The 113,795-nt window shown below is 73.0% G+C and carries 98 protein-coding genes and 1 pseudogene (2 of these 99 only partly in view); 60 read left to right on the top strand and 39 right to left on the bottom strand.

What is annotated here, in order from left to right; genetic code table 11:
- Together ACWD4U_RS00730 and ACWD4U_RS00725 are read right to left on the bottom strand one after the other, a co-directional pair.
- Positions 1-686 carry the 5' portion of an SWIM zinc finger family protein gene (locus tag ACWD4U_RS00730; protein ID WP_363461222.1) on the bottom strand. 631 nt of this gene lie to the left of the window's left edge, so only the first 686 of its 1,317 coding nucleotides appear in the window; the start codon lies at positions 684-686; its stop codon lies off the left edge, out of view.
- A gap of 41 nt (positions 687-727) precedes the next feature.
- Positions 728-1,081: a MerR family transcriptional regulator gene (locus ACWD4U_RS00725; protein ID WP_363461224.1), complete on the bottom strand. Its 354-nt coding sequence runs from the start codon at positions 1,079-1,081 to the stop codon at positions 728-730.
- Between the two features lie 93 nt (positions 1,082-1,174).
- Between ACWD4U_RS00725 and ACWD4U_RS00720 the strand changes: the two genes are divergently transcribed.
- From ACWD4U_RS00720 to sucD, 6 genes are all read left to right on the top strand, one after another.
- Positions 1,175-1,585, top strand: coding sequence for a hypothetical protein (locus ACWD4U_RS00720; RefSeq protein WP_363461225.1), 411 nt, complete (start codon positions 1,175-1,177; stop codon positions 1,583-1,585).
- 146 nt (positions 1,586-1,731) lie between these two features.
- The gene (locus ACWD4U_RS00715) at positions 1,732-2,829 is read left to right on the top strand and encodes an ATP-binding protein (protein ID WP_363461227.1); all 1,098 of its coding nucleotides are present in this window, start codon (positions 1,732-1,734) and stop codon (positions 2,827-2,829) included.
- On the top strand, positions 2,826-5,159 hold the full coding sequence (locus ACWD4U_RS00710; protein ID WP_363461229.1) for a DUF5682 family protein: 2,334 nt from the start codon (positions 2,826-2,828) through the stop codon (positions 5,157-5,159). Before ACWD4U_RS00715 ends, ACWD4U_RS00710 begins: the two co-directional genes overlap by 4 nt.
- A 99-nt stretch (positions 5,160-5,258) precedes the next feature.
- Entirely contained in the window at positions 5,259-6,395 is a 1,137-nt protein-coding gene (locus tag ACWD4U_RS00705) for a VWA domain-containing protein (RefSeq protein WP_363461231.1), read from the top strand.
- Positions 6,396-6,749: 354 nt separating this feature from the next.
- Positions 6,750-7,922 (top strand): ADP-forming succinate--CoA ligase subunit beta, encoded by a 1,173-nt coding sequence (gene sucC / locus ACWD4U_RS00700; RefSeq protein WP_363461233.1) that lies wholly within the window; start codon positions 6,750-6,752, stop codon positions 7,920-7,922.
- 18 nt (positions 7,923-7,940) lie between these two features.
- Positions 7,941-8,831, top strand: a complete 891-nt coding sequence (sucD, locus tag ACWD4U_RS00695) for a succinate--CoA ligase subunit alpha (protein ID WP_363461235.1) — start codon at positions 7,941-7,943, stop codon at positions 8,829-8,831.
- A gap of 78 nt (positions 8,832-8,909) precedes the next feature.
- Here the strand turns inward: sucD and ACWD4U_RS00690 are convergent, their stop codons facing one another.
- On the bottom strand, positions 8,910-10,295 hold the full coding sequence (locus tag ACWD4U_RS00690; RefSeq protein WP_363461237.1) for a LuxR C-terminal-related transcriptional regulator: 1,386 nt from the start codon (positions 10,293-10,295) through the stop codon (positions 8,910-8,912).
- 117 nt (positions 10,296-10,412) lie between these two features.
- Between ACWD4U_RS00690 and ACWD4U_RS00685 the strand changes: the two genes are divergently transcribed.
- Positions 10,413-11,687, top strand: coding sequence for a cell division protein PerM (locus tag ACWD4U_RS00685; RefSeq protein WP_363461239.1), 1,275 nt, complete (start codon positions 10,413-10,415; stop codon positions 11,685-11,687).
- 10 nt (positions 11,688-11,697) lie between these two features.
- Here ACWD4U_RS00685 and ACWD4U_RS00680 read toward each other — a convergent pair whose 3' ends face one another.
- Positions 11,698-12,300: a hypothetical protein gene (locus ACWD4U_RS00680; RefSeq protein WP_363461241.1), complete on the bottom strand. Its 603-nt coding sequence runs from the start codon at positions 12,298-12,300 to the stop codon at positions 11,698-11,700.
- Between the two features lie 358 nt (positions 12,301-12,658).
- Here ACWD4U_RS00680 and purN point away from each other — a divergent pair, with 358 nt between their 5' ends.
- On the top strand, positions 12,659-13,318 hold the full coding sequence (gene purN, locus ACWD4U_RS00675; protein WP_363461242.1) for a phosphoribosylglycinamide formyltransferase: 660 nt from the start codon (positions 12,659-12,661) through the stop codon (positions 13,316-13,318).
- On the top strand, positions 13,315-14,895 hold the full coding sequence (purH, locus tag ACWD4U_RS00670; protein WP_363461244.1) for a bifunctional phosphoribosylaminoimidazolecarboxamide formyltransferase/IMP cyclohydrolase: 1,581 nt from the start codon (positions 13,315-13,317) through the stop codon (positions 14,893-14,895). The genes purN and purH overlap by 4 nt, the downstream gene beginning before the upstream one ends.
- Positions 14,896-14,965: 70 nt before the next feature.
- On the opposite strand, the gene ACWD4U_RS00665 is transcribed toward purH, so the two are convergent.
- From ACWD4U_RS00665 to ACWD4U_RS00655, 3 genes are all read right to left on the bottom strand, one after another.
- Positions 14,966-15,631: an RDD family protein gene (locus ACWD4U_RS00665; protein ID WP_363461246.1), complete on the bottom strand. Its 666-nt coding sequence runs from the start codon at positions 15,629-15,631 to the stop codon at positions 14,966-14,968.
- Positions 15,632-15,777: 146 nt separating this feature from the next.
- Entirely contained in the window at positions 15,778-16,203 is a 426-nt protein-coding gene (locus ACWD4U_RS00660) for a DUF2752 domain-containing protein (RefSeq protein ID WP_363461248.1), read from the bottom strand.
- Complete coding sequence (locus ACWD4U_RS00655) at positions 16,200-16,631, bottom strand: DUF4190 domain-containing protein (protein WP_363461250.1); 432 nt, start codon at positions 16,629-16,631, stop codon at positions 16,200-16,202. The genes ACWD4U_RS00660 and ACWD4U_RS00655 overlap by 4 nt, the downstream gene beginning before the upstream one ends.
- A 198-nt stretch (positions 16,632-16,829) precedes the next feature.
- Between ACWD4U_RS00655 and ACWD4U_RS00650 the strand changes: the two genes are divergently transcribed.
- The 3 genes from ACWD4U_RS00650 to ACWD4U_RS00640 all read left to right on the top strand — a co-directional run bounded on the left by ACWD4U_RS00650 (position 16,830) and on the right by ACWD4U_RS00640 (position 19,307).
- Positions 16,830-17,684, top strand: a complete 855-nt coding sequence (locus tag ACWD4U_RS00650) for a bifunctional methylenetetrahydrofolate dehydrogenase/methenyltetrahydrofolate cyclohydrolase (protein WP_363461252.1) — start codon at positions 16,830-16,832, stop codon at positions 17,682-17,684.
- Between the two features lie 5 nt (positions 17,685-17,689).
- The gene (locus tag ACWD4U_RS00645; RefSeq protein WP_363461254.1) at positions 17,690-18,100 is read left to right on the top strand and encodes a DUF3017 domain-containing protein; all 411 of its coding nucleotides are present in this window, start codon (positions 17,690-17,692) and stop codon (positions 18,098-18,100) included.
- A gap of 214 nt (positions 18,101-18,314) precedes the next feature.
- A complete protein-coding gene (locus ACWD4U_RS00640; protein ID WP_363461256.1) occupies positions 18,315-19,307 on the top strand; it encodes a malate dehydrogenase in 993 nt (330 codons plus the stop codon).
- A gap of 76 nt (positions 19,308-19,383) precedes the next feature.
- Here the strand turns inward: ACWD4U_RS00640 and ACWD4U_RS00635 are convergent, their stop codons facing one another.
- A complete protein-coding gene (locus tag ACWD4U_RS00635) occupies positions 19,384-23,502 on the bottom strand; it encodes a LamG-like jellyroll fold domain-containing protein (protein ID WP_449787054.1) in 4,119 nt (1,372 codons plus the stop codon).
- A 382-nt stretch (positions 23,503-23,884) separates the two neighbouring features.
- Between ACWD4U_RS00635 and ACWD4U_RS00630 the strand changes: the two genes are divergently transcribed.
- The 5 genes from ACWD4U_RS00630 (at position 23,885) to ACWD4U_RS00610 (ending at position 34,551) form a co-directional block, all read left to right on the top strand.
- Positions 23,885-30,409, top strand: coding sequence for an RHS repeat-associated core domain-containing protein (locus ACWD4U_RS00630; protein ID WP_363457233.1), 6,525 nt, complete (start codon positions 23,885-23,887; stop codon positions 30,407-30,409).
- Positions 30,410-30,644: 235 nt separating this feature from the next.
- Positions 30,645-31,958: a hemolysin family protein gene (locus ACWD4U_RS00625; RefSeq protein ID WP_449787053.1), complete on the top strand. Its 1,314-nt coding sequence runs from the start codon at positions 30,645-30,647 to the stop codon at positions 31,956-31,958.
- A 29-nt stretch (positions 31,959-31,987) separates the two neighbouring features.
- Complete coding sequence (gene trpS / locus ACWD4U_RS00620) at positions 31,988-33,025, top strand: tryptophan--tRNA ligase (RefSeq protein ID WP_363457238.1); 1,038 nt, start codon at positions 31,988-31,990, stop codon at positions 33,023-33,025.
- Complete coding sequence (locus tag ACWD4U_RS00615; RefSeq protein ID WP_363457241.1) at positions 33,025-33,582, top strand: 2'-5' RNA ligase family protein; 558 nt, start codon at positions 33,025-33,027, stop codon at positions 33,580-33,582. The genes trpS and ACWD4U_RS00615 overlap by 1 nt, the downstream gene beginning before the upstream one ends.
- Before the next feature lie 291 nt (positions 33,583-33,873).
- Positions 33,874-34,551 carry a stealth conserved region 3 domain-containing protein gene (locus tag ACWD4U_RS00610; protein ID WP_363457244.1) on the top strand — a complete coding sequence of 226 codons (678 nt, stop codon included), beginning with the start codon at positions 33,874-33,876 and terminating at the stop codon, positions 34,549-34,551.
- Positions 34,552-34,586: 35 nt separating this feature from the next.
- On the opposite strand, the gene ACWD4U_RS00605 is transcribed toward ACWD4U_RS00610, so the two are convergent.
- Positions 34,587-38,168, bottom strand: coding sequence for a CDP-glycerol glycerophosphotransferase family protein (locus ACWD4U_RS00605; protein WP_363457246.1), 3,582 nt, complete (start codon positions 38,166-38,168; stop codon positions 34,587-34,589).
- A gap of 140 nt (positions 38,169-38,308) precedes the next feature.
- On the opposite strand from ACWD4U_RS00605, the gene ACWD4U_RS00600 reads away from it, so the two are divergent.
- From ACWD4U_RS00600 to ACWD4U_RS00590, 3 genes are all read left to right on the top strand, one after another.
- On the top strand, positions 38,309-39,307 hold the full coding sequence (locus tag ACWD4U_RS00600; RefSeq protein WP_363457249.1) for a glycosyltransferase family 2 protein: 999 nt from the start codon (positions 38,309-38,311) through the stop codon (positions 39,305-39,307).
- Positions 39,308-39,375: 68 nt separating this feature from the next.
- The gene (locus ACWD4U_RS00595; protein ID WP_363457252.1) at positions 39,376-40,320 is read left to right on the top strand and encodes a YihY/virulence factor BrkB family protein; all 945 of its coding nucleotides are present in this window, start codon (positions 39,376-39,378) and stop codon (positions 40,318-40,320) included.
- A gap of 70 nt (positions 40,321-40,390) precedes the next feature.
- On the top strand, positions 40,391-41,245 hold the full coding sequence (locus ACWD4U_RS00590) for a class I SAM-dependent methyltransferase (protein ID WP_363457255.1): 855 nt from the start codon (positions 40,391-40,393) through the stop codon (positions 41,243-41,245).
- A gap of 33 nt (positions 41,246-41,278) precedes the next feature.
- Here ACWD4U_RS00590 and ACWD4U_RS00585 read toward each other — a convergent pair whose 3' ends face one another.
- The gene (locus tag ACWD4U_RS00585; protein WP_363457258.1) at positions 41,279-42,508 is read right to left on the bottom strand and encodes a D-alanyl-D-alanine carboxypeptidase family protein; all 1,230 of its coding nucleotides are present in this window, start codon (positions 42,506-42,508) and stop codon (positions 41,279-41,281) included.
- 135 nt (positions 42,509-42,643) lie between these two features.
- Between ACWD4U_RS00585 and ACWD4U_RS00580 the strand changes: the two genes are divergently transcribed.
- Positions 42,644-42,910, top strand: a complete 267-nt coding sequence (locus tag ACWD4U_RS00580) for an SCO4848 family membrane protein (RefSeq protein WP_363457260.1) — start codon at positions 42,644-42,646, stop codon at positions 42,908-42,910.
- Between the two features lie 160 nt (positions 42,911-43,070).
- Entirely contained in the window at positions 43,071-44,468 is a 1,398-nt protein-coding gene (locus ACWD4U_RS00575) for a hypothetical protein (RefSeq protein ID WP_363457262.1), read from the top strand.
- Between the two features lie 195 nt (positions 44,469-44,663).
- Here the strand turns inward: ACWD4U_RS00575 and ACWD4U_RS00570 are convergent, their stop codons facing one another.
- Genes ACWD4U_RS00570 through sdhC form a run of 4 tightly spaced genes read right to left on the bottom strand, consistent with a single transcriptional unit; the run spans position 44,664 to position 48,080 of the window.
- Complete coding sequence (locus ACWD4U_RS00570) at positions 44,664-45,437, bottom strand: succinate dehydrogenase iron-sulfur subunit (protein ID WP_363457265.1); 774 nt, start codon at positions 45,435-45,437, stop codon at positions 44,664-44,666.
- Positions 45,437-47,179, bottom strand: a complete 1,743-nt coding sequence (gene sdhA, locus ACWD4U_RS00565) for a succinate dehydrogenase flavoprotein subunit (RefSeq protein WP_363457268.1) — start codon at positions 47,177-47,179, stop codon at positions 45,437-45,439. The genes ACWD4U_RS00570 and sdhA overlap by 1 nt, the downstream gene beginning before the upstream one ends.
- Before the next feature lie 26 nt (positions 47,180-47,205).
- On the bottom strand, positions 47,206-47,694 hold the full coding sequence (locus ACWD4U_RS00560; protein WP_363457271.1) for a succinate dehydrogenase hydrophobic membrane anchor subunit: 489 nt from the start codon (positions 47,692-47,694) through the stop codon (positions 47,206-47,208).
- A 5-nt stretch (positions 47,695-47,699) separates the two neighbouring features.
- The gene (gene sdhC, locus ACWD4U_RS00555) at positions 47,700-48,080 is read right to left on the bottom strand and encodes a succinate dehydrogenase, cytochrome b556 subunit (protein WP_363457273.1); all 381 of its coding nucleotides are present in this window, start codon (positions 48,078-48,080) and stop codon (positions 47,700-47,702) included.
- A gap of 248 nt (positions 48,081-48,328) precedes the next feature.
- On the opposite strand from sdhC, the gene ACWD4U_RS00550 reads away from it, so the two are divergent.
- Positions 48,329-49,042, top strand: a complete 714-nt coding sequence (locus ACWD4U_RS00550; protein ID WP_363457276.1) for a hypothetical protein — start codon at positions 48,329-48,331, stop codon at positions 49,040-49,042.
- 140 nt (positions 49,043-49,182) lie between these two features.
- On the opposite strand, the gene ACWD4U_RS00545 is transcribed toward ACWD4U_RS00550, so the two are convergent.
- Together ACWD4U_RS00545 and ACWD4U_RS00540 are read right to left on the bottom strand one after the other, a co-directional pair.
- Positions 49,183-49,713 (bottom strand): 2-oxo-4-hydroxy-4-carboxy-5-ureidoimidazoline decarboxylase, encoded by a 531-nt coding sequence (locus tag ACWD4U_RS00545; protein WP_449787067.1) that lies wholly within the window; start codon positions 49,711-49,713, stop codon positions 49,183-49,185.
- 219 nt (positions 49,714-49,932) lie between these two features.
- Positions 49,933-50,676 carry an SDR family oxidoreductase gene (locus tag ACWD4U_RS00540; RefSeq protein WP_363457278.1) on the bottom strand — a complete coding sequence of 248 codons (744 nt, stop codon included), beginning with the start codon at positions 50,674-50,676 and terminating at the stop codon, positions 49,933-49,935.
- Positions 50,677-50,852: 176 nt separating this feature from the next.
- Here ACWD4U_RS00540 and ACWD4U_RS00535 point away from each other — a divergent pair, with 176 nt between their 5' ends.
- Complete coding sequence (locus tag ACWD4U_RS00535) at positions 50,853-52,442, top strand: acyl-CoA mutase large subunit family protein (protein WP_363457281.1); 1,590 nt, start codon at positions 50,853-50,855, stop codon at positions 52,440-52,442.
- Positions 52,443-52,506: 64 nt separating this feature from the next.
- On the opposite strand, the gene ACWD4U_RS00530 is transcribed toward ACWD4U_RS00535, so the two are convergent.
- Positions 52,507-54,564: a S53 family peptidase gene (locus ACWD4U_RS00530; RefSeq protein WP_363457284.1), complete on the bottom strand. Its 2,058-nt coding sequence runs from the start codon at positions 54,562-54,564 to the stop codon at positions 52,507-52,509.
- 388 nt (positions 54,565-54,952) lie between these two features.
- Between ACWD4U_RS00530 and ACWD4U_RS00525 the strand changes: the two genes are divergently transcribed.
- From ACWD4U_RS00525 to ACWD4U_RS00495, 7 genes are all read left to right on the top strand, one after another.
- Positions 54,953-56,212 (top strand): amidohydrolase, encoded by a 1,260-nt coding sequence (locus ACWD4U_RS00525; protein ID WP_449787066.1) that lies wholly within the window; start codon positions 54,953-54,955, stop codon positions 56,210-56,212.
- A 269-nt stretch (positions 56,213-56,481) separates the two neighbouring features.
- Positions 56,482-57,552, top strand: a complete 1,071-nt coding sequence (locus tag ACWD4U_RS00520; protein ID WP_363457287.1) for a BMP family lipoprotein — start codon at positions 56,482-56,484, stop codon at positions 57,550-57,552.
- Between the two features lie 295 nt (positions 57,553-57,847).
- Positions 57,848-59,434: an ABC transporter ATP-binding protein gene (locus ACWD4U_RS00515; RefSeq protein ID WP_363457290.1), complete on the top strand. Its 1,587-nt coding sequence runs from the start codon at positions 57,848-57,850 to the stop codon at positions 59,432-59,434.
- A gap of 4 nt (positions 59,435-59,438) precedes the next feature.
- A complete protein-coding gene (locus ACWD4U_RS00510) occupies positions 59,439-60,605 on the top strand; it encodes an ABC transporter permease (protein ID WP_363457293.1) in 1,167 nt (388 codons plus the stop codon).
- Positions 60,602-61,867, top strand: a complete 1,266-nt coding sequence (locus tag ACWD4U_RS00505) for an ABC transporter permease (protein ID WP_363457296.1) — start codon at positions 60,602-60,604, stop codon at positions 61,865-61,867. Before ACWD4U_RS00510 ends, ACWD4U_RS00505 begins: the two co-directional genes overlap by 4 nt.
- Positions 61,864-62,256, top strand: coding sequence for a cytidine deaminase (locus ACWD4U_RS00500; RefSeq protein WP_363457299.1), 393 nt, complete (start codon positions 61,864-61,866; stop codon positions 62,254-62,256). The genes ACWD4U_RS00505 and ACWD4U_RS00500 overlap by 4 nt, the downstream gene beginning before the upstream one ends.
- Before the next feature lie 85 nt (positions 62,257-62,341).
- Positions 62,342-63,619 carry a thymidine phosphorylase gene (locus tag ACWD4U_RS00495; RefSeq protein WP_363457302.1) on the top strand — a complete coding sequence of 426 codons (1,278 nt, stop codon included), beginning with the start codon at positions 62,342-62,344 and terminating at the stop codon, positions 63,617-63,619.
- A 62-nt stretch (positions 63,620-63,681) separates the two neighbouring features.
- Here ACWD4U_RS00495 and ACWD4U_RS00490 read toward each other — a convergent pair whose 3' ends face one another.
- A complete protein-coding gene (locus ACWD4U_RS00490; RefSeq protein WP_363457305.1) occupies positions 63,682-64,950 on the bottom strand; it encodes an MFS transporter in 1,269 nt (422 codons plus the stop codon).
- 64 nt (positions 64,951-65,014) lie between these two features.
- Here ACWD4U_RS00490 and ACWD4U_RS00485 point away from each other — a divergent pair, with 64 nt between their 5' ends.
- The 3 genes from ACWD4U_RS00485 (at position 65,015) to ACWD4U_RS00475 (ending at position 68,124) form a co-directional block, all read left to right on the top strand.
- Positions 65,015-65,971 carry a LysR family transcriptional regulator gene (locus tag ACWD4U_RS00485; RefSeq protein WP_363457307.1) on the top strand — a complete coding sequence of 319 codons (957 nt, stop codon included), beginning with the start codon at positions 65,015-65,017 and terminating at the stop codon, positions 65,969-65,971.
- Positions 65,972-66,221: 250 nt separating this feature from the next.
- Positions 66,222-67,370, top strand: coding sequence for an adenosine deaminase (locus ACWD4U_RS00480; RefSeq protein ID WP_363457310.1), 1,149 nt, complete (start codon positions 66,222-66,224; stop codon positions 67,368-67,370).
- Between the two features lie 211 nt (positions 67,371-67,581).
- Entirely contained in the window at positions 67,582-68,124 is a 543-nt protein-coding gene (locus ACWD4U_RS00475; RefSeq protein WP_363457312.1) for a hypothetical protein, read from the top strand.
- Positions 68,125-68,193: 69 nt separating this feature from the next.
- Here the strand turns inward: ACWD4U_RS00475 and ACWD4U_RS00470 are convergent, their stop codons facing one another.
- A complete protein-coding gene (locus ACWD4U_RS00470) occupies positions 68,194-68,376 on the bottom strand; it encodes a PspC domain-containing protein (RefSeq protein WP_363457314.1) in 183 nt (60 codons plus the stop codon).
- 456 nt (positions 68,377-68,832) lie between these two features.
- Here ACWD4U_RS00470 and ACWD4U_RS00465 point away from each other — a divergent pair, with 456 nt between their 5' ends.
- Entirely contained in the window at positions 68,833-69,027 is a 195-nt protein-coding gene (locus ACWD4U_RS00465; protein WP_363457317.1) for a hypothetical protein, read from the top strand.
- A 151-nt stretch (positions 69,028-69,178) separates the two neighbouring features.
- Complete coding sequence (locus ACWD4U_RS00460; RefSeq protein WP_363457320.1) at positions 69,179-69,958, top strand: hypothetical protein; 780 nt, start codon at positions 69,179-69,181, stop codon at positions 69,956-69,958.
- A 97-nt stretch (positions 69,959-70,055) separates the two neighbouring features.
- Here the strand turns inward: ACWD4U_RS00460 and ACWD4U_RS00455 are convergent, their stop codons facing one another.
- From ACWD4U_RS00455 to ACWD4U_RS00440, 4 genes are all read right to left on the bottom strand, one after another.
- Positions 70,056-70,667 (bottom strand): VanZ family protein, encoded by a 612-nt coding sequence (locus tag ACWD4U_RS00455; protein ID WP_363457323.1) that lies wholly within the window; start codon positions 70,665-70,667, stop codon positions 70,056-70,058.
- Positions 70,668-70,801: 134 nt separating this feature from the next.
- Entirely contained in the window at positions 70,802-71,125 is a 324-nt protein-coding gene (locus ACWD4U_RS00450; RefSeq protein WP_363457326.1) for a hypothetical protein, read from the bottom strand.
- Positions 71,125-72,630 carry a HAMP domain-containing sensor histidine kinase gene (locus tag ACWD4U_RS00445; protein WP_363457329.1) on the bottom strand — a complete coding sequence of 502 codons (1,506 nt, stop codon included), beginning with the start codon at positions 72,628-72,630 and terminating at the stop codon, positions 71,125-71,127. The genes ACWD4U_RS00450 and ACWD4U_RS00445 overlap by 1 nt, the downstream gene beginning before the upstream one ends.
- Positions 72,631-72,661: 31 nt before the next feature.
- Positions 72,662-73,339, bottom strand: a complete 678-nt coding sequence (locus ACWD4U_RS00440) for a response regulator transcription factor (protein ID WP_363457332.1) — start codon at positions 73,337-73,339, stop codon at positions 72,662-72,664.
- A gap of 274 nt (positions 73,340-73,613) precedes the next feature.
- Between ACWD4U_RS00440 and ACWD4U_RS00435 the strand changes: the two genes are divergently transcribed.
- Both ACWD4U_RS00435 and ACWD4U_RS00430 read left to right on the top strand, forming a co-directional pair.
- Entirely contained in the window at positions 73,614-74,429 is an 816-nt protein-coding gene (locus tag ACWD4U_RS00435; protein ID WP_363457335.1) for a SigE family RNA polymerase sigma factor, read from the top strand.
- Between the two features lie 201 nt (positions 74,430-74,630).
- The gene (locus tag ACWD4U_RS00430; protein ID WP_363457338.1) at positions 74,631-75,110 is read left to right on the top strand and encodes a DUF6328 family protein; all 480 of its coding nucleotides are present in this window, start codon (positions 74,631-74,633) and stop codon (positions 75,108-75,110) included.
- A 7-nt stretch (positions 75,111-75,117) separates the two neighbouring features.
- Here the strand turns inward: ACWD4U_RS00430 and ACWD4U_RS00425 are convergent, their stop codons facing one another.
- Positions 75,118-75,747, bottom strand: a complete 630-nt coding sequence (locus ACWD4U_RS00425) for an ATP-binding protein (protein ID WP_363457341.1) — start codon at positions 75,745-75,747, stop codon at positions 75,118-75,120.
- A gap of 168 nt (positions 75,748-75,915) precedes the next feature.
- Here ACWD4U_RS00425 and deoC point away from each other — a divergent pair, with 168 nt between their 5' ends.
- The 4 genes from deoC (at position 75,916) to ACWD4U_RS00405 (ending at position 80,028) form a co-directional block, all read left to right on the top strand.
- Complete coding sequence (deoC, locus tag ACWD4U_RS00420; RefSeq protein WP_363457343.1) at positions 75,916-76,902, top strand: deoxyribose-phosphate aldolase; 987 nt, start codon at positions 75,916-75,918, stop codon at positions 76,900-76,902.
- Positions 76,903-76,907: 5 nt separating this feature from the next.
- Positions 76,908-78,386, top strand: a complete 1,479-nt coding sequence (locus tag ACWD4U_RS00415; protein ID WP_363457346.1) for an aldehyde dehydrogenase family protein — start codon at positions 76,908-76,910, stop codon at positions 78,384-78,386.
- Positions 78,379-79,281 carry an aldehyde dehydrogenase family protein gene (locus tag ACWD4U_RS00410; protein WP_363457349.1) on the top strand — a complete coding sequence of 301 codons (903 nt, stop codon included), beginning with the start codon at positions 78,379-78,381 and terminating at the stop codon, positions 79,279-79,281. Before ACWD4U_RS00415 ends, ACWD4U_RS00410 begins: the two co-directional genes overlap by 8 nt.
- Positions 79,282-79,440: 159 nt before the next feature.
- A complete protein-coding gene (locus ACWD4U_RS00405; protein ID WP_363457352.1) occupies positions 79,441-80,028 on the top strand; it encodes a TetR/AcrR family transcriptional regulator in 588 nt (195 codons plus the stop codon).
- A gap of 7 nt (positions 80,029-80,035) precedes the next feature.
- On the opposite strand, the gene metG is transcribed toward ACWD4U_RS00405, so the two are convergent.
- Both metG and ACWD4U_RS00395 read right to left on the bottom strand, forming a co-directional pair.
- Positions 80,036-81,745: a methionine--tRNA ligase gene (gene metG, locus ACWD4U_RS00400; protein ID WP_363457355.1), complete on the bottom strand. Its 1,710-nt coding sequence runs from the start codon at positions 81,743-81,745 to the stop codon at positions 80,036-80,038.
- 205 nt (positions 81,746-81,950) lie between these two features.
- Positions 81,951-82,454, bottom strand: coding sequence for a DinB family protein (locus ACWD4U_RS00395; protein WP_363457358.1), 504 nt, complete (start codon positions 82,452-82,454; stop codon positions 81,951-81,953).
- Between the two features lie 70 nt (positions 82,455-82,524).
- Here ACWD4U_RS00395 and ACWD4U_RS00390 point away from each other — a divergent pair, with 70 nt between their 5' ends.
- From ACWD4U_RS00390 to ACWD4U_RS00380, 3 genes are all read left to right on the top strand, one after another.
- Positions 82,525-83,295, top strand: a complete 771-nt coding sequence (locus ACWD4U_RS00390; RefSeq protein WP_363457361.1) for an ABC transporter ATP-binding protein — start codon at positions 82,525-82,527, stop codon at positions 83,293-83,295.
- Positions 83,292-84,071, top strand: a complete 780-nt coding sequence (locus ACWD4U_RS00385; RefSeq protein WP_363457363.1) for an ABC transporter permease — start codon at positions 83,292-83,294, stop codon at positions 84,069-84,071. Before ACWD4U_RS00390 ends, ACWD4U_RS00385 begins: the two co-directional genes overlap by 4 nt.
- Before the next feature lie 114 nt (positions 84,072-84,185).
- On the top strand, positions 84,186-84,863 hold the full coding sequence (locus ACWD4U_RS00380; protein ID WP_363457366.1) for a PH domain-containing protein: 678 nt from the start codon (positions 84,186-84,188) through the stop codon (positions 84,861-84,863).
- A gap of 202 nt (positions 84,864-85,065) precedes the next feature.
- Here ACWD4U_RS00380 and ACWD4U_RS00375 read toward each other — a convergent pair whose 3' ends face one another.
- From ACWD4U_RS00375 to ACWD4U_RS00360, 4 genes are all read right to left on the bottom strand, one after another.
- Positions 85,066-86,946 carry a DUF5107 domain-containing protein gene (locus ACWD4U_RS00375; RefSeq protein ID WP_363457369.1) on the bottom strand — a complete coding sequence of 627 codons (1,881 nt, stop codon included), beginning with the start codon at positions 86,944-86,946 and terminating at the stop codon, positions 85,066-85,068.
- A 107-nt stretch (positions 86,947-87,053) separates the two neighbouring features.
- On the bottom strand, positions 87,054-88,751 hold the full coding sequence (locus ACWD4U_RS00370) for a phospho-sugar mutase (protein ID WP_363457372.1): 1,698 nt from the start codon (positions 88,749-88,751) through the stop codon (positions 87,054-87,056).
- Between the two features lie 236 nt (positions 88,752-88,987).
- Positions 88,988-89,818, bottom strand: coding sequence for a purine-nucleoside phosphorylase (locus ACWD4U_RS00365; protein ID WP_363457375.1), 831 nt, complete (start codon positions 89,816-89,818; stop codon positions 88,988-88,990).
- A gap of 132 nt (positions 89,819-89,950) precedes the next feature.
- A complete protein-coding gene (locus ACWD4U_RS00360) occupies positions 89,951-90,388 on the bottom strand; it encodes a gamma-glutamylcyclotransferase (RefSeq protein WP_363457378.1) in 438 nt (145 codons plus the stop codon).
- A 132-nt stretch (positions 90,389-90,520) separates the two neighbouring features.
- Here ACWD4U_RS00360 and ACWD4U_RS00355 point away from each other — a divergent pair, with 132 nt between their 5' ends.
- The 4 genes from ACWD4U_RS00355 (at position 90,521) to ACWD4U_RS00340 (ending at position 95,094) form a co-directional block, all read left to right on the top strand.
- On the top strand, positions 90,521-91,057 hold the full coding sequence (locus ACWD4U_RS00355) for a hypothetical protein (protein WP_363457381.1): 537 nt from the start codon (positions 90,521-90,523) through the stop codon (positions 91,055-91,057).
- A 44-nt stretch (positions 91,058-91,101) separates the two neighbouring features.
- Entirely contained in the window at positions 91,102-92,565 is a 1,464-nt protein-coding gene (locus tag ACWD4U_RS00350; RefSeq protein ID WP_363457384.1) for an NAD(P)H-quinone dehydrogenase, read from the top strand.
- 197 nt (positions 92,566-92,762) lie between these two features.
- The gene (locus ACWD4U_RS00345) at positions 92,763-93,674 is read left to right on the top strand and encodes a DeoR/GlpR family DNA-binding transcription regulator (protein WP_449787065.1); all 912 of its coding nucleotides are present in this window, start codon (positions 92,763-92,765) and stop codon (positions 93,672-93,674) included.
- A gap of 106 nt (positions 93,675-93,780) precedes the next feature.
- Positions 93,781-95,094, top strand: a complete 1,314-nt coding sequence (locus ACWD4U_RS00340) for a condensation domain-containing protein (protein WP_363457390.1) — start codon at positions 93,781-93,783, stop codon at positions 95,092-95,094.
- 56 nt (positions 95,095-95,150) lie between these two features.
- Here ACWD4U_RS00340 and ACWD4U_RS00335 read toward each other — a convergent pair whose 3' ends face one another.
- Positions 95,151-96,929 carry an acetyl/propionyl/methylcrotonyl-CoA carboxylase subunit alpha gene (locus tag ACWD4U_RS00335; RefSeq protein ID WP_363457392.1) on the bottom strand — a complete coding sequence of 593 codons (1,779 nt, stop codon included), beginning with the start codon at positions 96,927-96,929 and terminating at the stop codon, positions 95,151-95,153.
- 240 nt (positions 96,930-97,169) lie between these two features.
- Entirely contained in the window at positions 97,170-97,919 is a 750-nt protein-coding gene (locus ACWD4U_RS00330) for a hypothetical protein (protein WP_363457394.1), read from the bottom strand.
- A gap of 496 nt (positions 97,920-98,415) precedes the next feature.
- Between ACWD4U_RS00330 and ACWD4U_RS00325 the strand changes: the two genes are divergently transcribed.
- Complete coding sequence (locus tag ACWD4U_RS00325) at positions 98,416-98,928, top strand: alpha/beta hydrolase family protein (RefSeq protein ID WP_363457396.1); 513 nt, start codon at positions 98,416-98,418, stop codon at positions 98,926-98,928.
- 7 nt (positions 98,929-98,935) lie between these two features.
- Here the strand turns inward: ACWD4U_RS00325 and ACWD4U_RS00320 are convergent, their stop codons facing one another.
- Positions 98,936-99,547 (bottom strand): Maf family protein, encoded by a 612-nt coding sequence (locus tag ACWD4U_RS00320; protein WP_363457398.1) that lies wholly within the window; start codon positions 99,545-99,547, stop codon positions 98,936-98,938.
- Between the two features lie 18 nt (positions 99,548-99,565).
- Positions 99,566-99,691, bottom strand: a complete 126-nt coding sequence (gene mmpB / locus ACWD4U_RS00315; protein ID WP_363457400.1) for a morphogenic membrane protein MmpB — start codon at positions 99,689-99,691, stop codon at positions 99,566-99,568.
- A 252-nt stretch (positions 99,692-99,943) separates the two neighbouring features.
- On the opposite strand from mmpB, the gene ACWD4U_RS00310 reads away from it, so the two are divergent.
- Positions 99,944-100,348 (top strand): DoxX family protein, encoded by a 405-nt coding sequence (locus ACWD4U_RS00310; RefSeq protein WP_363457403.1) that lies wholly within the window; start codon positions 99,944-99,946, stop codon positions 100,346-100,348.
- A gap of 63 nt (positions 100,349-100,411) precedes the next feature.
- Here the strand turns inward: ACWD4U_RS00310 and ACWD4U_RS00305 are convergent, their stop codons facing one another.
- Both ACWD4U_RS00305 and ACWD4U_RS00300 read right to left on the bottom strand, forming a co-directional pair.
- Positions 100,412-100,615 (bottom strand): acyl-CoA carboxylase subunit epsilon, encoded by a 204-nt coding sequence (locus ACWD4U_RS00305; protein ID WP_363457406.1) that lies wholly within the window; start codon positions 100,613-100,615, stop codon positions 100,412-100,414.
- 17 nt (positions 100,616-100,632) lie between these two features.
- Positions 100,633-102,222 carry an acyl-CoA carboxylase subunit beta gene (locus tag ACWD4U_RS00300; protein WP_363457408.1) on the bottom strand — a complete coding sequence of 530 codons (1,590 nt, stop codon included), beginning with the start codon at positions 102,220-102,222 and terminating at the stop codon, positions 100,633-100,635.
- Positions 102,223-102,435: 213 nt separating this feature from the next.
- On the opposite strand from ACWD4U_RS00300, the gene ACWD4U_RS00295 reads away from it, so the two are divergent.
- From ACWD4U_RS00295 to ACWD4U_RS00275, 5 genes and pseudogenes are all read left to right on the top strand, one after another.
- Positions 102,436-103,332 (top strand): biotin--[acetyl-CoA-carboxylase] ligase, encoded by an 897-nt coding sequence (locus ACWD4U_RS00295; RefSeq protein WP_449787052.1) that lies wholly within the window; start codon positions 102,436-102,438, stop codon positions 103,330-103,332.
- Positions 103,333-103,539: 207 nt separating this feature from the next.
- Entirely contained in the window at positions 103,540-104,601 is a 1,062-nt protein-coding gene (locus ACWD4U_RS00290; protein WP_363457411.1) for an adenylate/guanylate cyclase domain-containing protein, read from the top strand.
- Between the two features lie 169 nt (positions 104,602-104,770).
- Positions 104,771-105,919 (top strand): annotated as a pseudogene (locus tag ACWD4U_RS00285) (diguanylate cyclase domain-containing protein); the annotation flags it as partial.
- A 710-nt stretch (positions 105,920-106,629) separates the two neighbouring features.
- The gene (locus ACWD4U_RS00280; RefSeq protein ID WP_363461977.1) at positions 106,630-107,391 is read left to right on the top strand and encodes an SDR family oxidoreductase; all 762 of its coding nucleotides are present in this window, start codon (positions 106,630-106,632) and stop codon (positions 107,389-107,391) included.
- Between the two features lie 85 nt (positions 107,392-107,476).
- Positions 107,477-108,367 carry a helix-turn-helix transcriptional regulator gene (locus tag ACWD4U_RS00275; protein ID WP_363461975.1) on the top strand — a complete coding sequence of 297 codons (891 nt, stop codon included), beginning with the start codon at positions 107,477-107,479 and terminating at the stop codon, positions 108,365-108,367.
- On the opposite strand, the gene fdhD is transcribed toward ACWD4U_RS00275, so the two are convergent.
- The gene (gene fdhD / locus ACWD4U_RS00270) at positions 108,337-109,155 is read right to left on the bottom strand and encodes a formate dehydrogenase accessory sulfurtransferase FdhD (RefSeq protein WP_363461973.1); all 819 of its coding nucleotides are present in this window, start codon (positions 109,153-109,155) and stop codon (positions 108,337-108,339) included. The two genes, ACWD4U_RS00275 and fdhD, sit on opposite strands and share 31 nt — an antisense overlap.
- Before the next feature lie 82 nt (positions 109,156-109,237).
- Here fdhD and hutH point away from each other — a divergent pair, with 82 nt between their 5' ends.
- From hutH to ACWD4U_RS00250, 4 genes are all read left to right on the top strand, one after another.
- On the top strand, positions 109,238-110,800 hold the full coding sequence (gene hutH, locus ACWD4U_RS00265; protein WP_363461981.1) for a histidine ammonia-lyase: 1,563 nt from the start codon (positions 109,238-109,240) through the stop codon (positions 110,798-110,800).
- A gap of 163 nt (positions 110,801-110,963) precedes the next feature.
- Positions 110,964-111,836 carry a MurR/RpiR family transcriptional regulator gene (locus ACWD4U_RS00260; protein WP_363461971.1) on the top strand — a complete coding sequence of 291 codons (873 nt, stop codon included), beginning with the start codon at positions 110,964-110,966 and terminating at the stop codon, positions 111,834-111,836.
- A gap of 148 nt (positions 111,837-111,984) precedes the next feature.
- The gene (locus ACWD4U_RS00255) at positions 111,985-112,305 is read left to right on the top strand and encodes a hypothetical protein (protein ID WP_363461969.1); all 321 of its coding nucleotides are present in this window, start codon (positions 111,985-111,987) and stop codon (positions 112,303-112,305) included.
- Between the two features lie 96 nt (positions 112,306-112,401).
- On the top strand, positions 112,402-112,710 hold the full coding sequence (locus tag ACWD4U_RS00250) for an SHOCT domain-containing protein (protein WP_363461967.1): 309 nt from the start codon (positions 112,402-112,404) through the stop codon (positions 112,708-112,710).
- A gap of 57 nt (positions 112,711-112,767) precedes the next feature.
- Here ACWD4U_RS00250 and ACWD4U_RS00245 read toward each other — a convergent pair whose 3' ends face one another.
- A complete protein-coding gene (locus ACWD4U_RS00245; RefSeq protein WP_363461965.1) occupies positions 112,768-113,367 on the bottom strand; it encodes a restriction endonuclease subunit S in 600 nt (199 codons plus the stop codon).
- Positions 113,367-113,795: the end of an N-6 DNA methylase gene (locus ACWD4U_RS00240; protein WP_363461963.1), read on the bottom strand. It continues 1,149 nt past the right edge of the window; only the last 429 of its 1,578 coding nucleotides appear in the window; its start codon lies beyond the right edge, outside the window; the stop codon is at positions 113,367-113,369. The genes ACWD4U_RS00245 and ACWD4U_RS00240 overlap by 1 nt, the downstream gene beginning before the upstream one ends.

Here is a 113,795-nt window from a genome sequence, read left to right as displayed (position 1 = left end):
GTGGCCGCCAGCGCCTCGGGCAGGGTGTCGATCCGGCCGTAGGCGCCGGCCAGCAGGTGCAGCATCGCGAACTCCTCCAGCAGCGTGTCCTGCGGGGTCTCGGCCAGCGCCCGGACCCGGGTGGCCAGGCCGGGGGCCTGGGCGTCGACCATCCGGGCGGCGACCTCCTCCCAGGCCGCGGCGGGCACCGGGTCGGCCAGGCCGCGGCGCACCCCGTCGGCGAGCCGCAGCCGCAGTTCGGCGGCGCCCGCGGCGACCCGGGCGGAGCGCTTGCCGGCCCGGCGGCGAGCCGCCTCCGGGTCGGCCTCCGCCGCCCTGGCCTGCTGCTTGGCGGCGCGCTGCACGGCGGCCTCGCTGCGCCCGTTCAGCCACTCGGCGACCCACTCCGGCGGCTCGGCCGGCCCGGTGACGGCGGCCCGGTCGCCGGCCCACAGCAGCAGCAGGCCGAGCGCGTGCTTGCACGGGAACTTCCGGCTCGGGCAGCTGCACTTGTACGCGGGCGTACCGAGCTCGACCGCCGTCCGGTACGGGGTGCTGCCGCTGCCCTTGCACAGGCCCCACAGCGCGCCCTGGCCGGTCCCGGTCGCGCTCCACGGGCCGGGCCCGGCGAGCTTGCCGGCGGCCTTCAGGGACGCCGGGTCGGGCGCCAGGGAAAGGACGTGTTCGGTGCTCCAGCGTTCCTCCATGGCTCCGACGCTAGGAGGCGCTACTGACAGTTGAGGACCGGTCAGGCCGGGGCCAGCGGACAGCCCGCGCCGACCCGGGCCGCGAGGTCGGCCCGCAGCCCGGCGAGCTCGGCCATCCGGGCGTCGATCAGCGCGATCTTCTCCCGGAACAGCTCCGACAGCGCCCCGGCGGCGTCCGGTACGCCGCTCAACTCCTCGCCGGTACGGGCGATCTCGGCCAGCGAGAAGCCCAGCGCCTGCGCGGTGCGCACGTACCGCAGCCAGGGCACCGCCTCGGGCGGGAAGTCGCGGTAGCCGTTGGGCAGCCGGCGCGCCGTCAGCAGCCCGGTGCGTTCGTAGAACCGGACGGTGTCGCGGCTCAGGCCCGTCTGCGCGGCCAGCTCCCCGATGCGCATGTCCCCACCCCCGTCGGTGACTTGACCTTGGACCCTACTCCACCGTCGAGCATGGGGCGGTCCCCGCCGCGAGAGCCCGAAGGAGCCCGCCCGATGCACCGCTACGCCCGCCTGGTCCGCGCCAGCGCCTGGTACGACCTGCTGGTGACCGCCCCGTTCGCCACCCCCTGGACGTACGCCCTCGCGCACCGGGCGCTGGACGGTACGAGCACCGCCCTGGGCCTGGGGCAACTGCCGCCCCAGGAGCCGATGCTGACGCTGTTCGCCAACCTGATGGGGTCGGTGGTGGTGGTCTGGGCGCTGCTGCGGCTGCGCCGCCCGCAGCCGGTGCACGGCCTGTACGACGGCGCGGCCCGGGTGCTGTTCGCCTGCTGGCAGCTCTGGGCGCTGGCGCACGGCGCGACCGGACTGCTGTGGGGGTTCCTCGTGGTGGAGACGGCGTTCGGCGCCGCCCAGCTGTGGCCGTGGCGGGCGGCCAACCGGCGTGCGGCGCTCCGGAGCTGACGGACGGAATTGTCGGTGCCGGGGTGCAGAGTGGAACCTGCACGGCCCGAACGGGAGTACGTCCTCCCAGGTCAGCGCCGTGCCGCACGCTTCTCGCGCCGTTGTGCGCGCAGCGTTTCGACGACCCGTCACGAACGGAGCAGCCGATGACCACCGAGACGACCAGCGAGGTCCTGCGGCAGCACGCCGAGGACGCCTTCGCCGCCGAGCTGGCCGCGCTCGCCCGGCAGGACGACCGCCCCCGCCCGGAGCGCTGGCGGCTGTCCCCCTGGGCCGTCGCCACCTACCTGCTGGGCGGCGAACTCCCCGACGGCACCGTGATCACGCCCAAGTACATCGGCCCGCGCCGGGTGGTGGAGGTCGCCGTCACCACCCTGGCCACCGACCGCGCCCTGCTGCTGCTCGGCGTGCCCGGCACCGCCAAGACCTGGGTCTCCGAGCACCTCGCCGCGGCGATCTCCGGCGACTCCACGCTGCTGGTCCAGGGCACCGCCGGCACCCCTGAGGAGGCGGTCCGGTACGGCTGGAACTACGCGCAGCTGCTGGCCCACGGGCCGAGCACCGACGCGCTGGTGCCGTCCCCGCTGATGCGGGCCATGCGGGCCGGGCAGATCGCCCGGGTCGAGGAGCTCACCCGCATCCCCGCCGACGTGCAGGACAGCCTGATCACCATCCTGTCCGAGAAGACCCTGCCGGTGCCCGAACTCGGCAGCGAGGTCCAGGCGGTGCGCGGCTTCAACCTGATCGCCACCGCCAACGACCGCGACCGCGGCGTCAACGAGCTCTCCTCCGCGCTGCGCCGCCGCTTCAACACCGTGGTGCTGCCGCTGCCCGCCACCCTGGAGGAGGAGGTCGACATCGTCACCCGCCGGGTCGGCCAGCTCGGCCGCTCCCTCGACCTGCCCGAACTCCCGGGCGGCGCCGAGGAGATCCGCCGGGTGGTGACCGTCTTCCGCGAGCTGCGCTCCGGCCTGACCGCCGACGGCCGCACCAAGGTGAAGACCCCCAGCGGCACCCTCTCCACCGCCGAGGCGATCTCCGTGGTCACCAACGGCCTGGCGCTGGCCGCCCACTTCGGCGACGGCGTGCTGCGGGCCGGCGACGTCGCCGACGGCATCCTCGGCGCGGTGGTCCGCGACCCGGTCGCCGACCGCCAGGTCTGGCGCGAGTACGTGGAGGGCGTGGTCCGCGACCGCGACGGCTGGAAGGACTTCTACCGCGCCGCCCGCGAGGTGGGCGCATGACGGCGGGGACGACCCTGCTCGGGGTGCGCCACCACGGCCCCGGCTCGGCCCGCGCGGTCGCCGCCGCGCTGGCCGCGCTGCGCCCCGACGCGGTGCTGATCGAGGGCCCGCCGGAGGCCGACGAGCTGGTCGCGCTGGCCGGCGAGAAGGACCTCGTCCCGCCGGTCGCCCTGCTCGCGCACGTCGTCGACGACCCGGCGCGGGCCGCGTTCTGGCCGTTCGCCGAGTTCTCCCCCGAGTGGGTGGCGCTGCGGTACGCGGTCGACGCCGGGGTGCCGGTCCGGTTCATCGACCTGCCGGCCGGGCAGAGCCTCACGCTGCCCGCCCGGGGGCGGGAGGCCGATACCGATACCGATGCTGACGGTGGGTCGGCTGACGGCGGGTCGGGAGTGCCGGGGGGCACTTCCGGTCCGGCGCCGGTCGACCCGATCGCCGAACTCGCCACGGCCGCCGGGCACGACGACCCGGAGGCCTGGTGGGAGGACGCGGTCGAGCACCGCGGCCCCTCCGCAGACCCCCTCGCACCGTTCGCCGCGCTCGCCGAGGCGATGGCCGCGCTGCGCGAGCACCACCCGGCCGAGCGGCGCGACCTGGTCCGTGAGGCCGCGATGCGCCAGCAGCTGCGGGCCGCCCGGCGGGCCGGCTTCGAGCGGATCGCGGTGGTCTGCGGGGCCTGGCACGTGCCCGCGCTCGCCGAACTGCCCACCGTGGCCCACGACCGGGCGCTCCTCGCCGAGCTGCCGAAGAAGCTGCGGACCGAACTCACCTGGGTCCCGTGGACCCACCGCCGGCTCTCCCAGCACACCGGCTACGGCGCCGGCATCGACTCGCCCGGCTGGTACCACCACCTGTTCACCACCGCCGACCAGCCGCTCGCGCACTGGATGACCCGGGTCGCCGAGCTGCTGCGCGCCGAGGACCACCCGGTCTCCTCGGCCCACGTGATCGAGTCGGTCCGGCTCGCCGAGACCCTCGCGGCGATGCGCGGCCGCCCGCTGCCCGGCCTGACCGAGACCCTGGACGCGGTGCGCGCGGTGATGTGCGACGGCTCCGAGGTCGCCCTCGGGCTGGTCCGCGAACGGCTGGTGATCGGCGACGCGCTCGGCACCGTCCCGGACGACGCCCCCGCCGTCCCGCTGCAGCGCGACCTGACCCGCCTTCAGCGCACCCTGCGGCTGCGGCCCGAACCCGACGCCCGCGACCTCGTCCTCGACCTGCGCAAGGACCTCGACGCCGAACGCTCCCGCCTGCTCCACCGGCTGCGGCTGCTCGGCCTCGACTGGGGCCGCCCCGCCCGGGACGCCGTCCAGTCCACCGGCACCTTCCGGGAGACCTGGCGGCTCGCCTGGGAGCCCGAGTTCGCGATCCGCCTGATCGAGGCCGGCCAGTGGGGCACCACCGTGCAGGGCGCGGCCACCGCCAAGGCCGTCGCCGACGCCGCCGGCGGGTCGCTGGCGGTCCTCACCTCGCTGGCCGAACGCTGCCTGCTGGCCGGACTGCCGGACGCCCTGCCCGCGGTGATGCACGCCCTCGCGGACCGCGCGGCGCTCGACACCGACGCCGGCCACCTCGCCGCCGCGCTCCCCGCCCTGGTCCGCACCCTGCGGTACGGGGACGTGCGCGCCACCGACGCGACGGCGCTCGGCGCGGTCGCGGTGGGCCTCGCCGAGCGGCTCTGCGTGGCACTGCCCGCGGCCTGCGTCGGACTGGACGCGGACGGGGCGAACGCCCGCCGGAGCGAGCTGGACTCCGTCCACCAGGCGGTCGCGCTGCTCGGCTCCGACGCCACCGGCGACCTGTGGGCGGACGCACTGCGGTCGATCGCCGCCCGCGAGCCGCTGGGCGGGCCGTCCACCGGGGCGCCGGGGCTGCTCCGCGGGCGGGCCGTGCGACTGCTGCTCGACGACGGACGGCTGCCGGCCGACGAAGCCGGCCTGCGGCTGGGACTGGTGCTCTCGCCCGCCTCCGAACCGGCCGACGCGGCGGGGTGGGCGGAGGGCTTCCTGTCGGGCGGCGGCGCGCTGCTGCTGCACGACCCGACCCTGCTGGGGCTGCTGGACGCGTGGCTCTGCCGGGTCCCCGCCGACACCTTCACCGACCTGCTGCCGATCCTCCGCCGGACGTTCTCCTCGCTGGAGACCGGCGTCCGCCACACCATCGGCTCCCGGGTGGCCTCCGGACCGCTCGGCGCTCCCGTCGCGACGGTCGCGGACGCGGTGGCGCTCGACGTGACGCGGGCGGACGCGGTGCTGCCGACCCTGGCGCTGCTGCTGGGGTTGTCGGCTCCGCCGCTGCGGATCCCCCGTCAGATCGACCGCCGCGCCGGGTGAGACCCGTCGGGGGCCGGACGTTGCCGTCGGCGCCTTCCGCCTCGCGCAGTTCCCCGCGCCCCTGTCGGGGTGCCGTCCCACTACTCGAAGGGGTGTCAGATGACCGTCCGTCAGGACGATGAGCGGATGCGGCGTTGGCGGCTGGTGCTCGGGGGTGAGGGGGACGGCACGGGGGTGCGGCTGTCCGGGCGGGACGCCGGGATGGACGGGGTGCTGGCGGCGCTGTACCGGGGGGAGGGCAAGCAGCGCTCGGCGGGGCTGGGCGGGTCGGCGCCGCAGGTGGCGCGGTGGTTGGGGGACATCCGGGAGTACTTCCCCTCGAGCGTGGTGCAGGTGATGCAGCAGGACGCGATCTCCCGGCTGGGGCTGGACCGGCTGCTGCTGGAGCCGGAGATGCTGGCGGCGGTGGAGCCGGACGTGCACCTGGTGGGGACGCTGCTCTCGTTGAAGCACGCGCTGCCGGAGACCACCCGGGAGACGGCTCGGATGGTGGTGGGGAAGGTGGTCGCCGAGCTGGAGCGCCGGCTGGCGGACCGCACCCGCTCGACCGTCGGCGGGGCGCTGGACCGCAGTGCGCGGGTGAACCGGCCCCGGCACCGGGACATCGACTGGGGGCGGACGATCCGGGCGAACCTGTCGCGGTACCTGCCGGAGTACCGGACGGTGGTCCCGGAGCGGCTGGTCGGGTACGCGCGGGCGCAGCGGGCGGTGAAGAAGGACGTGATCCTGTGCATCGACCAGTCGGGGTCGATGGCCGCGTCGGTGGTGCACTCGGCGGTGTTCGGCGCGGTGCTGGCGTCGATGCCGAGCCTGGACACCCGGCTGGTGGTGTTCGACACCTCGGTGGTGGACCTGACGGAGCAACTGAGCGATCCGGTGGACGTGCTGTTCGCGACGCAGCTGGGCGGCGGGACGGACATCAACCGGGCGCTGGCGTACTGCCAGTCGAAGATCAGCCGGCCGTCGGAGACCGTCGTGGTGCTGATCAGCGACCTGTACGAGGGCGGGATCCGGGACGAGATGCTGAAGCGGGTCGCGGCGATGAAGGCGTCGGGGGTGCAGTTCATCGCGCTGCTGGCGCTGTCGGACGAGGGCGCGCCGGCCTACGACCACGCGCACGCGCAGGCGTTGGCGGCGCTGGGGGCGCCGGCGTTCGCGTGCACGCCGGACGCGTTCCCGGACATCATGGCGGCGGCGATCGAGAAGCGTCCGCTGCCGGTGCCCGAGCGCGGGTGAGCGCCGGCGGGGGCGTGTCCATGGGCGGGGATGACACTCGTGAGGGTGATTCGGTGGTGCGGCTCACCGTCGCGCGCCCGAGGGGGTGAGCCGGCCCGGCGACACGCCGCGGGCACCGTGTTGTGACGGTTCTCACCAACGCGGACCGGGTCCCGGGCGAAACACGCCGGTCGTCCGGGGATAACCTGCCATGCGGACGTGACGCGCGTGTTGATTGACGATGCGCCCGGCTCGCTGCGTGGGCCGCAAGGCCGTACTTCTGCGTACCCGCTCAGCACCGACGACCCGCAGCGAAGATCCTGCCGTGGCACGCTCGTAGAGACACATTCCGCGACCACGAACAAGGACAAACACGTGGACCTGTTCGAGTACCAGGCGAGGGACCTCTTCGCCAAGCACGGTGTACCCGTGCTTGACGGCGATGTCATCGAGACCGCCGCAGACGCTGCCGCCATCGCGGAGCGCTTCGGCGGCCGCGCCGTCGTCAAGGCTCAGGTGAAGGTGGGCGGCCGAGGCAAGGCCGGTGGCGTGAAGCTCGCGTCCGACCCGCAGGACGCCGTCGCCAAGGCCGAGGCCATCCTCGGCATGGACATCAAGGGCCACACCGTCCACAAGGTGATGCTGGCTCAGACCGCGGACATCAAGGAGGAGTACTACGTCTCCTTCCTGCTCGACCGCACCAACCGCACCTTCCTGGCGATGGCCAGCGTCGAGGGCGGCGTGGAGATCGAGGTCGTCGCCGAGGAGAACCCCGACGCGCTGGCGAAGATCCCGGTCGACGCCAACGAGGGTGTGACCCCGGAGAAGGCCGCCGAGATCGTCGCCGCCGCGAAGTTCCCGGCCGAGATCGCGGACCAGGTCGCCGACGTCCTGCAGAAGCTCTGGGTCGTCTTCGTCAAGGAGGACGCCCTCCTGGTCGAGGTCAACCCGCTGATCAAGTCCGGCGACGGCAAGATCATCGCGCTCGACGGCAAGGTCTCGCTGGACGAGAACGCCGAGTTCCGCCAGCCGGAGCACGAGGCGCTCGAGGACAAGGCCGCCGCGAACCCGCTGGAGGCCGCGGCCAAGGCCAAGGGCCTCAACTACGTCAAGCTGGACGGCCAGGTCGGCATCATCGGCAACGGCGCGGGCCTCGTCATGAGCACCCTGGACGTCGTCGCGTACGCCGGTGAGAAGCACGGCGGCGTGAAGCCCGCCAACTTCCTCGACATCGGCGGCGGCGCGTCCGCCGAGGTGATGGCGAACGGTCTGGAGATCATCCTGGGCGACCCGGACGTCAAGTCCGTCTTCGTCAACGTCTTCGGTGGCATCACCGCGTGCGACGCGGTCGCCAACGGCATCGTGCAGGCCCTCGCGCTCCTGGTGAGCAAGGGCGAGGCGGTCACCAAGCCGCTGGTCGTCCGTCTGGACGGCAACAACGCGGAGCTCGGTCGCCAGATCCTGACCGCCGCCAACCACCCGCTGGTGCAGCAGGTGGACACCATGGACGGCGCCGCTGACCGCGCCGCCGAGCTGGCCAACAAGTAAGGAAGGGGACTCAACACCATGGCTATCTTCCTTACCAAGGACAGCAAGGTCATCGTCCAGGGCATGACCGGCTCCGAGGGCATGAAGCACACCCGCCGCATGCTCGCGTCCGGCACCCAGATCGTCGGCGGTGTGAACCCGCGCAAGGCCGGCACCACCGTGGACGTGGACGGCACCGAGATCCCGGTGTTCGGCACCGTGGTCGAGGCGATGGAGAAGACCGGTGCCGACGTCACCGTCATCTTCGTGCCGCCGGCGTTCACCAAGTCCGCCGTGGTCGAGGCGATCGACGCCGAGATCGGCCTGGCCGTGGTCATCACCGAGGGCGTACCGGTGCACGACACCGCCTCGTTCTGGGCCCACGCCGGCGCCAAGGGCAACAAGACCCGCATCATCGGCCCGAACTGCCCCGGCCTGATCAGCCCCGGACAGTCCAACGCGGGCATCATCCCGGCCGACATCACCAAGGCCGGCAAGATCGGTCTGGTGTCGAAGTCCGGCACCCTGACCTACCAGCTGATGTACGAGCTCCGTGACATCGGCTTCTCCTCCGCGGTGGGCATCGGCGGTGACCCGGTCATCGGCACCACCCACATCGACGCCCTCAAGGCGTTCCAGGAGGACCCGGAGACCGAGCTCATCGTCATGATCGGCGAGATCGGCGGCGACGCCGAGGAGCGTGCCGCGGCGTTCATCGCCGAGCACGTGACCAAGCCGGTCGTCGGCTACGTCGCGGGCTTCACCGCGCCCGAGGGCAAGACCATGGGCCACGCCGGCGCCATCGTCTCCGGCTCCTCCGGCACCGCCCAGGCGAAGAAGGAGGCCCTCGAGGCCGCCGGTGTCAAGGTCGGCAAGACGCCGTCCGAGACCGCCCGCCTGGCCCGCGAGCTGATCGCCGCCGCCGAGTAAGGCAGCTGACGCACCGGTCGAAGGCGCCGCCCACCGTGAGGTGGGCGGCGCCTTCGGCGTTCCCGCGGCCGCGGGCGATCAGCCCGCGGCGCCGGTGCCGCCCGACGGGGCGTCAGCACCCGGCGCGGCGGGGAGCGCCGGGCCGCCCGGTGGGTCGACCAGCACCGCCGGCACCCCCGGCACGGGGCTGCACCACGGCGTCTGCAGGCCGGGCGCGGCGTTGCCGAGCGCGGGCCCGGCGCTGCCCGTCACGGCCGACGTGCACGCCGTCGGCACCGGTGGCTCCGGGCGCACCAGCGCGGACGGGCCGACCCCGAACAGCGTGGTGGCTATCGCGGCACCGACCGTCGTGGTCAGCAGCGCGGCCGCGCCGGTCGCCACCCCGGTGTGCAGCCGGCTGTCGGTGACCAGCACCGACGGCGACGGCAGGCGCGGCTGCGGGCAGGCCCGGGTCGCCGCCCGGTGCAGCAGGCCGCCCAGCCGCTCACCGAACGCCGGATCGTCCGGGTCCGCGCCGACCAGCTCCGGCACCGCCGCGGCCAGCGCGGCCCGCGCCGCGCGCACCCGCCCCGCCGCCGCGGCCGTGCTCGACTCCACCTCCACCGCCACCCGCTCGACGGGCAGCCCCAGCGTGTCGTGCAGCACCAGCGCCCGCCGCTGCGGCCGCGGCAGCCGACGCAGCGCCTTCAGCAGCGCCCGGTCACGGTGCGTCAGCCCGGACTCCGGCTCCGGACCCGCCGGCTCGCCGCCGACCCGGATCCGCCGGTGCGGCCACCCCCGCAGGTGGGCGCGGCGCGGCCCGCCCCGGTGCCACGGCGACAGCGTCAGCTCGAACGACTCGCCGCGCACCCACGCCTCCGGGTCGGGCAGCGTCCCGACCTCCGCCCAGCGGCGGGCGGCCGCGCCGAGCGCCAGGTGCGCGCAGTGGACGGCGCGGTGGCGGCTGCCGGTGAGCAGGAAGGTCTGCTGCACCAGGCGGGTGTGGACGCGGGCGCAGAAGTCCGCGAAGTCGGCGACGACGGCGGGCTCTGACGGGGCGTCGGCGGCGTTGACGGTGGCGTGCGCGTGCCCGGGATCGGGGTGCACGGGGTCCGGGTGGACGGGGTCGGGGTGCCGCGCGTGGGCCGGGGCGGCTGACTCGGCCGGCTCGGCGGGCCTGTCGGGCTCGGCGGGCTCGGCCGGTGACGGGGTGTCGGCCGGGGCCAGGGCGGCGGCGAGGGCGATCGCCTCCTCGCGGGTCTGGACGCCGAGCTTGCGCATCGCGCGGTTGAGGTGGGCGCGGGCGGTGGCGGGGGCGATGCCGAGGTGGGCGGCCATCGCGCGGGCGTCGTCGCCGGCGACCAGGCGGGCCAGGACCTGGGCCTCGCGCGGGGCGAGCCTGCGCAGCAGCAGGGCGGCGTCCTCGTGGGCCCGGGGCGACGGTCCGGTGGTGGGTTCGGGCTCGGCGGTCGAAGGTGTGGTCACCGAAGTCCTCCGCTGCGGGTCCGTCGCAGAAACAGGCACATAATCCGATAATCCGGGACACGGCGAAGGTTCGCCCGTTGACACCGCGCAACGGGTGGCCTTGGCAGCATGAAGGCCATGACGCAGCTGATGGGCCGTCCGATCCTGGGCCTGCCGAGCGAACTGGACAGCCACTCCACCCTCGCCGACCTGCTGACCGGAGTCCGCACCGCGCTGCTCACCTTCTCCGTGGTCGCCGTCCCGGTCTTCGGCCTGTGGGTGCTGGCCCCGTACGGCGACGACTCGGCGCAGGGCGCGGCCCGGCTGGCGTTCGCGCTCTGGCTGCTCGGGCACGGCGCGCCATTGGCCCGGGGCCCCGAGGGGGTGCCGGTGACGGTCACCCCGCTGCTGCTCACCGCCGTCGTCGCGCTGGTGCTCGCCCGCGCCGGACGGCGGGTGGCCCGGCGCTCCGGAGGGCGCGGGCGGCCCCGTTGGCGCTCCCCGCTGGCCCTGTGCGCCGGATACCTGCTGGTCGCCGCGGCGGCCGTGGCCCAGTGCGCCGACGTGCGGGCCGAGTTGCGCGCCCGCCCGGTCGCCGACCTGGCGGCCGTCGTGCTGCTGACGGCGGGTTCGCTCGGCTACGGGGTGTGGAGCGGGCACGGCCGGCCGTGGACGTCCGGGCGGCTGCCGCTGCCGCCCGCGCTCTGGCCGGACGGGGCTGGCCGGGCGCTCGGCCGGGCCCTCGGCAGCTGGTCGCTGGCGCTGCTGGCCGGCGGCGGGGCGGTCTTCACCACGGCGGTGCTGCTCGGCTCCGCCGGGCAGAGCGCCCAGCGCCTCGGCGGCGGCCTCGCGGGCTGGCTCGGCATGCTGCTGGCCTGCCTGGCGCTGCTCCCCAACGCGCTGACCTGGACGGCGGGTTACACCCTCGGCCCGGGCTTCGAGCTGGGCACCGGCAGCCTCGCCGGCCCGCTGCACACCCGGATCGGCGCCGTCCCCGACTTCCCGCTGCTCGCGGTGCTGCCCGCCGACGGCGGCCCCGACTGGCACCTGCTGGCCTGCGCCGCCCCCCTCGCGGCCGCCGTGCTCACCGCCCTGCTGCTCGGCCGCGCCGCCCGGCGCTGGACGCTCGCCCAGGCCGCGACGGTGGCCGGCTGCACCGCCCTGGCCGCCGCCCCGCTCGGCCTGCTCGCCGCGTGGTCCGCGGGCGGTGCGCTGGCCTCCGGCCGGATGTCCCGACTCGGCCCCGTCGCCTGGCAGTTCGGCCTGGCCCAGACGGGCTGGCTGCTGCTTCTGGCGGTCCCCGGCGCACTCCTCGCCCGCTGGTGGCACACCCGCCGGGAGGCCCGGGCGGCCTCCCTGGCGATCCAGGTCCGGGTCGGCGTCTACCGGCTGGTGTGCCGCCTGGCGGCGTGAGGGGGCCGGTTCAGCCGTCCTGGCCCTCGAAGAGGTTGACCAGCCAGGCGGGGGCGTCCTTGGCGCAGGAACCCGTGCCCGCGTCGGTGATGGACTGGCTCACGCAGTCCAGGTAGTCGTGGTAGACGAACTGGATGGTGAAGGCGCTGATCGACATGACCAGGGCCAGGCCGCCGGTGAGCAGGCCGCTGAGGGCGGCGGGGGTCTGCGGGCGGACGGCGGGGGACTGGTACGGGTGCGCGGGCGGCTCGGCGGGGGCGCGCAGCACGGCGATCGCGTACCAGGCGGCCAGCAGGCCGAGCGCGAAGGCGAAGTAGAAGAGGCCGAAGAGCGCGGACAGCAGGGCGGCGAAGCCGCAGAGCAGGGCGTTGCGGGCGTTGCGGTGGCCGGGCTCGGCGGGGTCGATGCGCGGCGGGGCGGGCTGCTGGGGGGCGGGGCGCTGCGGGTCGGCCCACGGCGGGGGGAGCTGCGGGCGGTCGCCGCCGGGCTGGTCGGGCTGCTCGCCGTCGGCGGACGAGGCGTGCGGGCCGCGGGGACGCCAGGGCTGGTCCGGGGCGTCCGGCGGGGGCGCCGCGAAGGGGTTGCGCTCGCCGCTTTCCTCGCCGCTGCTCATGTGTCGGCCGTTTCTTCTCGTCGGGCGGGGGCGCCGCCCGGTTCGGTGGGGGAGTGGGCGGTCGGTCAATGATCCCTCAGCCGGTTCGCGGCCGTGCGGCACCCCGCCCGTCCGCGGTCGGTGGGCGGGCGAGATCCCCGTCTCAACTACGCGCGTAGCGTTGCCGGGTGGTGACGAGCGGCCTCCTACCAGCCGTTATCGTGGTGACGGTCGGCAGCCCGGACCGGTTCCCGGGGACCCGCAGCGCCGCGGCGCACCCCGGTTCCGCGACCCGGCTGGCGACCCGCCGCCGCCCGTAGTGGCCCCACCGACGGTGGATGTACCAGCGGGCGACACCCGACGTACGGAGAATCGCGCAGTGGCCGCCGCTTCCGCCCAAGTCTTCCCGCCCCGTACCCCCGGACCGGCTCGACTGGTGGTGCTGGTCTCCGGTTCCGGCACCAACCTGCAGGCGCTGATCGACGCCGCGGCCGACCCCGCGTACGGCGTGCAGATCGTCGCGGTGGGCGCCGACCGCGACGGCATCGCCGGGATCACCCGGGCCGAGACCGCGGGCATCCCGGTCTTCGTGGAGCGGATCAAGGACCACCCGGACCGGGCCGCCTGGAACGCCGCGCTGCTCGCCGCCGTCGAGGGCCACGCCCCCGACCTGGTGGTCACCGCCGGCTTCATGAAGATCCTCGGCCCGGACTTCATCGCCGCCTACACCGGGCGGATCGTCAACACCCACCCCGCGCTGCTGCCGTCCTTCCCGGGCGCGCACGGCGTCCCGGACGCGCTGGCGTACGGCGTGAAGGTCACCGGCTGCACGGTGCACCTGGTGGACGCCGGGGTGGACACCGGGCCGATCATCGCCCAGGGCGTGGTGGAGGTCGAGGACGCCGACCACGCCGACGGCGGCGCGGCGCTGCACGAACGCATCAAGACTGTCGAGCGCAAGCTGCTCGTCGACGCCGTGGGCCGGCTGGCCCGCGAAGGACATCGCATCGAGGACCGAAAGGTACGGATTCCGGCATGAGCGCCGCCTCCACCAACGCCCCCGTCTCCGAGAACGTGCGCCCGATTCGCCGCGCGCTGATCAGCGTGTACGACAAGACCGGTCTGGAGGAGCTCGCCCAGGGCCTGCACGCCGCCGGGGTCGCGATCGTCTCCACCGGGTCGACCGCCGGGCGGATCGCCGCCGCGGGCGTCCCGGTCACCGAGGTCTCCGAGCTGACCGGCTTCCCGGAGTGCCTGGACGGCCGGGTCAAGACCCTGCACCCGCGGGTGCACGCCGGCGTCCTCGCCGACCTGCGGCTGGAGTCGCACCGCGCGCAGCTCGCCGAGCTCGGCGTGGAGCCGTTCGACCTGGTCGTGGTGAACCTGTACCCGTTCACCGCCACCGTCGCCTCCGGCGCCACCCCGGACGAGTGCGTCGAGCAGATCGACATCGGCGGCCCGTCGATGGTCCGCGCCGCCGCCAAGAACCACCCGTCGGTGGCCGTGGTGGTCGACCCGGCGCGCTACGCGGACGTCCTGACGGCCGTTCAGGGCGGCGGCTTCGACCTGCTGACCCGCAAGCGGCTGGCCGCCGCCGCGTTCGCGCACACCGCCGCGTACGACGTGGCCGTCGCCTCGTGGTTCGAGAACTCCGGCTACACCGAGTCCGAGGACGCGTTCCCGTCCTTCCTCGGCGCCACCTGGGAGCGCGACAACGTCCTGCGCTACGGCGAGAACCCGCACCAGCGGGCCGCGCTGTACACCGACGGCACGGGCGGCCTGGCCGGCGCGCAGCAGCTGCAGGGCAAGGAGATGTCCTACAACAACTACGTGGACACCGACGCCGCCCGCCGCGCCGCCTACGACCACGCCGAGCCGGCCGTCGCCATCATCAAGCACGCCAACCCGTGCGGCATCGGCACCGGCGCGGACGTCGCCGAGGCGCACCGCAAGGCGCACGCCTGCGACCCGGTCTCCGCGTACGGCGGCGTGATCGCGGTCAACCGCCCGGTCTCCGTCGAGCTGGCCGAGCAGATCGCCCCGATCTTCACCGAGGTCGTCGTCGCCCCCGGCTACGAGGACGGCGCGCTGGAGGTGCTGGCCAAGAAGAAGAACCTGCGGGTGCTGGTCGCCCCCGAGGCGCCCGCCGACGCGCTGGAGGTCCGCCGGATCTCCGGCGGCGTGCTGCTGCAGGAGGTCGACCGGGTCGACGCGGCCGGTGACGAGCCGTCGACCTGGACGCTGGCCACCGGTGCGGCGCTGTCCGCCGACGAGCTGGCCGAACTCGCCTTCGCCTGGCGGGCCTGCCGGGCCGTCAAGTCCAACGCGATCCTGCTGGCCAAGGACGGCGCCTCGGTCGGCGTCGGCATGGGCCAGGTCAACCGGGTCGACTCCTGCAAGCTCGCGGTGGAGCGGGCCGGCGAGCGCGCGGTGGGCTCCTACGCCGCCTCGGACGCCTTCTTCCCGTTCGCGGACGGCCTGGAGATCCTGCTCGCCGCGGGCGTCAAGGCCGTGGTGCAGCCCGGCGGTTCGATCCGCGACGAGGAGGTCGTGGCGGCCGCCGAGAAGGCGGGCGTGACCATGTACCTCACCGGGACCCGGCACTTCTTCCACTGACGCGCCCCTGGCGCGGTGACGCCGAAGGGCCCGCACACCGGACGGTGGGCGGGCCCTTCGGGGTGCCGGATCACTGGGTCTTGACGACCACGGTGTTCATGACCTTGTCGGCGAAGGTCTGGCGCTTGGCGTCCCACAGCGGCCACAGGTAGCCGATGCAGCAGGCGAAGCTGTCCAGCGCGTGGCAGAGGTGGCGGACGAACGCCATGCCGAAGCCGATCGGCTGGCCGTCGGCCTCGCGGACCAGGCGGATGTTCAGCAGCTTCTTGCCCGGGGTCTGGCCGGTGGTGCCGACCCGGTAGAGCAGGAACAGCGTGCCGGCCAGGATGAGCAGGCCGCCCAGCATGATCAGCGCGGTGCCGCCGCCGGAGGCCGACGAGGTGCAGCGGCTGTAACCGTACGAGTCGGTCGAGCACTTGATGCCGCTGGCGCTCATGCCGATGCCGATGCCGTACAGGATGCCGCCGGGCAGGCCGACGATCAGGTAGTCGACCAGCAGCGCCAGGAAGCGGCTGCCCCAGCCCGCGTACGGCGGGACGCCCTGGTAGCCCTGCTGCGGGTAGCCGTAGCCCTGCTGCGGGATGCCGTAGCCCGGGGCCTGCTGCTGCGGGTAGCCGTAGCCGGGCGCGGGGGCCTGCTGCTGCGGGTAGCCGTAGCCCGGGGCCTGCTGCTGCGGGTAGCCCGGGGCCGGGGGCTGCTGGCCGTACGGGTTGTTCGGGTCGGGCGGGTAGCTCATTCAATGCCTCCGGGCAGAATGGGAGTTGGGGACGGGCTGGGGGAAACCCCAGAGGACGGACAGCAGTTGAGCGACCGGCCGGAACGGGAGATTAGCGCAGCGGCCTGACGGTGTCGTGGGTCAGTGGGCAACGCGGGGGCGGCGGATCACGGACGGACGATGCCGAGGCGGTACAGCTGCCACACCCAGGAGAGTGCCGCGGCGCCCCAGATCAGCACGTTGCGGCGGGAGTTGGACAGCTCCCACCACCAGCGGCCGGGGCCCAGCGGCGCCACCAGCAGGCCCAGCGCGGCCACCACCGTCACCGGGTTCGCGGCCAGCGCGCCCAGCCAGTTGCCGTGGCCCGCCTCGATGAAGACCGTGGTCGAACCACAGCCCGGGCAGGGGATTCCGGTGAACCGCCGCAGCGGGCACAGCACTCCGGGGTCGTGCGCGTCGTGCAGCGCGGCCACCGCCAGCGCCGCCGCCGTCGCGCCGAGCCCGCGCGCCGCCACCCGGGCCCACCGGCCGCGGAACGTGCCGGCCGACTCCCGCCAGCGTGTCACCAGGCCGAACTGCCCGGCGGTGCTCACTTGTTCTGGACCACGAAGATGAACACCAGCAGCGCGATGCTGATCAGCACGCCCAGCGTGCTGATCACGATGCCGCCGATCGCCACCCCGCGGCCCTGACCGGTCTGGGTCGCCTTGTTCAGTGCCGCGATGCCCACGCCGATCCCGACCAGGCCCAGCAGGCCGCCGTAGAAGCAGCTGGTCAGCACCGAGATCAGCCCGATCGCCGCGGCCGCGGTGGCCAGCGTGTTCTGCTGCGGCGCGGCCGGCACCGGCTGCTGCGGGTAGCCGTAGCCCGGCTGCGGCGCCGGGTAGGGCTGCGTCTGGTACCCGTAGTCCTGCACGGGCGGCTGCTGCTGCGGGTAGCCGTACCCGGGCGGCTGCTGCTGGGGCTGGCCGTAGCCGCCCGCGCCGCCGTACGGGTCGGGCGTCTGGTACGGATTGCTCACTTCGGTTCCCCCGTGCTCTCCCCCGTCGGTCCGACGGCCGGTCAACCGGCCGGATCGGCACATGTGCAGGCCACATCGTCGTGCGCGACGGTCCGGGATGTCCAGTCGGCTCCGGCGTGGCGTGCACAACTGTGGCGCAACCGCAACCCGGGCACACGGGTGCGGAGCCGTCCGGGCGCGTGCTGGACAATGAGGGGTATGACTGCCCAGATTCTCGATGGCAAGGCCACCGCGGCCGCGATCAAGTCCGAACTCGCCGTCCGCGTGGCGGCCCTCAAGGAGCGGGGCGTCGTCCCCGGCCTCGGCACCGTCCTGGTCGGCGACGACCCGGGCAGCCGCTGGTACGTCAACGGCAAGCACAAGGACTGCGCCGAGGTCGGCATCGCCTCGATCCAGCGCGAACTCCCGGAGACCGCCACCCAGGAGGACGTCGAGAACGTCGTCCGCGAACTCAACGCCGACCCCACCTGCACCGGCTACATCGTCCAACTCCCGCTCCCCAAGGGCCTGGACCAGAACCGCGTGCTGGAACTGATGGACCCCGACAAGGACGCCGACGGCCTGCACCCCACCTCGCTCGGCCGGCTCGTCCTCGGCATCGACGGTCCGCTGCCGTGCACCCCGCTCGGCATCGTCGAGCTGCTGCGCCGCCACGGCGTGCAGCTGAACGGCGCCGAGGTGGCCGTGGTCGGCCGCGGCATCACCGTCGGCCGTTCGATCGGCCTGCTGCTCACCCGCCGCAGCGAGAACGCCACCGTCACGCTCTGCCACACCGGCACCCGCGACCTCGCCGCCCACCTGCGGAACGCCGACGTCATCGTCGCCGCCGCCGGCGTGCCGCACCTGGTCAAGCCGGAGGACGTCAAGCCCGGCGCGGCCGTGCTCGACGTCGGCGTCTCCCGCAGCGAGGGCAAGATCGTCGGCGACGTGCACCCCGGTGTCGCCGAGGTGGCCGGGTGGATCTCGCCGAACCCCGGCGGCGTCGGCCCGATGACCCGCGCGATGCTCCTCAACAACATCGTCGAGGCGGCCGAGCGCCGCGCCGGCATCTGATTCCGGTGCCCGGCATCAAGGGGCGCAGCCGGCGCCGACCGCTGAACACCGAGGGCACCCTCCCGCCGGAGGGCTCCGCCGCCGCGCTCGGCCGCGGCCACACCCTGCCGCTGCGGCAGTGGCCGATCACGGTGGTGCTCGCCGTCGCCGTCATCGGCCTGCTGGTCACCTGGGCGGGCCACTTCCGGCCCGGCCTGCTGGTGGTCGGCGGCGCGCTGGTGCTCGGCGCGCTGCTCCGGCTCGGCCTGCCCGACGTCGGCCTGCTCGCGGTGCGCAGCAGGTTCACCGACGTGACGCTGATGCTGGTGCTGGGCGGCGCGATCGTGCTGCTCACCCTGGTGGCCCAGCCCGACCCGTGGCTGCGGCTGCCGGTGCTGGAGAACATCGGCCGGCTGATCGGCCATCCGGTGCACTGACCGGGCCGTCGGTGTACCGGCCGCTCCGTCGGTACACCGAACAGGGCGGCCCGCGCGGGCGGTTCGAGCGGTGGCGGACGCCACGTCACCGCTCGCGCGGGGCACCGGAGGCTTGCGATAGCCTTGCCCAGGTCTCTCGATATCGAGAGATCATCCTCGGCTCCGGCGCGACGGTGCGCCTGGGGCGCCTGGCGATATGCAGGAGAAGGTTGAAATGACTAGCACCCCCGTCAACGTCACCGTTACCGGAGCGGCCGGCCAGATCGGTTACGCGCTGCTCTTCCGCATCGCCTCCGGTCACCTGCTGGGTGCCGACGTGCCGGTGAACCTGCGCCTGCTGGAGATCCCGCAGGGTCTCAAGGCCGCCGAGGGCGTCGCGATGGAGCTCGACGACTGCGCCTTCCCGCTGCTGCGCGACATCACCATCACCGACCAGGCGAACGTGGCCTTCGACGGTGCCAACGTGGCCCTGCTGGTCGGCGCCCGTCCGCGCACCGCGGGCATGGAGCGCGGCGACCTGCTGTCCGCCAACGGCGGCATCTTCGGCCCGCAGGGCAAGGCCATCAACGACAACGCCGCGGACGACATCAAGGTCCTGGTGGTCGGCAACCCGGCCAACACCAACGCCCTGATCGCCCAGCGCAACGCCCCGGACGTGCCGGCCGAGCGCTTCACCGCGATGACCCGCCTGGACCACAACCGCGCGGTCGCCCAGCTGGCCAAGAAGGCCGGCGTGACGGTCGAGGACGTCAAGAAGGTCACCATCTGGGGCAACCACTCGGCCACCCAGTACCCGGACCTGTTCCACGCCGAGATCGCCGGCAAGGCCGCGTTCGACGCCGTGGGCGCCGACCAGAAGTGGGTCGAGGACTTCTTCATCCCGAAGGTCGCCAAGCGCGGCGCCGAGATCATCGAGGTCCGCGGCGCGTCCTCGGCCGCCTCGGCCGCCAACGCCGCCATCGACCACGTGTACACCTGGGTCAACGGCACCCCGGCCGGCGACTGGACCTCGATGGGCATCGTCTCGGACGGCTCCTACGGCGTCCCGGCCGGCCTGATCTCGTCCTTCCCGGTCACCGCCAAGGACGGCAAGTTCGAGATCGTCCAGGGCCTGGACCTCTCCGACTTCGACCGCAAGCGGATCGACGCCTCGGTCGGCGAGCTCGCCGAGGAGCGCGACGCGGTGCAGGAGCTCGGCCTCATCTGAGTCCGCTCCCGCTGACGCCGAAGGCCGGGCCCGCCGTGTGGCGGGCCCGGCCTTCGCGCGTGCCGGGGTCAGCCGATCAGATCATCCAGACCTGGTCGGCGAAGGCCGGGTTGCAGTCCCACTGGTAGACGTACGCGCCGGACTCCGGGGTGCGCCAGGAGACGAACGCGCAGCGGTTGCTGTAGGCGTTGCGCAGCTGGTAGCCGCCGGTGGAGACCGGGTCGAGGTACCAGACCTGGTCGGCGAAGCCCGGGTTGCAGTCGTGCTGCGAGACCTGGGCGCCGTTGTCCGGGGTCCAGTGGTAGACGACCAGGCAGCGGTTGGTGAACACGTCGCGCAGCTGGTAGCCGCCGGTGGCGACCGGCTCGATCTTCCACAGCTGGTCGATGTAGGTGCTGTCGCAGTCGACCTGCTGGGCCGGCGCGCCGTTGTCCGGGTTGCGCCAGGACACGTACAGGCAGCGGCTGCTGAGGCTGTTCCGGACCGACACGCCGGGCGACAGGATGTAGCCGGGGGTGCCGGACAGCGTGGCGACCTGGGCGGCGGTCAGCGCGGTGCCGCCCCAGACCTGCGCGGTGGACAGCGCGCCCTTGAACCAGCCGCCGACGGCGGTGGCGGAGGTCCGCGCGGCGCCGGCCCGGAAGGAGCCGGTGAAGCCGGCCACCGCGGTGTGCGCCTTGGTGCCCGCCGACACGCCGTTGATGTACAGCGTCATGGTGGCGCCGTCGTAGACCGCGGTCAGGTGGGTCCACGCCTCGGCCTGGACGGTGCCGCTGCCGGGCCCGGGTCGGGCACAGTCGGTGCCGGCGCCCGCGGTGTCGGCGGTGGCCATACAGAACGTCCACTGGTTGGTGGCGGAGTCCGCGTTCAGGGTGAAGCCAGCGGTCTGCGCGCCGTCCTGGGAGAGCACGGTGCCGCCGGCGGCCGAGGCCTTGGCCCACACCGACACGGTGAAGGCGCCGTTCAGGGCGGCGGCCTGACCGGCCGTCAGGGTGCCGGCCGCGCCGTCCAGGTGGACGTCCGGGTTGAACAGGTCCTTGGTGCTGAAGGTCGCGCCGGTGGCCGAGCCGGTGAACGGCGCGGTGCCGATCACGTCGGCGGCGGTGGCGGCCTTCGCGCCCTCGGTGCGCACGTCGCCGAGCGGCCAGGCGTGCGTGGGGGCGACCAGGTTCTGACCGGTCTGCGAGGCCAGCGTGGTGCCGTCGAAGAGGCTCGGGACGGCCTTTCCGGAGCTGTCGACGGACCAGAGGTCGACGGTGCCGTCGCGGTTGATGTCGGCGGCCTGCAGGACCGGCTTGGCGGCCGAGGTCCAGCCGCTCGCGGCGAGCTTGACCGGCGCGGTGGGTGTCGCGCTGGTGCCCTGCACCAGGTTGGTGGCCAGGTTGGTGAGGACGGTCGGGCTGTAGTACCAGAGCTCGCCGGTGGTGGTGTTGCGGGCGTACAGGGCCGGCAGGTTGTTCACCAGCGCGGTGGTGATGGTCCAGCCGGTCCAGTCGGCGCCGCCGGCCGGGTTGGCGCTGGTCAGGATGGTGCCGTTGTCGGCGGCGCCGTACGCGCCCGGGCTTCCGGTGCCGCCGGTCAGGGTGAGCTGGCCCTTGAAGAGCATCAGCAGGCCGGGAATGCCCGGCGTCTGGACGCTGGCGGTCTCGTAGAGCGCGCCGGCGTTGGCGATCTGGGAGGCCTTGGAGCCGCCGACGGAGGCGGTGAAGACCGGGGATCCGACGTTGGCCTGGGAGCCGGAGACCGGGTTCAGGACCGAGCCGTCGCCGTTGCCGTAGAGGATGCTGGCGGAGCCGGTGGCCGGGTTGTAGGCCAGGTAGTCGTTGAAGCCGTCACCGGTCGCGAAGTGACCGGTGATCACCTGGGTGCCGTTCCAGTCGGCCGGGCCGCCGTTGGTGTTGACGCCGGTGCCCTTGGCGCCGATGTTGTCGGCGGCCGAGTTGAGCGTGCCGGTGGTGATGCCGGAGGCGAGCCACAGGCCGGACGGCAGGGTGCCCTGCTTGCCGACCACGGCGAGGTCGGTGCGGCCCTGGCCGGTGAGGTCGCCGTCCAGCGCGGTGGCCGGGGCGGCCGCGCCGAAGCTCACCACGGCCGTGTCGCCGATGTTGCCGCCGGGCGAGACCGCGGTCACGTTCAGCGTGTTGACCCGGCGGGTCGGCTTGAGGGTGATGGTCGCGTTGCCGGAGCTGGCGGCCACGGTGCGCGGCGCGCCGCCGTTCAGCTGGTACAGGTAGCTGGACGGGGCGGCGGCGGAGGCGTTCGCCGCGACGGTGAACGAGGCGTCCGTGCCGACCTTGTAGCTGGTGGCCTGCTGCGTGACGGTCGGCTGGCCGGGGACGGACAGGTCGACCGAGAAGCGGCAGGTGGCGCTGGCCGGGCTGCTGAGGCTGCCGTCGCTGCTGACCACGGTCCAGTTGAAGGTGGTCAGCTTCCCGGCCGCAGCGGTCTGCAGCGTGGCGCGCGGGATGACGTAGGCCGCGTTGGTGCCGGCGGTGGCGGCGAGCGTGTTCGAGGCGACGACCGCACCGGTCGCGTTGTCCCTGACGGTGTACGACACGTTCAGGCTGCCGCCGTCCGCGTCGTTCACGCCCGAGTACAGGGTGATGTCGCCGTTGCCGACCACGGTCGGGGTGGCCGCGTCACACGCGGTGCCCGGCGAGGTGAACAGGCTGGTCGGCGCGGTCGGCGCGTGGTTGTACGTGGTCGAGATCGACATCGAGGACGGCTGGAACTTCTTCCAGCCGTACGAGTCGCCCTCGTCCGAGGCCTTCAGGCCGAGGGCGAGGTCGCTCTTGCCGTTGTTCACGGCGGTCTGCATCGCACCGGTCATGTTGAAGCCGACGGACTGGGTGGGGCAGCTGCTGCTGTAGCCGTGCGCCTCCCACTTGGTGTCCTGCCAGTACTTCATGGCCGGCTGGTTGCTCCAGTTGGTGTTGGAGTCGATCCCGTCGTCGGTGGCCCACAGCTCGACGTTGCGGCCGTTGCAGGACGGGGACCAGGTCTCGGTGGCGTAGAAGGTGGAGGCGCTGATCTGGGCGCCGGCCAGCTGCGGGGCGACCGTCATCTGGGCGAAGGCGCGGCCCACGTAGTACGGGGACTGCCAGCCGTTGTAGCCGACGCGCAGGCCGGTGCTGTCGCTGGTGCGCCAGTAGCTCGTGCCGCTGAAGGCGGAGGCGACGTACGTCCAGTTCAGGAGCTGGCCGCCGGCCGAGTACGACGGGTCGATGTACAGCGGCCAGACGGTGTCCTTGCCGGACAGCAGGTCCTGATCCGGCGTCAGGGTGACGGCGCCGTCGCGGTACTCGCTGGTCAGCTTGCCGGTGTGCGCGTGCGCGCCCGCCTCGGCGTGCGAGGAGGCCGCCGGGAAGCCGGACTTGGCGTCCAGCTTGGCGCCGCTCTTCGGCTCGGTGACGGTCGGCGCGGCCTGGTCGGCGGCCGAGTCCCACACGCCGCGGTCGGGGGCGGGCGCGGAGAACAGCGTCCTGCCGTGCTTGTCCTTGGCGGTGAGGTTGCCGGCCTGGTCGGTGGCCAGGTCGACGCCCTTGGCCGTGGTGGCGAAGGACAGCTTCTTCAGCGCCGGGTTGGCGGCGGCCTTGGCGTCCTTGACGACGAAGACCTCGGAGAACCCGCCGAGGGTGTCGGCGGTGACCTTCAGGTCCAGGCCGGGCGCGAGGGCGTAGGTCGCCGTGGAGCCGTCCAGGACGGGGGCCGGGAGCTTGTCCGCGAGGCCCTTGGGCAGGTCGAGCGAGAACGACGCGCCGCCGGACTTCATGGTGGCGAGCGGGCCGCTGCCGCCGCCGGACAGCACCAGGTCGGTGGAGGACAGCGCCGGGCCGACGCCACCGTCCGCGCGCTTGACCAGCGTCGCGTCGAGGTTCTTCCACGCGCCGTTCTGGTAGCGGCGCACCGGAGCGAAGCTCTGGTTCATGGTGAAGGAGCCGTCGGCGTTGGCGGTCAGCGTGTCGGTGGCCGTGGTCGCGGCCTCGATGGGCACCGCCTTACCGGTGTGGCGGGCCTGCGCCGAGGCCTGATCGGCCGTCAGCGGCTTGGCCTTGGCGGGCGCGACGGGTGCGGGAGCGGTGGGGTTGGCGTGTGCGGCAGCGGTGAACGCGGTGAGCGACGCGGCGGCGAGCGCCGTCGTCACCGCCCCGGCCAGCCACCGCCGGCCCGGGGTGACCGATCTCGGTCTGGTCATGGCAAAGGATTCCTCGTCCTGGGATGAACTGATCAGCCCAGGGCGGCTCCAAGCCCCCCCGAGCGGGAAGCAGCCTCCCATGCCGTTCGCGCACGTGCGAGTCTGATCGGCCGTGAAGTTGCCGCGGTACGCCGGATTCGTCAGCTCTTTACCCGATTTGACTTGTCATCAGGAAGTAAAGGATTCGTCAAACTCGTTGGCCTGCTCTCGAACTTCGAGTGACTCGACAGGTCGTGCACTGTCATAGTCGCTGCCGAGCCGGCCGGTGCGCCGGGGGGTTTCTGCTGCCCGTGTGGCGGCTGAGCAGGGGGCGGTCCTTCGCATGCCCAGTTCTGATCTGATACGTCCCAGACGGGGCGGATTGCGACCGAGAAGCCTGGGGGTGCTGTGCACGGCCGCCCTGGTGGCCTCGTTGACGGCGGCTCCGGCGTTCGCGGTGCCGCTGTCGTCGTCCAAGCCGGGGGTGCCGGGCGCGGCGGCGGTCAAGGGGGTCAAGTCCCTCGCGGCCAGGAAGATCGAGGTGCCGGACGACGCGAAGCGGGCGTTCGCGCCGAAGGCGGTGGCGTGGCCGAAGGCGGCTTCGGGTCGGGCGGCGTCGGCTGCTCCGGGTGCGAAGTCGCAGGCCGCGGGGACGCCGGTGTGGGTGAAGGCGGATTCCTCCGCCGCTGCGCCGGGTGTGGACGTGAAGGTGCTGGACCAGGCGAAGAGCGCCCAACTGGGTCTATCAGGCGTGGTGTTCACCGTGGACGGCGGTGACGCGCGCGGGAAGGTGCGGGTCGGGGTCGACTACTCCGCCTTCGCGGAGGCGCTGGGCGGCAACTGGGCGTCGCGGCTTCAGCTCGTCTCGCTGCCGGCGTGTGCGCTGACCACGCCGGAGGTGGCGGCGTGTCAGGTGCGGACGCCGTTGAAGACGGACCGCGACGCGGCCGGGAAGTCGGTGTCGGCGGAGGTCGACCTCGGCTCGGCCGGTGCGGTGAAGGCGAGCGCGACCGACACCGGGAAGGTCGTTCCGGCTGTCTGGTCGGGCAACGCCTCGGCGGTGCAGGCGTCTTCGGCCTCGGCGCCGATGGTGCTGGCCGCCGCCTCGGGATCGGACGACGGCGGTTCGTCGGCGGGCTCGTACGCAGCCGGCGCGCTGAGCCCCAGCGGTTCGTGGACCGGTGGCGGATCCGCGGGCTCGTTCGGCTACTCCTACCCGCTGGGGGTGCCGGGCGCGTCGAGCGCACTGACGCCGAAGGTCTCGCTGGACTACGACTCGGCGGCGGTGGACGGCAAGACCGCCAGCACCCAGGCGCAGTCCTCGTGGGTGGGCGACGGCTGGTCGACTCCCGACTCCTCCATCCAGCAGACCTTCGTGCCGTGCTCGTCCGATCCGGAGGGCTCACCCGCACCGTCGGCCACGGCGGACCAGTGCTACGCGGGGCAGATCCTGACGCTCTCGCTGAACGGCTCGTCGACGTCGATCGTCTACGACGCCTCGAAGGGCACGTTCACGTCGAGCAACGGTGACGGCTCGAAGATCGCCCACGTCACCGGTTCCAACAACGGGACGGGCACCTACAACACGGACTACTGGACGGTCACCGACCGTTCCGGGACGGTGTACTACTTCGGGCGCAACCAGCTGCCGGGGTGGTCGTCGGGCAAGGCGGTCACCAACTCGGTGGACAGCGTGCCGGTGTACTCCTCGCACTCGGGTGACCCGTGCTACAACGCCTCGGGCTTCGATGCCTCGGTGTGCACGATGGCCTACAAGTGGCACCTGGACTACGTGAAGGACGTCCGGGGCACGGCGATGTCCTACTACTACGCCCAGGACACCAACTACTACGGGCAGAACAACGGGGCGTCGAACACCAAGTACGTGCGCGACTCGTACCTGTCCCGGATCGACTACGGCTTCCTGGACGGTGGCGCCTACGGCACCGTGCCGGACCAGGTCTCCTTCATCACCGGCTCGCGCTGCGTCGCCACGACGTGCGACCCGATCTCGGCGGCGAACAACGCGACGCAGTACCCGGACGTGCCGTTCGACCTGATCTGCAACCAGGGTGCCACCTGCACGCCCAAGGCGCCGTCGATGTTCTCCACCGCGCGCCTCAAGCAGGTCGTCACCAAGCAGTACGACACGGCGAGTTCGCAGTACAAGCCGATCGACACCTGGGACCTCGCACAGACCGAGCCCCCGACGGGTGACGGCACCTCGCCCACCCTGTGGCTGTCGACGATCACGCGGACCGCGAGCGACACCTCCGCCGGCGGCTCCGGCACGCTGGCGCTGCCGCCGGTGAAGTTCGCCGGCACCACGATGCAGAACCGCGTCGACACCGCGAACTTCCCGGGCATGTTCCGCTACCGCCTGACCGCCATCACCACCGAGCTCGGCGCGGTCACCGGCATCAGCTACGGCCTGCCGAACGCGTGCACCGCGGCCTACGTGGCCTCCGCCAACGCGTCAGCCAACACCAACTCCTGCTACCCGGTGAGCTGGACGCCGAAGTTCTACTCGGCGCCGATCACCGACTGGTTCCAGAAGTACGCGGTCACCCAGATCCTGGAGGCCGACGCGACCGGCGGCGCCCTGCAGAAGGCCACCACGTACGAGTACCTCGGCGGCGCGGCCTGGCACTACGACGACAACGAGGTCGTCCAGGCCAAGTACCGCACCTGGGGCCAGTTCCGCGGCTACGCCACCGTCGTCACGCGTACCGGTGACGGGGCGAACGACCGCAAGACCAAGTCCGTCACGGACTACTACCGCGGCATGGACGGGGACTACCTGACCCCGACCACCACGCGCAGCGTCAGCGTCACCGACTCCCAGGGCGGCGTCCACCCCGACAGCGCCCAACTCTTCGGCTCCGCGCTGGAGACCACCTCGTACAAGGGCGACGGCGGCGCGGTCGAGAACTCGACCGTCAGCTCGTACTGGATCTCGCCCGCCCTGGCGACGCGCAACCGCACCGGACTCCCTGCTCTGACCGCGAACACGGTCAAGCCGGTGGAGACCTTCACCCGGCAGGCCGTCACCTCCGGCTGGCAGTACACCGAGACCGACACGACCTACAACTCCAACACCGGCGACGCGAACTTCGGCCTGGCGACGGCGACCTACACGCACACCGTGCCGGTCAACCCGGCCTACGACCAGTGTGCGGTCACCACCTACGCGCCGGCGAACACCTCGCTCAACCTGGTCGGCCTGATCGCCTCCCAGGAGACCGACTCGGCCGCCTGCTCCGGGTACATCCAGGGCGCCAAGCCCTCGGTTCCGGCGTCCGTCAACGCGCTCGGCGCGCCGGCCTCGGTGAACCGCCCGGCGCAGGTGGTCTCCGCGCAGCAGAGCTTCTACGACGACCCGAGCTACGCGACGGCCTTCCCGCAGAGCGCCGCTCCGACGGTCGGCAACGTCACGATGGAGCGCAAGGCCTCCGACTACTCGGGCGGCTTCAGCTGGCAGACCGTCAAGCGCTCCACCTACGACGGGTACGGGCGCCCGCTGGTCGTCTACGACGGCAACGGCAACGCCGGCACCACCAGCTACACGGTGAACGCGGTCGGCCTGACGACCGGTCAGTCCGTCGCCAACGCCAGGGGCCAGGCGATCACCAAGACCTTCGCCCCGGCCAGAGCCCTCACGATGACGGCGACGGACGTCAACGGCGTGGTGGCGACGACCCGGTACGACGTGCTCGGACGGCTCACCTCGGTGTGGCTGAACTCGCGCCCGACCAGCGGCCCGGCTGACCTGCTCTACACGTACACCATTGCGCAGGCCGGCGTGTCGGGGACGACCGCGCAGTCGCTGAACGACTCGCTCGGCTACGCCACGGCTTACACGATCTACGACTCGCTGGGCCGGGTGCGGCAGACCCAGGCGCCGACACCCAAGGGCGGACGCCTGATCGCGGAGTCGTTCTTCGACTCGCGGGGCTGGGTGCGGAAGAAGAACAGCGCCTACTGGGACCCGGACAACTCGCCGTCCCTGTCGGTGGCCTCCGTGCCGCAGGACTCGAAGGTCCCCGACCAGACCGTCTCCACCTACGACGGCCTCGGCCGGGTGGTGGTGGACACCTCATACCAGTACGCGCAGGTCAAGGAGGTCACCACCACCGTCTACGCGGGTGACCGCACCACGGTGATCCCGCCCGACGGCGGCACGGTGAAGAGCACGGTCAAGGACCCGCTGGGCCGCACCGTCGAGAGTGACGACTTCAGCGTCCGGCCGACCGTGACCGCTCCGGCGGACACCTTCACTGGTACTTACGCCGTAAGTGGTGGTACCAGTCAGGCGATCACGTACGGCTTCGACGGGCACGGCAAGCAGAGCACCGTCACCGCCAACGGCTCGACCTGGACCACCACGTACAACCTGCTCGGCCAGGTGACGGCGAAGAACGACCCGGACGCGGGCGCCGACAGCATGCTCTACGACGCTGTCGGCAACCTCGTGCAGACCACCGACTCGCGCGGAAAGGCTGTCAGCACCACCTACGACGTGCTGAACCGCAAGACCGGCACGTACGCGGCCACCCTCGCCAACAAGAGCTCGGCGAACCAGCTCGCCTCCTGGGTCTACGACAACGACAACAGCGTCGCCGGCGTCACCAACCCGATCGGGCACGCCACCACGACCACGTCCTTCGACCAGGGGCAGGCTTACACCACGCAGGCGGTCGGGTTCACCGTGATGGGCAAGTCGGCCGGTGAGACGGTCACCATCCCGTCCGCCGAGGGACTGCTCGCCAAGAGCTACACCTTCAAGCACGTCTACACGGCGATCAAGGGGCTGCCCTACAGCGACCAGTCCCCGGCCGGTGGCGGCCTCCCGCTGGAGACCATCACCTACACCTACGCCACCGCGCTCGACCTGGCCAACGGCGCCACCTCCGGTACCACCGGCTACACCCAGGGCACCAGTTACGACGCGTTCGGGCGGATCGAGCAGAGCACGCTCGGCACGGGCACGAACCTGGCGTACATCACCAACACCCACGACGTGCACACCGGCCAGCTGACCGACCAGCTGGTGTCGCGGTCGAACACCGGGACGCCGAGCGACGTCGACAAGCAGCACTACGACTACGACCTGGCAGGGAACACGACCCGTCAGACCTCGACCCGGCTCGGCGCGACCACCGAGACGCAGTGCTACTCCTACGACCAGCTGGACCGGCTCACCCAGGCGTGGACGGCGACCGACTCCTGCGCCGCAGCCCCGACCGCGCTCAACCACTCCCAGGTGGGCGACCCGATCGGCGGCGGCGCGTACTGGACCGACTGGCAGTTCGACGTGCTGGGCAACCGGACGGTCCAGACCGAGCACTCCACCACCGGCGGCGCCGATGCCGCCACCACCTACACCTACAACGGCAACGGGGCGAACCAGCCCCACAGCCTCACCTCGACCAGCAACGGTTCCGCCTTCACCTACGACACCGCCGGCAACACCCTGCAGCGGACCACCCCGGCCAACGGCGCGCAGACCCTCACCTGGGACGACGCCAGCCGCCTCGCCAAGGTGCACGGCACGGCGGGCGACACCACCTACGTGTACGACGCCAACGGTCAGGTCCTGCTGCAGAAGGACCCGGCCTCCACCGTCCTCTACCTGCCCGGTGAGCAGATCACCCTGGCCGGCGGCGCGACGACCGGCGTCCGCTACACGGCGCTGCCGGGCGGCGGCACGGTGGTGCGCACCGGCTTCGGCGCCAGCTACCGGTTCGAGATCGCCGACCCGCACGGGACGGCGACCCTGAGCCTGGACAGCACGGCGCAGACGCCGACCTGGCGCCAGTTCACCCCCTACGGCGCACCCCGGGGCACCGCGGCCACCTGGCCCGACAACCGCGGCTTCCTCAACGCGCCCGCCAACGGGACCACCGGGCTCACCACCCTCGGCGCCCGGCAGTACGACCCGGTCACCGGCCGGTTCGCCAGTCTGGACCCGCTCTTCGCGGCCGACGACGCCCAGCAGCTCGGCGGGTACAACTACTCGGCGAGCAACCCGGTGGTCAAGAGCGACCCCTCGGGCCTGCGACCCGACCCCGACAGCAAGTGGTGCGACACCCACGCCTGCCCCACCCCGGCCCCGCCGAGCACGGGCACCGGTACGGGCACGCCGCAGGATCCGCCGGGGTGTGCCCACACCGTCAAGTGCGGCCAGGGCGACGACCCGAACGCCAAGCTGAGCGACTACGACAAGAAGATGATCACCTACTCGAAGATCATCAAGACGTCCCACATCAACATGGTGTCGCTGCTCTTCGGCAAGGACGCGGAGACGCAGGCGGGCAAGGACTACGCCGAGTACCGCGAGTGGGTCGAGATGTGCAAGAAGGACATCAACTGCTACGCGGAGATCGACGACAAGTTCGCCGGCTCACTCGACCCCGGAGACCCGTGCGCGAGTGAGGCGGCGCACGCCAGCGGCGCCTGCGGCCTGGAGCGCCCCGCTCCGGACGGGCTCGGGGAGTGGCTGGCCCTGCACGGCCAGATCTCGGCCTCCGGTTGCGTGATCGGTGTGGTGTGCGCGAACGCCACCTTCCAGGGCGGCTACGTCTGGGGGTCGTTCTCGGTCAACGCGCCCTTCCTGACCAAGGACTCGGACCTCGCCAAGCCCGGCGCGTTCTCCACGTTCCGCAGCGCCGTCAAGGCCGGCCTGGGCGGCGGCATCTCCGTCGGCGTGAACAACAAGATGCCGCCGGACCAGAACCTGGGCAGCGGCGGCATCTGCGGGTTCGACGGCGTCGGCGGCTGCATCACCGGCGCGCCGCCCGGGCCTGGCGGGAACATCGGGGTGTCCGTCGGCGGCGGCGTCGGCATCTACCCGACCGGATCCCGGTCGACCGACCCGATCTTCCTGACCCAGCTCCCCGGAGCGGCCTACCGCTGGATCACCCGCTGATCCCCTGACGCCACCCCGAAGGCACCGAAGGCACCGAAGGCCCCGACTCGCCGAGCCGGGGCCTTCGGCCTTCCCGGGCCGGCGCGCGTCTGCCGACTCACGCCGGGCGGGCGCCGCCGGGGCACGCACCTCGACGGCTTCCCGTCAGTCGCCCATGGCCCCGGCCCCCCTTGGGGCTGGGGGAGACGCCCGCTGATCCGACGTGAGTCGACAGACGCGCCCTAGGATGCGGCCTGTGACCGAAACCCTGCAGGACGCGGCGCTCGTCCTGGTGTTCATCGTGCTGGGCGGGCTGTTCAACGTCGCGGAGATCGCGTTGATCTCGCTGCGCGAGGGGCAGATCCGGACGCTGGAGACGGCCGGGTCGCGGCGGGCCGCGCGGGCCGCGCACCTGGCGGCGGACCCGAACCGGTTCCTGGCGGCGGTGCAGGTCGGGGTGACCTGCATGGGGTTCCTGTCGGCGGCGTTCGGCGCCGACACGCTGTCCGGGAAGCTGGCGCCGGTGTTCGTGGACGCGGGCCTCTCGACGGGCGTCGCGGACGCGGTGGCGCTGGTCTCGCTGACCCTGGTGATCTCGTACGCCTCGCTGGTGCTGGGCGAGCTGACGCCCAAGCGGATCGGCCTGCAGCGGGCCGAGTCGATCGCGCTGCTGGCCGCGCCGGTGGTGGACGTGATGTCGGTGGCGCTGCGGCCGGTGATCTGGCTGCTCGGCCACTCGACCAACCTGATGGTGCGTCTGCTGGGCGGCGATCCGACCGCCGGGCGCGGCGCGATGAGCCCCGAGGAACTCCGCGGGCTGGTCGCCGCCAACACCGAACTGGGCAGCGACGAACGCGAGTTGATCAACGACGTGTTCGCCGCGGGGGAGCGCCAGCTGCGCGAGGTGATGGTCCCACGCACCGAGGTGACCTTCCTGGACGCCGACCGGCTGGTCAGCGAGGTCCGCCCGGAGGCCGACTCCTCCCCGCACTCCCGCTACCCCGTCACCGAGGGCTCGTACGACGCGGTCACCGGCTTCGTGCACGTCCGCGACCTGTACGGGGTGCGCGGCGAGCAGGCCGCCCGGGTCCGCGACCTGGCCCGGCCGGTCAAGCTGCTGCCGGCCACCAAGCGGGTGCTGGAGGCGATGGGGGAGATGCGCCGGGAGGGCCACCACCTGGCGATCGTGGTCGACGAGTACGGCGGCACCGCGGGCATCGTCACCCTGGAGGACCTGGTCGAGGAGGTGATCGGCGAGATCCGCGACGAGTACGACGAGCAGGACACCACCGCCACCCGCCGGCTGGCCGGCGGCGGGGTCGAACTCGACGGCCTGCTCAACCTCGCCGACTTCGCCCAGGAGACCGGCTTCGCGCTGCCCGAGGGCCCGTACGAGACGGTCGCGGGCTACGTGGTGCGCGAGCTCGGCCGGCTGCCGGAGAAGGGCGACCAGGTGGTCGCCGACTCGGGGGCGCGGCTGACCGTCGCCCGGATGGACGGCCGGCGGATCGAACGGGTCCGGGTGAGCGCGGTCACACTGGCCCATCCGGTCGGGCCGGAGGTTTCCTGAGCGACCGGTGGAACTGGAAGAATGACCGCATGGTCAACGCAGCGGTCACCGGTCCCGTGAAGGACCGTCCCCGGGTGCTCTCCGGCATCCAGCCCACCTCAGGCTCGTTCCACCTGGGCAACTACCTCGGCGCGGTGCGCCAGTGGGTCGACCTGCAGAAGGAGAACGACGCCTTCTACATGGTGGTGGACCTGCACGCGATCACCGTCGAGCAGGACCCGGAGACGCTCCGGAACAACACCCGGATCTCCGCCGCGCAGCTGCTCGGCGCGGGCCTCGACCCGGAGCACTGCACCCTGTTCGTGCAGTCCCAGGTGCCCGAGCACGCCCAGCTGGCGTGGGTGATGAACTGCCTCACCGGGTTCGGCGAGGCCTCCCGGATGACCCAGTTCAAGGACAAGTCGGCCAAGCAGGGCAACGACCGCACCACGGTCGGCCTGTTCACCTACCCGATCCTGATGGTCGCCGACGTGCTGCTCTACCAGGCCGACGCCGTCCCGGTCGGCGAGGACCAGCGCCAGCACCTGGAGCTCACCCGCGACCTCGCGGACCGCTTCAACACCCGCTACGGGCAGACCTTCACCGTCCCCAAGCCGTACATCCTCAAGGAGACGGCGAAGATCCAGGACCTGCAGGACCCGGCCGCGAAGATGAGCAAGTCCGCGGCCACCGACAAGGGCCTGGTGAACCTGCTGGACCCGCCGAAGACCAGCGCCAAGAAGTTCAAGAGCGCCGTCACCGACACCGACACCGTGGTGACCTACGACGAGGCGAACAAGCCCGGCGTCTCCAACCTGCTGCGGATCCACTCCGCGATGAGCGGGATGAGCATCGACGAACTGGTCGCGCACTTCGACGGCAAGATGTACGGCGCCCTGAAGACCGAGCTGGCCGACCTGTTCACCGAGTGGGTGACGCCGTTCCAGGCCCGCACCCGGCAGTACCTGGACGACCCGGCCGAGCTGGACCGGGTGCTCGCGCTGGGCGCCGAGAAGGCCCGCGCGGTGGCGGCCGAGACGCTGGCCCAGGTGTACGACCGCATCGGCTTCCTGGCGCCGAAGCGCTGATGCCGACGGCTGCCGTCCCCGGTGGTGACGACCTCGACGAGGCCGTCACCATCGGCGTGTCCATACACGTGCCGGAGCCGTACGGCAGCCAGGTGCAGGACGCCCGGGCCGGGCACGGCGACCCGCAGGCCCGGGCGATACCCACCCACGTCACCCTGCTGCCGCCCACCGAGGCCGGCACCGGGCGACTGCCGGAGATCGACCGCCACCTGCGCGCGGTGGCCGCGCTGCAGCGGCCGTTCCGGATGCTGCTGCAGGGCAGCGGCACCTTCCGCCCGATCTCCCCGGTGGTGTTCATCCGGGTCGAGGAGGGCGCCCAGGAGTGCCGGGTGCTGGAGGCCGAGGTCCGCTCCGGGCCGCTCGCCCGCGAGCTCGCCTTCCCGTACCACCCGCACGTCACCGTCGCGCACGGCCTGAGCGAGCCGGTGCTGGACGAGGCGTACGAGAAGGCCCGCGGTTTCCGCGCCGCCTTCGAGGTCGCCGAGTTCGTGCTCTCCCGGTTCGGCGCCGACGAGGTCTGGCGGCCCTGGCGCAGCTACCGGTTCGGCATCGCCTGAGCGCCCGCTGAACAGCGCATGAGTGCAGGTTGAGGGCGGTCTGACCGTTTCACCCGCAGGCACTGCCAGTTCGATGAGAAAGCTTCGTCGGCACTTCGCCCGCCGTTGTGTCCTTGTTAGCGTCGCGACCAGGAACGAGGCGCGGCGGGAGAGACATGGCGGCCAAGACGGTGCTGAGGCCGGTCCGACGGGCCGCCGGACGGGCCCTGCGGGCGTGCGGACTGCTGCCGCCCCCGCCGTCCGCCCCCGTCGATCCGCAGCGGCTGCGCGAGGACGAGCTGCGGGCCGCCGGTGTTCAACTCGCACGCGATCGAGACCGGACTGCACCGGATCCCCGGCCTGGCCGAGCACTTCCTGTACTTCAACGACGACATGTTCCTCGGCCGGCCGGTCCGCCCCGAGGACTTCTTCCTCGGCAGCGGACTGCCCAAGGTCTTCCGCGACACCCGGATCGTCCCGCCGCCCGCCCCCGGCACCGACGTCTACACCGCCGCCCAGCAGACCACCCGCCGCCTGCTCGAACGCGACCACGGCCGCGCCCTCACCCGGGTGCTCAGCCACGTCCCCTACCCGCTGCGGCGCAGCCTGCTGCGCGACGCCGAACGCCGCTGGGCCCCCGAACTGCGGGCCACCGGCCGCTCCGGCTTCCGGGCCGGCACCGACGTCGCCCCCATCACCCTCGCCGCCTACCACGCGCTGCTCACCGGCCGCGCCGTCGACGGCGCCCTGACGCACGCCTACCTCGCCACCGACCGGCCCGCCGACCGCGCCCGCCTCGCCGACCTGCTCGACCGGCGCGACCTGGACGTCTTCTGCCTGGCCGACGGCGGCGACCGCCCCGCCGCCGAACAGGCGCACGCGGTACGGGAGTTCCTCGCCGCGTACTTCCCGGTGCCGGGCCCCTGCGAGGGCGCGGGACAGCCGACGAACCGTCAGGCCGTCCCGCGCGGCGCGAACACCCGGGCGTAGCGCGGGCTCCCGAAGCGGGGGCTACCGCGCTCCCGCTACTTCTCGGCGGCCGCCAGCAGCGCGTCGACCACCCGCGCCGACGCCTGGCCGTCGTCCAGGTCGCCGTACGCCTCCTTGAAGGCCGCGTACTTCTGCGCGTACTCCGCCGCGAGCTCCGGCACCCGGCCGAGCGCCGCCACGACCTCCTCGGAGGTGCGCAGCAGCGGACCCGGCGCCTGCGCCTCGAAGTCGAAGCTGAAGCCGCGCAGGTTGTCCCGGTAGTGCTCCAGGTCGTAGGCGAAGAACAGCACCGGCCGGCCCGTGCACAGGAAGTCGAACACCGACGCCGAGTAGTCCGTCACCAGCACGTCCGCGACCAGCAGCAGCTCCGCCATGTCGGGGTAGCTGGAGACGTCCCAGACGTAGCCGTTGCCGGCGTCCGGCACCTGGCCGCAGATCACCTCGTGGCTGCGCACCAGCAGCACCTGGTCCTCGCCCAGGGCGGCCTTCGCGGCGTCCAGGTCGAGCCGCAGGTCCAGCTGGTAGCCGCCGTCCGGCAGCCGGCGGTCCTCCCGGAAGGTCGGCGCGTACAGCACCACCCGCTTGCCCTCCGGCAGGCCCAGCTGCTCGCGCACCCGCTCCGCGGTCTTCTCCCGGTCGGCGGCGAACAGCACGTCGTTGCGCGGGTAGCCGCTCTCCAGCACCTCGCCCTCGTACCGGAACGCCCGCCGCAGCACCGGCGCCGACCAGCGGTTGCCCGCCAGCACCAGGCTCCACTGCGGGACCTCCTGGGCCAGGTGCTCCAGGTAGTCGGAGTCGGTGAACCAGACCTTCTCGAAGTCGTGGCCGATCCGCTTCAGCGGGACGCCGTGCCAGGTCTGCAGCACCACCTGGCCGGGGCGGCGGCGGAAGAACGTCGGCAGGTGGGTGGAGGCGACCACGTACTTCGCGGTGGCCAGCGCCTCGAACCACTCCGGCGAACGGTGCCGCAGCGGCTCCGCGGTCTGCGGCAGCTCCGTCTGCAGGTCCACCGAGGTCCACAGGTGACGCAGCGGCAGGCCGCGGCGCACCAGCTCCTCGTGCACCGCCCGCGGCGAGTCGGCGTACGCGCCGCCCAGCGCCGACCAGCGGTCCTCGCGCACGCCGTGGTACAGCACCGTGTCGGTCAGCGGGGCGCGCTGCAGCTCGGCGAAGGCGAGCCGCTGCTCGCGCTGCCGGTAGCCGCTGCGCTCCTCCGGCGCCAGCGCGTCGTACGCCTCCAGCGACAGGCCGTCGAACAGGCGGCGCTCCAGCGCGATGGTCTTGCCGCGGGCGTCCACCTCCAGCGGCAGCGCGTCGTTGGCGGACGCGCCGACCAGCGCGGTCGGCCAGCGGCTGCCCGCGGCGGCGCCGACCGGGCGGAACAGCACCGTCCAGGTGCCCTTGTGCAGCGGCACCCGGCCGGCGAACGACGCGGTCGGCACGGCCGGCAGCGCCGCCCGGAACCGGCCGTCGGCGATCTCCACCGGGTAGGCGTGCTCCTCGCGCAGCGTCTTGTGCCGGATCACCAGCTCGTAGCGGTGCTCACCGGGCAGCGGGAAGGAACCGGAGACCACGAAGCCCTCGGTGCCCTGCGCCGGGGCGACCTCCTCCACCACCGGCTGCAGCACCTGGTCGGACAGCTGCAGGTAGCCGCCGGGGGAGGGCTTGGCGTACAGCGCCCGGGTGCCCTCGGCGATCGCCGTGTGCAGCGTCGGCACGGCCTCGCGGTCGTCCAGCACCACCGGCAGCGCGCCGCCCTCGGCGAGCTTCAGCTCGACGTCCCAGCGGTCGCGCAGCCGCTCCGCGGCGGCCGGGTCGAGGGCGTCCCAGGCCTTGCGGACCGCGGTCAGCGCCTCGACCGCCACCTGCGCGGTGAACGGCACGTCCCGGCCCTGCGGCACGCCGAGCTCCAGCGGCACCACCACGTCGCGGTCGGACTCCACGTGCTTCAGCCGCAGCTCCGCACCGGCCAGGTCGGGGCCGGAGCGGACCAGGCCGCGGATCTCCAGGCCGCCGCGCTCGGCGGTCACCGACACCGCCCGGGCGCGCACCCGCTCCACCCGCAGCAGCAGGTAGGTGTCGCGCAGCCAGGGCACGATCCGCACGTCGTCCGCGACCCAGTGCACCGGCGGGTGCTCGGCGCGGTCGTGCCAGCCGCCGGCCACCCGGCCCTTGTACACGCCGCCCTTGCCGGCGCCGGCCACCAGCACCCGCCAGGAGCCTTCCTTCCACTCCCCGCGGTGCTTGAGCCGCTGCGGGTCGATGGTGGCGGAGAAGCCCGCCCAGTCGCAGCTGTACAGGTCGTGGTTGGAGCTGGCGGTCGCCTCCGGGCTGTACTCGGCGCGGGTCTGCACGCCCACCACCCGGCGGCCGGTCGCCTCGCGCAGGATCAGCGCCCGCACCATGTCGTGCTTGTGCTCGGCGCCCAGGTGCTCCGGGTAGGCGTGCCCGGCGAGCTGCAGCTTGCCGTCCTCCCAGCGGGCCTCGTACAGCCGAGAGCGCATCACCAGCGCGTTCTTCAGCCGCAGCACGTCCGCCGGGACGGACTTGCGGCCGCCGCGCAGGAACGGGTAGTCGGCGAACGGGCGGAGCAGGCCGCGGGCCGGGGCGGCGCCGTTGCTCTCCTTCTCGAACCGCAGCTGCTCGATCAGCTCGTCCATCCGGCCCTGCAGGGTCAGGTGGTACTTCAGCCGCAGCGGCGCCCGCATCCTGCGGACCTGGTCCGGGCCGATGGCGCGCAGCAGCCGGGTCACCGACTCCAGGTACGCGGCGTTGTACGCCTCGTCGCCCTCCAGCACCGAGTTGAAGAACATCGGGATCTCCTCGACGAGGTTGTTCTCGTCGTAGGAGCGCAGGTACTTGCGGAACTTCGGGTCGGACTGCGAGGTCATCCAGTCGCGCACCAGCTCCATCGACTTGACCCGGTCGGTGACGCCCCGCGGGTTGGTCTTCATCTGGGTGATCGACATCTCGCCGACCTCCCGCTCGCGCCAGTGGTAGATCGGGTCGGCCAGCACGTCCACCCGGCGGGCCAGGTAGTGGTGCGGCACGCTGACCGGCGCGTCCTCGTACAGGATGCCCTCGGGGTACAGCACCCCGGCCTCGTCGAAGAACGCGCGCCGGTACATCTTGTTCCACGCGGTGCGGTCGGTGACCAGCGCCGGGATCTCGGTGACGTGGGTGCGCAGCCGGGTCGCCGCGAACGGCTTCTTGTGGCCCCCGGACTGGTAGTAGCCGATCGCGCGGAACCGCAGCACGTTGCCGGTGCAGAAGTCCGAGCCGGTCTCCTCCAGGGTGCCGATCATCAGCTCGTACGCGGACGGCGGCAGGGTGTCGTCGCTGTCCACGAAGGCGAGGAACTCGGTCCCCTCGGCGATGTGCCGGTAGCCGGTGTTCCGGGCCGCCCCCAGGCCCTTGTTCACCTGCTTGACCAGCCGGAAGCGGGAGTCCTTGGCGGCGTACGCCTCGGCGATCGCCGCGCTGGAGTCCTTCGAGCCGTCGTCGACCATGACGCACTCGAAGTCGTCGAAGGTCTGGGCGGCGATGGAGTCCAGGCACTCCTCGAGATAGCGCTCGACGTTGTAGATCGGGACGACGACGGACAGACGGGGGGCCATCGGTAGCGCAGAGCCTTTCCTCAGGAGGTGCGACCGGGTTGCCCGAAAATGCGAGTAATCCGGACCGTTACCAGCGGCGATCCTACCTCCCGATTGTTGCTAGTCTGCGCCTGGCCAGGCCAGGTCCAGGAGAGTGAGAAATGCCCCGGTTCAGCGTCATCGTCCCGGTCCACGCCGTCGAGGAGTACCTGCCCGCCTGCCTGGAGTCGGTGCTCACGCAGTCCTTCCGGGACTTCGAACTGATCGCCGTCGACGACCGCTCCCCGGACGGCTGCGGCGCGCTGCTCGACGAGGCCGCCGCCCGCGACCCGCGGATCACCGTCCGCCACCTGGAGCGCAACGTCGGCCTCGGCCTCGCCCGCAACGCCGGGATCGAACTCGCCACCGGCGACTACCTGCTCTTCCTGGACAGCGACGACACCCTCACCCCCGACCTGCTGGCCGCCGCCGACGCCCGGCTGCGCGCCACCGACGACCCCGACCTGCTGGTCTACGACTACGCCCGCTCCTACTGGGACGGCCGGGTGGTCCGCTCCGCCTCCGCCCCGGTGTTCGCCAGGCCCGGCGCCGAGGTCTTCACCCTGGACGAGCGCCGCGACCTGCTCGACCTGCTGCAGGTGGTGTGGAACAAGGCCTACCGCCGCGAGTTCGTCGCCCAGCAGGGCCTGACCTTCCCCGCCGGGTACTACGAGGACACCCCGTGGACCTACCCGGCGCTGCTCGCCGCCGAGCGGATCACCCTGCTCGACAAGGTCGGCGTGCACTACCGGCAGCGCCGCGAGGGCGGCAACATCCTGGCCACCGCCTCCCGCAAGCACTTCGACGTCTTCGACCAGTACGACCGGGTCTTCGCCTTCCTGGACGCCCGCCCCGACCTGGACCGCTGGCGCCCGGTGATCTACCGGCTGATGCTCGGCCACCTGGCCACCGTGGTCGGCAAGCCCGGCCGGGTCCCGGCCGGCGACCGCCGCGAGTACTTCCGCCGCGCCGCCGACCACTGCGCCCGGCTCCGCCCCGACGGCTACCGCCCGCCGGCCGGCCCCGAGGGCGTGCGCGGCGAACTGCTCAGCCGCGGCAGCTACCTCGGCTTCCAGAGCCTGCGGGTGCTCGCCAAGGCCCGCCGCGCCGTCCGGCACTGACGGACCCTCACCCCACCCGCACGCGTCGCTCCCGGGCCCTCCACCGGCGGCGCGGTATACAGCGAGGCGTGGACTTCCTCACCAAACTGCCGGTGATCGGCCCGCTCGTCTCGTGGGTGCTGCGCAGCCGCGCGTACCGGGTGTACCTGCTGTTCACCGACGTCCAGGGCAACCGGCTGGCCGGGGCGGTCACCTTCTTCGGCTTCCTCGCCCTGTTCCCGCTGCTCACCGTGGCGCTGGCGATCGCGCTGGCCACCCTCTCCGACTCCCGGGTGCACCAGCTCCAGGACAAGATCTCCGAGCAACTGCCCGGCCTGTCCGACTCGCTCGACCTGAACGCGATGGTCGCCAACGCCGGCACCATCGGCCTGGTCAGCGGCGTGCTGCTGCTGGTCTCCGGCCTCGGCTGGGTGGACACCATGCGCGGCTCGGTGCGCGCCGCCTGGCGGCTGCCCGCGGAGGGCGGCAACCCGGTGCTGGTGAAGGCCCGCGACTGCCTGGTGCTGCTCGGCCTCGGCGTGGTCTGCCTGGCCTCGCTGGCCGCCTCCGCGGCCGCCACCACGCTGGCCCACCGGCTCGCCGACTGGCTCGACCTCGGTGGCGGGGCCGCCCGCTGGCTGCTCTCCGCGCTCGGCTTCCTGATCGCCGTCGGCGCCGACCTGCTGCTCTTCGCCTACCTGCTCGGCCCGTTCCCGCGGATCCACGGCCAGCGCCGCCGCGCCCTGCTGGCGGGCGCGCTGATCGGCGCGGTCGGCTTCGAACTGCTGAAGCTGCTGCTCTCCTCGTACCTCGGCTCGGTCGCCGGGCGCAGCCTGTACGGCGCGTTCGGCGTGCCGGTGGCGCTGCTGCTCTGGATCGACTTCGTCGCGCGGCTGTTGATGTACTGCGCGGCCTGGACGGCGCTGGCCGACCCGGAGGCCGCCCGGCAGCGCGCCGTCGAGCAGGCACGCAAAGCCCTCGAAAACGCCGAAGGATCTCCGGAGTTTCCCCCTGTCCAGCATCCGGACGAATGACTATGATCCCGGTCACAGTCGGTTGGTCGACCCCCCTGAGCCCAGCCGCACCGAGCTCTCTGGAGGTCGCGTGTCCAGCACCGACACCACCGCCGCGCCGGCGAAGCCCGCCACGCCCGACGACGTCCCCGGCTGGTTCTTCCGAGTGGACCGCGAGGTCTTCGGCTGGCTGCTGAGCCGACAGACCGGCGCCGGCGTCACCGGCGACCTGCTCGAACTCGGCGCCTACCTCGGTCGCTCCGCCATCCTGCTCGGCGACCACCTGCAGCCCGGCGAGTCGTTCACCGTCTGCGACCTGTTCGACTCGGACGCCCCGGACGACGGGAACTCCGCCGAGATGAACATGTCGTACCGCTCCACGCTCACCCGGCGCGCCTTCGAGACCAACTACCTGGCGTTCCACCCCGAACTGCCGACCATCGTCCAGGCCCCGACCTCGGTCCTCGCCGACGGCCGGATCCGCACCGGCAGCTGCCGCTTCGTCCACGTCGACGCCTCGCACCTGTACGAGCACGTGGCCGGCGACATCCTGGTCGCCCGGGACGCACTGGCCAAGGACGGCATCGTCGCCCTCGACGACTACCGCGCCCCGCACACCCCCGGAGTGGCCGCCGCGGTCTGGGAGGCGGTCTTCACCCTCGGCCTGCGGCCGGTGCTGCTCACCCCGGAGAAGTTCTACGGAACCTGGGGCGACCCGGACGCCGTCCGCGACGACCTGCTCGCCCGGGACTGGCGCGGCGACGGCTTCCGGATCGACGAGGAACAGCTCGCCGGGCAGCGCTGCCACCGCCTCGCCTACGACGAGCCGTCCCCCGCCGCCCACCGCTCCACCGCCCGCCGGGTCGCCCTCGACGTCCTCCCGCCGATCGCCGCCCGGGCCGCCCGCAAGGCGCTGCGCGCGGCCCGCAACCGCAAGCCTGCCTGACGGCCCGTCGCCCCCCCCGGGCCTGACCTGCCGTCAGGCCCCGCGGCGGGCCGCCCGGCGGCGCAGCGCACGCAGCCGCAGCAGCCCCGCGCCCGCGACCGCCGCGCACACCGCGACGGCCCACCAGGTGGCCATGTCCGGGCCGTCGCTCGCCGCGGCGTGCGCGGCACGGGCCGGGCCGGCGGGCGGCTGCGCCGCGCCGTTCGGCTGCGCCGCGCTGCTCGGCGGGCCCGCGGCGGGCTGCGGGGCCGGGCTCGGCGAGGACTCGGCCGCCGGAGCCACGGGAACGCCCCGGTCCTCGGCGAGGGTCCCGACGGGGGTGACCTTGTCGGCCGCGGCGAAGCCCCAGTCCAGCAGCGCCGCGGTCTCGTCGTACACCTTCGGGTTGGTGACGGTGTGCATCACCGTCACCAGCAGGGTGCGGCCGCCGCGTTCGGCGGCGCCGGTGAAGGTCGCCCCGGCATTGGTGGTGTAGCCGTTCTTCACCCCGATCAGGCCCGGGTAGGTGCCGAGCAGGCGGTCGGTGTTGGCGATCCCGAAGCTGCCGCGCTGCCCGGTCGTCTTGTCCACCGCACCGGGGAACTGCGCCGAGCGGGTCCCGCAGTACGCCCGGAAGTCGGCGTTCTTCAGCCCGGCCCGGGCGAACAGCGTCAGGTCGTACGCCGAGGAGAGCTGCCCGTCCATGTCGTAGCCGTCCGGGGTGACCACATGGGTGTCGCGGGCCTGCAGCGCCTCGGCGCGGGCCTGCATCTCGGCGACGGTCGGCTCGACGCCGCCGTTCATGTGGGCGAGGACGTGCACGGCGTCGTTGCCGGAGCTCAGGAACACCCCGCGCCACAGGTCCTCGACCTTGTAGTCGAGGTCCTCCTTGATGCCGACCAGGCTGCTGCCCGCGCCCATGCCCATCAGCTCGGCGGGCGCCACCCGGTGCACCGTCGCGGCCGGGAACTTCGGCAGCACGGTGACCGCGAACAGCATCTTCAGCGTGGAGGCGGGCGGCAGTTGGCTGTGCGGGTTGAACGAGGCCAGCACCTCGCCGCTGCCGGCGTCGGCGACCATCCAGGACTTGCCGGTCAGACCGGTGGGCAGCGGCGGCGCCCCGGGCAGCGGAGACACCTGCACCCCCGCCATGCCCAGCCGCTCGCCGCCCACGACCGCGGGCGGAGGGGCGTCCGCGCCGTCGGCGCGGGCGGCGGGTGCGCCGAGCGACACCACCAGGACAGCGGCGGCCGAACCGTGGACCAGTCGGCGGATTATCTGCATACCGGAACGGTCCCCAGCCGCCGCCCGCCCTTCCCGGACCCCGCCCGCCGACGCCACGAACGAGTACCCCCGGCTGCTCCGTTCGGCGCTCCCCGCATACTGGACGGGCATCCCGTCTGCCGCGAAGGACCCGTCATGAAGCTCAGCCGCCCGGTCTCCTGGTTCCTCACCGCCTTCGGCGTCTGGTCGGTCTTCATCTGGACCACCTTCGTCAAGAACCTGTGGAAGGACTCCGGCGGCCAGGCCTTCGTGAACGGCGACCACGGCCAGCCCACCGCCTTCTTCTGGGTCCACCTGCTGCTCGCCGTCACCTCCCTCGCCCTCGGCCTCGCCATCGGCTGGATCGGCGTCCGCGGGCTGCGCGCCCTCAAGCGCGCCGCCGTCGCGCAGCCCACCGAATAGCCCCGCGAACAGCCCCGCCGAACAGCGCTCCCGGATCTGACGTGAACACTCTGTCGGTGGCCGGATCCTGCTGCTAGCCTGCCCGGCACGAGTTCCGGGCGGCGGCGGGCGAGGGGCTTGTCGCCGGGCCCGGGGAGCAGGGGACTTGGGGAGGCTCGCGATGAGCACCAGTGCCACCCTCGACCACGCCAGGCCGGAGTGGGGCGTGCGGCAGGAACGGGAACGGCGGCACCGGCGCGCCAAGTCCCGGCTACGACTGCCCTTCGCGGTCGCCGCGGCCAGCGAGGCCGTGCTGCTGTTGTGGTGGCTGGCCGCGTACCCGGCGTTCACCGCGGGCGACCCGGACGGCTCGGCGCCGCTGTACGCGGCGGCCGTCCGCTGGACGACCCGGCTCACCGGCACCACCGGCACGATCACCCTGCTGCAGACCTTCGCGGTGGCCTTCGCCCTCGGCTACCTGACCGCCGCACTCGCCCGCTTCGGAGTCCGCGGACGCTACACCGGACCGGTCGCCCTGGCACTCGCCGCACTGCCGCCGACCGGCGGCTTCGTCGTCTCGCTCACCCCCCAGGTCGCGTACACCGCAGGCGTCCTGATGCTCAGTGGGGTCGGCCTGCGGCTGCTCGTCCGCCGCAGCGAAGGCACCCTGCACCGCGGCGGCCCCGCCCAGCGACTCGACCTCGCCGCGCTCTTCGCGGCCGTCCTCGTACTCGCCCTCACCGGCACCCGCGGAGCCGGCACCGCGCTGGTCGCCGTCGCCGTGCTGCTGCTCTTCCTGCCCCGGGTACGGGCCCGGCTCGCCCTGCTCACCGCCGTCGCCCTGGCCGTGCCGATCGCCCTAGGCCTGTTCGGACACCCCGCCAGCCACGCCGGCGACCTCCACACCCTGCGCGCCGCCGACCTGGCACTCGCCTACCACCGCGACCCCACCCAGTTCACCCCGGCGCAGCGCACCGTGCTCGCCGCCGTCGCCCCGCTCACCGCCTGGGACGCGGCCGGCGCCGACTGCTCCTCCACAGCGGCGCTCACCGCCCGCTGGGGCGAGGCCGCCGCGGCCCGGCGCGGCCCGCAACTCGCCGAGATCTGGCAGCAGTTGCTCCGCGACCACCCCGACCGGGTGTTGGACGCCCGGCTCTGCCGCGGACGCCTCGCCTGGGGCGTGTGGGCCGGCACCGCCGACCAGCACGCCGAGACCCTGGTCGCCCCCGCCGACCCCGACTCCCGCGGCCTGTTCGCCCCGCTGCACTCCGTCGCCACCTGGAGCACCACCCTGCTGCGCGCCCCGCAGCTCGACTGGATCCTCTGGCGCGGCGCCCTCTGGGCCTACCTCGGCCTGGCCGCCGCCGTCCTCTACGCCTGGCGGCACCGGCTCGCCGCGATCGTCCCGGTAGCCGGCGCGGCGCTCCTCGGCGTCCAACTCGCCCTCACCGCCTCGGCCGCGAACCAGGACTACCGCACGATGGCCCCGGCGCTCTTCCTCGGCCCACTCCTCCTGACCCTCGCAACGGTCAGGTCGGGAGGACCGAACCAGGGGCTCGGGGAACTGCGAGGCGAGTGACTCGCGGTCTCGGGCTGGCTGTGCGTCATGGAGACCTCTGAGCGCCCAGATCTCGCAGCGCCCTCGAACCCTCGCCGCCACGCACTCCCGCCGTTCCCCGGGCCCCTTGTGAGCTTCGCTCACCCGGGCCCCTGAAGACCCGAAAGGCCCGCCCCGGAGTTGAACTCCAGGACGGGCCTTTCGGTGTGGCGGAGCCTAGAAGCGGCGGGTGACCAGCGCCCGCTTGACTTCCTGGATCGCCTTGGTGACCTCGATGCCGCGGGGGCAGGCCTCGGAGCAGTTGAAGGTGGTGCGGCAGCGCCACACGCCCTCGCGGTCGTTGAGGACCTCGAGGCGCTGCTCGGCGCCCTCGTCGCGCGAGTCGAAGATGAAGCGGTGCGCGTTGACGATGGCCGCCGGGCCGAAGTACTGGCCGTCGTTCCAGAACACCGGGCACGAGGAGGTGCACGCGGCGCACAGGATGCACTTGGTGGTGTCGTCGAAGCGCTCGCGGTCGGCCTGCGACTGCAGGCGCTCGCGGGTCGGCTCGTTCCCGTTGGTGATCAGGAACGGCATGACGTCCTTGTACGCCTGGAAGAACGGGTCCATGTCCACGATCAGGTCCTTGAGGACCGCGAGGCCCTTGATGGCCTCGATCGTGATCGGCTTCTCCGGGTTGACGTCCTTGATCAGGGTCTTGCACGCCAGCCGGTTGCGGCCGTTGATCCGCATGGCGTCCGAACCGCAGATGCCGTGCGCGCAGGAGCGGCGGTACGTGAGCGTGCCGTCCTGCTCCCACTTGATCTTGTTGAGCGCGTCCAGGACGCGCTCCTTCGGGTCCATCAGGAGCTGGTAGTCCACCCACACCGGGTCCGGGTGCTCCTCCGGGTTGAACCGGCGGATCCGGAAGGTGACGTTGATCAGCTGAACGCTGGCCGACTCTGCCGCGTCCAGCGCGGCCGAGTGCGTCTCGACGGTCGGAGTGGACATCAGTACTTACGCTCCATCGGCTGGTAGCGGGTCTGCACGACCGGCTTGTAGTCGAGGCGGATCGAGGTGGAACCGTCCTCGGCCACCTCGCGGTACGCCATGGTGTGCTGCATGAACTTCACGTCGTCGCGGGTCGGGAAGTCCTCGCGGTAGTGACCGCCTCGGGACTCCTCGCGGGCGAGCGCCGAGACGACCAGCACCTCGGCCAGGTCGAGCAGGTTGCCCAGCTCGATGGCCTCCAGCAGGTCGGTGTTGTAGCGCGAACCCTTGTCCTGGATCGAGACGTTCTTGAAGCGCTCCTTGAGCGCCGCCACGTCCTCCACGGCCTGCTGCAGGGTCTTGCCGGTGCGGTAGACGGACGCGTTGGCGTCCATCGACTCCTGCAGCTCCAGGCGGATCTTGGCGACCGACTCGGTGCCGGTGGACTCCCGCAGGCCCTCCACCAGCGCCTCGACCACCGCGCCCGGGTTCTCCGGCAGCTCGACGAAGTCGTGCTTGTCGGCGTACGCGGCGGCGGCGATGCCCGCGCGGCGGCCGAACACGTTGATGTCCAGCAGCGAGTTGGTGCCCAGGCGGTTGGCGCCGTGCACCGACACGCACGCGACCTCGCCCGCGGCGTACAGGCCCGGGACGACGTCGGTGTTGTTGCTCAGGACCTCACCCTCGACGTTGGTCGGGATGCCGCCCATCGCGTAGTGCGCGGTGGGCTGGATCGGGATCGGGTCCGTGTAGGGCTCGATGCCGAGGTAGGTCCGGGCGAACTCGGTGATGTCGGGCAGCTTGGCGTCCAGCTGCTCCGGCGGAAGGTGCGTCAGGTCCAGGTAGACGTGGTCGCCGTCGGGGCCGCAGCCGCGGCCGGCCCGGATCTCCGAGTAGATCGCGCGGGAGCACACGTCACGGGACGCCAGGTCCTTCATGACGGGGGCGTAGCGCTCCATGAAGCGCTCGCCGTCCTTGTTGCGCAGGATGCCGCCCTCGCCGCGGGCGCCCTCGGTGAGCAGGATGCCCATCCGCCAGATGCCCGTCGGGTGGAACTGGAAGAACTCCATGTCCTCCAGCGGCAGGCCCCGGCGCAGCGCCACGGCCTGGCCGTCACCGGTCAGGGTGTGCGCGTTCGAGGTGACCTTGAACATCTTGCCGGTGCCGCCGGAGGCGAACACCACGGCCTTGGCCTGGAAGACGTGGATCTCGCCGGTGGCGAGCTCGTAGGCCACCACACCGGCGGTCTTGCCCTCGTTGATCAGCAGGTCGAGGACGTAGAACTCGTTGAAGAACTCCACACCGTGCTTGACGCAGTTCTGGAACAGCGTCTGCAGGATCATGTGGCCGGTGCGGTCCGCGGCGTAGCAGGACCGGCGGACCGGGGCCTCGCCGTGGTTGCGGGAGTGGCCGCCGAAGCGGCGCTGGTCGATCCGGCCCTGGTCGGTGCGGGAGAAGGGCAGGCCCATCTTCTCGAGGTCGAGGACCGCGTCGATGGCCTCCTTGCACATGATCTCGGCGGCGTCCTGGTCGACCAGGTAGTCACCACCCTTGACCGTGTCGAAGGTGTGCCACTCCCAGTTGTCCTCCTCGACGTTGGCGAGGGCGGCGCACATGCCGCCCTGCGCCGCGCCGGTGTGGGACCGGGTCGGGTAGAGCTTGGTCAGGACGGCGGTGCGGCTGCGCTGCGTCGACTCGATGGCCGCGCGCATGCCGGCGCCGCCGGCGCCGACGATGACGGTGTCGTACTGGTGAATCTGCATGGGGGTCAGTCGCCTCTGGTGGCTCGTCAGATGTTCGGGTCGAAGGTGAAGATCACCAGGGTGCCGAGCAGGACCGTGAACACGGTCGCGGCGCCCAGGAGACCCTTCAGCCACAGACGAGTGGCGTCCTTCTCCGCGTAGTCGTTGATGACGGTGCGCATGCCGTTCGCGCCGTGCAGCATCGCCAGCCACAGCATCAGCAGGTCCCAGCCCTGCCAGAACGGGGACGCCCAGCGGCCCGCCACGAAGGCGAAGCTGACCTTGGTGATGCCGCCGTCGAGCATCAGGTTGATCAGCAGGTGGCCGAGGACCAGCACCACCAGGACGACACCCGACAGGCGCATGAACAGCCAGGCGAGCATCTCGAAGTTGGTGCGGGTGCGGCGCGGCGTCCGCTTGGTGCGGGTCCGGGCCGGCTCCACGACGAAGGCGTCGGCCGGGTTACCGGTGCCGAGGCCCTTGCCGGTGTGGGCCTGGAGCGAGGGGACCACCAGGTCATTGGTGTCGGTCGACATCAGGATCAGCCCCCGAACCAGGTGCGAAGGGTGTGCTGCAGCACGGGGTAGAAGGCGCCGCCCATCAGGACGACCCAGACGCCGACCACGGTCCAGAGCATCTGCTTCTGGTACTTCGGACCCTTGGCCCAGAAGTCGACCGCCACGACCCGCAGGCCGTTCAACGCGTGGAACAGGATGGCGGCCGTCAGGCCGTACTCCATCAGGTTCACCAGCGGGTTCTTGTAGGTGGCGATGACCGAGTCGTAGGCCTCGGGCGACACCCGCACCAGGGCGGTGTCAAGGACATGTGCGAACAGGAAGAAGAAGATCAGGACGCCGGTGACTCGGTGAGCCACCCAGCTCCACATGCCTTCCCGGCCGCGGTACAGCGTTCCAGCCGGCACGGAAAACCCTCCGGAAGCGATTGGGGGCTCGGCCGGCTTCGGTGTCGGTCAGCCCGGCCGGGTACGGTCCACCGGCCGCGAGCATCCTATCGACGCCGCGTCCGCTCCAGCCGCCGGGGGCCCCTGGTGTGATCAATCAGGCACGCACGGCCTAACGAAATCGGGAACAGTGACGCTGCGTCACTCCTTCGCCACGCTACGGTGTCGTCCCGCCGCACCCGGACCGACGCCCAGAAGAGAGACCCGCCGTGCGCCCCCAGCCCCTGCTCACCGGCCTCGCCGCCCTCACCCTCGCGGCCGCCTGCACCCGGACCGCCGCCCCGCCGTCCGCCGACCACGCGTCGCCGAGCGCGAGCGCCGGTTACGACGCGCCGAGCCTGCGCGAGCTCGCCGTCACCGACGCCGACCTCGGCCCCGGCTGGCACGTCACCGTGATGCAGCCCGGCCAGGGCGACATCACCAGCCCCCCGCAGACCGCCGACGCACCCGCCTGCCAGCCCGTGCTGGACGCGCTCGCCCCCGCGAAGGGCTCCGCCGGCCCGCTCGCCGAAGCCGACCTCGACATCGCCCGCACCGCGGACGACCGGGCCTCCCTCTACACCGCGATCCTGGCCTTCCGGCCCGGCCGCGCCGCGGTCGTCCACACCGAGCTCGACCAGGTCCTCATCCGCTGCCGCGTCTTCACCTCCGGCGCCGGCCGCCACGTCATCACCCGCCTCGACACGCCCACCCCCGAAGGAGCCGACGCCGCCACCGCGTTCACCCTCACGAATGAAACCGGCGGCGCGACCCTCACCCAACGCGCCCTCCTGACCCGCACCGGCGACATCCTCACCGTCTTCACCACCCTCGACACCACCGGCCACGAGCCTGCGGCGCCGGACGCGGAGGTGATCAAAAGGCAATTGGGCAAGTTGCAACCACCCAGGGGCCCGGGGAGCGGCGGCGGTGCGGGGCGGTAGGGCGACGGGGCGCTGCAAGGTCCGGGCGCATGGAGGTCTCCAAGGCCACCAGCCGTACTGAGACCCTCCGCCACTCGCCTCGCAGTTCCGCCCCCAGCCCCAAGGGGGGCCGGGAGGTACCCCCAGAGCCCCCGAAGGATTCACCCGTGCATGGCCACCAGGTGTTCGAGTCGGATCAGCGCGATTCGCCTCAACTCCTCCGCGGAGATGAGGCGTTCCTCGTCGGGGTCGTTGGCGAGGCGGGTGCGGATGGAGGTCAGGACGGCGTCGAGCATCTCCTCGGGGTCGACGCCGTCGAGGCAGACCACGAAGACGTGGCCGAACCGCGCCTCGTACGCGGCGTGGGCGGCCCGCAGCGCGGTGTGCGCGGCCTGGCTTCCCGGTGCGCGCATGCCGAGCAGGGGCTGGGGCATCCAGCTCTCGTCGGCGAGGGCCTCGGCGAGGTCCGCGGGGCGCAGGTCGTAACTGGCTTCGCTGGCGGCGGCGAGCAGGGACGCTATGTCGGGATAGGGCCGGTGGGCGGTGAGGCGGAGGGCCCACCGGTGGCTGCCGCAGCAGGCGAGCAGGGCTTCCTCTGCGGCTCCGGTGTCGGCTTCGTTGAATCGGTGAAGCCCCAGCAGGGACGGTTCCGTCCGCGCGTCGAGTCGCTGCGGCGGGATGTCGCTGGCCAGCGGATCCTCCTCGTGAGGGCAGGAAGGGGAGTGCTCCAGAGACGAAAGGTAGGGGGATGAGTGGGGGCGACGAAGATGCCCGGCAACGTCGACACAGGCCGACGGGGCAGCGCCTCCACGGTAGTTGAGCGCTCATCAGTTGGGGAGGCGGCGGGCCGAATTCACTCGATCGAGCTATCAAGTTGTGACCCGCCGCCCTCGACGTTCATCGGCAGCCGATCAACTGACCCGATACACCTTGTGGTTGGCGGCCTGGGCGCGCGGCCGGACGACCAGCAGGTCGATGTTGACGTGCGCGGGTCGGGTGACCGCCCAGGAGACGGTGTCGGCGATGTCCTCGGAGGTGAGCGGGTCCGGGACGCCGGCGTAGACCGCGGCCGCCTTGGCCTGGTCGCCGCGGAAGCGGGTGAGCGCGAAGCCCTCGGACTGCACCATGCCGGGCGCGATCTCGATGATCCGGATCGGCTCGCCCACGAGTTCGAGGCGCAGCGTCTGGGCGAGCGAGTGCACCGCGTGCTTGGCGGCCACGTAGCCGCCTCCGCCCTCGTACGCGGCGAGCGCCGCGGTGGAGGACATGATCAGTACGGTGCCGTCGCCGGTGGCGCGCAGCGCGGGCAGCAGGGCCTGGGTCAGGTGCAGCACGCCGAGCACGTTCACCTCGAACATGGTGCGCCAGTCCTCGGGGTCGCCGTTCTCCACGGTGTCCGCGCCGAGGGCGCCGCCCGCGTTGTTCACCAGCACGTCGACCCGGCCGACCCCGGCGGCGAAGGCGTCCACCGCGGCCCGGTCGGTGACGTCCAAAGTGTGCGCCCGGCCGCCGATCTCCTTCGCCAGCTGTTCGATCCGCTCGGTGCGCCGTGCGGTCAGCACCACCTCGAAGCCGTCCGCCGCCAGCCGGCGGGCGGTCGCCGCGCCGATGCCGCTGCTGGCGCCGGTGACCACGGCCACCTTCTGCTCCGTCATGTCCACTCCTCGTGTGTCCGGTCGATGGACCGATCATCCCAAGGGGCGGTCGATGCGTGTTGTGAGCAAGCTCCCAGGCGTCGCATCTGTTTGCCTTCAGCGGGCGCGACTACATTGCGTATCCAGCTGACCCGTTAATCAGCACTAACTTCCCATTCCCCCCGCGGAGGACATCCATGGCAGCCGAGCCCCGCCGCACCGAGTCGGGCCTGCCGATCGCGCCGGTGTACGGTCCCGAGACCCTGGCGGACTTCGACGCCGCGAGCCGGCTCGGCGCTCCCGGGCAGTACCCGTTCACCCGCGGCGTCTACCCGACCATGTACACCGGCAAGCCGTGGACCATGCGCCAGTACGCGGGCTTCGGCACCGCCGCGGAGTCCAACGCCCGCTACAAGCAGCTGATCGCCAACGGCACCATGGGCCTGTCGGTCGCCTTCGACCTGCCCACCCAGATGGGCTACGACTCGGACGCGGCGATCTCGCACGGCGAGGTCGGCAAGGTCGGCGTGGCGATCGACAGCGTCGAGGACATGAGCGTGCTGTTCGGCGGCATCCCGCTCGGCGAGGTCTCCACCTCAATGACCATCAACGCGCCCGGCTCGCTGCTGCTGCTGCTCTACCAGTTGGTCGGCGAGGCCCAGGGCGTGCCGTCGAACAAGCTGACCGGCACCATCCAGAACGACGTGCTCAAGGAGTACATCGCCCGCGGCACGTACATCTTCCCGCCGAAGCCGAGCCTGCGGCTGATCGCCGACATCTTCCAGTACTGCCGGGCCGAGATCCCGAAGTGGAACACCATCTCCATCTCCGGCTACCACATGGCCGAGGCCGGGGCGAACCCCGCGCAGGAGATCGCCTTCACCCTCGCCAACGGCATCGAGTACGTGCGCACCGCGGTCGCCGCCGGGATGGACGTGGACGACTTCGCGCCGCGGCTCTCCTTCTTCTTCGTCTCCCGCACCACGCTGCTGGAGGAGGTCGCCAAGTTCCGTGCCGCGCGCCGGATCTGGGCCCGCGTCATGAAGGAGGAGTTCGGCGCGAAGAACCCCAAGTCGCAGATGCTGCGCTTCCACACCCAGACCGCGGGCGTCCAGCTGACCGCCCAGCAGCCCGAGGTCAACCTGGTGCGCGTCTCGGTGCAGGCGCTCGCCGCAGTGCTCGGCGGCACGCAGTCGCTGCACACCAACTCCTTCGACGAGGCGATCGCGCTCCCCACCGAGAAGTCCGCCCGGCTCGCGCTGCGCACCCAGCAGGTGATCGCCTTCGAGACCGACATCACCGCCACCGTCGACCCGTTCGCGGGCTCCTACGTGGTCGAGGCGATGACCGACGAACTCGAGGCCGCCGCACTGGAGTTGATGACCAAGGTGGAGGACCTGGGCGGCGCCGTCGCGGCGATCGAGCAGGGCTACCAGAAGGGCGAGATCGAGCGCACCGCCTACCGCATCCAGCAGGAGCAGGACTCCGGCGCGCGCACCGTGGTCGGCGTCAACCGCTTCCAGCTGGACGCCGAGGAGCCGTACGAGCCGCTGCGGGTCGACCCGGCGATCGAGTCCCAGCAGGCCGAGCGCCTCGCCCGGCTGCGCGCCGACCGCGACTCCTCCGCGGTGGACCGCGCGCTGACCGAGCTCCGCAAGGCCGCCGAGGGCTCCGACAACGTCCTCTACCCGATGAAGGACGCCCTGGCCGCCCGGGCCACCGTCGGCGAGGTCTGCGACGCCCTGCGCGGCGTGTGGGGCACCTACGTTCCGGTCGACCGGTTCTGACCTGACGGATGACGGAGGGGGTGCCGGGGCCTGAGCCCCGACACCCCCTCCGTCGTGCGCGCTACTACTTCTTGATGTGGAAGGACTTGAAGAAGTTCCTGCCCGGGGAGCCCAGGCCGGTGGCGGTGTCGTAGCCGTCGGTCGCCTTCAGGCCGAAGTCCGAGGCGATCTTGTAGAGGCGGACCTTCAGGACGCCGTTGACGGTGCCCAGGTCGACCACGTTGCCGAACTTGTTGTGGACGGCGGAGTCGTCGACGTCGTGGAAGGCGCCGGTGCCGGCCCGGTCGTACAGGGCCGGGTTGGCGAAGCCGAGGGCGCGGCCGCCGCGGGCCTCGAAGGCGTCGGCGAACATCGCCGCGGTCTCCGGGGCGGAGACCGAGGTGCCGCCGAAGCCGCCCTCGGAGTAGACGCCACCGGAGGTGTAGCCGACCGTGGTGGCGGCGACCAGGTCACCGCTCATCGCGATGTCGGGGGTGGCGCGCAGCGGGGTGGCGGAGTGGGTGCCGTCGGCCGCGGTCTTGCTGACCGAGTCCGGGACGACGCCCTGCTGGTACCACGGCTGGGCGAAGTCCTTGGAGACACCGCCGCCGCCGCCGAAGTAGAAGAAGCCCGGCATCGGGTTCCAGGACTTCTGGTCGGCGGAGAGCACCGAGCGCTGGTCGCCCATGGAGACCTCGTGCGCCCAGCGGCCCGACTTGTCGCCGAGCTCCAGCGCGGTGCCGCCGACCGAGGTGACCCACGGCGAGGCGGACGGCCAGTCGGCCTGCGCCTGGTTGGTGTCGGCCTGGCAGTTGACGCCGGTGGCGGCGGCGCCGGGGGAGCTGTCGCCGCAGTCGCCGGAGGAGAAGGTGAAGCCGATGCCGGTGACGGCGCCGAGCTGGAACAGCTTGTTGTCGGCGGCGACCACGGCCGGGTCGATGTCCCCGGAGGTGCCGTGCATGATCTCGCCCCACGAGTTGGAGACCACGTCGGCCAGGTGCTGGTCGACGACCTTGGCCATCGCGTCGTAGAGGTCGTCGTCGTAGCAGGAGTTGCCGCCGACGTAGACCACGTTGGCGTCGGGCGCGAGGCCGTGGGCCATCTCGACGTCGAGGGCCTCCTCGCCCGCCCAGCCGTCGGCGCCGCCGCACTCGGCCTGGTGGACCCACTTGTCCGGGGTGACGTACTCGGTGTACTGCCCGGTCTTGAACGGCTGGTCGCCGTGCAGGGACGAGAAGTGGTTGGCGTCCTGCTCCATGGTCGGCAGGCCGTACGCGTCGATGATGGCGATCCGGGCGCCCTTGCCGCTGACCTTGGCGTCGGTGACGCCGTAGGCCTTGCGCAGCTGGCTGGGGACGTACGAGCAGGGAGCGAACGGCTCGTTCTTCTCGTAGCCCTCCGGCGCGCCCTTGGCGATCTTCGAGCCGTAGCCGTCCTCGGAGCAGGTCGGCTCGGTCGGCAGGGTCGCCGGGGCCTTCTTGTCGGGGGAAGCGGCGGCCAGCTTGGCGGCGGCGCGCTGCTCGGCCTCGCGGACCGAGGTGGCGGTGGAGCTGTTCTGGTGGATGGCGTCGGCGAGGCCGGAGACGCCGAGGACCACGCCGGCCACCGAGGCGGGCAGCTGCGCGTCCTTGGCGGGCGCGCGGTGCACGCCGTCCGCGGTGCGGTAGTTGTGGATGTCGGTGCCGAAGGCCTTGGCCAGCGCGCCGGTGGAGCCGGAGACCTGGACGTAGTGGCCGGTGGTGGCGGAGACGGTCAGGCCGGCGCCGGTCACCCAGTCGGTGACCGCCTTGACCTGGGCCGGGGTGGCGCCGAAGCGCGCCTGGACCTGATCGGCCGTCAGGTACTGGCCGTAGCCGGCCGAGTTCGGGTCGGAGACCGCCTTGGCGAGTGCGGCGAGGCCGCTGGAGTCCTGGCCGGCCAGGTAGACGCGGGCGCTGGCGGGAGCGTCGGCGGCGACCGCACCGGCGTCGGCCGCCGGGGTCGCCCACTCGGGGTGGGTGCCGGGGAGCGCCTGGGGGGCGTTGTCCGAGGTCGGCGTGGCGGCGGAGGCCGGAACGGCCGCGCCGAGGGTGGTGAGGATCAGTGCGGCGGCGACGGTGGCCGGGGCGATGCTCTTGGCGAGCCGGTTGCGCGCAATGGGCACGTCGGTCCCCCCTTCTCGGTTCGTTGGAGCGTCGACGACCCCTTGTGAGGGCGCGACGGCGTGCCGCGAGCGGATGACCCCCCACCGCGGCACCGGAGTTGACTGTGCGAGAGCTGTCTATTCGGACTGATGTGCGCCGCTCAAGAGCGCGTCCGAAAGCTTTACCCGGTCATGACCTGATCGGGAGTGACGGATCGGCCGCGTCGAACGCCGACGCCCAGCCGGAGCAGCCGCCGTGTCCGCGGGCCGGTCCAGGTCGTTGCACAGGACAGGGAACGACCGGAGAGGCGGCTGAATCGAAGTGTCATACCCATCCCCGCGGCCGCTATGCGCCCATCCGGTGAGGACTTCGACGGAAGCCGGGCCAAAACCCCCCCACCGGCCTACGATTGACAAGGTGAACGATCCTCAGTCCGCCGCCGCGGCCGCCGTCACCGCCGTCCGCCCCGCCGCCGACCTGCGCGCACGGGTCCGGGCCCACCAGGCCGAGTTGATCGACCTGCGCCGTGACCTGCACCGGCACCCGGAGCTCGGCCGTCAGGAGTTCCGCACCACCCGGCTGCTGCGCGAGCGGCTGGTGGCGGCCGGCCTGGAGCCTCGGGTACTGCCGGGCGGCACCGGCCTGCTGGTGGACCTCGTCCCGCCCGGTACCACGCCCGGCACCCCGCTGCTGGCGTTCCGCGCGGACATCGACGCGCTGCCGATCGACGACGCGAAGACCGAAGCGCCGTACCGTTCCACGCTCCCCGGCCGGGCGCACGCCTGCGGCCACGACGTGCACACCGCGGTGGTGCTCGGTACCGGGCTGGTGCTCGCCCGGGCGATGGCGGACGGCGAGCTGACCCGGCCGGTGCGGCTGATCTTCCAGCCCGCCGAGGAGGTGATGCCCGGCGGCGCGCTGGACGTCATCAAGGCCGGCGGCATGGACGGCGTCGGGCGGATCTTCGCGGTGCACTGCGACCCGAAGGTGCAGGTCGGCCGGATCGCGCTGAAGACCGGCGCCATCACCTCGGCCTGCGACCGGCTGCTGCTGTCGATCGACGGCCCGGGCGGGCACACCGCGCGGCCGCACCTGACCACCGACCTGGTCACCGCGGTCGCCAAGCTGGCCGCCGAACTGCCCGCCGCGCTGTCCCGCCGGATGGACCCGCGCTGGGGCGTCTCGCTGGTCTGGGGCCGGATCGCCGGCGGCTCGGCCGCCAACGTGATCCCGCAGCACGCCGAACTGGAGGGCACCGTCCGCTGCCTGGAGCTGGCCGGCTGGCGGGAGGCCCCGGAGGTGCTGGAGGAACTGGTCGCCCACCTCGCCGAGACCTACCGCGCCAAGTGGTCGATCGACTACCACCGCGGCGTCCCGCCGGTGGTCAACGAGGTCGACTCGATCGCCCAGCTGGAGGCGGCGATGACCGCCCGGTTCGCCGAGGGCCGCGGTCCGGTGGTCGAGCCCACCGAGCAGAGCCTCGGCGGCGAGGACTTCTCCTGGTACCTGGAGCACGCCCCCGGCGCGCTGGCCCGGCTGGGCGTCCGCGGCCCGCACGAGAAGGGCGTCCGCGACCTGCACCAGGGCGACTTCGACGTGGACGAGCGCGCGATCGCGGTCGGCGTGGAGCTGTTCGCCTCGCTCGCCCTGGAGCACGGCCGGGTCTGACCAGGGGCCGGACCGGCGGCCGCGTCGCGGGGAGATCGGCGCGGCTGCTTCTCGGGGGGTGGCCGAGGGGCGTACGGTGGTGGCCCGATACCAGTCGGTAATGACTGCGGGTTGAACAGCTGGGCGCCTATGTCCGGATTTGACCGGGCGTACGACCACATTTTGATAACAACCCGAATGGCTCTGCAGGCCGTAACACAACCGTGTTCTACGCGCGTTACGGTGGCGCTCGACCACGCCAACCGGGTGTGTGAGAAGGAGAAATTCCCTTGCGCCGTTCACTGAAGCTCGCCGCGGTAGTGCTCTCGGGTTCCCTGGGCATCGCCTCGCTCGCCGCTTGCGGCGCAAAGAGCACCGACAACAACAGCAGCTCCGCCTCGGCCGGTGCCTCCGGCGGCTCCGGCCTGAAGGTCGGCATGGCCTACGACATCGGCGGCCGCGGCGACCAGTCGTTCAACGACTCCGCCGCGCGTGGTCTGGACCAGGCCAAGTCCCAGCTGGGCGCCACCGTCCTGGAGGCGGAGGCCAAGCAGGGCGAGGCCGAGGCCGACAAGGAGCAGCGCCTCAAGAGCCTGGTCACCGGTGGCTACAACCCGATCGTCGCGGTCGGCTTCGTCTACCAGGACGCGGTCAACAAGGTCGCCAAGGACAACCCGAACGTCAAGTTCGCGATCATCGACTCCGCCTCGGCCGACCAGCCCAGCAACGTCACCTCGCTCACCTTCTCCGAGGAGCAGGGCTCCTACCTGGCGGGCGTCGCCGCGGCCAACAAGTCGACCGCCAAGCACGTCGGCTTCATCGGCGGTGTGCAGTCCGAGCTGATCAAGAAGTTCGAGGCCGGCTACACCGCGGGCGCCAAGTCCGTCGACCCGAACATCAAGGTCGAGGTCACCTACCTCACCACCCCGCCGGACTTCACCGGCTTCGCCGACCCGGGCAAGGGCAAGCAGGCCGCGCAGGGCCAGCTCGACAAGGGCGCGGACGTCATCTACTCCGCCGCCGGCTCCTCCGGCACCGGCGCCATCGAGGCCGTCTCCACCGCGGGCAAGTGGGCCATCGGCGTCGACTCCGACCAGGCCAGCCAGCCGGCCCTGGCGAAGTACAAGGACCACATCCTCACCTCGATGGTGAAGAACGTCGACACCGCCGTGTTCAAGTACATCGAGTCGATCAAGAACGGCAACCCGCTGACCGGGGTCAAGAACTTCGACCTCAAGGAGGGCGGCGTCTCGCTGGCCACCACCGGCGGCCACATCGACGACATCAAGGCGAAGCTCGACGCGGCCACCCAGGCGATCACCAGCGGCGCCACCAAGGTTCCGACCGCTCCGCAGAGCTGATCCGCCACCCTTCCGCCGCCTCCTGCCGGGCGGCGGAAGGGAACTGATGACACTTCACGGGAGGGGCTCGGACGGGTGCGCGGCCGCGCATCCCCCGAGCCCTTGCCGTTCCGGGCCCCGACCGCCCGGGCCGCGCCAGAGATTCCCCTGAGCTCCCCAGCGCAACGACGCGCCCGACGACCAGCAGGAGATCGCCATCACCCCCTCCGACTCCGTCCCCACAGACGGCACCCCCAGCGCGGGGACGGCGACAGCGGCCGTCGAACTGCGCGGCATCACCAAGCGCTTCCCCGGCGTGGTGGCCAACCACGACATCGACATCACCGTGCAGCGCGGCACCGTGCACGCCCTGATGGGCGAGAACGGCGCCGGCAAGTCCACCCTGATGAAGATCCTCTACGGGATGCAGAAGCCGGACGAGGGCACCATCGCCGTCAACGGCGAGCAGGTGGAGTTCTCCACCCCCGGTGACGCCATCGACCGCGGCATCGGCATGGTGCACCAGCACTTCATGCTGGCCGACAACCTGACCGTCTGGGAGAACATCGTCCTCGGCGGCGAGAAGCTCCACGGAATAGGAGCCAAGGCCAAGGCGAAGATCCGCGAGCTCTCCGACCAGTACGGCCTCGGCGTGCGGCCGGACGCGCTGGTCGAGGACCTCGGCGTCGCCGACCGGCAGCGGGTCGAGATCCTCAAGGTGCTGTACCGCGGCGCCCGGATCCTGATCCTCGACGAGCCGACCGCGGTGCTGGTCCCGCAGGAGGTCGACGCGCTCTTCGACAACCTGCGCGACCTCAAGGCCGAGGGCGTCACCGTCATCTTCATCTCGCACAAGCTGCACGAGGTGCTCGCGGTCGCCGACGCGATCAGCGTGATCCGCCGCGGCACCACGGTCGGTGACGCCGACCCGCACACCGTGACGGCCCGTCAGCTCGCCGAGCTGATGGTCGGCGCCGAACTGCCCTCGCCGGAGAGCCGCGAGTCCACCGTCACCGAGGCCGAGATGCTCCTGGTCGAGGGCCTGCGGATCGCCAAGGCGGACGCCGAGGGCATCGAGCGCGTGGTGCTGGACGACATCTCGCTGCGCATCCGCAAGGGCGAGATCCTCGGCATCGCCGGTGTCGAGGGCAACGGCCAGGCCGAACTGGTCGAGGCCATCATGGGCATGCTGCCGCTGGACGCCGGCACCGTCTCGCTGGACGGCGTCGACCTCACCGGCAAGCTCACCCGGGTCCGCCGCGAGGCCGGCATCGGCTACATCCCGGAGGACCGGCACCGGCACGGCCTGCTGCTGGAGGCCCCGCTCTGGGAGAACCGGATCCTCGGGCACGTCACCGAGCGCCCCAACTCCAAGGGCGTGCTGCTCGACCCGGCCGGCGCCCGCGCCGACACCCTGCGGATCGTCGAGGAGTTCGACGTCCGCACCCCCGGCATCGAGGTCACCGCGGCCTCGCTCTCCGGCGGCAACCAGCAGAAGCTGATCGTCGGCCGCGAGATGAGCCACCAGCCCAAGCTGCTGATCGCCGCCCACCCGACCCGCGGCGTGGACGTCGGCGCGCAGGCGCAGATCTGGGAGCAGATCCGGGCCGCGCAGCGCGACGGCCTGGCGGTGCTGCTGATCTCCGCCGACCTGGACGAGCTGATCGGCCTGTCCGACACCATCCGGGTCATCTACCGCGGCCGCCTGGTCGCCGACGCCGACCCGGCCACCGTCACCGCCGAGGACCTCGGCACCGCGATGACCGGCGCCGCCCGCGGCCACATCGAGTCCGAGCCGGAGGCCCTCGCCGAGGCGCAGGCCGCCGCCGCCGAGGGCACCGAGGCCGAGGCCGAGGCCGGCCCGTCCACCGACACCGCCGACGACGACCAGGCGGGGGAGTAGCCAGATGACCAGTCCCAACCCCGAGGCCGCGAACGCGGCCAAGCCGTCACTGCGGCAGCGGATCGACCTGGAGCGCATCGCGCTCGGGCTCGCCGCGCCGGTGCTGGCGGTGCTGCTCTCGCTGATCATCGCCGGCGCGCTGCTGGCGGTGTCCGGCCGCGACCCGTTCGAGGCGTTCCGCATCATGTGGGACTACGGCACCGCCTCCGACGGCCAGGTCGCCACCCTGAACAAGGCCACCGTCTACTACCTGGCCGCGGCCGCCGCCGCGTTCGGGTTCCGGATGAATCTGTTCAACATCGGCGTCGAGGGCCAGTACAAGCTGGCCATGCTGTTCGCCGCGTACGTCGGCAGCCAGGTCGACCTGCCGGCCTTCCTGCAGATCCCGCTGCTGCTGGTGACCGCGATGCTGGTCGGCGGCCTGTGGGCGTCGATCGCCGGTCTGCTGAAGGTCTACCGCGGCGTCAGCGAGGTCATCTCGACCATCATGCTGAACGCCATCGCCACCGCGGTGATCGGTGTGCTGCTGGTGCCCGGCGTGTTCGCGCCGAAGACCAACGGCACCAGCAACTCGATCCAGACCGGCAAGATCTCCGAGTCCAGCCACTTCTTCTCGATCAGCACCCAGGGCGGCACGCTGTGGGGCTTCGTCGTGATCGCGGCGCTGGTCGGCGTGGCCTTCCAGTTCACCCTGAACCGCACCCGGTTCGGCTTCGACCTGCGCGCCACCGGCCGCTCGGAGTCGGCGGCCAAGGCGTCCGGCGTGAACGTCAGGCGCATGGTGATCACCTCGATGGTGGTCTCCGGTGCGCTGGCCGGCCTGATCGGCCTGCCCGAACTGATGCAGAACACCCCGTACTTCGGGCAGAACGTGCAGACCAACCTGGGCTTCATCGGCATCTCGGTGGCCCTGCTCGGCCGTAACAGCCCGATCGGCATCGTCTTCTCGGCGCTGCTGTTCGCCTTCCTGGACGCCTCCGGCGCCCAGCTGCCCACCCAGGGCGACTTCCCGTCCGAGATCATCCCGGTGATCCAGGGCACCATCGTCATCTGTGTCGTCGTGGCCTACGAGTTGGTGCGCCGCTACGGCCTCAAGCGCCAGCAGCAGAAGGTCGGCGCCGAGCTCGCCGCGCAGGCTGCCGCGGCCGCCAAGAAGGAGGTCGCGGCATGAGCACGGCCATCGCGAGCAAGCCCAAGTCGCCCAACGCGCCCGCCAAGAAGCCCAAGCTGACCTGGCCGGTGGTGCTGCTGCTGATCGCCGGTGCCCTGGTGCTGTTCTCGGCGGTCGGCATGGCCACCGGGAACCACGGTCTGACCTCCTCCGGGCAGATCAGCGCCGCGCTCTCCTCCGCGGTGCCGATCGCCATGGCCGGTCTCGGCGGTCTGTGGTCCGAGCGCGCGGGCGTGGTCAACATCGGCCTCGAAGGCATGATGGTGGCCGGCACCTTCTGCGGCGCCTGGGCCGGATTCCTGGTCAACCCGTGGGTCGGTCTGCTGGCCGGCATGGCGGGCGGCGCGCTCGGCGGTCTGCTGCACGCGCTGATCACCGTCACCTTCGGCGTCGACCACATCGTCTCCGGCGTCGGCATCAACCTGCTGATCCCCGGCATCTGCGCCTACGTCAACCGGATCTACTACAAGGACTACGTGGCCGACGGGGCCGGCGCCAACCAGTCGCCGCCCGCCGACTCGCTGCCCAACATCACCATCCCGGGCCTGTCGGGCTGGCTCAAGACGATCGAGGGCCACCACTACTTCCTGCTCTCCGACATCGCGGGCATCGTCGGCGGCGTGGTCACCAACCTGTCGGTGGTCATCGTGATCGCCGCGGTCTTCCTGATCGCCAGTTACTTCGTGCTCTGGCGCACCGTGTTCGGCCTGCGGCTGCGTTCCTGCGGCGAGAACCCGACCGCGGCCGAGTCGCTGGGCGTCAACGTCTACAAGTACAAGTACCTCGCGGTGATCGCCTCCGGCGCCTTCGCGGGCCTCGGCGGCGCGTACCTCTCGCTGGTCGCCGCGCACTTCTACCGGGACGGCCAGACCCAGGGCCGCGGCTTCATCGGCCTGGCCGCGATGATCTTCGGCAACTGGATGCCGGGCGGCCTGGCCGCCGGCGCGGGCCTGTTCGGCTTCACCGACAGCCTCCAGCTGCGCGACGCCGACTCGGTGCACGTGCTGCTGCTGATCGTCGCCATCGCGATGGCGCTGCTGGCCCTGTGGCAGTCCTACCGCCGCCAGTTCACCGCCGGCGTGATCAGCATCCTGGTGGCCGGCGCGGTCGCCACCTGGTACGCCCTCACCGACGCGGTGCAGCGTCCGCTGATCGTCGCCACCCCGTACGTGATCACCCTGGTGGTGCTCGCGCTCGCCTCGCAGCGGCTGCGGCCGCCCAAGGCGGACGGTCAGATCTACCGCAAGGGCCAGGCCAAGTGACGGCCCCCGCCCCGGACTGGGAGGCGCTGCGGGAGGCCGCCCGCGCGGCGATGCGGCACGCGTACGCCCCCTACAGCAAGTTCCCGGTCGGGGCGGCCGCCCTGGTCGAGGACGGCCGTACGGTGGTCGGCTGCAACGTGGAGAACGCCTCCTACGGACTCGCGCTGTGCGCCGAGTGCGGGCTGGTCTCCGCGCTGCACGCCTCCGGCGGCGGCCGGCTGACCGCCTTCACCTGCGTGGACGGCAGCGGCCGGCTCCTGATGCCGTGCGGCCGCTGCCGCCAGCTGCTCTACGAGCACGGCGGACCCGACCTGCTGGTCGACCTGCCCTCCGGGGTACGGCCGATGAGCGAGGTGCTGCCGGACGCATTCGGCCCCGAGTGCCTGTAGTTATTTGCACTGTTACGCGCGTAGAGTGTCGCGGGAGGACATCCCGCGGCACTCTTCGCATTTCACACCTTTCTGGAGCACCTGTATGGACGCCATCTCCGTCATCCGGACCAAGCGCGACCGCGGCGAGCTGACCGACCCCCAGATCGACTGGGTGATCGACGCGTACACCCGCGGTGAGGTCGCCGACGAGCAGATGTCCGCCCTCGCCATGGCGATCCTGCTCAACGGCATGACGGGCCGTGAGATCAGCCGCTGGACCGAGGCGATGATCCGCTCCGGCGAGCGGATGGACTTCTCCTCGCTGGGCGTCCCGACCGCCGACAAGCACTCCACCGGTGGCGTCGGCGACAAGATCACCCTCCCGCTCGCCCCGCTGGTCGCCGCCTGCGGCGCCGCCGTCCCGCAGCTCTCCGGCCGCGGCCTCGGCCACACCGGCGGCACCCTCGACAAGCTGGAGTCCATCCCCGGCTGGCGGGCCCTGCTCTCCAACGAGGAGATGCTCTCCGTCCTCGGCTCCACCGGCGCGGTGATCTGCGCCGCCGGCGACGGCCTGGCCCCCGCCGACAAGAAGCTCTACGCCCTGCGTGACGTCACCGGCACCGTCGAGGCGATCCCGCTGATCGCCTCCTCGATCATGTCCAAGAAGATCGCCGAGGGCACCGGCGCGCTCGTCCTGGACGTCAAGGTCGGCTCCGGCGCGTTCATGAAGAACCTCGACGACGCCCGCGAACTCGCCCGCACCATGGTCGGGTTGGGCCGCTCGGCCGGGGTCGCGACGGTCGCCCTGCTGACCGACATGTCCACCCCGCTCGGCCTCACCGCGGGCAATGCTCTGGAGGTCCGCGAGTCGATCGAGGTGCTGGCCGGCGGCGGCCCCGCCGACGTCGTCGAGCTCACCCTGGCGCTCGCCCGCGAGATGCTCGCCGCCGCCGGGGTGCACGGCAAGGACCCGGCGGACGCGCTGCGCGACGGCTCCGCGATGGACCACTGGCGCCGCATGATCGCCGCCCAGGGCGGCGACGTCGACGCCCCCCTCCCGGTCGCCCGTGAGCAGCACGTCGTCACCGCCTCCGCCACCGGCGTGCTCACCGCCCTCGACGCCTACGGCGTCGGCGTCTGCGCCTGGCGTCTCGGCGCCGGCCGCGCCCGCAAGGAGGACCCGGTCCAGGCCGGCGCCGGCGTCGAGATCCACGCCAAGCCCGGCGACACCGTCACCGCCGGCCAGCCCCTCCTCACCCTCCACACCGACACCCCCGAGCGCTTCCCCTACGCCCTGGAGTCCCTGGAAGGCGCCATCGAGATCGCCCCCACCGGCACCGCCTTCACCCCGGCCCCGATCATCCTCGACCGCATCGCCTGACGCCCCGTCGGCGTCCTGCGCACGGACGCTCCGTCAGGAGTACGTGAGCAGGACGCCGGTGCTCAGGCCCGCACGGTGGTGGCGACCCGGCGGGTGGCCATGGCCTGTCGGGTGGCGTAGAGGGTGACGCCGGTTGCGCAGGCCATGGCGGTGAGGCCCACGGCGGCGGTGCCGGGCCAGGCGGTGGCGTGGTAGGCGTCGGCGCCGAGGGTGCCGCCGAGGCTGTTGCCGAGGTAGTAGGCGATCAGGTACAGCGCGGAGGCCTGGGCGCGGCCGGTGGTGGCGGTGCGGCCGACCGCGGAGGACGCGGTGGCGTGGCCCGCGAAGAAGCCCGCGGTGATCAGGACCAGGCCGAGGACGGTGCACAGCAGCGTCCCGGCGAGGGAGAGCAGCAGGCCCGCGGCGGTGACGGTGATCGCGGTGTACAGGGTGCCGCGGCGGCCGAGCCGGGCGGTGAGGCGTCCGGCCGAGGCCGAGGACGCGGTGCCGACCAGGTAGACCACGAAGATCGAGGCGGCCACCGACTCCGGCAGGTGGAACGGCGCGCCGGTCAGCCGGTAGCCGATGGTGTTGTAGACGGCGCCGAAGACCGCCATGAACAGCATCCCGAGCGCGTACAGCCGCAGCAGCAGCGGGTTGCGCAGGTGCCCGGCGACGGTCGCGGCGAGCGCCCGCGGGTCGACCGCGGCGCGGCGGAAGTGCCGGGCCCGGGGGATCAGCGCACGGAAGGCGAGCGCGGCCAGCAGCGCCAGCGCGGCGGAGACCGCGAGGCCCCAGCGCCAGCCCCACGCGGCGGCGGCCCAGCCGGAGACCAGCCGTCCGCCCATCCCGCCGATCGAGTTGCCCGCCACGTACAGCCCCATCGCGGAGGCGAGCGCCGCCGGGTGGACCTCCTCGGCGAGGTAGGCCATCGCGGTGGCGGGCAGTCCGGCCAGCGCGGCGCCCTGGACGGCGCGCAGCACCACCAGGGTGGTGAGGTCGGGGGCGAACGGCAGGGCGACGGCGAGCAGCGCGGCGGCCAGGGTGGAGGCGGTCATCACCGCGGTGCGCCCGTACCGGTCGGAGAGCGCGCTGGCGGGGAGCAGCGCGAGCGCCAGGCCGAGGGTGGCGGCGGAGGCGGTCCAGCTGGCCTGACCCGGCGTCAGGGCGAGGTCGGCGGAGAGGATCGGCAGCAGGCCCTGGGTGGAGTACAGCAGGACGAAGGTGGCCACGCCCGCGGCGAACAGCGCGAGGTTGGCGCGGCGGAAGTCCCGGGTGCCGGGGCGCAGACGCAGGTCGGTGGGGGTTTCGGCGGCGGGCGCGGACGGCGCCTCGATACTGGCGGGCTGCATGCGGTCGACGTTAGGACCGCGCCGGTTGATGCGTCCAATGCATGAATACGCGAAGATCCATGCCATGACGTATGAGAGCAGCTCCGCCCCGGTCCGCCTCGCCGAACTCGGTCCGGACGCCGATGTGACGTGCCTCGCACCGCAGTTGGCGGAGTTCGCGGCGGTCGCCCGGCTGGAGCACGTCACCCAGGCCGCGCAACTGCTCGGCATGCCGCAGCCCACCCTCTCCCGGGCGGTGGCCCGTCTGGAGGCCGAGCTCGGAGTCGACCTGCTGGCCCGGCACGGCCGCGCCGTCCGCCTCACCCGGGCCGGACGGCTGCTGCTGGACGCCGTCGAACGCGCCCTGCTGGAGGTCGAGCGCGGCGCGGAGGCGGCCCGCGCGGAGGCCGACCCGGCGGCCGGCCGGGTCGCGTTCGGCTTCCTGCACACCATGGGCACCGACGCGGTGCCGGCCCTGCTGCGGGGCTTCCGGGCCGGGCACCCGCGGGTGCGGTTCCAGCTGGTGCAGGACTACGTCGCCGCGATGCTGGAGCGGATGCGGGCCGGCGAACTAGACCTCTGCCTGGTCTCCCCGCTGCCGGACGACCCCGACCTGACGGCCCGTCCGCTGGACGAGCAGCGGCTCTTCCTCACCGTCCCCGCCGACCACCGCCTCGCCGGACGGCGGCGGATCCGGCTGGCCGAGGTCGCCGCGGAGCCGTGGGTGACCGTCGAGGAGGGCTACGGGCTGCGCCACATCATGGACGGCTTCTGCGCGGAGGCCGGCTTCACCCCGCGGATCGCCTTCGAGGGCGAGGAGGTCGAGACCCTGCGCGGACTGGTCGCGGCGGGACTCGGGGTCGCCCTCCTGCCGCCCGCGCTGGTGCCCCGCCCGGGCGTCGTCGAACTGGAGGTCACCGCCCCGCGCACCCGCCGCGCGATCGGCCTGGCCTGGCACACCACCCGGCCCCTCACCCCGCCGGCCGCCGCCTTCCGCGACTTCGTGCTCTCGCGGAGAGGGAGCATCCTGACCCACGACTGACCTCCGGTCGGGGTGGGGGGTGAGGGAGAGCGGGCGGCGGGGCGTGATGGGGTCGGCGGCGGGGTTGACCTCCGGTCGGGGCGGGGGGTGGGGGAGAGCGGGCGGCGGGGTTGACCTCCGGTCGGGGCGGGGGTGAGGTTCGGCCGGGCCGCGCCCGCGGGGGGCGTCTCGGGATGTTCACTCTTGGTTCTGCCGCTGCTCTGGCGTGGCGTTCTAGGAAATCTACGCGCGTAGGGGCTATGCTCTCGCAATGGAGAAGCAGATCCCTGCCACTGCGGGCACCACGGCCCCGCGCATTCCCACTCCCGAGCAGATCGCCCGTGCCCCGAAGGTGCTCCTGCACGACCACCTGGACGGCGGGCTGCGGCCCGAGACGATCGTCGAGCTGGCCGCGGACTGCGGCTACGAAGGCCTGCCGACCACGGACCCCAAGGAGCTCGGGGTGTGGTTCCGGGAGGCGGCCGACTCCGGTTCGCTGGTGCGGTACCTGGAGACCTTCGCCCACACCTGCGCGGTGATGCAGACCCGCGACGCGCTGATCCGGGTGGCGGCCGACTGCGCCGAGGACCTGGCGGCGGACGGCGTGGTGTACGCCGAGGTGCGCTATGCCCCGGAGCAGCACCTGGAGGGCGGGCTGACCCTCGACGAGGTGGTCGAGGCGGTCAACGAGGGCTTCCGGCTGGGCGAGGCGAACGCCAAGGCGCGCGGGCACCGGATCCGGGTCGGCACGCTGCTGACCGCGATGCGGCACGCGGCCCGCTCGCAGGAGATCGCCGAACTGGCGAACCGCTACCGGGACCACGGCGTGGTCGGCTTCGACATCGCGGGCGCCGAGGCGGGCTACCCGCCCACCCGGCACCAGGCGGCCTTCGACTACCTGAAGGGCGAGAACAACCACTTCACCATCCACGCCGGCGAGGCCTTCGGGCTGCCGTCGATCTGGGAGGCGCTGCAGTGCTGCGGCGCGGACCGGCTCGGCCACGGCGTGCGGATCGTCGACGACATCGCGTTCGACGAGGACGGCCGGGTGCAGCTGGGCCGGCTGGCCGCGTACGTGCGCGACAAGCGGATCCCGCTGGAGATGTGCCCGACCTCCAACCTGCAGACCGGGGCGGCCGACTCGTACGGCGAGCACCCGATCGGGCTGCTGAGCCGGCTGAAGTTCCGGGTCACCGTCAACACCGACAACCGGCTGATGAGCGGCACCAGCATGAGCCAGGAGTTCGGGCACCTGGTGGAGGCCTTCGGCTACACGCTGGGCGACATGGAGTGGTTCACCGTCAATGCGATGAAGTCGGCGTTCCTGCCCTTCGACGAGCGGCTGGCGATGATCAACGACGTGATCAAGCCCGGGTACGCCGAGCTGAAGGCCGAGTGGCTGTTCAGCCCGCGGGACTGACGCGCCGTCGGATCGTCGGATGAGCGCCATGGATCTCAACGTCCATGGCGCTCATCCGACTTATCCCTCCGAAGAGTGAGTGGCCTTTGATCCGCACGCGACATGGTCACTACGGTGGGCCGGTCACTGCTGACTCGGTGTGACGACCGGGCCCGTCCCCCGTGGGGCTCGCCGCCGTCGCGCCGCCCGACCAGGACTCGAGGACGCACACATGAAGCAGGCCACTCTCAAGGCAGCCGGTACGGCCGCTCTCGGCGTCGCGATCGCCGCCGTCGCCGCGGGTTCCGCCTCCGCCGCGCCGGCGCCCGGCGGCCTCGGGCTGCCGACCAGCGCGCTCACCAACCCGGGGCTCACCAACGCCGCGACCGGCGCCGTGAGCAAGCTGCCGGGCGGTGACTCGGTGAGCCAGGTGACCGGCACCCTCAACCCGACCGCGGGCAAGCCGGCCCAGGCCCCGGCCGCCGCCCCCGCGCCGGAGCAGGCGCCCGGCGCCGTCGAGCAGACCGGCCCGGGCGGTGCCGAGCAGGCCGCCCCCGCGCCCGAGCAGGCGCCCGCCGCCGCCCCGATGCCGATGGACGCCGCCGCGCCGATGCAGGCCGCTCCCGCCGCGCACGCCAACCGGATCGGCGGCCTGGACTCCGTCCCCGGCGGCCAGGGCCTGGCCAAGACCCCGGTCGGCGGCGTGGTCGGCACGCTCAGCAGCCTCTCCCCGACCGGCGGCGGCGCGCCGGGCCTGCCGGGCCTGGGCGGCTGACGCCCGCCCGACCCGCGCCGAGGGGCCGTCCCGTGGGGGGACGGCCCCTCGGCCGTGTCACGGGTGCGGTCACGGCTCCTGCGGGAGGAGCAGCCACAGCGCCAGGTAGATCAGGAACTGCGGGCCGGGCAGCAGGCAGGAGACCAGGAACAGCACCCGGACCGTCCACGGGGTGAGCCCGAAGCGCTTGGCGAGGCCGGCGCAGACGCCGCCGATGACGCGGTTGTGGCGAGGACGGGCGAGGGTGCTCATGGTCTCCTCCGAGGAGTTCTCCCGGTGCGGTCCCTCCGACCGGGCTGACTCCCATCCTTCCGCCGTGACCAGCGCTTTTCGTCCGCCCCGATGCCGATCCCACCCCCGAAGTCCGCACCTCCCGGAGGACTCCGTTTCTCGGGGTCGCCTCAGGGCCCCACCCCGAGTGGGCCCACCCGGCCCCGGCGAGAACGGGGGCGAACCGGCGTCCGTACGGATCCGTTCCCCATGCAGGGTCTCCGCGTACCCCGTGGCGTTCTGCAGCGCGACGCCGATCCGCATCCGAGGCCAGGGACGGGACCGTTGACAAGAACGGCCGGCACCACATGCGGGTCCTGCGGTTCCCGTCGGCGGACTCCACCACCGAGCGGGGTATCGGCTCGCACACCGACTACGGGCTGCTGGTCATCGCCGCGCAGGACGAGGAGCCGTGGGCGTTCGTCGAACCGGTGGCGGATGTCTTCACGGTCCTTTCCGGGCGACATCACGCGGTTCATCACCGGCGGCACGCTGCTCTCGACACCGCACAGGGTCACCCTGGCCGCCCGGGAGCGGTGGTGCTACCCGGACCGGGCGGTGACCTCCGGGATCGTGGCCGAGGGCGGGCTCGAGGTGCTGGAGCGCCTGCGGAAGGAGCATGTCGAGTCGTGATTCCCGGTGGTCCCGCCCTCCGCTGCCTTCCGGGGTGAATCGTCCGGATGTAACGGCGGGTTAAAGAAGGGGGAGGCGGTGGGCGGGCGGGTCGGGGGGCGTTGGCAGACTCGCGGACCTGATCGTCTCCCAAGCAAGAGGAACTCGTTCGATGCGCGCATCCAGGTTTCTGGCCGTCACCATGCTGTCCGCCCTCGGGGTCTCGGCCGTAGCCGCCTGCGGGCCGGACGACGGCGGCAGCAAGGACGCGGCCGCCCCGAAGGCGTCCGCGTCCGCGTCGCCGTCCGCGGCGGCCGGGGGCCTGGAGAGCCTGTCGGTCGGGGACATCCTGAAGAAGTCGCAGGCCGCGGGTGCCAAGGTGACCTCGGTGAAGCTCACGTTCAAGCTGAAGATGGACGCGAGCACCACCATGACCGGCGCGGTCGCCGAGGACGGCAAGGGCAACTGCGCCGGCAAGATCGGGTTCGAGGGCAAGGGCCAGGCGGACATCCTGCGCCAGGGCGCCACCCTCTACCTGAAGCCGGACACCGCGTTCCTGAACGCCTTCGCGCCGGGCTCCTCCGCGGTGGTCGGCGGCAAGTACATGAAGCTGGGCGCCGACGCCGCCAAGGCGAAGGAGTTCGCGACCTTCTGCGACCTCGGCCTGCAGACGCTGAAGCAGGTCGGCCAGAACGACGACGGCTCCGACGTGGCCGGCACCAAGTCGGGCGGCAAGCAGGTCGACGGCGTCAAGGCCCTGATCATCAAGGACCAGGACGCCGGTACCGCGGCCGAGATCGCGATCGCCGAGGAGGGCGAGCCGTACGTGCTGTCGCTGATCACCACGGGCGACGACCAGGGCAGCATGCAGTTCAGCGACTTCGACAAGCCGGTGACGGTCACCGTGCCGCCGGCCGCGCAGGTCATCGACGGCGGCAAGTACCTGGGCTGATCCGGAGTCAGGGGCCGGGTGGGGCGCGAACGCGCTCCGCTCGGCCCTTCGCCGTTCCCGGCGGGTCGGTCCCGGGCAGGCGGTCCGGGAGACCCCGTCAGTGGCGCTGCGGCCCGGTCGAGGTGAGCGCGGGCACGGCGGGCCGGGCTGCCGTTCCGGGCAGCGCGCGGCGCTCCGGGCGGGGCGCCGGGAGGTGGACCGCGGGCCGGTGGCGCAGCGCGAGGCGGCGCAGCAGCGGGACCAGGGCGAGGTGGGCGACGGCCGCGCCGAGCGTGCCGAGCAGGATGTCGTCCACGTTGAGGACGTGGCCGGGGGCCCAGCCCTCGGCGATCTCCAGGGCGGTGGCGAGCAGCGCGACCGCGCCGGTGGTGCGCAGGAAGGACGGCAGCCAGGGGGCGTCGGCACCGCCGAAGGCGAGCGGCAGCAGGACGCCGACGGGTGCGAGCGGGAGGAGTCCGGCGGCGAGCTGGCGGGCGCCGGCCAGGCCGCCGACGGCGAGTGCCTGGTGGACCGAGGCGAACGGGGTCAGGTTGGGCGGGTAGGTCCAGCTGACCGGGAGCGGGCGCAGGCTCGACCAGGCGAGCAGCAGCAGGTGCAGGGCCAGCAGTAACCGGGCCGCGGTCCGGAGTCGGTGCGGCGCCGCCGACCCGGCGGGTGCCTCGGCGGGCGCCTGCTCGGTCGCGGGGTCGGGATGCGCGGTGGTGTGCACGCTGTCAGGGACGCGAGGTCCGGCCGGGACGGTTCCGGCCGGACGGGCGGTCGTCCCGGGTGGTCCCGCCGGGTGGTGCGCACACCACCCGGGCGTGACGATCACCGGGCACGACCATCACCCGGGTACCGCGGTCAGCCGGGGCAGCGGGTGCTGGACGGGGCGCCGAAGACGCCGGTGGGGGTGAGGGACGGGGGCGGGCTCGCGGGCGCGGCCGTGACCTTGGCCGACGGGACCGCGGACGGGACCGCCGACGGGGAGAGGCTCGCCGCGGGCGACGGCGCGGGGCTGGAGACGGCCGGCGCGTTGGGGACCTGCACCGGGTTGGGGCAGGCCGTCCGGCTGGCCGGGGCCCCGGCGTCGACCGGGACGTCGGTGGGGCGGATGCCGCAGCCGGTCAGCGCGGCGAGCGCGGTGGCCGGCAGCAGGGCCGAGAGCAGGAGCCGACGGACGGTCATCAGGTGGTCTCCGTCCCGGCGGGCGGCTGGGTGAGCGGCAGGGTGAGGGTGAAGACCGCGCCGACGCCGTCGGGGTTGTTGGCGGCGGTGATGGCGCCGCCGTGGATCTGGGCGTTGGCCATCGCGATGGACAGGCCCAGGCCGCTGCCCTCGGAGCGGGCCCGGCCCTTGTCGGCCTTGTAGAAGCGGTCGAACACGTGCGGGAGGACGTCCTCGGGGATGCCGGGGCCGGAGTCGGAGACCTGGACCACCACGGTGTGGGCGGAGTCGTCCTGACGGACCCTCACCCGGACCGGGGAGCCGCCGTGCTTGAGGGCGTTGCCGATCAGGTTGGCGAAGACCACGTCGAGGCGGCGCGGGTCGACGACGGCCTGGATGCCGCGCGGGGCGTCCACCTCGACGGCGTCGTACCAGGCGCGGCCGTCGATGCAGGACATGATCAGGTCGGCGATGTCCACCTCGTCGGCGACCAGCTTGGCGGTGCCCGCGTCGAAGCGGGTGACCTCCATCAGGTTCTCGACCAGGTCGGAGAGGCGGCGGGTCTCGGAGACCACCAGGCGCACCGCCGGTTCGATCATCGGGTCGAGCGAGTCGGCCTCGTCCTCCAGGATGTCGGTGACGGCGGTCATCGCGGTGAGCGGCGTGCGCAGCTCGTGCGACATGTCGGCGACGAAGCGGCGGGACTGCGCCTCGCGGGCGCTGAGTTCGGCGACCTGCTCGGAGAGCGACTCCGCGGTCTTGTTGAAGGTCCGGGCCAGGTCGGCGAGTTCGTCGTTGCCGTCGACGTCGAGCCGGGTGTCCAGCTTGCCCTCGCCGAGCTGCCGGGCGGCGTCGCCGAGGCGGCGGACCGGGCGCAGCACGGTGGCGGAGGCGCCCTGGGCGAGCAGCGCGGAGCCGACCAGCGCGAGCAGGGTGGCGATCGCCAGCGACCAGCCGAGGGTGTTCAGGTCGGCGCGCTCGTTCTGCAGCGACTTGAACATGTAGGCGGTCGGACCGGTCGGCACCACCTTGGTCCCGCCGATCACGTACGGGCCGTCGAGGTTCACCCGCTGCCAGTACAGGTGGTACGGGTACGGGTTTCCGGAGCCGGTCTCGCGCGGCTTGGCGACCGCGGCGGCCAGCGGGGCGGGCACCTGGCCGCCGGTGAACCGGCCCGGGTCGGAGGAGGCGGTGCAGCCGGGCTGCGACTCGTCGACCACCACCACGTCGTAGGCCAGGCCGGAGCTGGCCACCTGGACGGCGAGCGTGGTGAGGTCCTGGCAGCTGGGGTGCAGCGGCAGTTGCGAGACGTTGCGGGTGAGCGAGACCCGGAAGTCGTTGAGCGCGGTGTCCTGGGCGCGCTTGAGCACCGCGTCCCGGTTCAGCCAGTAGGCGATCCCGGACGCGGAGACCGCGGTGACCAGCGCGACCGCGGCGAACACCGCGATCAGCCGGACCCGCAGCGAACTGAGCCGTCGCCAGGAGCCCGGGCGGGCACGGCGCGGCACCGTCTGATGGTCGGTCAAGAAGGGCTCATCCAGAGAACGAAGGAGTGGGTCACGCGGGCGGGTCGAGACGGTAGCCGACGCCGCGGACGGTGCGGATCAGGGTCGGCGCGGACGGCACGTCCTCGACCTTGGCGCGCAGCCGCTGCACACAGGCGTCCACCAGCCGGGAGTCGCCGAGGTAGTCGTGTTCCCAGACCAGGCGCAGGAGTTGCTGGCGGGACAGCGCCTGGCCGGGGCGGCGGCTGAGCTCCAGCAGGAGCCGCAGTTCGGTCGGGGTCAGCTGCAGGTCCTGGCCGTCCTTGGTGACGGTCATCGCCGAACGGTCGATCACCAGGCCGCCGTAGGCCGCCGAGTCGGTGCTCTCCCGCTCGCCGCGGCGCAGCACGGCGCGGATCCGGGCGTCCAGCACCCGCGGCTGCACCGGCTTGACCACGTAGTCGTCGGCGCCGGACTCCAGGCCGACCACCACGTCGATGTCGTCGGAGCGCGCGGTGAGCAGGATGATCGGCAGCTGGTCGCTGCGGCGGATCCGCCGGCAGACCTCGAAGCCGTCGATGCCCGGCAGCATCACGTCCAGGACGATCAGGTCCGGACGCTGCTCCTTGAACAGCTTCAGGCCCTCCTCGCCGGACGCGGCGGCGGCCACCCGGTGGCCCTGGCGGGTGAGGGCGAGTTCGAGGCCGGTGCGAATGGCGTCGTCGTCCTCGATCAGAAGCAGGAAAGACACGGGGGTCATTGTGACCCACCGGGCCCCGCGAAGCACCCACCAGGGTGACCCGTAATCAGTCGGGAACCGGACCGGCGCTCTCCGGCGTCCGCTCCGGCAGGCACGGGTGTGTCCGCGTCCGGCCGGGCTTGTGACAGCCCTGTGACAGTCGACGGACACCGCCATGACGAGCGCCGGGCAGGATTTTCCTTGTCGCCGCGTAAGGACGCACCAGCTCAACGCCGGTGTTGCGGCACACGCAAGGAACCACTCGTACCGACCATGGGGGTGCCCGATGACCGCAACGCTGACGACCCGCACCACGGGGCCGCGTGCCGTCCTGGGCACCAACCGGCCGAACTGCGAGGAGGAGAGCTCCGGCGCCGTGATCGTACGGGGGTGCGCACACAGCGCCGGAACCCGCCGCCCGGTGGCGGGGGCCACCAGGGGCGGGGAGGCACACGGCCGGGTGGGGAGCCCGGCCGCGGGACGGGTGCTGCGGATCGCTCCGCAGACCTTCCGGGGGGAGCAGGGCGACCAGGGAGGCGTGCAGGGGGAGCACCCGGCCGCCGCGGCCGACGAGGCGAGCGACATCGCCGAGTTCACCGCGTACGTGCGCGAGCGCCGCGCCTCCCTGTACGCCACCGCCTACCACCTGACCGGCGACCGCTACGAGGCGGAGGACCTGCTGCAGAGCGCGCTGTTCTCCACCTACCGGGCGTGGGGCCGGATCACCGACAAGGCCGCGGTGGGCGGCTACCTCCGCCGCACCATGACCAACCTGCACATCTCCGCCTGGCGGCGCCGCAAGGTCAACGAGTACCCGACCGAGGAGCTGCCGGAGTACGCCGGCGACACCGACGCGATGGGCGGCACCGAGCTGCGCGCCGTGCTCTGGCAGGCGCTGGCCAAGCTCCCGGAGAACCAGCGCACCATGCTGGTGCTGCGCTACTACGAAGGCCGCACCGACCCGGAGATCGCCGACATCCTGGGCATCAGCGTCGGCACCGTGAAGAGCTCCATCTGGCGCGCGCTGCGCCGGATGCGCGAGGACGAGCAGCTCAACCGCTCGGGCGACACCGTGCACGCCTTCGGCGAGCTGGTCGCCTGACGGACGATCAGGAACTGACACCCCGGAAACTCCCGTCGGGGGACGGGTGAAGGGGGGCGGTGGGACGACGGCGCGCTCGGGGGAGCGGCGGCCGGGGGGAGGTCCCTCAGCCCTGACGAGGCGGGCCCCGGTGCGGGGGAGAAGCACCGGGGCCCGCCGCGTCGTTCCTCCGGTGGGGCACGCCGCGGTGACAATGACCCGATGGACGCCGCCCCCACCCCTCCCGCCGAGAGCCCGCAGGCCCGGGCCGACCGGCGGCTGATCGAGCTGCTGCAGGAACTGCGGGTGCTGCAGACCGGCGTGCAGATCGTCTTCGCCTTCCTGCTCGGCGTCGCGTTCACCCCGCGCTTCGCCGAGCTGCACGACTCCGAGCAGGACCTGTACGTCGTGGTGCTGCTGCTCGCGGTGATCGCCGCGGCGGTGCTGGCCACCCCGGTCGCGCTGCACCGCGGACTGTTCCACCACCCCGACCGGGTCCGGATCGTGCGGGTCTCCGCCCGGATCGCGCAGGTCGGCCTGGTGCTGCTGGCGACGGCGCTGTCCGGCGCGGTGCTGCTGGTGCTGACGGTGGTGCTCGGCGCGGCGGCGGCGATCCCGATCACCGCGGTGGTCGCGCTGGTCTTCACCGGCCTGTGGTTCGTGCTGCCGTGGGCGGTACGCCGTGGCCTGACCGAGGAGTGAGCCGGCGTCAGACGTACTCGGGGTGGCGGGCGAGCGAGGCGATCCGGCGGCCGGCCTCCAGTCCGGAGCAGGCGTAGGAGCCGAGTTCGACCTGCCGGGCGACGATGCCGCGCTCGGCGCGCATCAGCCGCCAGCCGCGGCGGACCAGGTACGGGACGGACTTGCGGCCCTCGCGGACGTCCCGGCGAAAGCGCCGCCAGGCGGTGGTGGAGGGCCGGTTGCGCAGGCACAGGGCGTCGCCCAGCAGGCCCTCGGCCGCGCACTGGCGGGCCAGCTCGGCGGCGAAGATGCCCTCGGCGACGAACGCGGGGGCGCCGTCCAGGCCGAGCGGGCGGCTGCCGATCCGGCCGTTGTCGGGGATCGAGTAGACCGGCACGTCGGTGGTGCCGCCGCCGGCCAGCGCGCGGATCGCGGCGAGCGCCTGTTCGCGGTGCCAGGAGAGCGGGGAGTCCCAGTCGGTGCCGCCGTCGTCCGGCAGCTGCGGCAGGGTCGGGTCGTCCCCGTCCTTGTAGAAGTCGTCGAGCTGCAGCACGGGCAGGCCGCTGCGCTCGGCCAGCGAGGACTTCCCGGAGCCCGAGGGACCCGACAGCAGGATGACGCGGGATACCGGGCGACGGTTCAGCGGGGAGTCACTCACGAGACACCAGTCTGACGCATCCTGCGGGCGGGTCGGAACCCCGCGGTCCGCCGCCGTGACGGGGCCCACACCCGGGGGCGCGCGGAGCGCGGCACATCTCGGTCGCGCATCGAACTCCCGTCCCGCCTACCATCCTCCTACGCGCGTAGATATGCTGGTCTGGTGACTATGTCCACTCTTGCAGCCAATGCCCCCGGTGCAGCGGGCAGCGGTCTCACGGACGTCGCGGCGTCCGAGGCCACCTTGCGCCGCTTCCTGCACGGCCTGCCCGGCGTCGACCAGGTCGGCCTGGAGTCGCGGGCGGCGTCCCTCGGCACCCGCTCGATCAAGACGACCGCCAAGGCGTTCGCCGTCGACCTGGCCATCTCGATGATCGACCTGACCACGCTGGAGGGCGCGGACACGGTCGGCAAGGTCCGCTCGCTGTGCGCGAAGGGCCTGAGCCCCGACCCCGGCGACCGCACCACCCCGCAGGTCGCGGCGATCTGCGTCTATCCGGACATGGTCGCCACCGCCAAGGACGCGCTGCGCGGCAGCCGGGTCCAGGTCGCCTCGGTGGCCACCGCGTTCCCGTCCGGCCGCGCCGGCATGCCGGTGAAGCTGGCCGACACCGCCGAGGCGGTCGCGGCCGGCGCCGACGAGATCGACATGGTGATCGACCGGGGGGCCTTCCTCTCCGGCCGCTACCTGGAGGTCTTCGAGGAGATCGCCGCGGTCAAGGAGGCGTGCAGGCGCCCGGACGGCACCGCCGCCCACCTGAAGGTGATCTTCGAGACCGGCGAGCTGCAGACCTACGACAACGTCCGCCGGGCCTCCTGGCTGGCGATGATCGCGGGCGCGGACTTCATCAAGACCTCCACCGGCAAGGTCGCGGTCAACGCCACCCCGCCGGTCACCCTGCTGATGCTGGAGGCGGTGCGAGACTTCCGCGCGGCCACCGGCACCCAGGTCGGCGTGAAGCCCGCGGGCGGCATCCGCACCACCAAGGACGCGATGAAGTACCTGGTGATGGTGAACGAGACCCTGGGCGACGACTGGCTGAGCCCCGAGTGGTTCCGGTTCGGCGCCTCCAGCCTGCTGAACGACCTGCTGATGCAGCGTCAGAAGCTGCGCACCGGCCGGTACTCCGGTCCCGACTACGTGACGGTGGACTGAGGACGATGGCGAAGACCAAGAAGACCGAAGAGCAGCCGGCCAAGGCGTCCGGCCTGTTCGAGTACGCCCCGGCGCCGGAGTCCCCGGCCGCCGCGGGTGAGATCGCGACCAGCTACGGGCACTTCATCGGCGGCGAGTTCGTCGACTCCTCCGGCTCGGAGGCGCTGAAGACCGTCAACCCGGCCACCGAGCAGGTGCTGGCGGAGTTCGCCCAGGGCACCGACGAGGACGTCGACCGCGCCGTCGCCGCGGCCCGCCGGGCGTTCGCCGACTGGTCGGCGCTGCCGGGCAGCGAGCGCGCCAAGTACCTGTTCCGGATCGCCCGGATCATCCAGGAGCGCTCGCGCGAGCTGGCGGTGCTGGAGTCGATCGACAACGGCAAGCCGATCCGGGAGACCCGCGACGTCGACCTGCCGCTGGTCGCCGCGCACTTCTTCTACTACGCGGGCTGGGCCGACAAGCTCGACTACGCCGGCTTCGGGGGCAACCCGAAGCCGCTGGGCGTGGCCGGCCAGGTCATCCCGTGGAACTTCCCGCTGCTGATGCTGGCCTGGAAGATCGCCCCGGCGCTGGCCACCGGCAACACCGTGGTGCTCAAGCCGGCCGAGACCACCCCGCTGACCGCGCTGCGGTTCGCCGAGATCTGCCGGCAGGCCGGTCTGCCCAAGGGCGTGGTGAACATCGTCACCGGCGACGGCCGCACCGGCGCCGCGCTGACCGCCCACCCGGACGTCAACAAGGTCGCCTTCACCGGCTCCACCCCGGTCGGCCGGGCCATCGCCAAGCAGCTGGCCGGCACCCGCAAGAAGCTCTCGCTGGAGCTCGGCGGCAAGGCCGCCAACATCGTCTTCGACGACGCGCCCCTCGACCAGGCGGTCGAGGGCATCGTCAACGGCATCTTCTTCAACCAGGGCCACGTCTGCTGCGCGGGCTCCCGCCTGCTGGTGCAGGAGTCGATCCAGGACGAGCTGCTGGACGCGCTCAAGCGCCGGATGGGCACCCTGCGGGTCGGCGACCCGCTGGACAAGAACACCGACATCGGCGCGATCAACTCGGCCGAGCAGCTGGCCCGGATCACCGAGCTGGCCGCCGCGGGCGAGCAGGAGGGCGCCGAGCGCTGGGCGCCCGCGTGCGACCTGCCCGGCGCGGGCTACTGGTTCCGCCCGACGCTGTTCACCGGCGTCTCGCAGGCCCACCGGATCGCCCGCGAGGAGATCTTCGGCCCGGTGCTGTCGGTGCTCACCTTCCGTACCCCCGCCGAGGCGGTCGAGAAGGCCAACAACACCCCGTACGGGCTGTCGGCCGGCATCTGGACGGAGAAGGGCTCGCGCATCCTCTGGACCGCGAACCGGCTCAAGGCCGGCGTGGTCTGGGCGAACACCTTCAACAAGTTCGACCCGACCTCGCCGTTCGGCGGTTACAAGGAGTCGGGCTACGGCCGCGAGGGTGGCCGCCACGGTCTGGAGGCCTACCTCGATGTCTGATGTGGCACTGCGTCTTGATGTCTTCAAGACCTACAAGCTGTACGTCGGCGGGAAGTTCCCGCGCTCCGAGAGCGGGCGGGTGTACGAGGTGACCGACGCAAAGGGCCAGTGGCTGGCCAACGCCCCGCTCGGCACCCGCAAGGACACCCGGGACGCCGTCCTGGCCGCGCGCGCGGCGGTCAAGGGCTGGTCCGGCGCCACCGCGTACAACCGCGGCCAGGTGCTGTACCGGGTCGCCGAGATGCTGCAGGGCCGGCGCGAGCAGTTCGTCGCCGAGGTGGCGGCCGGCGAGGGCGTCGGCGTCAAGAAGGCGGCGGCGCTGGTGGACGCGGCGATCGACCGCTGGGTCTGGTACGCGGGCTGGACCGACAAGGTCGCCCAGATCGCGGGCGGTGCCAACCCGGTGGCCGGGCCGTTCTTCAACCTGTCCACCCCGGAGCCGACCGGCGTGGTCGGCATCGTCGCGCCGCGCACCGGAGCGGGCTTCTCGCTGCTCGGCCTGGTCTCGGTGATCGCCCCGGCGATCGCCACCGGCAACACCGTGGTGGTCGCGGCCGCCGAGCACGCGCCGCTGCCCGCGCTCTCGCTCGGCGAGGTGCTCGCCACCTCCGACCTGCCCGGCGGCGTGGTCAACCTGATCTCCGGCCGCACCGCGGACATCGCGCCCACCCTCGCCTCGCACCAGGACGTCAACGCACTGGACCTCGCCGGGGCGATCGACCCCGAAGGCCCCGGCGCGGCGGCGGCCCTGGAACAGGCCGCGGCGGATACGCTGAAGCGAGTGGTCCGACCGGCCGCCGACCCGTCCGCCGAGGACTGGACGGCCGCGCCCGGCACCGGGCGACTGCTCTCCTTCCTGGAGACCAAGACGGTCTGGCACCCGATGGGCATCTAGCCCCCGGACCGTTCAACTCCACACAGACCGGCCGTCCCCACGCCCCTACCCCCCCCGGGGGCGGACGGCCGCCGACGGGCCCGCACTTCTCCCCCCCTGGTGCGGGCCCGTCCTCATGCCCGGGCGGGGCGCCCGAGCGGGTTCGGGGACAATGGCGGGATGACTGGCACGAAGACGCGGGGGCGGCGGCCCGGGGGTGAGGACACCCGGGGAGCGGTGCTGGCGGCGGCGCGGGCGGAGTTCGCGCAGCACGGGTACCAGAAGGCGAGCATGCGGGCGATCGCCCGCTCGGCCGGGGTGGACGCGGCGCTGCTGCACCACTACTTCGGCAGCAAGGACCGGCTGTTCATGGCCGCGCTGGAGTTCCCGCTCGATCCGCGCGCGGTGGTGGAGCAGGTCTTCGCCGGGGATCTGGCGGGCATCGGCGAGCGGGTGGCCGGCTTCGTGCTCGGGCTGTGGGAGGAGCCGACGGTCCGCGACCGGCTGCTGGCGCTGGTGCGCACCGCGGCCGGCAGCGAGGAGGTCGCGGCGCTGATGCGCGGCTTCATGGTGACCGAACTGGTCGACCGGGTCGCCGACCTGCTGGAGGTCGACCAGCCCGAGCTGCGGGTCGAACTGGTGATGTCGCAGATCGTCGGGCTGGCCATGGCCCGCTACGTGATCGCCGTCGAACCCCTCGCCTCGGCACCCCCGGAGGCGCTGGTCCCACTGCTGGGCCGCACCATCCAGGGGTACCTGACGGGCTGACGGGTGATCAGGCCTCGCCGCCGCCGAAGCGCTCGGTCCAGGAGGCCAGGTCCTCGTCGGTGATCTTGGCGAAGAGCACCGGCGGGACGGTGAACGGGGTGCCGGCCGGGACGAGCTGCAGAGCCCGGGCCTCGTCGGCGCTCACCCAGGTGCGGGTGTCGCCGTCGAGGGTGAAGGACTCCCGGATCGCCTGCGCGGCGGCCGGGATGAACGGCTCGGACACCACCGCGTAGAGGTGGATCAGGTTGATCGCGGTGCGCAGGGTGCGCGCCGCGGCCTCCGGGTCGGTCTTGATCTGCGTCCACGGGGCGGTCACGTCGAGGTACGCGTTGCCGGCCGACCAGAGCGCGCGCAGCGCCTGCGCGGCCTTGCGGAAGTTCAGCGCGTCCAGCTGGGTCTCGTACTCGGCGAGCAGCTCGCCGATCTGGGCGCCGAGCTGGAGCTCCGCCTCGCCGGCCTCCGGGCCCGCCGGGACCTCGTCGCCGAAGCGCTTGCGGCTGAACGAGAGCACCCGGTTGACGAAGTTGCCGAGGGTGTCGGCCAGGTCCTTGTTGACGGTGGACGCGAACAGGTCCCAGGTGAAGCTGGAGTCGTCGGACTCGGGGGCGCTGGCCATCAGGTAGTAGCGCCAGTAGTCGGCGGGCAGCAGCTCCAGGGCGACGTCGGTGAAGATGCCGCGCTTCTGGCTGGTGGAGAACTTGCCGCCGTAGTACGTCAGCCAGTTGAAGGCCTTGACGTAGTCGACCTTCTTCCACGGCCGGCGCGAGCCGAGCAGGGTGGCCGGGAACATCACGGTGTGGAACGGGACGTTGTCCTTGGCCATGAACTCGGTGTAGCGGACGGTGTCGTCCGCCTCGTACCACCAGGACTTCCAGTCCCCGCCGGTGGCGTCCGCCCACTCCTTGGTGGCGCCGATGTACTCGATCGGCGCGTCGAACCAGACGTAGAACACCTTGCCCTCGGCGGCCAGCTCGGGCCACACGTCGGCCGGGACGGGGACGCCCCACTCCAGGTCGCGGGTGATCGCGCGGTCCTGCAGGCCCTCGGTGAGCCACTTGCGGGCGATCGAGGAGGCCAGCACCGGCCAGTTGTCGCCGTTCGCGGCGATCCAGGCCTCGACCTCGCCGGTCAGCTTCGACTGCAGCAGGAACAGGTGCTTGGTCTCCCGCACCTCCAGGTCCGCGCTGCCGCTGATCGCCGAGCGCGGCTCCAGCAGGTCGGTCGGGTCGAGGACGCGGGTGCAGTTCTCGCACTGGTCGCCGCGGGCCTTGTCGTACCCGCAGTGCGGGCAGGTGCCGACGATGTAGCGGTCCGGCAGGAAGCGGCCGTCGGCGATCGAGTACACCTGACGGATCGCCCGCTCCTCGATGAAGCCGTTGGCCTGCAGCTCGCGGGCGATCTCCTGGGTGATCTCCCGGTTCTGCGGCGAGGAGGAGCGGCCGAAGTAGTCGAAGGAGAGCCGGAAGCCCTCGTAGACCGCCCGCTGCTGCTCGTGCGCCCGGGCGCAGAACTCGGCGACCGGCAGCCCGGCCTCCTGCGCGGCCAGCTCGGCCGGGGTGCCGTGCTCGTCGGTGGCGCAGATGTACAGCACCTCGTGGCCGCGCTGGCGCAGGTAGCGCGCGTACACGTCCGCCGGGAGCATCGACCCGACCATGTTGCCCAGGTGCTTGATCCCGTTGATGTAGGGAAGCGCGCTGGTGATCAACTGTCGAGTCATCTCTGGGATGCTCCCATGCTCTCCGGCGAGCACCGTATGGGATGCCCGCGGGCGGGTGTCGAGGGGCCGGGTCGTCTTCGGGACGAGCGGCGGGCCGGGCCCTTCCGGTGCCGCCGGCCGCCGCAATCGTACCGAACCGGGCCGCGGTGGCCGTACCGCATATCCGGGCGCTGTCAAGCCACGGCGGCGCCCGGCTGACGCGGCGTCAGCGGCCGGTGGCGCCGTCGATCCGCTCGCGCAGGATGTCGGCGTGGCCGGCGTGCCGGGCGGTCTCCTCGATCATGTGCACCAGGATCCAGCGCAGCGAACGGGGCTGCGTGGTCGGGCCGGTGGCGCGGGCGGCGGGGGCGGTGACCGAGGCGGCCGCGGCGATGATCGCGTCCGACCGGCGGGCGGCCTCCCGGTAGGCGGCGACCACGGACTCCTCGGTGTCCCCGGCGGCCAGGTCCATCGAGAAGTCCAGCGCGCCGACGTCGAGGCCCGCGTAGATCTCCTCGAACCAGTAGGTCTCGGCGACGGCCAGGTGCCGGACCAGGCCGAGCAGGCTGGTGCCGGACGGGACGCCGGGGGTGCGGGCCTGCTCGCCGGCCAGGCCCAGGGCCTTGCCGATCACCGCCTCGCGCAGGTAGCGCAGGAACGACAGCAGGGTCTCCCGCTCGCCCTCGTCGAGCACGGGCGGGCGGGTGTCGGTGCGCGTGGTCGCGGTCATGCGAGCACGGTAGCGGGGATCCGCCGCACGGAGCTTGACGGCCGCCGGGCCGCGGCGCAAAAATCATCACATGATGAATTCTTTGGCGGGGCCGTCCGGCGACCCCGCGATCCGCATCGAGCGACTGGTGGTGCGCCGCGGCGACCACACCGTGCTGCCCGGCCTCGACCTGGAGGTCGCCCGTGGCACCGTCACCGGCCTGCTCGGCCCCAGCGGATGCGGCAAGACCACCCTGCTGCGCAGCGTGGTCGGCGTGCAGCGGACCGCGGGCGGCACCGTCACCGTCCTCGGGCAGCCCGCGGGCAGCGCCGCCCTGCGCAACCGGGTCGGCTACGTCACCCAGGCCCCGTCCGTGTACGGCGACCTGACGGTCGGTGAGAACCTCGACTACTTCGCCGCCGTCCTCGGCGCCCCGAAGGGCGACCCGGACCGGGTGATCCACCAGGTCGGCCTGGACGCCCACCGGCGCACCCCCGTCGCCCGGCTCTCCGGTGGCCAGCGCGCCCGGGTCTCGCTCGCCGCAGCGCTGCTCGGCCACCCCGAACTGCTGGTCCTCGACGAGCCCACCGTCGGCCTCGACCCGGTGCTCCGCCAGGAGCTGTGGCAGTTGTTCCGCTCGCTCGCCGACGCCGGCACCACCCTGCTGGTCTCCAGCCACGTGATGGACGAGGCCACCCGCTGCGACCTCCTCCTGCTGATGCGCGACGGCCGGCTGCTCGCCCACGACACCCCCGCCGGGCTGCTCGCCACCACCGGCGCCCCCGACGTCGACAGCGCCTTCCTCGCCCTGGTCCGCAGCCCCGGGCAGCCCGCCGAGGAGACCACGGAGACCACGAGATGACCACCGCCGCCCCGCTGCCCGCCCCCTCGCCGGCCGCCGCCGCGACCCGCCGCACCCTCGCCACCGCCGGCCGGGTGCTCGCCCAGCTCCGCCACGACCCGCGCACCGTCGCGATGCTGCTGCTGGTCCCCTGCCTGCTGCTCGTCCTGCTCAAGTACATGTACGACGACCAGCCGGCCACCTTCAACCGGATCGGCCCCGAACTCCTCGGCATCTTCCCGCTGGTCGTGATGTTCCTGGTCACCTCGGTCGCGATGCTCCGCGAACGCACCAGCGGCACCCTGGAGCGGCTGCTCACCATGCCGCTCGGCAAGCTCGACCTGCTGCTCGGCTACGCCCTCGCCTTCGGCGTCGTCGCCCTGCTCCAGGCCGCCCTCGCCTCGGTGCTGACCATCGGGGTGCTCGGCCTCGACGTCGCCGGACCCACCTGGCTGCTGTTCGCCGTCGCGGTCGCCGACGGCCTGCTCGGCATGGCCCTCGGCCTGCTGGTCTCCGCCTTCGCCGCCACCGAGTTCCAGGCCGTCCAGTTCCTGCCCGCCGTCCTGCTGCCCCAACTCCTGCTCTGCGGGCTCTTCGTCCCCCGGGGCGCGATGGCCCCGGTGCTGCACTGGATCTCCGACGTCCTCCCGCTCTCCTACGCGGTCGACGCGATGAGCCGGATCACCGCGCAGAGCGGTGCCGGCGGCCGGGTGATCGCCGACCTCGCCGTGGTGGCCGGCTGCGCCCTGCTCGCCCTCGCCCTCGGCGCCGCCACGCTGCGCCGCCGCACCGCATAGGCCTGCGGGCCGCGCAGCCCCGCTCACCGGCCCCCGGGCACGGGACGATTCGTGACCGTCCCGTGCCCGGGTCGCCGTTGGGGCCGGTGAGGGCGCTGGGGCAGAATCGACGGCATGACCGAATCCGACCGGACGCCCGACCAGGGCCCCGCCGCCGACGACCCGGTGTACGCCGACCGCGTCTACCGTTCCGTGCCCGGCATCATCTCCGGCGTCATGCTGCTCGCCGTCGCCGCCTGGCTGATCGGCGACGCCGTGGTGTCCGGCAGCGGCCCCACCCCCTGGGTCGCACTCGCCGCCGCCCCCGTCTTCGGCTTCCCCGTGGCCGCCTACACGCTGCGACCGGTGGTCCGCGCCAACGACCGCCGCCTGCTGGTCCGCAACCCCCTGCGGACCGTCATCGCCCCCTGGGGCGCCGTCGAGGGACTGCGGGCCGGCTACTCGGTCGAACTCTTCGCCGCCGGCAAGAAGTACCAGATCTGGGCCGTCCCGGTGTCGCTGCGCCAGCGCAAGAAGGCCACCGCGAGGGCGGCTCGCGCCGCAGCCGCAGGTGACCCGAAGCCGTCCCGCTTCAGCATCACCCCGAGCACGCCCCGCACCCCGCGACCCGGTGAACTCGACCCCACCCGCGCGTGGTCCGACGCGGTGGTGGAGTCGCTGCAGCAGATGGCCGAGCGGAATGCCAACGCGAAGGGCGCCCAGGGCGAGGTCGAGGTCCACTGGTGCTGGTGGATCATCGCCCCGACCCTGGTGGGGTTGGTGGCGCTGGTCTCGGTGATCCTGGCCATTTGAGGCAGCGGCCTCTGATTTAGGGAGCTCGGGTCACTTGCACCACCCAGGGGCTCGGGGAACTGCGAGGCGAGTGTCTGGTGGTCTGAAGTCGGCTGTAGGTCTTTGGAGACCTCTATGCGCCCAGACCTTTTCGCGCCCTCGCACCCTGACCGCCACGCGCCCCCGCCGTTCCCCGGGCCCCTGTTCCTCCCGACCCGTTTGCCTAGGAGTGCATCCTGAAGTCGTAGTGCGGCGGCAGGGGTTCGTCCTTGCCGAGGGCGGTTTGGGTGGTGGACCAGAGGGTGTGGAGGGAGTCCTCGCCTTCGCGGAGGTCGGCGATCTCGATGCCTTCGGTGAGGAGGGCGTGAGCGCGGGCCGGGTCGCCGGAGGCGGTTGCGGCGCGGGCTTCGAGGAGCCGGATGCGGCCGTGGTGGCGCTGGTCGGCGGGGAGGGCGTCGACGAGGGTGAGGGCGTCGGCGGGGCGGGCGGCGGCGAGGAGCGCGGCCAGGGTTTCGATGGTGAGTTCGGGGAGGGTCGGGAGCAGCCGGTGGGCCTCGGTGAGGAGTTCCGCGGCGGGGGCGGATTCGCCTTCGAGGCGGGCGAGTTCGGCGAGGTTGCGGAGGGTCCAGGGGGTGCGGGCGGCAGCCAGTGAGCGGTGCCAGGCGGCCTTCGCGGCGGTGGGGTCGCCCGCGGCGAGGTGGAGCAGGCCGAGGTGGTGCAGGGCGTGCCAGTCGGTGGCGTCGGCGAGGCGCTCGCGCCAGTGGGCGCCGGTGACGGGGGCGGCGGGCGGGTCCAGGACGGGGAGGTGACCGTCCGTCAGGAGGGTGTGCCAGGGGTCCTGTTCGGGGTCGCCGGTGGGGAAGGGCAGTCCGGGGATGGCGGGGAGGGCTCCCGCGGCCTGTTCGAGGGCGGCCCAGCCGCTGCCGGGGGAGAGCGGTTCGAGGGGGGCGTCGGGCGGGGTGGGGGTGGTGTCGAGGGGCAGGGCGCGGACCCGGCGGTCGAGGGTGGCGACGGCGGTGGGCCAGTCCTGGTGGGGGAGTTCGGGGTCGGTGGGGAGCGGACCGTAGGCCTCGGTCCAGGTCCAGGTGGTGCGGGCGGGGAGCGGGAGGTGCTCCAACTGGGTGGCGGCGAGGCCGGCCTGGATCTCCAGGTAGCGGGAGTCGGGGCCGCTGAGCCACTCCTGCCAGCGCAGGCCGCCGCTGCCGGTGCCCCAGTTGAACAGTTTGCGGCCGCGCAGGCGGTCGGTGGAGTACTGGAGCAGGCCGGTGCCGTCGGGGTCGACGGCGGCCACCCAGGGGCGGTCGAGGTCGTCCGGGACGTCGAAGAAGTAGTCGGCGGCGTAGGGGAGTTCGGCGGGGCGGCTGCGGTCGGTGCCGTCGTGCAGGGGGAACGGCACGCGCTGCAGTTCGGCGGCGTAGTCGAAGTGGAAGGCGTGGTCGGCGGGGGCGAGGACGCGGGTGCCGGGGCGTTCCGGGACGGCGGTGTTGGACCACCAGTAGGCGGGGACGGTCTCCGCGCCGGGGTTGTGGATCGAGATCTGGACGTGCAGGTACTCCGCGCCGGGCGGCAGCCAGGCGTCGATCTGCAGGACCAGGCGGCGCATCCGCTCGAACTCGTACATTCGCAGGACGGGGGTGCCGTCGGGCCGCTCGGTGCGGGCGGTGTGCAGCGGGGCGCAGGTGAGCGGGTGGTGGCCGGTGGCGCCGAGGTTCCACTCCGTGCCGCCGGCGAACCAGGCGTTGCGCAGGGCGAGGTTGGCGGGCTGCAGGACCGGGTTGCGGTGCAGGAGTTCGCGGCCGGTGGGGCGCTGGACGAGTGACCAGAGCCGGCCGCCGAGGGTGGGCAGGAAGACGGCGGTGAGGTGCTCGTTCTGCAGGACGGCGGTGGGCAGTTCGCGCTCGGCGCGGTCGCGGTCGTAGCGGTCCTGCGGGGTGTAGGGGAGCAGGGTGGCGGGTTGGCCGTAGGCGATCCGGGCGGTCATCGCCGGGTCGCCGCCGGGGGCCTGGGCGTGCACCTCGGTGCCGTGCAGGAGGGGCAGCGGGCTCGCGGTGGGGAGCGCGGCGGCCGGGAGCCGGAGAACGTCCGTGTGAAGAGTGCTGGTCACGCGGCGAACGTAGGTCCGCCGGCGGGGGTTGGGAAGGGACTTGTGTGCGGAAATCTAGGACGTTCCGCGCCCGGACCTGGTGGGTCCGGGCGCGGGACGTGCCCGGGTCAGGCGATGCCGGCCGCGGCGCCGAGGTCGCGCTTGACGGCGGCCAGGAGCTCCGCGGCCCGCTCGCGGGCGGCGGGCAGCCCGGCGGCGTCGGCGACCGGGAGGACGACCTCCAGGTAGCACTTGAGCTTGGGCTCGGTGCCGGACGGGCGGACCACCACGCGGGCGGAGCTGACGGCGTCGCCCGCCAGGTAGTAGCGCAGGCCGTCGGTGGGCGGCAGGTCCGCGCTGCCGGCGGTGAGGTCGTCGGCGCGGGTGACGGCCAGGCCCGCGAGCTCGGTCGGCGGCTTGTCGCGCAGGGTGCGCATGGCGTCGGCGATCAGCGCGAGGTCCTCGACCCGGACGGAGAGCTGGTCGGTGGCGTGCAGCCCGTGCGCGAGGGCGAGGTCGTCCAGCAGGTCGGCCAGGGTGCGGCCGTCGCGCTTCAGGCCGGCGGCGAGTTCGGCGATCAGCAGGGCGGCGGTGACGCCGTCCTTGTCGCGGACGCCGGCCGGGTCGACGCAGTAGCCGAGCGCCTCCTCGTAGCCGTAGCGGATGCCCTCGGCGCGGGCGATCCACTTGAAGCCGGTGAGGGTCTCCGCGTAGCCGAGGCCCGCGGCGGCGGCGATCTTGCCGAGCAGGGTGGAGGAGACGATGGTGGTGGCGAACACGCCGGTGGCCCCCTTGGCGGCGAGGGCCGCGCCGAGCAGCGCGCCGACCTCGTCGCCGCGCAGCATCCGCCAGTCGCCGTCGGCGGTGGGGACGGCCACCGCGCAGCGGTCGGCGTCGGGGTCGTTGGCGATCACCAGGTCGGGGCGGGCGGCGCGGGCGGCGGCGAACGCCAGGTCCATCGCGCCCGGCTCCTCCGGGTTGGGGAACGCCACGGTCGGGAAGTCCGGGTCGGGTTCGGCCTGTTCGGTGACCACGGTGGGCGCCGGGAAGCCGGCCCGCCGGAAGGCGGCGAGCAGCACGTCCCCGCCGACGCCGTGCATCGGGGTGTAGACGGTGGCCAGCTCGCGCGGCCCGTCGGCGTCGAGGACGCCCACGGCGCGGTCCAGGTAGGCGTCCAGCACGTCCTCGCCGAGCACCTCCCAGCCCTCCGCGGCGAGCGGGACGGCGGCCAGCGCGGTGATGGCGTCGATCTCGGCGGCGATCTGCCCGTCGGCGGGCGGGACGATCTGCGAGCCGTCGCCCAGGTAGACCTTGTAGCCGTTGTCCTGCGGCGGGTTGTGGCTGGCGGTGACCACCACGCCGGCCGCCGCGCCGAGGTGGCGGATGGCGAAGGCCAGCACGGGCGTGGGCAGCGGGTGGGGCAGCAGCGCGGCGCGCAGGCCGGCCGCGGTCATCACGGCGGCGGTGTCCCGGGCGAAGTCGTGGGACTTGTGCCGGGCGTCGTAGCCGATCACCACGAGGTCGCCCAGCTCGGGGTGCTTGCGCACGTACGCGGCGAGGCCGGCGGCGGCCCGGATCACCACGGCCCGGTTCATCCGCATCGGGCCGGCGCCGAGTTCGCCGCGCAGCCCGGCGGTGCCGAACTGCAGGCGGCCGGCGAACCGGTCGGCCAGCTCGGACCAGGCGATCCGCTCCTCGGACTCGGCCTCGGGGCCCTCGGCGGTGGCCAGCAGCGCGGCCAGCTCCTCGCGGGTGTCCGGGTCGGGGTCCTCGGCGAGCCAGGCACGGGCCCGGTCGAGGAGGTCGGTGGTGGGTGCCTTCGGCATGCGGCCTGCTCCCTGTGCGTGTGGTGACGAGGTGTGAGGCGGGAGTGCGGCGGCGTCCGGGCGTCCGGCCGCCGCCGACTCCGTGCGGGCCGGCGGTGCGTCGGCGGAGGACGGCGCGAGCCGCCCGGGCGTCCTTCGGCGCACGGGCGGTCGGTCCCTCCGGGTCGGCACCGCCGGATCCCTGATTCTGCGTCAGGTGGCTGCGGCGTCGGGCCGCCGCCCCCGGCGACGGGTCGTCAGATCCGTTCCAGGACCTTCGCCAGCAGCGCGCCCATCCGCTCGGCGGAGGCCTTGCCGGCCTCCAGCACCTCGGCGTGGTTGAGCGGCTCGCCGGTGATGCCCGCGGCCAGGTTGGTGACCAGCGAGATGCCGAGCACCTCGGCGCCGGCCTCGCGGGCGGCGATGGCCTCCAGGGTGGTGGACATGCCGACCAGCTCGCCGCCGATCACCCGGGCCATGTGGACCTCGGCCGGGGTCTCGTAGTGCGGGCCGCGGAACTGCACGTAGACCGCCTCGTCGAGGGACGGGTCGATCTCGCGGCAGAGCTCGCGCAGCCGCTTGGAGTACAGGTCGGTGAGGTCGACGAAGTTGGCGCCGACGATCGGGGAGTCCGCGGTCAGGTTGATGTGGTCGCTGATCAGCACCGGCTGACCGGGGACCCAGCCCTCGCGGAGGCCGCCGCAGCCGTTGGTCAGCACGATGGTCCGGCAGCCCGCCGCGGCGGCGGTGCGCACGCCGTGCACCACGGTCGCCACGCCGTGGCCCTCGTAGTAGTGGTTGCGGCCGAGGAAGACCAGGGCGCGGCGCTCGCCCTCACCGGGGATGCGCACCGAGCGGATCGTGCCCGCGTGGCCGGCCACCGCGGGCGCGGGGAAGCCGGGCAGTTCGGTGACCGGGAACTCGGCCAGCGTCTCGCCGAGGGCGTCGGCGGCCGGCACCCAGCCGGAGCCCATGACCAGGGCGACGTCGTGGCGCTCGGCGCCGGTGAGTTCGCGCAGCCGGTCGGCGGCGGCCCGGGCGGCGGCGTAGGGGTCGGCGGAGACGACCGACTGAGGAGATGCGTTCACGTGGTCGAGGATAGGTCAAATAGGCCTACGCGCGTAGACACCCCGCCCAAGCCATGTCGGATCGTTACCCGGATTGCGTAGAACGACAGCATTCGTCCCGTCGTTCGGCGTGCCGTTCGGAGGATGCGCCAGTCAGCAGGGGCGGCGGCGCAGGTCCAGCACGTAGTCGTCGGGTGCGCCGGCGCTCTCCGCGGCGTCCGCGATCAGCCCGAGGTAGCGGGCGGCGGGCAGCCCGCCCTCGTAGTCGTTGAGCACGTACGTCCAGACCGGGACCTCGCCGTCCAGGGTCTGCGCGCGCAGCCGGACCTTGCGGTAGATGCCGAGCTGCACGCCCTCCCAGCGGTCCAGGCCGTCCTGGTCCATCGGCGCCACGTCGTACAGCGAGACGAAGACCTGCTCCTTCTCGTCCTCCACCACGGTGGCCAACGAGCCCTCCCAGCCCAGCTGTTCGCCGCCGAAGGTGAGCCGCCAGCCGGCCAGCCAGCCGGTGCCGCGCAGCGGGGAGTGCGGGGCGCGGCGGCTCATCTGCCGGGCGTCGAGGTTGGTGGCGTAGGCGGCGTAGAGCGACATGCCGCCAGCCTACGGGAGCGGACCCGCCCGCCAGGCCTCCGCACCCCGGGCGGGCCTACCGTGGAAGCAGGGTCTCACCCTGCGGCGACGTGCCGGGACGGGGGAGGGGTGCGCTCCGAGGGGAGCCCCGCGATGCGTGTTCCACCGGCCGCGGCAGCAGTCCCGGCCTTATTGCTGGCGGTCGTCGTCGGCTGCGGATCGACCGCCACCACCGGCGCGGGCGCCGGCGGCTCGCCGTCCGCGGTCACCGTGACCGCGGCGGCGACCCCGACGGTGACGGTCACTCCGACGCCCACCCCGACGGTCACCGTGACGCCCAACCCGACCGTCACCGTCACCAGACCCACCACCCCCGCCGCCACCGCGCCCGGCTTCACCAACGCCGCCGCCGTGGTCGAGCAGTACTACCAGGACATCACCAACCACGACTACGCCGCGGCCTGGGCGCTCGGCGGCCGGAACATCGGCGGGAACAACTACGCGGGCTGGGTGGCCGGGTACGCCACCACCGCGAGCATCAGCCTCGGCACGGTCAGCGAGTTCGGCTCCTCGCAGGTGCGGGCGACGATCTACGCGACCCAGACCGACGGCACGGTGAAGATCTACGAGGGCACCTACACGGTGGCGAACGGGGTGCTGGTCGCGGCGTCGATCCGGCAGACGGGGTGAGGGACGGCCGACAGCAACGGCCCCGGCGCGGTTTCGGTTCCGGCATGCGGGAGAATGGCGACGTGACTCGGATCGTGATCATCGGTGGCGGACCCGGCGGATACGAGGCGGCCCTGGTGGCCGCCCAGCTCGGTGCGGAGGTGACCGTCGTCGACCGCGACGGTCTGGGCGGATCGGCGGTGCTGACCGACTGCGTGCCGTCGAAGACGCTGATCGCCACTGCAGAGGTGATGACCACCTTCGACAGCTCGTACGAGGAGCTGGGCATCATCGTCGCCGACGACACCCCGCCGCTGGAGCGGCAGGCCCGGGTGGTCGGCGTGGACCTCGGCAAGGTCAACCGACGGGTCAAGCGCCTCGCGATCGCGCAGTCCCACGACATCACCCAGGCGGTCACCCGCGCCGGGGTCACCGTGCTGCGCGGCCGCGGCCGGCTCGGCACCGGCGGCCAGGCGATCGACGGCTCCCGCGAGGTGCTGGTCGAGCACGCCGACGGCACCGTGGAGTCGCTGCGCGCCGACGCGGTGCTGATCGCCACCGGCGTCCGCCCGCGCGAGCTGCCCGACGCCCAGCCGGACGGCGAGCGGATCCTGACCTGGACCCAGGTGTACGACCTGGAGGAGCTGCCGCGCGACCTGATCGTGGTCGGCTCCGGCGTCACCGGCGCCGAGTTCGCCGGCGCCTACCAGGCGCTCGGATCCAACGTCACCCTGGTCTCCTCGCGCGACCGGGTGCTGCCCGGCGAGGACCCGGACGCCGCCGAGGTGCTGGAGGACGTCTTCCGCCGCCGCGGCATGAACGTGATGGGCCGCTCCCGCGCGGAGAGCGCCAAGCGCATCGGCGACCGCGTCGAGGTGACGCTGGCGGACGGCAAGGTGATCACCGGCACGCACTGCCTGATGGCGGTCGGCTCGATCCCCAACACCGCCGACCTCGGCCTGGAGGAGGCCGGGGTGAAGACCAACGACTGGGGCCAGATCAAGGTCGACCGGGTCTCCCGCACCTCCGCCCCCGGCGTGTACGCGGCCGGCGACTGCACCGGCGTCTTCATGCTCGCCTCGGTCGCCGCGATGCAGGGCCGGATCGCCATGTACCACGCGCTCGGCGACGCGGTGCAGCCGCTGAACCTGAAGACCGTGGCCTCCAACGTCTTCACCGACCCGGAGATCGCCACCGTCGGCTACACCGCCGCGGACGTCTCCGGCGGGAAGATGGACGCCGTCGAGATCAAGCTCCCGCTGCGCGGAAACCCGCGGGCCAAGATGCAGGGCATCCGGGACGGCTTCGTGAAGCTCTTCGCCCGCCCCGGCACCGGCATCGTGGTCGGCGGTGTGGTGGTCGCCCCGCGGGCCTCCGAGCTGATCCACTCGATCTCGCTGGCGGTGGACAACAACCTGACCGTCGAGCAGGTCGCGAGCGCTTTCACCGTGTACCCCTCGCTCTCCGGCTCCACCGCCGAGGCCGCCCGCCAGCTGCACATCCGCAAGCGCGAGGGCGCGACCTCCTGACGGCGCGTCAACCCTCCGGGCCGAGCCGGGCGCACGCCGCGCGGCTCACCCGGGCGGCGGAGCGCGCATTGTACGGTCGTGCGCCGCTCCCGGGTGAGCAAATCCCGTTACCAGGTGCAAACGCCTGAAAGCAGACGGTCACTCAGGTTACCGTCGGTCCTGTGTTTGCAGCAGAACGTCGCCAGTTGATCCTCGAGATGGTGCGCGCCAACGGAGCCGTGTCGCTCCGAGAGCTGGCCCGCGTCGTCCAGACCTCCGAAGTCACCGTCCGCCGGGACGTCCGGGCGCTGGAGGCCGAAGGGCTGCTCGACCGCCGCCACGGCGGTGCGGTGCTGCCCGGCGGCTTCAGCCGGGAGCCCGGCTATCCGCAGAAGACCCACCTCGCCGCCGCCGAGAAGAGCGCCATCGCCGATCTCGCCGCGGGCCTGGTCGAGGAGGGCGACGCCATCGTGGTCGGCGCCGGCACCACCACCCAGGAGCTGGCCCGGCGCCTGGCCCGGGTGCCCGGGCTGACCGTGGTCACCAACTCGCTGCTGGTCGCCCAGGCGCTGGCCCACGCCAACCGGGTGGAGGTGGTGATGACCGGTGGCACCCTGCGCGGCTCCAACTACGCGCTGGTGGGCAGCGGCGCGGAGCAGTCGCTGTCCGGGCTGCGGGTCACCAAGGCCTTCATCTCCGGCAGCGGCCTGACCGCGGAGCGCGGCCTGTCCACCGCCAACATGCTCTCGGCCAGCGTCGACCGGGCGCTGGTGCAGGCGGCGGCGGAGGTGATCGTGCTCGCCGACCACACCAAGCTCGGTGCGGACAGCATGTTCCAGACCGTCGCCACCGAGGCGATCACCCGGCTGGTCACCGACGAGCACGCCGCCGCCGAGGACCCCACCGCCCGGGAGCTGGACGCGCTGGCCGACTGCGGGGTGCAGATCTCCGTCGCCCCGCTCGGCCTGCCGACCGAGGCCCCGCCGACGCCGCAGCCCGCCGTCCCCGCGGTGCCGCGGCGGCCGGTGCCGCCGCCCGGCCTCGCCCCCGGCGCCCCGCTGCCCGGACAGCGCCGCCCCGCCCCGCACGGCGCCCTGCCGCCCACCCGGCTCGCCGAGCGGATCCGCTGACCGGTTCCGGCCCGGCGGCCACCGACCCCTGGCCGCCCGCCGGTCGCCGCTTGTAGCGTCGCTCCCCATGGACGCTTCGCGCGAAACGATCGACCAGACAAGGGAATTGACGATCAGTGGGGCCCGCGGCGGTCGCGGCCCCGCGACCTGGGGACAGCGGGCGATCCACACCGCCCTGGTCCGGCTCGGCCCCGAGGCACCCCGCTACAACCTCAGGCTGGCCGCTCCGGTCGACCCCGGGCTGCCGGTGGACGAGGTGCTGCGCGCCTTCACCGAACTGCTGCACCTGCACGACGCACTGCGCACCCGGCTGGTCGTCCAGGACGGCGAGCCGGTCCAACTGCTCGACCCGGACGGCGTCCTGCCGGTCGCCGTGCTGCACCGCGACGGGCCCGAGCAGGCCGCCGAGGCCGCCGCCGAGCTGCTCGCCGACTACGCCGCGCGGCCGTTCGACCAGGCCCGGGACTGGCCGCTGCGGATCGGCCTGGTGGTACACGGCGGCCTGGTCCGGCACACGGTGCTGGTGCTCTCGCACACCGCCGCCGACGGCTGGGGGATGCGCCGGCTGGTGCGCGACCTGACCCTGCTGGCCGGCGGGCGCAGCGCCGACGACCTGCGCGCGGAGCGGGCCTTCGCCCAGCCGCTGGACGAGGCCGCCGAACAGGACTCCCCGCGCGGCCGCCGCAAGGACGCCGCCGCCCGCCGGCACTGGCGGGACAAGCTCACCACGGGCCCGCGGGTCCTGCTGCCCCGCCCGCCCGGAGAACCGGACCCGGAGCGGCGCTTCCCGTTCGCGGTGCTGCGCTCCCCGGCGCTGGCCAGAGCCCTGCCGCTGGCCGCGGCCCGGCTGCGCACCAGCGACGCCACCCTGCTGCTGGCCGCCGCCGCCACCGAACTGGGCCGGCTCAGCGGGCAGGACGAGGTGCTGTTCCAGGTGGTGGTCGGCAACCGGTTCACCGAGCAGTCCGCCGACGCCGTCACCACCCTCGCCCAGGAGGGCCTGTTCCACCTGCCGGAGCTCGCCGGGGAGTTCGCCGAGACGGTGCGCCGCAGCCACGGCCCGGCGTTCAGCGCCTACCGGCACGCCGGCTACGTGAAGCCGCGGCTCGACGCCGACCTGGACGAACTGCGGTCCTCGGGCGTGGAGTTGGCCGACCACTCGGTGTTCTGGAACGACACCCGCGACCCGCTGGCCGCGCTGATGCCCGACGGCACGGTCCAGGAGCCGTCCGGGGAGAGCGAGTTGACCTTCCCGGCGGAGTTCCCGGCGCGCCCCGGGGTGTCGATGGCGGTGGACGTCAACGCGGTGCCCGGCGCGGTGCAGCTGTCGATGACCGCGGACGGCGCGCTGCTGGACCGGGCGCAGATGGCCGGGTTCCTGCGCGGCATCGAGCAGTTGGTGCTGCAGGCGGCCGAATAGCCGGAAGGGCTCCCGGTCCGGGGACCGGGAGCCCTTCGACGTGTCGTGACGGTGGGTCAGACGTCCTTGATCTCGCAGAGCGCGGCGCCGCTGGAGACGGACTGGCCGACCTCGGCCTTCAGGCCGACGACGGTGCCGGCCTTGTGGGCGTTGAGCGGCTGCTCCATCTTCATGGCCTCCAGGACGACGATCAAGTCGCCCTCGGCCACGGTCTGGCCCTCCTGCACGGCGACCTTGACGATGGTGCCCTGCATCGGCGAGGCGAGGGTGTCGCCGGAGACCGCCGAGGCGGCCTTCTTCGCGCCGACCCGCCGCTTGGCCTTGCCCGCACCGGCCGCGCCGGCCGCCGGAGCGGCCGCGACGCCGAGCGAGGAGGGCAGCGAGACCTCGATCCGCTTGCCGCCGACCTCGACCACCACGGTCTCCCGGCCCTCGGGCTCCTCGCCCTCGCCGCCCGCGCCGGCGAAGGCGGGGATGGTGTTGTCGAACTCGGTCTCGATCCACCGGGTGAAGACGCGGAACGGTTCCGAGGAGCCGTGCACCTCGGGGGCGAACGCGGCGTCGGTGACCACGGCCTGGTGGAACGGGATGGCGGTGGCCATGCCCTCCACCTTGAACTCCTCCAGCGCCCGCTTGGCCCGCTGCAGGGCCTGCTTGCGGTCGGCGCCGGTGACGATCAGCTTGGCCAGCAGCGAGTCCCAGGCGGGGCCGATCACCGAGCCGGACTCGACGCCCGCGTCCAGCCGCACGCCCGGGCCGGACGGCGGGGCGAACAGGGTCACCGTGCCGGGGGCGGGCAGGAAGTTGCGGCCCGGGTCCTCGCCGTTGATCCGGAACTCGATGGAGTGGCCGCGGATCTCCGGGTCGTCGTAGCCGAGCTCCTCGCCGTCGGCGATCCGGAACATCTCGCGGACCAGGTCGATGCCGGTGACCTCCTCGGAGACCGGGTGCTCGACCTGCAGGCGGGTGTTGACCTCCAGGAAGGAGATCAGGCCGTCCTGGGAGACCAGGAACTCGCAGGTGCCCGCGCCGACGTAGCCGGCCTCGCGCAGGATCGCCTTGGACGCCCGGTACAGCTCGGCGTTCTGCTCGGCGGTGAGGAACGGCGCGGGGGCCTCCTCGACCAGCTTCTGGTGGCGGCGCTGCAGCGAGCAGTCACGGGTCGAGACGATCACCACGTTGCCGTGCTGGTCGGCCAGGCACTGGGTCTCCACGTGGCGCGGCTTGTCGAGGTACTGCTCGACGAAGCACTCGCCGCGGCCGAACGCGGCGACGGCCTCGCGGACCGCCGACTCGTACAGCTCGGGGATCTCCTCCAGCGTGCGGGCGACCTTCAGGCCGCGGCCGCCGCCGCCGAACGCCGCCTTGATGGCGACCGGCAGGCCGTGCTCCTCGGCGAAGGCGACGACCTCGTCGGCGCCCGAGACCGGGTCGGCGGTGCCGGCGACCAGCGGGGCGCCGGCGCGCTGGGCGACGTGCCGGGCGGTGACCTTGTCACCGAGGTCGCGGATGGCCTGCGGCGGCGGGCCGATCCAGATCAGGCCGGCGTCGAGGACGGCCTGGGCGAAGTCGGCGTTCTCCGACAGGAAGCCGTAGCCGGGGTGGACCGCGTCCGCGCCGGAGTCGGCGGCGGCCTTCAGCACCTTGGCGATGTCCAGGTAGCTGGTCGCGGGGGTGTCGCCGCCGAGCGCGTACGCCTCGTCGGCCGCGCGGACGTGCAGCGCGTCCCGGTCCGGCTCGGCGTACACGGCGACGCTGGCGATACCGGCATCTCGGCAGGCCCGGGCGACGCGGACGGCGATTTCTCCGCGGTTGGCGATGAGCACCTTGCGCACTGTGGCTCCCTTCTTGAACCTCGTTGAGTCTAGGGATTGGAAGGTCCTACCGGCGAGTAGTCCCTGGTGGTGAGCGTGCTCACACGCTGCGTGAGGCGCCCCGAGCGGTGCTCGGGGACCGCTCGACGCCGCAGGTGCGGGCCCCGCGGGCTGCGGCTTTGCCGCTCCGTGCGGACTTGGGCGGGAACGGGTGGCCTTCGCCACACCGGTCCCAGCTGTCACTCCGTCAGGCCCACAGGGTCAGCTCGCCTCCGGTCGGGCGGTCGCCGCGGCGGCCGAGACGTCGGCCGCCAGTTCGACCACGTCCGCGCCGTACGCCTGCGAGTTGACCACCCGCAGCACCAGCGCGAAGGCGCCGTCCCGGCCGTGCCGCCGGGCCAGCGCCCGGTGGTTGGCCGCCAGGTAGCGCACCGCCGCGTGGTTGGAGGTGGAGGTCTGGCCGGCTATCAGGAAGACCGGGCGGCTGCCCGGGCGGGCGTGCAGCCGGGCCAGCAGCACGAACACCCGCCCGCCGGGCTGCTGGTCGGCCGGCGCGTAGCCGAACTCCCGCTCCCCGACCAGCAGGGTGGGCACCCGGTGGCCCGCCTCGTCCGCCGGCGCGACGAACGTCGCCCCCGGCAGCCAGGACGCCAGGTGCGCCGCGGTCCGCTCGTTGCTGCTCGGCCCGCCCACGCAGAACTCGGCCTTGTCGCCCAGCCCCTGGCGCACCTCGTCATGGGCCGTCAGCTCGGCCCGGGCCCCGCACGCGCGGACCAGCGCCGCCAGCTCCATCAGCGCGTACACGTCCTCGCGCGACACGCTCTTGGAACTCGTCGACACCGGCTGCCGGTTGACCACCAGCAGGGCCTCGCCGCCGGCCGGCAGGCCGAAGAACCCGCGCTGCCGCTCCAGCCTGCGCCGCCGCCGCAGCGACTGCGCCAGCCAGCCCAGCCCGGCGCTGATCGCCGAGGCGATCAGACCGAGTACGACGTTGAGCACACCTTCGGTCATCTCCCGCTCCCCGTCGCCCCTTTCCGTTCCGGCTGCGCCAGCCTAACGGCGGCCCGGGGAGGACGGGTTGGATCGGGGCGACAGATGTACGGGCCCGCTTCTGTCCGAATCCGCACCCGCAAACGGAACCCGGGCTGCCGCTTCCCGGCCGCTTCCGGCTCCGGCCGTAACGGATTGGTTCAGACCATTGACCGTGATCGCGGCCGTCCCTACCGTCGCAGCCACCAACCGCGCCACACGATTCACGGGGGAAACGTGAACCGCTCCATCCTGCCCGCGGCCCTGGCCGCGTCCGCGCTGCTGCTCACCGCCTGCTCCGGGTCCGGCACCGCCGGGCCGGCCCCCGGCTCGCCGAGCCCGGCCGCCAGGACCTACGGCTGCCTCACCGCGGACCAGGCCGCCAAGGGGCTCCTTCGCCCTCGACGCCGGCACCACCGGCGGCACCGGCCTGGACGCCTACTACCGCGACTCCGACGCCGGCGGCGCCAAGGTCGGCGTGGTCTTCTCGCACCAGCTCGGCGGCTCGCTCTGCGAGTGGGCGCCCACCTTCGACGCCTTCACCAGGGCTGGCTACGCGGTGCTGGCCGCCACCACCGAGGGCGACGTCACCGAGGTGGTCAAGGCCTCGGCCGGCTACCTCAAGGGCAAGGGCGTCACCGCGATCGCGCTGGTCGGCGCCTCCAAGGGCGCGGCCGGCTCGCTGGTCGCCGCCCGGCTGGACAGCCCGCTGCCGATCCGGGCCGTGGTCTCGCTCAGCTCGCCCGAGGCGTACAGCCAGTTCAACGCGGCGGTCGCGGTGAAGTCGGTGAAGATCCCCTGCTTCTTCGCCGCCGAGGAGTTCGACTCCCCGTTCAACGCCAACGCGAAGAGCCTGTACGACGCCTCGGTCGCCGAGGACAAGCAGGTCAAGATCTACCCCGGCGGCAACCACGGCGCCCCGCTGCTCAAGGACGGCGCGCTGCCGGACGTCCAGGCCTACCTGGCCAAGCACGCGCCCGCGGCGGGCTGACGGCCCGTCAGACCCACAGGTCGGTGATGCGCACGTCCAGCTCGGCGAGCAGGCGGCGCAGCAGCGGCAGCGAGAGTCCGATGACGTTCCCGGGGTCGCCGTCGATCCCCTCCACGAACGGCGCCGACCGGCCGTCCAGGGTGAACGCCCCGGCCACGTGCAGCGGTTCGCCGGAGGCGACGTACGCGGCGACCTCGGCGTCGTCCGGCGTGCCGAACCGGACGGTGGTGGAGGCCGTCGCCTTCGCCTGCCGTCCGGTGGCGGTGTCGATCACGCAGTGGCCGGTACGCAGCACGCCCGCGCGGCCCCGCATCGACTGCCAGCGCAGCAGCGCCTCCGCCGGGTCCGCGGGCTTGCCGAGCGCCTGCCCGTCCAGCTCCAGCACCGAGTCGCAGCCCACCACCAGCGGCGGCTCGCCCGGCTCCGCGGCCAGCTCGCCCGCCACCTTCTCGGCCTTCGCCACCGCCAGCACCAGCGCCAGCTCGCCCGGCGTCGGCGCCGACAGCGCGTCCTCGTCCACCCCGCTCACCCGCACCTGCGGATCGAGCCCCGCCTGCCGCAGCAGGCCCAGCCGGGCGGGGGAGGCGGACGCGAGAACCAGCGGACGGCGAGCGGTCATGCGCCCAGCCTAGCCCGCCTACACCAGCACCAGGGCCGCCGCCAGCAACGCCAGTACCGCCAGCACCACCGCGGTTCGGCGCAGCCGCTGCTGCACCTCACGCGCCTCGGGCGACGGTTCGTCGCGGGGGTCCGACCAGAGCACCCGTCCAGCCTGCAACGCCCGCTCGGCGCGGCGCCTGAGTATCCGTACTCACTCCCGGCGCTCTCCGGCCGGGCACGGGTCGGTCTTGACGCGGCGTGCCGTTGCCCCTGCAATAGAGCAACTGACTTGTCGGGTGCATGATCGGCGTTGCGGGGCGCCGAGACCCTCCATCCCTGACGGCACGTCAACGGTCAGGGCACGCACCATCGCAGCACTGACCACCCCACTGGTTCCGGCTGATGGAGATCACCCATGTCCCAACTCGTCACCGCGGGCACCGCGGTACGCGTACGCCCGCACGTCATCGCCCTCCACCGCGTGGTGGTCGGCCTGCTCTTCGCCTGCCACGGCGCCGCCTCGCTGTTCGGCGTGCTCGGCGGCGCGCACGGCGGCGGCAGCCTGAAGGCCGGCGACTGGCCCGGCTGGTACGCCGCCGTGATCCAACTCGTGTGCGGCGTCCTGGTCCTGATCGGGCTGGGCACGCGCTGGGCCGCGCTGCTCGCCTCCGGCTCGATGGCCTACGCCTACTTCACCGTCCACCAGGAGCACGCGCTCTTCCCGCTCCAGAACGGCGGCGAGCCGTCGGTCCTCTTCTGCTGGGCCTTCCTGCTGATCGCCGCGCTCGGTCCTGGAAGTTTCGCGCTCGACAAGAAGTAGGCACCTCCAGGGGCCCTGGGGGTACCCCCAGAGCCCCTGGGTGTTGCCACCTGAGGTGCTGCCCTACCTCGGCCAGAGGCTGGTTCGCCAGGCGGTGGGGCCCGGGGTGGGGAGGGTGCGGCGGGGGCTGTGGGTGGTCCAGGTGGTGGCCGGGCCGCTCGCGGTCGCCGTGTTGCGGCTCGCGGCGGCCCGGGCCTGGACCACCGCCAGGACGGTGGCGAGCTCCTCGGGGGTCGGCTGTCCGTGCAGCACCTGAATGGGTGTCATGGGTGTGTGCCCTTCTGCTACAGCGGGATGTTGCCGTGCTTCTTCGGCGGCAGGGACTCTCGCTTGCCGCGCAGCGCCCGCAGCCCGCGGACGATGTGGCGGCGGGTCTCGCTGGGGGCGATGACCGCGTCCACGTACCCGCGTTCGGCGGCCAGGTAGGGATTGAGCAGGGTGTCCTCGTAGGAGGCGAGCAGCTCGGCGCGGCGCTCCTCGCCGCGGCCCTCGGCCTCGGCGGCGGCGAGCTCGCGGCGGTGCAGGATGTTGACCGCGCCCTGGGCGCCCATGACGGCGATCTGGGCGGTCGGCCAGGCCAGGTTGAGGTCGGCGCCGAGGTGCTTGGAGCCCATCACGTCGTACGCGCCGCCGAAGGCCTTGCGGGTGATCACGGTGATCAGCGGGACGGTGGCCTCGGCGTAGGCGAAGATCAGCTTGGCGCCGCGGCGGATGATGCCGTCCCACTCCTGGCCCGTGCCGGGCAGGAAGCCGGGGACGTCGACGAAGGTGAGCACCGGGATGTTGAACGCGTCGCAGGTGCGCACGAAGCGGGCGGCCTTCTCGCTGGCGGCGATGTCCAGGCAGCCGGCCAGGTCCATCGGCTGGTTGCCGACCACGCCGACCGGGTGGCCCTCGACCCGGCCGAAGCCGATCACGATGTTGCCCGCGTACAGCGGCTGGACCTCCAGGAACTCGCCCTCGTCCAGGACGTGTTCGATGACCCGGCGGATGTCGTAGGGCTGGTTGGCGGAGTCCGGGACGATCGAGTCCAGCTCCAGGTCCTCGTCGGTGATCGCGAGGTCGGCCTGCTCGGGGTAGGCCGGCGGGTCGGAGAGGTTGTTGGAGGGCAGGTACGAGAGCAGGCTCTTGACGTACTCGATGGCCTCCTTCTCGTCCGCGGCGAGGTAGTGCGCGTTGCCGGACTTGGTGTTGTGGGTGCGGGCGCCGCCCAGCTCCTCCATGTCCACGGTCTCGCCGGTGACGGTCTTGATCACGTCGGGGCCGGTGATGAACATGTGCGAGGTCTGGTCGGCCATCACCACGAAGTCGGTGACCGCGGGGGAGTACACCGCGCCGCCCGCGCACGGGCCCATGATCAGCGAGATCTGCGGGATCACGCCGGAGGCGTGCACGTTGCGGCGGAAGATCTCGCCGTACAGGCCGAGCGAGACCACGCCCTCCTGGATCCGGGCGCCGCCGGAGTCGTTGATGCCGATCATCGGGCAGCCGGTCTTCAGCGCGAAGTCCATCACCTTGACGATCTTCTCGCCGAACACCTCGCCGAGGGAGCCGCCGAAGACGGTGAAGTCCTGGGCGAAGACCGCGATCTGACGGCCGTCCACGGTGCCGTAGCCGGTCACCACGCCGTCGCCGTACGGGCGGTTCTTCTCCTGACCGAAGTTGGTGGAGCGGTGCCGGGCGAACTCGTCGAACTCCACGAACGAGTCCTCGTCCAGCAGCTCCAAGATCCGCTCACGTGCCGTCAGCTTGCCCTTGGCGTGCTGCTTCTCCACCGCCGCGGCCGAGCCGGAGTGCACCGCCTCGTCGATGCGCCGGCGCAGGTCGGCGAGCTTTCCGGCGGTGGTGTGCGGGTCCTGCGGTGCCTCGGTCATTCCGGGGGCTCTCCCTGCATCCTGGGCCGCTGGCCCGACGCGTGAGGGTTGCTGGGCAGGGCGGCACTGCGGTCTACCGCTCCGTAGCGTAGCCACGTCGCGGCGCTCGGCGGCTATGGCCATCGACACATCGTGTCACTGCCCGTTCTGCGGGACGATGATGCGGCGTGCGGCCTTCCTCGCGGGCAGGACCGCAAGCCGTAGGGTGGCCGGGTGACCGAGCCCGAGAGCCCCCGTCCCCGTCGCTCCGGCCTGCGTGGCTTCGGCCACGGGGGTCCCTCCCCGTGGACCGACCTGGACCGGCCACCGCTGGACGAGGCGGCGCTGCGGCTGGACCTGTTGCGCCCCGGGTCGCTGTGGACCTCGCTCGACGTGGTCGCCGAGACCGGCTCGACCAACAGCGACCTGGCCGCCCGGGCGAAGGACGGCGCCCCCGAGGGCGCGGTGCTGGTCGCCGAGGCGCAGAACTCCGGGCGCGGCCGACTCGACCGCCGGTGGTCCGCGCCCGCCCGCTCCGGACTCTTCCTGTCCGTGCTGCTGCGCCCCACGGGCGTGCCGATGGAGCGCTACGGCTGGCTGCCGATCCTGATCGGCACCGCCGCCTCCGCCACCCTCGACCGGGTCGCCGGGGTGCGCACCGGACTGAAGTGGCCCAACGACCTGCAGGTCGAGGTGGGCGGCGAGGAGCGCAAGCTCGGCGGCATCCTCACCGAGCTCAGCGGCGGCGCGGTGATCGCCGGACTCGGCCTCAACGTCACGCTGCGGGAGGCCGAACTGCCGGTCCCCACCGCCGCCTCGCTGGCCCTGGCCGGCGCCGAGGTCACCGACCGGGCGACACTGCTGCGCGCCCTGCTGCGCGAGTTCGCCGAGCTGTACGGCGAGTGGACCGCCGCGGCCGGCGACCCGCACGCCAGCGGACTGCTGCCCGCCTACACCGCCCGCTGCACCACCCTCGGCCGCCCGGTGCGGGTCCAACTCCCGGGCGAGCGCGAACTGGTGGGCGAGGCGGTGGCGATCGACGCGGACGGCCGACTGGTGGTCCGCACCCCCGACGGCACCCGCCACCCGGTCGCCGCGGGCGACGTGGTGCACGTCCGCCCGCAGGCCTGACCGGCCCCGGGCCCGGCACGTCTCACCCTGCGGGACCGGTCGACCGGGTCATGGGCGGATGCCCCGGATTACGTGATTCCGTGCGAACATTCCACCTGGCAGCGGTGTGAGGCTCGCCACTACCCCCGCGGTGGTCGCGTGCCCGGACCGGCAGCCGGACAGGCAGGAGCACGAGACGAAGTGCGGCGACCGCACGGGGACGGACCGGTGACAGAGAACGGCGACGCCAAGACCGGCAACGGCGGCACGGAGGAGAACACCGTCGCCGCCGACCTGGAACGGCTCATCCTCGACGCACCGCGCAGATACACCCCGTACCAGGCCGCCCGCGCCGCCGAGGTGCCGATGGACCTCGCCACCCGGTTCTGGCGCGCCATGGGCTTCCCCGACATCGGCCAGTCCCGCGCCCTCACCGACAACGACGTGATCGCGCTGCGCCGGCTGGCCGGCCTGATCGAGTCCGGGCTGCTCAGCGAGCCGATGGCGATCCAGGTCGCCCGCTCCACCGGCCAGACCACCGCGCGGCTGGCCGGCTGGCAGATGGACACCTTCCTCGACAACCTCACCCAGCCCGTCGAGCCCGGCATGACCCGCTCCGACGTCGCCTACCCGCTGGTCGAGCTGCTGCTGCCCGAACTGGAGCAGTTCCTGGTCTACGTGTGGCGCCGTCAGCTCGCCGCCGTCACCGGCCGGGTCGTCGCGGCCGCCGAGGACCACGAGGTCACCTCCGGCCGGCTCGCCGTCGCCTTCGCCGACCTGGTCGGCTTCACCCGGCTCTCCCGGCGCCTGGAGGAGGAGGAACTCGGCGAGCTGGTCGAGGGGTTCGAGAACACCTGCTCCGACCTGATCGCCGGTCAGGGCGGACGGGTCGTCAAGACCCTGGGCGACGAGATCCTGTTCGTCTCCGAGGACCCGGCGACCGTCGCCGAGATCGCCCTCTCGCTGATCGAGACCCTGGCCAAGGAGGACAACATGCCCGCCCTGCGGGTCGGCATGGCCTTCGGCACCGTCACCTCGCGGATGGGCGACGTCTTCGGCACCACCGTCAACCTCGCCTCCCGGCTCACCTCGATCGCGCCCAAGGACGCCGTCCTGGTCGACGGCGAACTCGCCGCCGCCCTCGACCAGAACGGCACCGCGGGCCTCCCCGAGGCCCCCGCCGCCCCCGACCACCGCTTCCACCTGCAACCCATGTGGCGCCGCCCGGTCCGCGGCCTCGGCCTGGTCGAACCCTGGCTGCTCTCCCGGGCCACCTCCTCCGGCGTCTGACCGGTCCGCCTGCCTTCGCCTGAATCGTCCGGAATCCTCCTAGTCTGGTGAAAGGACCAGCGGGCAGGAGAGGCGACCGGTGAGCGAGGCGACCATGAGCGAGGAGACCTCCTTCGAGGCGGCCGCGCCGGACCTCCGGCTGCAGGCGGTGGTCGAGCTGGCGCAGGACATGGCGGGAGCGCTGACCCCGCTGGAGGCGGTGCGCGCCGCCGCGGCGCGGGCGGTGTCCGCGCTGGGGGCGACCATGGCGGCGGTGTCGGTGTGGGACCGGGAGTCCGGCCGGCTGCGGGTGCTGGTCAACCACGGGGAGCTGTCGCCCGGCGAGGAGGAGCTGCCGGAGGACGAGTCGTACCCGGTGGCGGACTTCCCGGAGATCGTCACCTACCTGGAGGAGCACTGGACCACCGGCCGGCTGCCCCGCGCCTGGACCCAGACCGCGGAGGACTCCACCCCGCACACCGGACACCAGCACCCCGGCGCCGGCGCCTTCTGCCAGCAGCGGGCGGCCGGCCTGCGCCGGCGGGGACGCGGCTGCTGCCTGGTCGCGCCGATCGTGCTGCACGGCCAGGCCTGGGGCGAGCTGTACCTGGCCCGGGCGGTCGGGATGCCGGTGTTCACCGACGCCGACGCCGAGTACGCCACGCTGCTGGCCGCCCAGGTCTCCGCGGGCCTGGCCCAGACCGAGCGGGTCGCCGACCTGCGCCGCCTCGCGTTCACCGACGCGCTCACCGGCCTGGCCAACCGCCGCGCCGTGGACGCCCGCCTCGACGAGGCGCTGCGCGCGCACACCCGGGACCACACCGTGGTCTCCCTGGTGGTCTGCGACGTCAACGGGCTGAAGCGGGTCAACGACCAGCTCGGCCACGAGATGGGCGACCGGCTGCTGGAGCGGTTCGCCCACCAGCTCTCGCTGTCCGCCGCCAAGCTCCCCGGCAGCCTGGCGGCGCGCCTCGGCGGCGACGAGTTCTGCCTGCTCGCGGAGGGCCAGTCCGCCGACGAGGTGGTCGCCGTCGCCGAGGAACTCTGCGCCCGCGCCCTGGAACTGACGGACGGTGAGGGCGTCGCCTGCGGGATCGCCTCGACCGGCGACGCGATCGGCCCGGTCACCACCCCCGACCGCCTCTTCCGGCTCGCCGACGCCGCCCAGTACCGGGCCAAGGCCTCCCGCGCCGCCCACCCCGTGGTGGCCGGCCGCAGCCACGGCCCCGGCTTCGCCCCCGACCCCACCGTGCTGCTCGCCGACGCCGCCGACCCGCACCACCGCGCCGACGGCCGCCGCGGCGCCCGCCCCGGCGGCGACCGGCGCCGCTTCCGCGGCGCCGCGCACAGCGCCGACCCCGGCCAGCTGCTCGCCGCGGTGCTCGCCGCGCTCGACCAGAGCGGCCTGCAGGGCGCGGTCACCCACCCCGCGGACACCCTCGGCCGCCTCTCCACCGTCGCCGAGAGCGCCTCCCGCCTGCTCAACGCCGTCGGCTGGTGGGTCTCCTACGTCCCGCCCGGCTCGCCGCAGATGCGCACCGCCCGCCACGCGCTCTACCGGATGACCGGCGGTCCCGCGTCCGCCCGCGCCCAGACCCAGCGCGCCCAGATCGAGGCCCCCGACGCCGTCTTCGACCTGCGCCACTACCCGCTCACCGCGAAGGCCGTGACCGGTGGCTCCTTCGCCCTCCGGGCGGGCGCGCCCGGCAACGACGCCGCGGAGGAGGCGGTGATGGTGGTGTCCGGCTACCGGGCGATGGTCGCGGCGGGCGGCGCCAACCCCGCCGGCGGCTGGCTGCTCGAACTCTTCGCCGACGAGTCGACCCTGCCACTCGGCCAGATCGCCCCGGCCCTGCGGACGTTGGTGGCGGTGGCGCTGTCGGGGCCCTGTTCGCCGCCGCCGACCTGAGCCGCCCGGGCCCGTCCGGCCCAGGGTGGTCCTGGCTCTCCCAGGGAACGGCAGGCTCTGGTCGGCCGTCGCGGCCCGGCACAGAGTGGTCCGCATCCGGCCACCGCACCGGCCCGCGCGACCGACCCAGGAGTCCCCCCATGAGCTATTCCGCCCTCGCCACCCGCACCGCCGTCGTGACCGGCGCGGCCAGCGGCATGGGTGCGGCCACCGCCCGCCTGCTCGCGGCGGACGGCGCCCGCGTCGCGCTGCTCGCCCGGCGCACCGACCGGCTGGAAGCGCTGGCCGCCGAGCTCACCGCCGCCGGCGGCCGGGTCCTCGCGGTCACCGCCGACGTCACCGACCAGGCGTCCGTCGACGCCGCCGCCGCGCGGGTCCACGACGCCTACGGCCGGGTCGACCTGGTGGTCAACAACGCCGGCGTGATGCTGCCCAACCCGCTCGCGGCCGGCCGGCTCGACGAGTGGACCCGCATGATCGACACCAACCTCACCGGCGCGCTGCGGGTGATCCGCGCGTTCGTCCCCGACCTCACCGCGGCCGCCTCCGACGGCGGCACCGCCGACCTGGTCAACATCTCCTCCATCGCCTCCCACGTCCTGTTCCCCGACTACGCGGTCTACGCGGCCACCAAGGCGGCACTCACCCACCTGTCCGCCGCGCTGCGCACCGAGCTGGGCCCGTGCGACGTCCGGGTCGGCACCATCGAGCCGGGCCTGACCGAGACCGAGCTCCCCGGGCACGTCGACAACCCCGAGCTGCGCGAACAGCTCGGCGGGATGTTCGCCGCGATCCCGGCCCTCGCCGCCGAGGACGTCGCCGACCTGATCGCCTACACCGTCAGCCGCCCCCGGCACGTCAACCTGCGCCAGTCGATCGTCCTGCCGACCCGTCAGGCGTGACGCCCGCCGGGCCGCGCCCGGCCGCGGGCTGCCTGGCACCGGCAGGGCCAGGCAGCGCACCCCGGCGATCGGCCACAATCACCGCATGACGACCGCGACCGGCCTGGCCGACTTCCTCCGGACCCGCCGAGCCCGCCTGCGCCCGCAGGACGTGGCACTGCCGGACTACGGCGGCACCCGCCGGGTCGCGGGCCTGCGCCGCGAGGAGATCGCCCAGCTCGCCGGCGTCAGCGTCGACTACTACACCCGGATGGAACAGGGCCGGGTGGCCAACCCGTCGGACGGCGTGCTCGACGCCCTCGCCCGCGCGCTGCGCCTGAGCGGGGACGAGACCCGGCACCTGCACGACCTGGCGCGCCCGCGGCAGGCCGCCCGGCCCGTGCGCGGGCCCGGCGCCCGCCGCGGGCAGCAGGTGCGGCCGATGCTGCAGCGGCTGCTGGACGAGTTGAAGGACGTGCCGGCCCTGGTGATGGGCCGCCGGATGGACGTCCTGGCCTGGAACCCGGCGGCGGTGGCCCTGCTCGGCGACTACGCCGCCGTGGACCCGGCCGAGCGCAACATCGCCCGGATCACCTTCCTCGACCCGATCACCCGGGAGCTGTACGCGGACTGGTCCGCCTGCGCCCGGGAGAACGTGGCCTACCTCCACCTGGAGGCCGGACGGCACCCCGGCGACCCCCGACTGGCGCGGCTGATCGGGGAGTTGTCGATGCGGAGCGAGGACTTCCGGCGCTGGTGGGCGGAGCACCCGGTGCAGGACAAGACCGCCGGGACCAAGCGGTTCCACCACCCGCTGGTCGGCGACCTGGAGCTGAGCTACGAGACGCTGCGCGCGGCCGACGACCCCGACCAGGCACTGGTCACCTACGCGGCCGAGCCGGGCAGCCCGTCCCACGACGCGCTCCGGATGCTGCTCGCCTGGAGCGCCCCCGCGCAGCCGGCGGCTCAGGGGCCGATCCGGTCCGGCCGGGTGTAGACGTTCGCGGAGCGATCGCGGAGGAAGCCGATCAGGGTGAGGCCCAGTTCTTCGGCGAGTTCGACGGCGAGGGAGGAGGGGGCGGAGACGGCGGCGAGGAGGGGGAGGCCGGCGAGGGCGGCTTTCTGGGTGAGTTCGAAGGAGGCGCGGCCGGAGACCAGGAGGACGTGGCCCCGGAGGGGGAGGAGGCCTTCGCGCAGGGCCCAGCCGATGACCTTGTCGACGGCGTTGTGGCGGCCGACGTCCTCGCGTGCGCAGAGCAGCCGGCCGTCGGCGGTGAAGAGGGCGGCGGCGTGCAGGCCGCCGGTGGTGTCGAAGGTGCGCTGGGCGGCGCGGAGCCTCTCGGGGAGGGCGTAGAGGGTGTCGGGGGTGACGGTGAGGGGGTCGGCGGAGACGTCCCAGCGGCTGTGGGTGCGGACGGCGTCGACGGTGTCGCGGCCGCACAGGCCGCACGCGCTGGTGGTGAGGAGGTTGCGGTGGGCGGAGAGCGCGGTGCGGGCACCGCGGACGGTGGCGTCGACGACGTTGTAGGTGTTGGCGCCCTCCGCGTCGGTGCCGGCGCAGTAGCGCAGGGCGGCGAGCTCCGCGGTGTCGGTGACCAGGCCCTCGCCGACCAGGAAGCCGGCGACCAGGTCGAAGTCGTGGCCGGGGGTGCGCATGGTGACGGTCAGCGGGTCGCCGCCGAGCCGGATCTCCAGTGGTTCCTCGGCGGCCAGCGAGTCCGGCCGGGCACTGCTCTCGTCGCCGCGCAGCCGTACCACTCGCCGCCGTACCGTCGCCCGTGCCATCCGAATCGCACCTCCGGGAGTCAGTCAACCACTCGGCATGTTGTCATATCCCCATTCACCTGATCTGATTGTGCATATGGATATGCACAATGTCGTCGTCCAGGTCGGCAAGGCCGACGTCAGCGCCGAGGATGTCCTCGCCGTGGCCCGCGGCGGGGCCCGGGTGGAGATCGGGCCGGACGCGCGGGCCGAGATGGCGGCCGCGCGGGCCCGGATCGACGCCCTCGCGGCGGAGCCGCGTCCGGTGTACGGGGTCTCGACCGGGTTCGGGGCGCTGGCGGTGCGGCACATCAGCCCGGAGCTGCGGGCGCAGCTGCAGCGGTCGCTGGTGCGCTCGCACGCGGCGGGCATGGGCCCGGTGGTGGAGACCGAGGTGGTCCGGGCGCTGATGTTCCTGCGGATGAAGACGCTGGCGTCCGGCCGGACCGGGGTGCGCCCGGTGGTGGCCGAGACCATGGCGGCCCTGCTGAACGCCGGGATCACCCCGGCGGTGCGGGAGTTCGGTTCGCTGGGCTGCTCCGGCGACCTGGCGCCGCTGTCGCACTGCGCCCTGGTGCTGATGGGCGAGGGCACCGCGTTCGGCCCGGACGGGGTGGAGAAGGACGCCGCCGAGCTGCTCGCCGCGGCCGGCATCGAGCCGGTCGAGCTGCTGGAGAAGGAGGGCCTGGCCCTCATCAACGGCACCGACGGCATGCTCGGCATGCTGGTGATGGCCCTGGCGGACCTGCACCGGCTGTACACCACCGCCGACATCACCGCCGCGATGTCGCTGGAGGCGCTGCTGGGCACCGACAAGGTGCTGGCGCCGGAGCTGCACGCTCCGATCCGCCCGCACCCGGGCCAGGCCGCGGCCGCCGCCAACATGCTGGCGGTGCTGCGCGGCTCCGGGCTGACGGGCCATCACCAGGACGACGCGCCGCGGGTGCAGGACGCCTACTCGATCCGCTGCGCGCCGCAGGTGGCGGGCGCCGGCCGGGACACCCTGGCGCACGCCCGACTGGTCGCCGACCGGGAGCTGGCCGCGTCGGTCGACAACCCGGTGGTGCTGCCGGACGGCCGGGTGGAGTCCAACGGCAACTTCCACGGCGCCCCGGTGGCGTACGTGCTGGACTTCCTGGCGATCGCCGCGGCCGACCTGGCCTCGATCTCCGAGCGGCGCACCGACCGGCTGCTGGACAAGGCCCGCTCGCACGGGCTCCCCGCGTTCCTGGCCGACGACCCGGGCGTGGACTCCGGCCTGATGATCGCCCAGTACACCCAGGCCGCGCTGGTCAGCGAGAACAAGCGGCTCGCGGTGCCGGCCTCGGTGGACTCCATCCCGTCCTCGGCGATGCAGGAGGACCACGTCTCGATGGGCTGGTCGGCCGCCCGTAAGCTGCGTGCCGCGGTGGTCAACCTGGGACGTGTGCTGGCGGTGGAACTCGTCGCCTCCGCACGGGCGTTGGAGATCCGGGCGCAGGCCGCCGAGGGGGCCGACCCGCTGGCTCCGGCGACCGCCGCGGCGGTGGCCTCGGCCCGCGCGGCCGGGGTCGGGGGTCCCGGCCGCGACCGGTTCCTGTCGCCCGACCTGGAGGCCGCCGCCGCCCTGGTCGCCTCGGGCGCCCTGGTGGACGCGGTCGAGCGGGTCACCGGGCCGCTGGCCTGACCCGCCGCCGCACGGGACGGGCGGGCGCACCCGCCGGGGGGAGCCTCCGGACCCGCCCGTCCCGTCAGGCGAAACGGGATTGCCCACCTGCCGGGACTGCGCCACAGTCTTCCCACCGCCGAAGCCACCGGCGTCCGCCCAACCGAGCGTGGAGGTACCGCTGATGACCGCCCTGGACGAGACCGGCACCCACCCGGGGCCCTCGGCCCGGATGCTCCAGCTCTTCGAGGGCCACCGGCTGACGCCCACGCAGCGGCGGATCGCGCACTCGCTGGTCCGGCACGCCGCCGAGGCGCCGTTCCTGTCCAGCGTGGAGGTGGCCGAGCTGGCAGGGGTCTCCCAGCCCTCGGTGACCCGGTTCGCGGTGGCGCTCGGCTACGACGGCTACCCGGCGCTGCGCAAGCAGCTGCGCGAACTCGGGGTCGGCGAGTCCCCCACCCCGGAGAGCCCCGACGAGGTGGTGCGCAACGAGCACCAGCAGGCCGTGCTGGCCGAGATCGAGCACCTGCGGCACCTCGCCGACCTGCTCGCCGACCCGGCCCCGATCGTCCGCGCGGCCCGGCTGCTGGCGGCCTCCCGCCCGCTGCCGGTGCTGGGCCTGCGCGCCGCCTCCGCCCAGGCGCACGGCTTCGCCTACTTCGCCGCCAAGGTCCACCCCGACGTGCGGCTGCTGGACGAGGGCGGCTCGATGCTCGCCGACCGGCTCGAGCAGGCCGCCGCCGCCGGGGCCACCGCGCTGCTCTGCTTCGCGCTGCCCCGCTACCCGCGCGAGCTGATGGACGCCCTCGCGGTGGCCCGCGACTGCGGGCTGACCGTGCTCACCGTCGCCGACTCCGCGTTCGCCCCGGTCGCCAAGCTCTCCGACCTGCTGCTGCCCGCCGCCGTCGGCACCGGCCTGGTCTTCGACACCGCCTGCGCCCCGATGATGCTCGGCCGGGTGCTGCTGCAGACCATGTGCGACGAGCTGCCCGGCGCGGAGGCCCGGCTGGAGGCCATCGAGCAGTCCGCGACGGCCCGTCAGTTGTTCCTGGAATGACACCTGTTGTTCCTGGAACGACTCCTGTTGTTGTTCTACCGACACCTTCTCGTCGGGTTGACGATGGGGCCTGAGCGGGCATGTCTCTTCATGGGGGATGACGTACCGAAGCTTGGACGGGGGAAGTCCAATGCGTCCGATCCATCAGATGAGACTCACCGGACGACTCGGGTCCGGAGCCGACGAGTGGTCCTGCCCGTCCTGCGGGCGGCGGATCGCGCTGCGCCGGCCGCCGTACCCCGAACTCACCGTGCTCGATCCCGGTGACGAGGAGGCCGTGCACATCGGCGTCCTGGAACCCGGCACCGACGCCGCAGCCGACGCCGCCGCCCGCTACGGCGTCGGCCCGATCCAGGAGATCCCGCGCCCGCCGGCCCGCCCCGGGCAGGCGGTCCCCGAACCCGACGCCGAGGACCGCCGCTGGCTCGCCGAGATCGGCATCGACTGGGACGGCGACGAGGCGGCCTGACCGCGGCCGGCCGGAACCGACGGATTCCGGCCGGCCGCGGCGAGGCGCAGACTGGGAAGGGCGCACCCCTTCCTGGTGCGGTGGCGGGTGATCACGATGAGGCACTACTGGCACCACGGGCCGAACGGCGGCTGGGAGTGGATGTTCCCGGGGCTCGCCTTCCTGCTGCTCCTGCTCCTGATCGCGGGGGTGGCCCTGCTGCTCTGGCGCACCCAGGCGCACCGCACCGCGCCACCCCCCGCCCCGCACTGGGGCGGCCCGGAGGCGCCGCTCCCGGCCCCGGAGGCGGAGCGACTGCTCGCCGAGCGCCTCGCCCGCGGCGAGATCGAGGTCGACGAGTACCGGGAGCGCCTGGCCGCCCTCCGCGAGGGAACCCGGGGGAACGGTCCGCCGGGCACGAGCTGAGCGGTCGCCCGGCCGAGCTGCGGAGCGGATCGGGCGTCGGGCGCGTCCGCCCCGGCCTCAGCGGCCCGGTTCGGCGAACAGTCGCGCGGCCAGAACCGCGCGGAGTTCGACGGCGGTCTCGGCGATCCGGCGGTGTACCGCGATCTTCTCGTCGATCGCGACCAGGACCCGCACGGCCTCCCGCTGCTCGTCCAGCGAGGGCAGGGGGATCGGGAGACCTGAGAGGTCCCGGAGGGTGAGGCTCGGAATGCCCGCCCCTCTGCGGATGTACTGGTGCAACCAGCGGTCGACCGCGGGGCTGGCCAGGTAGTGGACCAGGTAGGACGGATCGACCGCGGCTCCCGGCCGGATGCGGAAGAGGCTCCCGCTGTACAGCCAGCCGGTCTGACGCTCCGTCACGGCGGCCGACTTCCCGGGGCGCCCGGTCCGGACGCAGAGCACGTCGCCGGCCCGCAGCCGATAGCGGTCCAGTGCTTTGGCCGTGGCGTCCGGTACGCCGACCAGCGGATCGTTGATCAGGGTGCGTTCGCCGATGTTCTGCGGCCGCAGCATCGGGACGCCGCTGCCGTCCGTCGCCAGAGCGCGGGGCGACGGCGCGGACGGCCCTGCCTGGAGGGAACAGCAGTCCTCGAGACGGACGGACTGGGGCGTGCTCATCAGCTGAGTCCTTCCAGTGCCCGGGTGAGAGCTCGGTCGGCCGCCGCAGCCCGCCGATCGAGATGCTCGAGGCGGTTGAGCAGCTCGTCGAGCGAAGCGCTGCCGCGACCCGGTTGCGGGGCGTCCACGGGCTCGACGTAGCGGGCCGGCACGAGGACGTAGTCCGCCGCTCGGAGGTCCTCGACGGTGGGGGAGGCGCTGATGTCGGTGAGCGATCGGTCCGTCTGCCACCTGCGGTACGCGTCTTCGATCGTGGCGACGGCGGCCGGCTCCAACGAATGTCCCCTGGCCGTGCGGGTGCCCAGGTCCGAGGCCTCGATCATCAGCACCTCGCGCCGATCGGCATCGTGCGGGGGGCGGAGGATCCAGATCATCACCGGAACAGCCGTCGCGGTGAACAGACCCGCGGGCAGCGAGATCAGACACTC

It is taken from the genome of Kitasatospora sp. NPDC002522, from assembly GCF_053595195.1.
The sequence above is the reverse complement of the archived record's forward strand: the minus strand, read 5'-3'. Positions and strand labels throughout refer to the sequence as shown.

Coding starts and splice junctions, on each gene's coding strand:
- ACWD4U_RS00605 (WP_363457246.1), bottom strand. CDS start 38,168: ATGGCCCCCCGTCTGTCCGTCGTCGTCCCGATCTACAACGTCGAGCGC.
- ACWD4U_RS00360 (WP_363457378.1), bottom strand. CDS start 90,388: ATGTCGCTCTACGCCGCCTACGCCACCAACCTCGACGCCCGGCAGATG.
- ACWD4U_RS00650 (WP_363461252.1), top strand. CDS start 16,830: ATGACTGCCCAGATTCTCGATGGCAAGGCCACCGCGGCCGCGATCAAG.
- ACWD4U_RS00385 (WP_363457363.1), top strand. CDS start 83,292: ATGACCACCGCCGCCCCGCTGCCCGCCCCCTCGCCGGCCGCCGCCGCG.
- ACWD4U_RS00305 (WP_363457406.1), bottom strand. CDS start 100,615: ATGACACCCATTCAGGTGCTGCACGGACAGCCGACCCCCGAGGAGCTC.
- ACWD4U_RS00485 (WP_363457307.1), top strand. CDS start 65,015: ATGACGTATGAGAGCAGCTCCGCCCCGGTCCGCCTCGCCGAACTCGGT.
- ACWD4U_RS00585 (WP_363457258.1), bottom strand. CDS start 42,508: ATGCAGATAATCCGCCGACTGGTCCACGGTTCGGCCGCCGCTGTCCTG.
- ACWD4U_RS00680 (WP_363461241.1), bottom strand. CDS start 12,300: ATGAGCAGCGGCGAGGAAAGCGGCGAGCGCAACCCCTTCGCGGCGCCC.
- ACWD4U_RS00355 (WP_363457381.1), top strand. CDS start 90,521: ATGCGTGTTCCACCGGCCGCGGCAGCAGTCCCGGCCTTATTGCTGGCG.
- ACWD4U_RS00480 (WP_363457310.1), top strand. CDS start 66,222: ATGGAGAAGCAGATCCCTGCCACTGCGGGCACCACGGCCCCGCGCATT.
- ACWD4U_RS00280 (WP_363461977.1), top strand. CDS start 106,630: ATGAGCTATTCCGCCCTCGCCACCCGCACCGCCGTCGTGACCGGCGCG.
- ACWD4U_RS00310 (WP_363457403.1), top strand. CDS start 99,944: ATGTCCCAACTCGTCACCGCGGGCACCGCGGTACGCGTACGCCCGCAC.
- ACWD4U_RS00560 (WP_363457271.1), bottom strand. CDS start 47,694: ATGTCGACCGACACCAATGACCTGGTGGTCCCCTCGCTCCAGGCCCAC.
- trpS (WP_363457238.1), top strand. CDS start 31,988: ATGGTCAACGCAGCGGTCACCGGTCCCGTGAAGGACCGTCCCCGGGTG.
- ACWD4U_RS00380 (WP_363457366.1), top strand. CDS start 84,186: ATGACCGAATCCGACCGGACGCCCGACCAGGGCCCCGCCGCCGACGAC.
- ACWD4U_RS00535 (WP_363457281.1), top strand. CDS start 50,853: ATGGCAGCCGAGCCCCGCCGCACCGAGTCGGGCCTGCCGATCGCGCCG.
- ACWD4U_RS00255 (WP_363461969.1), top strand. CDS start 111,985: ATGAGACTCACCGGACGACTCGGGTCCGGAGCCGACGAGTGGTCCTGC.
- ACWD4U_RS00320 (WP_363457398.1), bottom strand. CDS start 99,547: ATGACCGCTCGCCGTCCGCTGGTTCTCGCGTCCGCCTCCCCCGCCCGG.
- ACWD4U_RS00510 (WP_363457293.1), top strand. CDS start 59,439: ATGACCAGTCCCAACCCCGAGGCCGCGAACGCGGCCAAGCCGTCACTG.
- deoC (WP_363457343.1), top strand. CDS start 75,916: ATGTCCACTCTTGCAGCCAATGCCCCCGGTGCAGCGGGCAGCGGTCTC.
- ACWD4U_RS00635 (WP_449787054.1), bottom strand. CDS start 23,502: ATGACCAGACCGAGATCGGTCACCCCGGGCCGGCGGTGGCTGGCCGGG.
- fdhD (WP_363461973.1), bottom strand. CDS start 109,155: ATGGCACGGGCGACGGTACGGCGGCGAGTGGTACGGCTGCGCGGCGAC.
- ACWD4U_RS00415 (WP_363457346.1), top strand. CDS start 76,908: ATGGCGAAGACCAAGAAGACCGAAGAGCAGCCGGCCAAGGCGTCCGGC.
- ACWD4U_RS00245 (WP_363461965.1), bottom strand. CDS start 113,367: ATGAGCACGCCCCAGTCCGTCCGTCTCGAGGACTGCTGTTCCCTCCAG.
- ACWD4U_RS00710 (WP_363461229.1), top strand. CDS start 2,826: ATGACGGCGGGGACGACCCTGCTCGGGGTGCGCCACCACGGCCCCGGC.
- ACWD4U_RS00640 (WP_363461256.1), top strand. CDS start 18,315: ATGACTAGCACCCCCGTCAACGTCACCGTTACCGGAGCGGCCGGCCAG.
- ACWD4U_RS00405 (WP_363457352.1), top strand. CDS start 79,441: ATGACTGGCACGAAGACGCGGGGGCGGCGGCCCGGGGGTGAGGACACC.
- ACWD4U_RS00475 (WP_363457312.1), top strand. CDS start 67,582: ATGAAGCAGGCCACTCTCAAGGCAGCCGGTACGGCCGCTCTCGGCGTC.
- ACWD4U_RS00410 (WP_363457349.1), top strand. CDS start 78,379: ATGTCTGATGTGGCACTGCGTCTTGATGTCTTCAAGACCTACAAGCTG.
- ACWD4U_RS00705 (WP_363461231.1), top strand. CDS start 5,259: ATGACCGTCCGTCAGGACGATGAGCGGATGCGGCGTTGGCGGCTGGTG.
- ACWD4U_RS00430 (WP_363457338.1), top strand. CDS start 74,631: ATGGACGCCGCCCCCACCCCTCCCGCCGAGAGCCCGCAGGCCCGGGCC.
- ACWD4U_RS00720 (WP_363461225.1), top strand. CDS start 1,175: ATGCACCGCTACGCCCGCCTGGTCCGCGCCAGCGCCTGGTACGACCTG.
- ACWD4U_RS00250 (WP_363461967.1), top strand. CDS start 112,402: ATGAGGCACTACTGGCACCACGGGCCGAACGGCGGCTGGGAGTGGATG.
- ACWD4U_RS00580 (WP_363457260.1), top strand. CDS start 42,644: ATGAAGCTCAGCCGCCCGGTCTCCTGGTTCCTCACCGCCTTCGGCGTC.
- ACWD4U_RS00540 (WP_363457278.1), bottom strand. CDS start 50,676: ATGACGGAGCAGAAGGTGGCCGTGGTCACCGGCGCCAGCAGCGGCATC.
- ACWD4U_RS00495 (WP_363457302.1), top strand. CDS start 62,342: ATGGACGCCATCTCCGTCATCCGGACCAAGCGCGACCGCGGCGAGCTG.
- ACWD4U_RS00685 (WP_363461239.1), top strand. CDS start 10,413: ATGACGCAGCTGATGGGCCGTCCGATCCTGGGCCTGCCGAGCGAACTG.
- ACWD4U_RS00460 (WP_363457320.1), top strand. CDS start 69,179: ATGCGCGCATCCAGGTTTCTGGCCGTCACCATGCTGTCCGCCCTCGGG.
- ACWD4U_RS00390 (WP_363457361.1), top strand. CDS start 82,525: ATGATGAATTCTTTGGCGGGGCCGTCCGGCGACCCCGCGATCCGCATC.
- ACWD4U_RS00345 (WP_449787065.1), top strand. CDS start 92,763: ATGGTGCGCGCCAACGGAGCCGTGTCGCTCCGAGAGCTGGCCCGCGTC.
- ACWD4U_RS00275 (WP_363461975.1), top strand. CDS start 107,477: ATGACGACCGCGACCGGCCTGGCCGACTTCCTCCGGACCCGCCGAGCC.
- ACWD4U_RS00490 (WP_363457305.1), bottom strand. CDS start 64,950: ATGCAGCCCGCCAGTATCGAGGCGCCGTCCGCGCCCGCCGCCGAAACC.
- ACWD4U_RS00450 (WP_363457326.1), bottom strand. CDS start 71,125: ATGACCGTCCGTCGGCTCCTGCTCTCGGCCCTGCTGCCGGCCACCGCG.
- metG (WP_363457355.1), bottom strand. CDS start 81,745: ATGACTCGACAGTTGATCACCAGCGCGCTTCCCTACATCAACGGGATC.
- ACWD4U_RS00570 (WP_363457265.1), bottom strand. CDS start 45,437: ATGTCCACTCCGACCGTCGAGACGCACTCGGCCGCGCTGGACGCGGCA.
- ACWD4U_RS00615 (WP_363457241.1), top strand. CDS start 33,025: ATGCCGACGGCTGCCGTCCCCGGTGGTGACGACCTCGACGAGGCCGTC.
- ACWD4U_RS00600 (WP_363457249.1), top strand. CDS start 38,309: ATGCCCCGGTTCAGCGTCATCGTCCCGGTCCACGCCGTCGAGGAGTAC.
- ACWD4U_RS00435 (WP_363457335.1), top strand. CDS start 73,614: ATGACCGCAACGCTGACGACCCGCACCACGGGGCCGCGTGCCGTCCTG.
- sdhA (WP_363457268.1), bottom strand. CDS start 47,179: ATGCAGATTCACCAGTACGACACCGTCATCGTCGGCGCCGGCGGCGCC.
- ACWD4U_RS00505 (WP_363457296.1), top strand. CDS start 60,602: ATGAGCACGGCCATCGCGAGCAAGCCCAAGTCGCCCAACGCGCCCGCC.
- hutH (WP_363461981.1), top strand. CDS start 109,238: ATGCACAATGTCGTCGTCCAGGTCGGCAAGGCCGACGTCAGCGCCGAG.
- ACWD4U_RS00665 (WP_363461246.1), bottom strand. CDS start 15,631: ATGAGCTACCCGCCCGACCCGAACAACCCGTACGGCCAGCAGCCCCCG.
- ACWD4U_RS00330 (WP_363457394.1), bottom strand. CDS start 97,919: ATGACCGAAGGTGTGCTCAACGTCGTACTCGGTCTGATCGCCTCGGCG.
- ACWD4U_RS00350 (WP_363457384.1), top strand. CDS start 91,102: ATGCGGGAGAATGGCGACGTGACTCGGATCGTGATCATCGGTGGCGGA.
- sucD (WP_363461235.1), top strand. CDS start 7,941: ATGGCTATCTTCCTTACCAAGGACAGCAAGGTCATCGTCCAGGGCATG.
- ACWD4U_RS00575 (WP_363457262.1), top strand. CDS start 43,071: ATGAGCACCAGTGCCACCCTCGACCACGCCAGGCCGGAGTGGGGCGTG.
- ACWD4U_RS00725 (WP_363461224.1), bottom strand. CDS start 1,081: ATGCGCATCGGGGAGCTGGCCGCGCAGACGGGCCTGAGCCGCGACACC.
- ACWD4U_RS00260 (WP_363461971.1), top strand. CDS start 110,964: ATGACCGCCCTGGACGAGACCGGCACCCACCCGGGGCCCTCGGCCCGG.
- ACWD4U_RS00395 (WP_363457358.1), bottom strand. CDS start 82,454: ATGACCGCGACCACGCGCACCGACACCCGCCCGCCCGTGCTCGACGAG.
- purH (WP_363461244.1), top strand. CDS start 13,315: ATGAGCGCCGCCTCCACCAACGCCCCCGTCTCCGAGAACGTGCGCCCG.
- ACWD4U_RS00300 (WP_363457408.1), bottom strand. CDS start 102,222: ATGACCGAGGCACCGCAGGACCCGCACACCACCGCCGGAAAGCTCGCC.
- ACWD4U_RS00470 (WP_363457314.1), bottom strand. CDS start 68,376: ATGAGCACCCTCGCCCGTCCTCGCCACAACCGCGTCATCGGCGGCGTC.
- ACWD4U_RS00465 (WP_363457317.1), top strand. CDS start 68,833: ATGTCTTCACGGTCCTTTCCGGGCGACATCACGCGGTTCATCACCGGC.
- ACWD4U_RS00715 (WP_363461227.1), top strand. CDS start 1,732: ATGACCACCGAGACGACCAGCGAGGTCCTGCGGCAGCACGCCGAGGAC.
- ACWD4U_RS00370 (WP_363457372.1), bottom strand. CDS start 88,751: ATGCCGAAGGCACCCACCACCGACCTCCTCGACCGGGCCCGTGCCTGG.